Source organism: Kutzneria sp. NPDC051319 (assembly GCF_040682195.1).
GTDB lineage: Bacteria > Actinomycetota > Actinomycetes > Mycobacteriales > Pseudonocardiaceae > Kutzneria.
In genome coordinates, this window is record NZ_JBFBAM010000014.1 from 55,835 (window position 1) to 171,177 (window position 115,343).

The window sequence follows — 115,343 nt, forward strand, 5'->3', positions numbered from 1 at the left end:
CTTCCTGTCGCGGCGCTGCGGGGCGGTCGAATCCGCGCTGGCCGCGTTGGACTATCCGCTGCCGGCCGGGGTGATCCACGGCGACGCGCACCTGGGCAACATGATCACGACACCGGCCGGACCGGTGCTGTGCGACCTGGACACGGTGTGTGTCGGGCCCCGGGAATGGGACTTGGTGCCGCTCGCGGTCAGCCAGCTGCGCTTCGGACGCACGGTGGACGTCCATCGTCAGTTTGTCGACGCGTACGGCGTCGACATCACCACGTGGCCGGGGTTCCCGGTCCTACGCGAGCTTCGGGAACTCAAGCTAGCCGCGGTCGGGCTGCCCATCGCCTATCTGAATCCGGCAGTCGGCGTGGAGCTGCGGCTGCGGCTGCGATCCCTTCGCGCAGCCCACACCACCGCCCGGTGGACCCCTTATCAGTAGCCACATTCAAGATCTGCGGCGGTCGTGACGTGACCGGGGCGCGCGACGGGGCTGACATGTGGATGATCACAGCCACCGCCGCACCACCGCCGGCGGCACTCTAGCTCCGCCGGCCAACGCGACCCCCGTCGCCCTCCCAGCGGTCCTCGGCATCGTCGGCAGCCACACGAGGGTCAGGGATCGGTTTACCGGCCAGGACACGAGACGCGGCCAGGATCGTCGCCGGGCTATCGGCGTTGTCGCGTCGACCAGCGGCCATCACCGCGTCATGGCCGGCGGCCTCGGACGCCTCCGGCGGGATCACCAGCAGACTGACGCGCCGCCCGTCCAGCCCGCGCACGTGTACAATGTCTTTGTCCTGGAAGTGGAATCCGTCCAACCGGACGCGCCGACCATCGACCTCGACACAACGCGGCGTCGAGCCCCAGGAGGTCATGGCGAACGCCATCCGATGCACCGGTCCCAGCCGGACGTCCAGCGCCGCGGCCAGCGCGGGCAGTTCCGTGGCCAGATCTCGGGACCGGGGCCACCAGCCGCCATCGACGTGGCCGGTGGTCGGCGCTTGGGGTTTGAGACTCAACCGAAGCGGCTGCGGCCGTATCGGCGCGGGGCTGACGTGAATGTGTGGGCCCGACAACATGTCGGTGCTCCTGTACTCGATCGCTTGGCGACCGTTGTGTGATGTGCCGAGGACGGTGCCGGCGTGACTGCCGACGCGCGAGGTGCTCTCGGTACCACCTAGACTACGCCGCCTTCCACCTCGCGCACTTCCACGCGTGGGTGTCGATGGGCGTAGCATCACGGATGACGCCGTATCGACATCGAATAGTCCGGCCAGGAAGTCACCAGGTCAGGATCCGAGGGCGTGAGCAGTCCAGAGGAAGTCTCATGAGCCAGACGTACGATCAACGGCGCACGACCGTGGAACAGGCCCTGCTGGCCGAGAAGGTCGACCCCGGCAAGGGAAAGATGCTCTCAGACCTGGCAGCCAAGGTGCTCGACGCGCTCGACCGCATCAAGGAAGACGTGCGATAGCCGACGAGCCAAGGGTCACCTACCACGGTAGCGCAGCCAGATCGACATCTCCGCCCGGCTGATCTCGGCCTCGGTCGGGCACGGCGACGTGCGCTGGATCCGGCCGCAGCGGGAGCCCGCGCCACGTCCGCCGGCCGAGTGTCCCGTCCCGGTCGTCAAGGCGATTTCGCCAGCCGATCCGACGCCAAGGCCCACTCGCCAGGCTTGGATGTCAAGGATCCGGACACGATGACGTCCCCGTTTCGAGGTGCCAGTCCCCACCCGGCCACACCCGGAACCGAGGCGCCGTCATGCTCTTCCCCATCGTGCTCGCGCCGTTGCCGTAGCCGAGCAAGCGCCGGAATCTCACCTTGTACGTGCCGGAAAGTACGTCCGTGCAGGTCACAGCCATCGGTCGTGGCTGGTAGCCGTCCGGCATGATCCGGCTCGTGCTGATCCGCTTCGCCTATCTCGCCGTCGCCCACGCCTTCGCCGCGCTGCGGCTACTGCCCATGAGCGACCGCGAGAAGGACGTCGAGATCCTCGCTCTACGCCACCAACTGACCGTCTTGCAACGACAACTCGGCGACCAACGCCCACAACTCCGACCCGAGGACAGAGCGTTCCTCGCAGCACTCTTCACGCCGCTGGCCCGCGCAACTCTGCGCCGACTCCGACTGCTGGTCAGCCCGGACACGGTGCTGCGGTGGCATCGTGACGTGGTGAAGCGTCGCCACGCCCGCGCGAGCCGGCGTCGAAGGCCTGGACGTCCGCGCACCGTGGCCTCGGTCCGCCGCCTCGTCCTGCGCCTGGCGGCCGAGAACCCATCCCGGGGCTACCGACGCATCCACGGCGAACTCGCCCTCCTCGGCGTCGCCGTCGCCGCGTCAACCGTATGGGAGATCCTCAAGTCAGCCGGCATCGAGCCGTCCCCGCAGCGCGCGACCGTGACCTGGACTGCCTTCCTACGCTCCCAGGCCGAGGCGATCCTGGCGATCGACTTCATCGAAACCATCACCTTGATTGGGCAGCGCCAGTACATCCTCGCCGCCATCCACCACGCCGGCCGACGCGCGCGCATTCTCGGCGTCACCGCGCACCCGACGCATGCCTCGGTGACCCAGGCCGTCCGCAACTTGCTCATGGACCTTGAGGACGCCGGAAGCCTCACGCAGATCAGGTTCCTCATTCGCGACCGCGACGCCAAGTACCCCACGCTGATCGGCGAGATCCTCAGCGAGGTGGGGATCACCACGGTGCTGACCGCTGTCCGGACGCCCCGCATGAACTCGATCATGGAGCGCTGGGTAAAGACTCTGCGTACCGAACTGCTGGACCGCATGCTGATCTGGAACGAAGCCCACCTTCGGCATGCGCTTCACGAGTACCAACGCCACTACAACGTGCACCGGACTCATCGATCACTCGCGGCAGCAGCACCGTTGCAGGCCCCGCCCGAGGCCCTCGAGGCTGAACGGATCGATCGCCTCACCGTACGTCGACAAGATCGTCTTGGTGGAGTCATCCACGAGTATCGATCTGCCGCTTGACCTGCACGGATGGTGTTTTCGGCACGTACAGCCTGCTGGCCGCCGCCCCGCTGCTTCGGTGATCGGGTCGACGAGTTCCGGTTTCTCGTCCGCGACCGGGCTGGCCAGTTCGCGGCCTCGTTCGACGCCGTTCTGGCCGACGTGGGCATCACGACGGTCAAGATCCCGCCGCGCTGCCCACGGGCGAACTACTACGCCGAACGCTTCGTGCTCACCGCCAGAGCCGAGCTCACCGACCGCATGCTGATCCTGGGCCAGCAGCATCTCAACGCCGTGCTCGCCGAGTACATCCGGCACTACCACGGTCGACGGCCGCACCGGTCCTGCGAGCTCCGCCCACCCCGGGCGACCTACCCCGTGGCGAACCTGAATCCCAGCGGATCAAACGACAGCGACTCCTCGGAGGCCTGATCAACGAGTACGAACGAGCCGCGTGAAACTACCGGTCAACGCCGGTGACAGACTTTTGGAACCCCACAGGCGACGGCACGCCGGCCCGGTTCTCCCCGCCGCGGTGTAAAACGTCCACTCAGGCGCGCGAACAACATCTCTTCGAAAGCTCAGTCATGCGGCGACATTCCGGCCGAGGCATCGTAGACATCGAGCCGGCCGCACATGCCGAGTCGCTGTGCGGTCGGTGGGGCCAGGACATGGATGTCGGCCTCGGCGAGATGAGTGAGGTCCCCGGCGCCAAGGCTGGCCAGGTGCTCCCCCGTCGCGTGCGCCGCTGCCAACGCACCTGCGCGCCACCGCCGCTCCCAGTCGGCGAACGAGCCGCGCTTCAACCGGACAGCCGCCTGGTAGAACTCGCTGAGCGCGGCACTGTTGCCGTGGTCGATCTGTCCGCGCAGTTCGAGGAACCCCTCGATCGCCCGGTCCCGACGCCGGAGCGCGGCCTGTTCATCGTCGGCGGCCGCGGCGTCGGCGTACGCGCTCGGGTCGGCGAGCGTGTCGGGCGGGAACGTGAACACCGCGTCGCCGGCTTCCGGCAGGCCGCTGTTCTGCATGACGACCACGATCCGCAGACCGTTGTCGTTGACCAGCCGGTGGATCGTGCCTGGGGTGAACCAGGCGACGGTCCCGGCCCGCAGCGGCGTCTCGGCGAAGCCGCGAGGGGTCAGCGTCTGCACTCGGCCGACGCCGGCCACGACCACATAGCACTCGGCACAGGTCAGGTGGACGTGCGGCGATCCGCCGCACACCCCGTCCGCCGTCGGCCAGTCGTAGACGTCCAGTCCCGACACGCCGACCGCACCCGGCAACGGCGTCACCATGGATGACCCTCCACATAGGACTCGATCCGCGTGCGGTCCCAAGCTCCGGTCGCGACGACGACGCGGTAGCGCAGGCTCAGCTTCTCCCCCGGCGCCAGCTCAAGCGGGTCGAAGAAGGCGAACGACGGGTTCACCGCCGGAAACGGGGTCTCACGCACGAACCAGCGGGTGACCCCGTTGTCGGGGTGGTCGAGGAACAGCAGGGTGGACGAGCGATCCACCTCGTCGTGGTGCCCGACATAGGCGAGCCACGCCGCCTCCTTGCCCATCAGGTCCGGACCGGCCTGCCCGTCCGCCGCGATGATCTCACCGTCGGTGAACTCCCTCGGCCCGCGCCAGAACAGACCGGTGTACCCGGCCAGGTCCCGCCCGTTGGTCGTCGGGCTGCCGAAGACGAGCGGCTCGCCGCGCACGTTCGTCAGCTCGGTGGTGAACAGCAGCGCCCAGGACTCGCCGTCGATATCCTGGACGGCGAACTCTCGCACCTCGTCCACCCAGTGCTCGCCGGCCTGGGTGTGCCAGGTCAGCCTTTCCGTGAAGGCGACACAATCCGACGTGGTGTCGATCACGACGAGTTCCTCGGATCGCATGGCGCCGACGTTCGGCAGATCGACATAGCCTTTGTCGCGCACGTAGGTGACGCCGCCCCAGAAGTTCTGACCAGAGACATCGGTGGCGGTCATCTGGATTCCCTTGTGCCACCGGTGGTCGTGCGGCCGATAGGCCGTGACGACGTCACCCACCAGCGTGCGCACCGGATGCAGGTACGGCTTCGGGCCCTCGAACGGCGTCGTCACCGGCCGGCACACATAGCGGAACAGCTCCACGTCCCCCACACGCACGGCCAGGAAGCCCCCGGCCTGCACGATTCGCGGATTCATCGGACCGTCAGGCATGCACGTTCTCCTCGCGCCCGCTCATGGAGTGGTAGAAGGGGTTTTCCCGCGTGATCTGGTCCGGGGTGACGGGTTCTCCAGTGGCCGCCGACGCGTAGAGCGCCGCGATGAACGCGAGGACCCGGCGGCCGTCGTCGCCGCTGGCCGCGGGTCGGCGGCCGTGGCGTAGGTCAGCGAGCAGGGGTCGCAGTTGTGCCGCATGGCTGCTGGCGTCATTGTCCTCGGGTGCGCCGAGCGCGGCGGGGGTGTCGTCGGCGCGATGCGGGCTGGGCGTCCAGCGCCAGTTGCTGTTGTCGTAGCCGTAGAGGTGACTCAGCTCGACGGTGGCTTCGGGAAAGTCGATGCGCAGATAACTGGTCTCGCGCGGGGAAAGGACGCTGTTGACCATGGCGGTCATGGCGCCGGACGCGAAGCGCACGATGGCCATGGAGACGTCTTCGGTCTCGATGTCGCGGGCCAGCGTGCCAGTCGCGGCGCGCACCTCCGTCCACTCGCCCATGAGCGCGAGCATCAAGTCCATCTGGTGGATGCCGTGGCCCATGGTCGGGCCGCCGCCCTCGGTGCTCCACCGGCCGCGCCACGGCACCTGGTAGTAGGCATCGTCGCGGTACCACAGGGTGTGGCACACCCCGACCAGCGGAGTGCCGAGCCGGCCGGAGCGGATGTGCTCGCGCAGCGCCCGGGCACCGGAGCCGAAGCGGTGTTGGAAGACGTACGAGACGTACGGCCCGCCGACCGCCTCGTGCGCCGAGATCTCGTCGTATTCGGCGAGCGAGAGCACCGGCGGCTTTTCGCACCACACCCACGCGCCCGCGTCGAGGCAGGCGACGACGGCGTCGCGATGGGCGACCGGCGGGGTGCAGACGACCGCCAGATCAGGCGCGACCTCGCGCAGCATCTGGTCCAGATCGTCGTAGGCGGCGGGGATCTGCCACCGTTCGGCCACGGCGCGGGCCCGGTCGAGATCGACATCGACGACCGCGCGCACCCGGGTCTCGGTACCCTGGGCACGGATGGCGGGTAAGTGGCTGCCCTCGGCGATGCTGCCGGCGCCGATGATCGCCATACTGACGGGGTCGGTCATATTGGTCCAATCGGGTCAGATGGTGTGGCGGGCCGGCTGGGCGAGGGTCTGGGCGGGATTGGCGAACCACAGGCTGATCATCAGGCCCAGCAGCGCGATGGCCATGTAGAACACGGTCATCGCGGCCGTGAGACCGGCTGGCGGGCCACCAGGGTCGGACAGGGCGCCGAAGATGGTCACCACCAGGGTCTGGGTCTGTGCGCCGGAGACGAAGAAGGTCAGCTCGAACGAACCGAGCACCCGCACCAGACTGAGCACGCCGGCCGCGACGATGCCGGGCACCAGCAGCGGCACCAGGACCCGGGTGAACAGCCGCAGGTTGTCGGCGCCGAAGACCTTGGCGGCGTGTTCGACGTCGGGCGAGATCTGTTCGACGAACGGCACGGTGATCAGGATGACCAGCGGGAGGATCGGCACGAGGTTGACCAGGATCACCGACAGCAGGGTGCCGCCGATGCCGAGCCGGTACATCAGCGCCGCGATCTGCACCGCGTAGGTCAGCGGCGGCAGGATCACCGGCAGCAGGGCGAACAGCATGATCACGTTGCGGCCGGGGAACTTCTTGCGCGCCAGCACATATCCGGCGGGCACCCCGGCCAGTAGGGCGATGGCGACGTCCGCGACGGCGACCTCGAAGGTGACGCCGATCGAGTTGGCCAGGCCCGGGGTGTCCCACGCCTTCCGGAACCAGGACAGCGTGTAGCCACTGGGCAGCCAACTCCCGCCCCACGATGTGGACAGTGCCGTGACGATCACCGACGCGAGCACCGCGAGCAGGGTCGCCGCGAACAGCCCGGCCAGTGTCCACGTCAGGACAGCCGTGACGGTGACGCGGCGGCGCGCGAACCTCGACGCGGCCGGCGCCGCGAATGTCGTGCTGGCCATGATCATCCCTTCCCGCCGGTGGCCGAACCCGTGAACAGCCGGCCGCGCACGGCCACGGCGAGGCCCAGGATCACCAGCTCGATCACGGTGAGCACGACGGCGATGGCCGAGGCCTGGGTGTAGTCCGAGTTCTGCGACGCGGCCTGGTAGATCGGGATGGTCAGCACGTGGGTCTGGTTGTCCGGCTGGCCGACGAGAATGGCCGACGGGAAGATCGCGAACGCTTCCACACAGGCGAGCATGAACGTGGTCAGCAGGCCGGGGGCGGCCAACGGCAGGATGATCCGCCAGAAGCGGGCCGCCCGGCCGGCGCCGAGCGTGGCGGCGGCGTGTTCGAGGGAGCGGTCGATGCCGCCGAAGAATCCCATCAGCAGCAGGAAGGACAGCGGCAGGCTGGTGAGCACGGCCGCGATGAAGGTGCCCCAGTAGTTGTAGAGCAGGTCGGCCGCGCCCAGTCCGATGTCCTTGAGCAGCAGGTTCACCCAGCCGTAGGGCGAGAAGACCCTAGGCATGCCCTGGGCGATCAGGATGCTGCCGAAGGTGATCGGCAGCATCACCACCAGCGTGACCAGCCGGCGGCCGCGGAAATCACGCCGGCACCGGTAGGCCAGCGGCGCGGCGAGCCCGACGCTGACCAGGGCGACCGGCAGTGCCAGGCGCAAGGTCCGCAGCACGGAGCCGAATTGATACGAGTCGCTGAAAAAGCTCGTGTAGTTGGCCAGTGCGCCGCCGCCGGCCTGCGGCTCGAACGAGATGGAGATGCCGTAGAGGAAGGGATAGAGGAACAACCCAGCGATCACGGCCACGGCGGGGACGAGCAGCAGCAGCGAGTAGTCGATGCCCCGCTCGGCCAGCCGGTGGCGAAGCGGTTGGCGCGGTGGGCGGGCGGTGGTGAGCAGCTCGGTCATGGCGCACCGGCCTCGAGTCCGCCGCGGTAGACCAGGATCCGGTCCGGGCGGGCGGTGAGCGCGACGGTGGATCCGGCCATGACCGGCTCGGTGGTCTTCAGGTGCAGCATGCCGCCGGTGGCGGTGCGGGCCTGGACCGACAGTTCGCGTCCGTGGTACTCGACCACTTCGGCGACAGCCTTGATCGCGTTCAGATTCGTCTCCGTGCCGATGGTCAGGTCCTCCGGACGGATCGCGACGGTCACGTCCGCACCGGGATCCAGGCGCCCATCGGAGATCAGGGTTCCGGTCACGGCCGTGCCGAACGCGGTGACCCGTACCTCGCGGCCCGGACCGGGTTCCCGGTAGGCGGCCGGGAACAGGTTGCGGTAGCCCATGAAGCCGGCGACGTACGCGCTGCCCGGGTTGGTGTAGACCTCTTGCGGCGTTCCGGTCTGCTCCAGCCGGCCCTTGCGCAGCACCACCAGCCGGGTGGCGAGCGAGAGCGCTTCCTCCTGGTCGTGCGTGACATACAGGACCGTAAGACCGCGTTCCTGGTAGATCCGCTTGATCTCGGTGCGCAGCTCGACGCGCAGCGCCGCGTCCAAATTGGACAGCGGCTCGTCCATCAGCACCACTTCCGGCTCGATGGCGAGCGCGCGGGCGATCGCGACGCGCTGCTGCTGCCCGCCCGACAACTGCGTGGGCAGCTTGTCAGCGTGGTCCTCCAGCTGCACCGTCCGCAGTGCCGACAGCGCGCGCTCCTGCCGTATCCCGCGCGCCACTTTCCGCATGACCAGTCCGAACTCGACGTTGCGGCGCACGCTCAGGTGCGGGAAGAGCGCGTAGTTCTGGAAAACCATGCCGAAGCCACGCTTCTCGGCCGGCTTGGTGTCAATACGCTCACCGTCGCGCCAGATCGAGCCGCGGGTGAGCGGTTGGAGGCCGGCCAGGCAGGCCAGCGCGGTGGACTTGCCGCACCCCGACGGGCCGAGCAGCGCCACGAAGTCGCCCCGGCCGAGTTCCAGGTCGAAGTCGCTCAGCGCAGGCGGGTTCTTGCCGTAGACGCGAGTGACTCCGCGCAGCGACAGCGTTTCGAATCCCACCCGTGACGTCCCCTGCTTCCGATCAGCTGTGATGATGGCCATCGCTCACCCTCCAGCCTTCGCGCCGACATTGCGCTGCCACAGGCCGAACGCCTGTTGCAGGGCCGAAGGCGGCAGCGGAGTGCGCACGGCGCCGGTCTTGAGCGCGGCCGGGTAGAAGTCCGGGCGGCCCCACTTCTGCACGTACGCGGCCGCCGCGGGCCCGGCGTTGTCGACGGTGACCTGCTGGTTCGCGCTGGTGAGCACGCCCGTGCTCAGCCGCATCGCCTGCGCCTGCGCGGAAACCATGAAGGACTCCAGCTTCAGGTCGACGTAGAGCGTCTGCGGGCTGACCCCGGCCGGGATCATCGCGAAGTGCCCGTCGGTGATCCACTGCTGGTCGGCGAACAGCGTGATGCCGGTGGTCGCCGGATAGGTGCTGGACTGCCGGAAGGACATGTCGTGCGAGATGACCGTCGGAATCATCTGCAGCTGGCCGCTGCCGAACTGCTGGGCCAGCAACGTCGAACTGGTTGGGTAGCTGCTGATGTACTGGCCGAGCTGTTCGAGGTAGGCCCAGGTCTTGCTCCAGCCGTTGGCCGGGTCCGACGGGTTGGCATCGCCCAGCATGTGCGGCAGCGCCTCGATGAACGCCCGCCCGGAGCCGGAGTTGTTCGGGTTGGCGTAGGCGAACTTGCCCGGGTGGGCCTTGGCCCAGGCCAGGATCGCCTCGGGGGTGGTCGGCACCTGTGACGCGTCGAGCATCGCGGCGTTGTAGTCGAGGAACGGCCCGTTCTGGTCGTAGCCGATCAGCAGCCCGTAGCCACCCGACATGTTCTGGAAGCCGGTCCGACCCTGGTCCTGAATGCTCGCCAGGTCCGGCAGGCCGGCCTTCTGCTGGGGGATCTGTCGCAACAGCACGTGTTGTGCCTCGGCGGCGCCGAGCACGTCCGGCCCGCCGAGCACCAGCGAGGTGCTGACCGATCCGCCCAACTGCTGCGCCTTGATCTTCCCGGTCACGTCCGTCCCGGCCGCGGTCTGGTAGTCCACCGCCGAGACCAGATCCGGATTCGCCTTGACGAACGCGTCGATCGCGGCCTGACCACCACCCTTGAGGTCGCCGCCGCCGTCGAGAATGGTCAGCTTGAGCGGGCTGGACGGCTTCTCCGGAGTGATAGCGCCAGCCGAAGTGGAAGACGTCGAAGGGCCGGCCGGGGCGCCACAAGCCGACAACAGGGCAATGGCCACGAATGCGGCGACAACCCCCACGAGCGGTCTCGATCCTCGCAATGCCGTGAAAGAAACGCGGTGGGTCATGGGGGTCCTTCCCGAGCACTTCGATGTGCCGTGCAACGCCGGACGTGACCTGGGCCGATGGCGTACCGGCGAAGATAGTGATCGATCACCCTCAGCGTCAAGAGACGCCAGGTGATCGATCACCCGGGGTTCCCTACCGGGGCGGCGGACCGCTGGAGGCGCGGGGCACCAGGGTGAACAGGCCCTCGACGGCGATCGCCGGCTGCGGCTCGTCGCGGATCAGCGTGATCAGCCGGGCCATGGCCTGGCCGCCGACCGTCTCGCGATCCGAGGCGACGGTGGAGATGCTCGGCAGGAAGTACCTCGTGAACTCCTCGTTGTCCCAGCCGAACACGCTGACGTCCTGCGGCACCCGCACGCCGCGGTCCTGAAAGCCGCGGATCACACCCATGGCCACGTAGTCGTTGGCCGCCAGCACCGCGGTCACCCCGGAATTGACCGGCAGGTCACGGGCGGCCTCGTAACCGGAGGCGACCGACCAGTCGCCTTCGACCACCCCGTAGTTCTCCAGCCCGAGGTCGGCGACCGTCTGCTCGTAGACCTGACGCCGGTTGACCGCCGACGCCCAGTCGTCCGAGCCGGCCACGTGCAGGAACCGCCGGTGCCCGAGCTCGGCGAGGTGGCGCACGATCATCCCGGCGGGCCTCCCGTCGGCCAGCTCCCCCCGCGAGTGCATCTGGTCGTCGTACTCGCCGTAGACGACGATCGGCCGCCGGCCGGCGGCGGCGATCACCTCGTCGCTCAGCGGCGTGAAGGACAGCACCCCTTCGATCTGCTGGCTGTCGAGCAGCGAGAGCGTGCCCTCGGCCCGACGTCTCTCGTCGCCCTCCAGGCCGACGACGTCGGTGATGTACCCGGCGGCACGGGCCGCCGCGGTGGCGCCTTTGAGCACCGGAATCGGCACGAAGGTGGTCAACTCGGGCAGCACGATCGCGATCCGGTTGCTGCGGCGGGTCCGCATCGAGCGGGCGATGAGGTTGGGCTTGTAGTCCAGCTCGGCGACCGCCTTGTCGATCTTCTCCCGGGTCGCCGGCCGCAGGCCGCCCTCGTCGCGCAGGTACCGCGACACCGTCTGGTGCGACACCCCGGCGACTCGAGCGACCTCCCAGATCGTCGCCCTCTTCTTGCCGCTGCCGGGCTCGCCTGCCATGCGTCGACTCCAACCCTGGTGAAATTTTCATCGGGCGCGGGCCGGTGCGGGCGCGCCACGACCATGGTAGGTGATCGATCACGTGCGTTTTGTTGACGCTAAGGTGATCGATCACTATCTTCCGAATCGCAGTCGGCGCGAGTAGCCGCCCATCCGGCCTGCGGCCGACCACGTGCACCAACCTCCGTCCCATGAGGGCCGGCGGGCGATAGGCGACGTACGGCAACTCTCTCGGAAGGCAACACAATGACGTGGACCCTGCCCCGCCGATTGCGCGGGAGCCACCGTGTTCTGATCACCATGAGCGCTATTGCGTTGGCGACAACAGGCGCCTCCATCACCGCGGCCCCCGCGGCAATGGCCGACACCGGCACGACATATTACGTTTCGACGGCCGGGCGCGATTCGAATGCGGGCACCAGCTCGAGTTCACCGTGGGCATCGTTGTCGAAAGTGAACGCGACCACGTTCCATCCCGGCGATCACCTCCTGTTCCAGGCCGGCAGTTCCTGGACCGGCCAGTTGTGGCCGAAGGGCTCCGGCACCGCGGACGCGCGCATCACCATCGGCAGCTACGGATCCGGGGCCAAGCCGTCGTTCGCCGGGGCGGGCAAGGTGCCGGACGCGGTCAAGCTGTGGAACCAGCAGTACTGGACGATCACCGGCATCGACGCGTCCAACTACGCCGGCGGCTCGACCTCGGACCTCAAGGACTTCCGGGCCATCCACGTCGGTGGCGACAACAGCTAGACCCTGTCCGGGTTCACCATCGACGGCGTCAGCGCGCACGACGTGACCGGGGTGGACAACTGGATCGGCGGATCATCGTCGAGCAACCGACCCGGGATCAACTTCCAGATGGGCTGGGACCGGGCGAAGAACACCGGCGGCATCGTGTTCAACACGACCGTGCCGAACATCGCCGCCCCGCCGAGCCGGCCGACGATCCTCAACGACATCCTCATCGAGAACTCGTCGGTCAAGAACACCTCGTGGGGCGGGATCGTGCTCAAGCAGTACTCCGGTGACGCGCCGGGCGCGAAGGCCACCGGCTGGGGCCTGCGCACCACGGCCGCGGACCCGCGGTACATGCCGTTCACCAACGTGACGATCCAGGGCAACTACATCACGCAGGCCGGCACGGCCTACGGCACCAACGGCATGCTCATCGACGCCGTGCGCAACGGGTTGGTGCAGAACAACCTGGTCGACCGGGTCGGCACGTCCGGCATCGAGTTCGACTACTCCGACCAGGTCGTCGCACAGCACAACGAGGTCACCGGGACCACGCGGAAGGGTGGCGGCGGCGACCTCAACGGCCTGGACTTCGACATGGGTGTCACGAACGCGGTGGGCCAGTACAACTACCTGCACAACAACGGCATGGGTTACCTCGCCTGCGCGTGCAACCGCAGCCTCGCGTTCGGCACCGCGACGTTCCGCTACAACGTGGTGGCGAACAACTCGATCAACCAGATCCACCTCGACAGCACCACGGGCGCCACGAACTACATCTACAACAACACCCTGTACAACACCGCCTCGCTGCTGGTTGACGGGTACGGCACGACCACGATGACGAACAGCATCTTCTACACCACCCACGCCCACGCCACGATGACCAGCACCGGTGTGACCTACCGCAACAACCTCTACGGCGGCACCAGCCCGTCCATCCCGGCCGGCGAGAGCCACGCCATCACCGGCAATCCCCAGTTCGCCGACGCGACCGCGGGCGGCACCGGGACCCAGGCGACGGGACCCGATCTGAAGGCCGGGCTCAACTGGCTGATCGCGGCCGGCTCGCCGGCCGTTCGGGCCGGCATCGGCATCGCGAACAACGGCGGCATCGACTACAACGGCGCCCCGATCCCGACCGTCCCGGACATCGGCGCCCTCCAGCACCGCTCCGCCAGCACGCGCGGTCTTCGGTGACGAGCTTCGGCGACTGACGTGCGGCACGCGCTGCCCCGGGCGGTCAACCGCTCGGGGCAGGCCGCTCCACGGTGCTGTTGCGAACCACCAGACGTCCTTCGACGGTCACGTGGGTGACCGCACCGGGTTCGCCCAGCGCGAGCCGAATCGCCTCGGCCCCGGCGTACGCGATCGGCAACGCCATCGTGGTGAGCCGCGGCGTGACATTGACCGCCGGCCCGATGTCGTCGAACCCGGTCAACGACACGTCCTCCGGCACGGCCACGCGGGCCTGGCGCAGCGCCCGGAGCGCGCCGACGGCGATCAGGTCGTTGGCCGCCATGATCGCGTCGATCCCGCGCCGGCCTTCGGCGACGAGCCGTTGCGCCGCCTCAAACCCGCCTTCCCTGCTCATCATCGCGCAGTGCACGATCCGCACGTCGGCCTCGGCGACGCCGCCGGCCCGGAGGCCTTCGACGAACCCAACGGTCCTGGCCGTCGCGGCGGCCTGGCCGCGAACGCCGGCGATGATCGCGACCCGCCGGTGCCCCGACTCGGCCACGTAGCGGCCGAGCCGCCGGGCCGCTTGGTGGTTGTCGAATCCGACCGAGTGGAACGGCAGGTCCGTGTCACCGACGACCACCACCCGGCCCCCGTCCTGCTCATAGGCGCGCAGTTCCGCGAGCAGCCGGCCGGACAGGGCATCGCCATCGACCCGGCCAGAGGTGAGCACCAGCGCCCGCGGTCGCAGCGCCCGAACCCGGCGGATGGTCTCCAGTTGACGTGCGGGGTCGCCGCGGGTCGCCGAGATGGTGACGAACGCGCCGGTCGTGCGGGCCCGTCTTTCCATCTCGGCCACCATGATGGCCATCGACGGCGTCGTGAGGTCGTCCACGACGAGCGCCAGCGAGTCGCTCATCCCCCGCATCGCCCGGGCCGACGCGTCCGCCGTGTAGCGCAACCGCTCGGCCGCGGCCAGGACGCGCTTGCGCAGTCCCGGCGCGACGGTCCGTGAGCTGCCTCCCAGCACGCGCGACGCGGTCGCCAGCGACACCCCGGCCGCCGCCGCCACGTCGTGCAGCGTCACCGTTTGCCGGGCCGGATGTGGCATCCCTACCCCACTTCGAACGCGCCGATGTCCGGTTTCCCGTTGTACAGCGGTGTCCCCGCGTAGTCGCGGCCACCGTTGCCGCCGATCACGACTCCCCGGTTGATGGCGGGCGACCCGGAACGGACCCGCAGACCGTACGCCGCGATGAGCCGCGGCCCGGAATCCGGTGTGCCCACCGTCCAATCCGGCGAACCGGTGAACTGCGGATCCGCGCGGACGGCGTGCGTGTCGCCGGAGGGCACCGGCAGGGAGGCGCCGCCGTACAGGTTGTTGTCGTACCGGACCGTCGAACTGGTGGTGAGGGACGCCCCGGCCACCGTGGAATAGATGACGTTGTCGGTGATGTCGTACGACGACGTGAGGGACGTGCCGTAGCCGTAGATCGCGTACTTGCTGCGATCGGTGTAGATCGTGTTGTTGTGCACCTTGGCCTTGGCGGCCTTGTCGGAGTGCAGATAGACCTGGTACCTGGTGTTGCCCGCGATCACGTTGTAGCGCAGCACGACGTCACCGAACGAGAACTGGCACAGCAGGATGCCGTCGCCGTTGCCGTGCGACCAGTTGTACTGGATGACCACCCCGGTGGTGCCCTTGTCGGCGTCGATGCCGTTGGAGTCCGCGCCGCCCGCCTTCGGCTTGGTCTCGGCGACCTCGTTGGACTGGATGGTCACGTCGTCGGCGAAGTAGGTCTCGATACCGGAAGTGCCGGCCCGGTAGATGACGTTGTGATCGACCATCGCGTGCCTGACGTCGGTGATGTACACGCCGTTGCATCCGTAGGCGGTGCCCGCCTGGCTGATGTAGTTGCCGCGGATGACCACGTTGTTGTGCGGGGCGAACTTGGTGTCGGTCGCGCTCGTGCGGTTTCCCCAGCCGGTGGCCACAGCGCCGGCGGCGGAGCCGGTGTACTGCTTGATCACGATGCCCGCGAACGACGTGTTGGCGATGACGGAGTTCTGGATGGTGATGTCGTTCAACACCGTCGCGGTGGCCGTGGGCGCGTGGATGTTGGCCACCGTGGTGTCGAAGACGATGCCGCCGGTCCTTTTGGAGGCATCCCAGCCCATCTTGAAGTGGATCCCCGGCGCGTTGCCCGACGTGTCACCGCTGATCCAGTTCACTTCGCCGGTCACGTCGTGGACATTCACCGCGTCGACGACGAAGCCGTGCAGCTGCCGGCCGTTGTCGCCGGTGACGTGGATCCCCCGCAGGTCCTTGAGGTTCGCCCCCGGTGTGCCGGTCGAGGGCGCCTGGTTGGTCACCTCCAGGTGCCGCACCGTCCAGAACTCCTGGTCTGCGAGCCGTACGGTGTCGTCGACCAGGCCCCCGCCGTCGATCCGCGGGTTCGCGCCGCCGCCGTACCTGTCGATGGTGATGGGCGAACCCGACGCGCCAGAGCCCTTCGGCCACAGCTGCCCGCTCCACCGGCCTCCGGCCCGCAGCAGTATCTGGTCCCCGGGATGGAAGTTCGCCCGGTTGACCCGCGCGAGGCTGCGCCACGCGTGCGTGCTGTCCACACCGGAGGCATTGTCGTCACCCTGCGAGGCGTCGACGTAGTAACTCACACCGGCCGCGAAGCCGTGCGCGGGTGCGGCGAGGACTACCTGCGACGAGGCGGCGAGCGCTGCGGCCGCGACCAACCCGAGCCTGAAGACACGTAACACGTGCCACTCCTCACGCCATCGTGAAGCCACTGTCGGAAAACGCATTCCAGCACGTATCGTCAATACCCACAAGAACATGGCGGATCGATCGAAACGAGTGCGCCGACCCATGACCGAGCAACGCAGCGACTCCTCCCCCACGCTGCGGGACGTTGCCGTGGTGGCCGGCGTCTCCCCGGCCACCGCGTCGCGTGCGCTCAACGGCAGCACGCGCAACGTCGGCGAGGAGAAACTTTCACGCGTGCTGCAGGCCGCCGCGAAGCTCGGGTACGTGCCGAACCTGTCGGCCCAGGCCACCGCAAGGGGGTCGACGAAGATGGTCGCGCTGGTCGTGCACGACATCGCCGACCCGTACTTCTCCGCCATCGCCTCGGGGGCCATCGAAGGCGCCGAGGCCGCCGGCCTGACCGTGACCATGGCGGTCACCGACCGGTCGCCGGACCGGGAGCTGGAGATCGTCTCGACGTTGCGCGGCCACCGGCCGCACGCGATCATTCTCGCGGGCAGCCGGATCGGTGACGACCAGGACGCCCTGGTCGAGGAACTGCGCGCGTACAAGGCCGCTGGCGGGCGCGTGGCCGTGGTGAGCCAACCGGGCCTGCCGTACGGCACCGTCACGATCGACAATCACCGCGCCGCCGAGGACCTGGCGCGCGCACTGGTAGCGCACGGGTACCGCCGGTTCGCCGTGCTGCGAGGGCCGGATGACCTCCGTACCTCTCGCGACCGCTCGGACGGGTTCGTCGCCGGCCTCGCCCAGGCGGGCATCGACGTGGAAGCCATGGTCGAGACGGACTTCACCGAGGACGGTGGACACCTGGCCATGACCGAGCTGCTCAGCCGCGGCCTGGGCGGCGTCGACCTGGTGTTCGCGGTCAACGACGTGATGGCGATAGGCGCGATGCGAGCACTGCGCGACGCGGATCTGGTGCCGGGACGCGATCTCGCCGTCGCCGGCTTCGACGACATCAGCGCCGCCACCGACGTGCATCCGGCCCTGACCACCGTCCAGGTGCCCATGCGGGCCATGGGCCGGCACGTGATCGACCTCGCCCTGGCCGAAAGCGACCAGGGCGAGGTCGTGTGGCTGCCGACGAGCGTCGTCCTCCGGGACAGCACCCCTCGACGCACGAGTGCGCCGAGGGGCAACGTCACGCCCGGATCAGTGCGCCGGTGAGCTCCGGGACGTAGAAGTCGGTGATGCCGGCGATGTTGGGATGCGTGCCGGTGCCGCCCGTGCCGGGATAGCCGTTGACCAAGCCGCTGAAGGTGTAGGCCACCCGCTGGCCATCGACGCGGGTGTCCAAAGTGGTGTCGTTGAAGACGTCCGCGACCGTGACGCCCCACTTCTGGCAGATCTGCAGCGTCACCGAGCGCAGGGCCAGTTGCGTGTTCCAGTCGCGCGAGCCGAGCTTGTGCACGGCGACGTACACGATCCGCGTGGTCGGCCACTTGGTCCGCATGGCGGAGATGGTGGTCTCCAGAGAGCCCGCGTAGGTGGAGTTGTCGAACTTGGCCGGATCCGTCCCGGGAGCCATCGTGCCGACCTTGAACCGCTTGTTGTAGACCAGGTCGGCGTCATTGGTGCCGCCGTTGAACACCACGTAGTCGGGCGCCTTCGAGGCGGCCCGCTGCACCTGCGTGAGGATCTGGTTCGAGCTGGGGCCGATCGACGCGCCGTTCACGGCGTACTTGGTCAGATTCATCGACTCGCGTTCGGCTGTGAAGTTCACGAAACCGCGCGGGTAGACGTGGCCGTAGACGATGCTGTCGCCGAACGCGTACATCGACTTGCCCTTCAGCCGCCCGTTCGCCGCGTTCGCCGGCACGCTCAGGCGGACATTGTCGATGGATTGCACACCGGTTCCGTTGTAGTCGCAGGCGACGAGCTTCGCCAGGTTCTTTCCGGTCACGGCGGCCGTGCCGGAGGTCATGACCTTGGCGGCGGTCTCCTTGGTGGCGATCGTGTACTGCACCCGTTGCAGAGTGAAGTCGAGGTGCAGGTTCACCGTGTACCACTTGGCGCGGTCGAAGGCGGTTCTGGTCCAACTCGGGTCGAGCGAGTCGGGGGCGGACTTCGAATCGGACACCGGGCCGGTCAGGCCGTACCGCAGCTCGGCGGACGTGCCGGCCAGCGCGAACACGAGATTGCCCTGGCTGTCACGGAATTCGAGGCCTGTCGCGGACGTGCTGCTGGCGGCCGCCGTCTTCCAGTCGAAGCTCAGATCGAGGGTTCGTTGCTGGGTGACGGCCACGTCGAACGCCTTGACCGACGTGGTGTGGCTGCTCATCCCGGTGGTGACGTTCAGGACGCCGTTGGCCACCGCGGCGCCGGTGGGGAAACCGAAGTTGGCCGGGGTCGTCTGGGTGCTGAACGTCTCGTCGATGAGCACGCCGGTCGCGGCGGAGGCCGCCGCCGCGGGCGCGATCAGGGTCGCCGCCGCGGCGGCGATGGTCGCGACGGCCTTGGGCCAGAGCAATCGGCGAACTCGGCGGTCGGCGTGCATGCGGGCTCCCTTCGGGCAAGGTCGGGTGGTCACGAAGAACTTCCGGTGATGGAGAGATTGTCGAACTGGGCGGTCTCGCCCTGGCTCGTGCCGTATCCCACCTGCCCGGCGGCCAGGGTGCCGTCGGTGATCGTGCGGACGGCGGTGCCGTCGATGACGGCCTTGATGGTGCTGCCGGAGAACGACAGGCCGATGCTGTGCCACCGGTTGGTGCCCAGCGCGGACACCGTGCCGCTGGCGAGCGTGACCTTGTTGCCGTCGTTGGCATTGTTGCGCAGCAAGGACCAGGCCCCCGTGTCGGAGACGCGCAGGTAGTACGCGTCGATGTCGGCGGGGGTGAACCTCTTCTGCGTGTTGGCGCGTCCGATCAGCTCGGCCTGTCCGGCCTTTTCCAGCAGCACGTCGGTGCTGACCGTGTAGTTGCGCCACGTGGTGTCGCCGAGCAGCGCGTACGGAGTGGACTGGAATGCCCAGTTGATGGGCGCCTGCGCGGTCATCTGCCGCACGCACCGCCCGGGCCGGCCGGCATCACACGCCGCGATCTCGAAGGCGCCCTGCTGATCCATCAGGTCCTTGGCGAACTTGCCCACGGCATAGCCGTCGAAGTTGTCCGCGTACGGCAGGCCCATGGCGTGCTGGGCGGGGCTGGTCGCCGTGCCCTTGCCACCGCCGGTCGTGGTGGTCAGCGTGTAGACGTATCCCGGTTGCAGGATCAGCGAGAACGTCCCGTTGGCCGCAGGGGTGATGTCGGCGCCGCGCACCATGTACGAGGAGGGGTTGTCGGAGTTGAGGTTCGTGGCCCAGACGTGCACGGCGCCGGTGGACAGACCGCCGGTGACCGCCGCCGTGAACGTCTGGCTCGCCTTGGCGTCCATCGTCTCGATGACGGTGCTGTAGTCGGTGTTGTTCGTCGACTTGAGCGTCACGTAGCTGCCGTTGGCCCGGTTTCCGCCGAGGTACCCGCCGGCCGAGTCGATGTAGTGCCAGCCGGGTGCGGTGAACTGCGTGGTGTGCGCCATCGCCCAGGCGTTCTTGCCGATCGAGTAGGACCCGGACCACGGCTGCGGGGCGGCCGCCAGGCCCATCGTCGGGAACGGCAGGTTCGGGGTGACGGCGGCGACGAGCGGCCAGTTGAGATAGGCGGTCGCTTTGCCGTCGAGGTAACCGCGGTTGATGCCCCGGGCGAGCGCCTGCGCGCCCGCGTTGTAGTCATCCGAACCGTTCTCGCTGGCCCACAGTGTCTTGCCCGACTTGAGGGCGTTACTGGTGCTCGGACAGCTGGTCTGCGCCGAGCGGTACCCGCATATGTAGTGCACGCCGATGACGTCTACCGCCTTGGCGAACGCGGCGTCGGACACGACGTCGTTGGCCACGTTCCAGTTCTGGGACGCGTCGGCGGCGACCACCCGCACGCTGCCGTACCCGTTGGCGACCAACGCGTTCTTCAGGCTCACGTACCAGCTCTTGTTGTAGGGGCGCCGTTCCATCCGCCCAGCGAGTCGATGGTCAGCCCGTTGGCCTTGGCGCAGTTCAGCCAGGAGAGCAGATAGTTGATCATGTCGGTGGACCAGAAGTCGCCGTTGCCGATCCAGCCCGGCGCGCCCCAGGACAACGCGGACAGCTTGATGTTCGGGTTGCGCGCCTTGGCCTGCTGCATCAACCACCACTCGTAGCCGCGACCGCAGTCGATCACGCCCCTGGTGTGCTCGTGGCTCGGTTCGGCGCCGCTGGTGGAGTTGGTGTCCCCACCGATCTCGACCTTGAGCAGCTGCACCGCCGCGCCGTAACCCGGACGGAACAGGTAGTCGAGGATCTGGGTGCGCTCCGGCTCCGGGTAGTCGAACAGCAGACAGCTGTTCCCGCCGCCACCGCTGACCGCGCCGATGCCGTCGAGCACCCGGCCGGCGCCCTTGCCGTCGATCGTCACGGTGGTAGCGGCCTGCGCGGGTCCGGCAAGGGACACCGAGAGTCCCGTGACGATCATGGCGAGAACCATTGGCAGGACGAACCGGCGGTCCCACAGCCCACGGTGACCGAAATGCCGTTGCATGGCGTGCTCCTGACCCCCAGGTCGACTCACGCGAACTTGCCGGCGTAGGCGACGCGGACGCACTCACCCGCGGTCAGGTTGACGACGATCTTGCCGGCCGAGGTGCCGTAGGACTTCGACGCAGTTCGCGTCCAGGCGTTGTTGGCGTTGTAGTAGCCACTTTCCACCGCGGTGATCGTGCCGCCGGGCAGCGTGTAGGTGGCGGCCTTGGTGCTGAGCACGGCGATTTCCGAGGAACTGCGCCTGATGGCGATGCCCTGCCCACCGCTGGTGGTCGCGTAGGTCACGCTCTGGCCGCCGAGCGTCTTGGTCGTGTTGCTACTCGCGGCGGCGGTGCGGTTGAACGTCTGCAGTGTCGTCCCGCCGCGCTCGACGGGACGCCGGGACGCCAGGTCCCAGCCGGCCTTGTTGATCGTGTGGTTCACGGCGGCGACCTTCGGCGACACGGCCTTGCGGGTGACCGCCTTCGTCGTCGGGTTGAAGTTGTACAGGCCGTTGTCGGAGCTGCCGCTGCTGGCGTCCGGATCCACCGCCGCGTAGGCGTTGTACGCGGTGTTGCCCGCGACAGCGTTGAACTTGAGCACGTCGGCGGTCGAGCCCCCCGCGCCGTTCTCCATGATCATCGGGAAGTTCCCGCCCTGTGCCCACAACGGATCCTGGCTGTAGTCGAAGACGTAGTCCAGGCTCGTGGTGTACGGGTCGTAGCCGAAGAAGTCCAGATAGGCGACACCGTGGGCGCGGCGGGCCTCGTTGTCGGCGACACCCGCGTCACCCTTGGGATTCGACCGGGTGTAGACGACATGGCCGGACTGCTTGATGGTCTGGCCGAGGCCGCTGAGGTAGTTCAGGAGCACGTCGCTGCGGAACTTGTCCGCGTTGGTGTATCCGCCGCTGCGCCAGAGATCGTTGCTGTAGGAGCTGTAGCTGCGGTCGATCCGGACATCCCACAGTCCCGACACGTTCGGCTCGTTGAGCAGCTGGAAGCCCACGACGGTGTGGCTGGTGTCGTAGGCCGCGAGGTGGTTCATGAGCTGGCCCAGGGCGTACTTCTCCCGGGCGAGCAGGTTCGGGTCGGTCTTGTCCAGCAGCACGAAGCCACCGGCCGGCTCACCGGGTTCGCCGGTGCCGCTCTTGCGCAGCACGCTGCCGTCGGCGCGGACCACCTTCTGGTAGTCGTTCATCACGTAGGACGGGATGCGGATGGGCACGCTGAGGCCGGTGGAGTCGTGTCCGAACCAGAGGATCTCGAGCTTCAGCCCGTACTCCCGGCACCAGTCGACGTAGCGGTCGACGTCCGTCCAGCTGAAGTTGTTCCTGGAGGTCTCGATCTTCGACCACCAGATGGGGATGTTCACGACGTTGAAGCCGTCCTCGGCGACCATGCGCAGCACCGGCTTCAGCTGGGCGTCGGTCCAGCCGCGGCTGTAGCGCAGCTTGTCGTACCGGTACTGGATGCCGCTGTGGTAGAAGGGCTTGCCGTCGACCATCAGCACCAGCTTGTCGTAGCTGGATCGCGTTGTGTCCACATACGACACCGCGCTCGCCGTGGTCGCGCCGGCCCGGCGCGGCACGCCGAGCACACTCAGCCCCGCCGCGCCGACGGCTGCGGCGCCGACGGTGGTGAAGAACTTGCGGCGCGGCCACAGACCCGTTGTCGGCTCCATTGCGCTTCCCTTCCACGGACGAATCGTGTCGAGATCTCGGATCGGGCCAACCGGTCGGGACGCGGACACCGACGCTGGAAAACGTATTCCAGCACGATGACCTTGGGGCGTCAAGGAATACGATCGCAGCTCTGCAACTTTCAGCGGCACGCCCGGCGTCGCGCCGATTCGCGCCATCGAAGCCGGCCGAACTGGGGCTTGGGGCGGAGCGGCGTTGTGCGTGCGGCACCAGCGCCGTACCTTTCGGATCCGGCGTTGATGGGGTCCCGGTACGGCCGAAAGACCGTCGCCACCGCGCGGAATGCGTTTCCCCGCAGCGCGGCCAGGGACACCGTCGAGCACACCGATGTCACCAACACCGGCGACAGCGCGTCGCCGGTGGAAGTCGAGTGTCTGGAGGCAGAGCTCTATGCGACGGATCGAAGTGCACACCGGGCGGGCGGGGACCCGCTCGTGGGGTCAGATGTTGAGGTGGTTCGCGGTCGCGATCGGTCTCGTGGTCCTCGCGACCATGGCCGGGACCGGCCCGGCCACGGCGACCGAGAACCCGTACCAGCCAGGTTCGGTGTCGGCCGCCGGTAATCCGTACCAGCGGGGACCGAGCCCGACCCGCGCGAGTGTCACCACCGCGGGCACCTTCGCCACCGCCTCGATCACCGTGCCGGACTTCCGCAAGGGCGTGATCTACTACCCGACCGACACCAGTCAGGGCACCTTCGGCGCGATCGCGTTCATCCCCGGCTACAACGGCTCGTGGGCCGCACTGGCGTGGACGGGGCCCTGGCTGGCCTCGTTCGGCTTCGTGGTGATCGGCTTCGAGGCGGCCAACCCCACCGACGGGGACACCGCCCGCGGCACCCAACTGTTGGCCGCGTTGGACTATCTGACCCAGCGCAGTCCGGTGCGCACCCGGATCGACCCGAGCCGCACGGCGGTCATCGGCCACTCGATGGGTGGCGGCGGAGCCATCTCCGCGGCAGCGAAGCGGCCGACGCTGAAGACCGCGATCGGACTGGCGCCGGCCATCTTCTCGACGGACGTGAAGACCCTGAAGATGCCGGCCATGGTGATGGCCGGGCAGAAGGACACCACGGTCACGCCGTCGTACGCCAAGAACTTCTACAACCAGATTCCGACGAAGAAGGCGTACGTCGAGCTCACCGGCGCCGGTCACGGCTTCCCCAGTTGGACGCCGAACTCGGTGATGATGCGCAAGGTCGTCCCCTGGTTCAAGATCTTCCTCGACAACGACTCCCGTTACACCCAGTTCCTGTGTCCGCAACTGGATTCGACCGGCGTCAGCGCCTACCAGAGCACCTGCCCGCTGCTGTCCGGAAGCCCGACCTCCACGACCGTCCGCTAGGAGGCGCCGACCCGAGCGACCTCACCACGGCGTGAAGCACCGCAGACACCCTGCCACGGCGATATCTCAGGAGGTAGTGAGGCAATGCGACAACACAGAGGACGCTGGTCCCGGCCGATCGGGGCGGTGCTGGCCGCCGCCGTGCTGGCCTCGACCGCGGCGCTGGCCGCGGCCGGTCCGGCGGCGGCCCACCCGACCGCCCCGAGCCAGGCGACCACGGCCGTCAAGGGCACCCAACGCGGTCCCAACCCCACGCTCGCCATGATCGAGGCCTCCCGCGGCCCGTTCGCCACCGCGCAGCAGAGCGTGGCTCCCGGCAACGGCTTCCACGGCGGGGAGGTCTACTACCCGACCGACACCAGCCAGGGCACCTGGGGGGCGCTGGCCATCATTCCCGGGTACACCGCGAGGTGCGTCAACCAACCCGCGCCCGAGGAGGCGTGGATGGGACCGTGGCTCTCGTCCTTCGGGTTCGTGGTGATCTGCCTCGAGACCAACAGCCCCAACGACTTTGACGTCGCCCGCGGCAAGGAGGCGCTGGCGGCGCTGAAGTGGCTGACCACGAGCAGCCCCGTCAAGAACCGGGTCGACCCGAACCGGCTGTCGGTGATGGGTCACTCGATGGGCGGCGGCGGCATGGTCTACGCGGTCGAACACCAGCCCTCGCTCAAGGCCGGCATCGGACTCGCGCCGTTCTCCCCCTCACAGAACATGTCCAGCGACCGCGTGCCGACCCTGGTGCTCGGCGGGCAGAAGGACCCGACGGTGACACCGTCGATGCTGGCCGGCCTGTACGCCACCATGCCGGCTTCGACCAAGAGCGCGTTCGCCCAGATCGCCGGGGCCGACCACGAGTTCTACCGCACCGCGAACAACGTCATGATGAAGCTGGTCGTCCCCTGGTTGAAGATCTTCGTGGACGGCGACAACCGGTACGAGCAGTTCCTGTGCCCCAAGCTGCCCGACCCGTCCAAGATCTCCATCTACCAGCCGAAGTGCCCCTATATCTGACGATCAGCGCGGCACCCGCCTCGCACTCCGACACGGGTGCCGCGCTTCGCCAGCTCCGGATCGCCGGCCTCGGCGCCGTCCGCTCGAACGGTTCCTGGGCCTTGGGTGATTCCGGTCGACATGCCCCGGGGGCGGGTCAGCCCCGGATCGGGACGTCCGCTCCGTCGCGCAGGAACACCGGAATCCGGTCCAGCGGCGCGTCCACCGACAGGTTCTCGCCGCCGGCGTGCTCCTGGCCCGTCCAGGCGTCGGTCCACCGGGCGCCGGCCGGCAGACACACCGCACGCCGCCGGCCGCCCGGTTCCAGAATCGGGGCCACCAGCACGTCCGGACCCAGCATGAACTGGTCCTCCACGGTCCAGGATCGTTCGTCATCGGGAAAGTCGACGAACAGGGGCCGCATCGGCGGCACGCCCTGCTCGTGCGCGACGCGCATCTGCTCCCCCACATAGGGTCGCAGCCGCTCCCGCAGTCGCATCGTCCGTTCGATCAGGGCCAGCGCCCGCTCCCCGTACGACCACACCTCGTTGGGGCCGCCCGTTCCGCTCGGCCCCCACGGCGTCCGCGGCTCGCGGTAGCCGTGCAGCCGGAACAGCGGGCAGAACGCCCCGTACTGGAACCACCGGACGATCAGCTCCTGGTAGTCCGGCGACGTCGCGTCACCCCCGTCGAAACCACCGATATCCGTTGTCCACCAAGGAATGCCGGACAGCGCGATGTTTAGCCCGGCCCGCACCTGCGCCCGCAGTGACGCCCAGGTGGACGGGATGTCGCCGGACCACACGGCCGCGCCGTAACGCTGGCTGCCGGCCCAGGCCGAACGACACAGCAGCAGCACCTCGTCGTCGCCCTCGGCCTGCAGGCCGTCGAAGAACGTCCGCGCATGCGCCTGCGGGTAGAGGTTGAACACCTCGCTGCCCGTGCCGGCGTGGAAGCTCAGGTTGTCCGGGTGGCCGGGCTGGATCTCGGGCTCACAGGCGTCCAGCCACCACGCCTTCACGCCCTTGTCGTAGTAGTTGCGCTTGACCAGCGACCAGACGAACTCACGCGCCCCTGGGTTGGTGGCGTCGTAGAAGGACACCGGCAGCTCGGTCTCGAACCCCTTGTCGAACCAGGGCGCCTGCGCCGGCAGGCCACGCTCGGCCCCGACCAGCAGGCCACGGTCGCGCATCGCCGCGTGGTTCTCGCTGAGCGGGCTCACCGAGGGCCAGATCGACACCATCAGCTTCACGTCCAACTCGTCCAGCTCGCGGATCATCGCGTCCGGGTCGGGCCACTCCGCCGGGTCGAACCGCCAGTCGCCCAGATGTGTCCAGTGGTAGAAGTCCACGACGATGCCGGCCAGCGGCAACCCGCGGCGCCGGTACTCGCGGGCGACCGCCAGCAGCTCCTCCTGGCTGCGGTAGCGCAGCTTGCACTGCCAGAATCCGGTCGCCCAGTCCGGCAGCACCGGCGGATGCCCGGTGGCATCGGCGTAGCGCGCCAGTGCCTCGGCCGGACGGCCGGCCGTGATCCAGTAGTCGATCTGACGGGCCTGGTCCGCCACCCACCGCGTGCCATTGTCGGCGAACTCCACCCGGCCGACGGCGGGCATGTTCCACAGCAGGCCGTAGCCCCGGTTGGACAGCACGAACGGGATGCTCACCTCGGCGTTGCGCTGCACCAGGTCCAGCACGAGGCCCTTCTGGTCCAGCCGACCGTGGGTGTGCTGGCCCAGCCCGTACAACCGCTCACCCTCGTAGGCCTGGAACCGCTGCTCCAGTCGGCCGCCGGCGAGCAGCATCCGCGCGCCCGGCCACCAGAAGTGGGCGCGCTGCTCGGAGAGCAGCTCCTTGCCGGTGTCGGTGCGCACGAAGCGGATCAGCGGATCGAGGCCGGTGTGGGACTGTTCGACGGCCACGATCGCGGTCAGCGCGCCGTTCACGATGCGGCCGTCCGGGGTGGCCGAAGCCGCCGTCGGTTTGGGCGGCAGCAACGCACCGGGCAGGTCGTCCAGGACGCGGTGCCGGCCGACCCGCACACGCAGGCTGTCGTCGCCATGGGCCTCAATGCGGATGACCTGGTCGCGCGCCGAAACCTCCAGCGCGCGACCACCGTCGCGGACCACGATCATCGTTGGCTCCCTCGATGTCATTCCTTGACCGCGCCTCCGGTCATGCCGGCCACGACGTAGCGCTGGGCGACCACCAGCAGGATCGCCGCGGGGACCGAGGCCAGCACTGCGGTGGCCATGACCCCGTTCCAGTCCGCGGTCTGGTTGCCCACGAAGCGATAGATCCCCACCGTGACCGGCTCGATACCCTGCCCGGTAGTCAGAGTGACCGCGAACAGGAAGTCCGCCCAGGCGAACAGGAACGAGAACAATCCCGCGGTGATCACGGCGTTGCGGCTGACCGGGACGATGATCGCGGTGAAGGTGCGCCAGTAGCCCGCGCCGTCCACCCGGGCCGCCTCGGACAGCTCACGCGGGATGGCGACCATGAAAGCCCGCAGCACCAGGATGGCGAACGGCACCGTCGCGGTGGAGTCGGCCAGCACCAGCCCGAGATAGTTGTCGATCAGACCGAGGTTGCCGAACAGCGCGTACAGCGAGTTGGCCATCACGATGCCGGGGATCATCTGCACGATCAGCAGCACGAACACGAACACCGGGCCGCCACGCCACGGCAGCTGCGCCAGCGAGTACGCCGCCGGTGTCGCGATCAGCAGCGACACCACCACGGTCCCGCCGGCGACCAGCAGGCTCGACAGCAGGTGCCCGCCCTGCGTCGCCAGCGCCTCGCGGTAACCGTCCAGCGTCGCGGGAAACGGCAGGAACTCCGGCGCCGGCCGCAGCAGCGCGCCACTGGGTTGCAGCGACGCGTTGAGCATCCAGTACAGCGGAAACAGCAGCACCAGCACGATCAGCACGCCGACGGTGGTCTTGCCCCAGCCCCTCATGCCAGCGGCTCCCGGGCCGAAGAGCGCAGGTACACGAAGCCGAACACGGTCGCCGCCAGGATCAGCACGTTCCCGACCGCCGCTCCCTGCCCGAAGGCGAAGTCGTGGAAGGACAGGCTGTAGGAGAAGGTGGTCAGCGTCTGGGTGGCGTTGGCCGGACCGCCGCCGGTGATCACCATGATCACGTCGAACACCTTGATCGTGTACACCAGGCCCAGCATCAGCACGATCCCGGTCACCGGCCGCAGCAACGGCCACGTCACGTTGCGAAACCGCTGCCACGGCCCGGCGCCGTCCAGCGCCGCCGCCTCGTACAGCGATACCGGAATGGCGCGCAGACCACCGTGCAGCAGGACCAGGTTGAACGGGATGCCGATCCAGATGTTGGTGAGAATCACGGCCGGCAGCGCCCAGCCGGTGTCGGTCAGCCACGGGATCGCGGGCAGGCCCACCAGGCGCAGCGCCGTGTTGAGCACGCCGTGGTCCTGGTCGAAGATCCACCGCCAGACCGCGCCGCTGACCACCAGCGGCAGCAACCAGGGCAGGAGAAGCAGCGCGCGCAACGTGGCACTACCCAGGAAGCGGCCGTTGAAGAACACGGCCAGCGCCAGGCCGATCCCGAACTGGAAGGCGATCGAGCCGACCGTGAACCACACGGTGTTCAACGCCGCCTTGACGAAAACGGGATTGCCCAGCGCCGCCAGGTAGTTCGCGACCCCGGTGAACGGCGCCTCGCCGGTGTAGAAGGAACGGACGCTGTAGTCCCGCACGCTCATCAAGACGTTGTAGACCAGCGGATACCCGAAGAAGACCAGCACGTACAGCAGCGCGGGCAGCAGGAAGGCGATGGCGGCCGTGCGTCGGCTCACGATCCCCCCGCCTGCCGCTGGGCCTGGCTGAGCGCCTGCTGTGGGGACTGGCTGCCGGTGATCGCCGCCTGCACCGCGGTGGCCAGCGCCTGGGACACCTTGGGGTACTTCTCCCCCAGCTCGGCCGAGCGGGACCGCGCGGTGGCCACCTCGGTCACGAACGGTTGCATGTTCGGGTGCTGCTGGCCGAACTTCTCGGCGACGTCGGTTTTGGACGGCACGTAGGCGTGGCCGGCGTCCCAGCTCTGCATGACCTCCGGCGACAGCAGGCAGGACAGCACCTTCGCCGCCGACTGCTGGGTGGCCTGGCCGGTGGCCGGGATGACGCCGATCTCACCGCCCAACGCCACGGTCGGGCTACCGCCCGCGGCTGGCGTCGGGATCGGCATCACGCCGTAGTGCAGCGACTTCTCGCCGTCCAGCCGGGCCAGGTTCCATGAGCCGTTGATCATCATGGCCGCGTTGCCGGCGACGAACTGGTCGGCCACGTCGTTCTGGTTCCAGTTCAGCACCGACTTCGACGCCGAGCCGCTGGTGACCAGGCCCGATACGAACTCCAGCGCTCGCACGGCCTTGTCCGAGTCCACTGTGGACAGATCAGCGCCGTTGCTCCAGAAGAACGGCAGGAACTGCCAGGTGCCCTCCTCTGACGGGATGGCGGAGAAGGCCAGGCCGTACCGCTGCCCCTTGGTCAGCCTAGCCGCGGCCGCCTTGAGCTCGTCCCACGTGCGCGGCGGCTCCACCCCCGCCTCGGCCAGTAGATCCTTGTTGTACAGCAGGGCAAGGCCGTTCACGCCCGGCGCGAGCCCGTACACCTTGCCCTGGTAGGTGCCGGCCTTGACGATGCTGTCGAAGTAGCCGTCGGTGGAGATGCCGTAGTTCGACAACGGGGTCAGCGCACCGGTGCTGGCGATCTGCTGCACGGTGGGGTTGTCGGTGAACACCAGGTTCGGCAGTGACCGGGAGCTCGCGCCCTGCAGAATCTTGGGCAGCATCTGGTCGGTGGGCACGGTCTGCCGCTGGATCGTCACGCCGGTCTGCTTCGAGCAGGTGTCCAGCACCTGCTGCCAGGCCGCCGAGCCCTGCTGGTCGGTGTAGTAGTCCAGCTCGGTGATGGAGTTCGCGGCGGCGCCGCCGGACGACCCGCAGGCGGCCAGCGCCAGCACGAGCGCCACTGCCGCCGCCGGCCTACCGAAAGCCTTGTTCAGGCGTGCAATCGTGGACGACAACGCCGTCATCTCCTCAGGTGTCGGATCGAGTGGGACGCCCGCTGCTGGCGCGCTGCGTCAGCCGGGGCGAGAGCAGCCTGATCTCGGCCGGCGCCGGGCCGTCGAGCTGGCGCATCGTCATGTCCACGGCCAGCCGGCCCAGCTCGGCCGAGGGGATGGCGACCGAGGTCAACGCGACGGACTGCGCCATGGCCATGTCGTCGGGACAGACCGCCACTACGGAGATGTCGCCGGGCACGTCCAGGCCGCGGTGGCGCACCTCGGACAGCAACGGGCCGAGCACGGCCTCGTTGTGCGTCACGATCGCCGTGATCGACGGGTCCGCGCCCAGCGTCTGGTCAAGGTAGGCGCGCACGCCGTCGTAGGATGGCTCGCACGGGTGGGACACCGCGTGCAGACCATGCGCCGCCACCGCCTCGTTGAAGCCGCGCAGAAACCGGCCGGCGTAGCTGGTGCCGCGTTCGTACACCGCGGGCGACGGCCCGAGCAACGCGATGCGCCGATGCCCGAGGTCGGCCAGGTGATGCACGGTGACCGCGCCGGCTGCCGCGAAGTCGAGGTCCACGCAGGTCAGTCCGCGCGGTTGGTCGGGCACGCCGACCAGCACCACGGGCCGCTCCAGGGCCGCCAGCACCGGGATCCGCGGCTCGGCCGACTCGACGTCCATCACGATGAGCGCGTCGGCGATGGCCGAGCCGATGACGCGGCGCAGCCCGGCCGGGCCCTCGTCCTTGGTCAGCAGCAACAGGTCATGGTCGTACGCGCGGGCCGCGCCGATCATGGCCGCGACGAACTGCATCACCACGGACACGTTGAGGTCGACCCGGAAGGGCACGACCAGCGCGACGACGCTCGTGCGGCTGCTGGCCAACGCCCGGGCGCGGGCGTTGGGGTGATACCCCAGCCGGCGAATGCTCTGCTGCACCCTTCTCCTGGTCTCCAGCGAGATCGCGCGCTTCCCGCTGAGCACATAGGACACAGTGCTCGGCGAGACCCCAGCCGCCCTGGCGACGTCCATGATGGTCACCATGCCGACCTCCCCTTGTCCTGGCACACCTGATCCGGCTGACCAACACCCCAACGCCCTCACCTCATGAGGAACTGACGCCGAAGTCGGTCACGGCGAAGTTCTTGCCACCGCTGGCCGAGGTGATCTCGAACCCGAACTGGACGTCGCCCAGCGTGACGTCGCCGAACCAGCCCTTCGACTTGATCCAGTTCAGCACCGCCTTCACATCCACGGCGCCGGCGGTGGTGTTGCCCTGGCGCAGGAAGGAGAACACCGCGTTGCGGCCGTTGGATCCCTTGTAGACGTCCCAGGTGTGACCGCCGACGGTCACCGTGGCCTGCTTGCTGCCGATCGGACCGACCGCGCCGGCCTTGGACATCCAGAGCATGATCTCGTACCTGTTGCTGTCGGCCCAGATGTCGTAGGTCGCCTCGTAGCTGCCACCGCTGGGCAGGCTCACCGCGAAGTTGCTGGTGACGCTGCCGATCGCGCTCAGCTTCTTGTTGACGGCCTTCGCCACCTGCGGGTAGGACTTCACGCCGCCGGTGTTCGGCTGGTTCGAGTTGACGCCCCAGTCGCGGTACGAGTTGCCCCAGATCGTCTGCGGACCGGCGCCGTGGCCCCAGACGTCGTTGCGCAGGGTGTAACCGCCGTTGCTCCAGGTCGCCCACTGGGCCGACGAGGACCAGACCGCCGCCGCGTCAGAGGTCGATGCCGTGAGCGCCACGGCGGCGACTGTGGCCACCCCGACGGTCGCACATCGCAGGAATGCGCGCATTGTTCTCATCTCCTTGCTCTCTACCGAGTGATCCGGAACGAGTAAAGGTTGGCCGGGCCGTCGAAGGACAGATACACGTCGTGCCGGCCGGTGACCTTGGTCAGGCCGGCGGAAACGGTGACGTACCTGTACCTGTCCCCCGTGCTGGGCGCTGTCACCTTGCCCAGGACCTGACCGTTGTCCAGCTTCACAGTGATCTGCGCGGGCGCACTGTTCGGATTGGACACCGAGATGGTGACCGTGCTTCCCCCGGTGAGCTGGACGTTCTTGTAGGCCAACCATGCCCCCGCGGTGGCGGCGACCGAGGTGCCGGCGGCCTTGCTCTGGTCGGTCAGGGTCACGCCCTGGTAGTCGTCGAAGTTCTGGGCCAGGGTCGGCTGCGACAGGTCTCGTGGCGGGATCGTCTCGCCCGGTGCGGAGATCGAGGCAGTCTGCCGAATGTCCTGCGACGAGCTGCCCACCTGGAAGTCGTACGTGCCGGCCTCGACCACGGACTTGTTCCTGGTGACATCCCAGAACGCGAGGGCGCTGGTCGCCACCGTGAACGTCACCGTCCTGGTCTGTCCCGGCGTGAGGCTCACCCGTTGAAAGCCGCGCAGCTGCCGGATCGGCTGCTGCGCCCGGGAGTGCTGCTCGTGCGTGTACAGCTGCACGACCTCGTCGCCGGACCGGCTTCCCGTGTTCGTGACGTCCACCGCGACCTGGACGGCGTTGCCCCGGCGGGTCGCGTGCATATTGCCGTACTTGTACGTCGTGTAGCTCAGACCGTATCCGAACGGGAACAGCACCGGGCCCTGGTGGTACAGGTAGGTCATGCCGGTCTTCGAGATGTCGTAGTCGAAGATGCTCGGCAGCTGTGTGTCCGAGGCGTACCAGGTCTGGGGCAGCCGGCCGGCCGGGTTGACGTCGCCGAACAGCACGTCCGCCAGCGCGTGGCCGGTTTCCTGGCCGGCGTGGCTGGTCCACAACACACCCGGCGCCGTCTGCTTGTCCCAGCCGGTGGTCGGGTAGCTGTTCTCCACCACGACAACTGTGTGCGGATTGGCCTTCTGCACCGCCTGCACCAGTTCCAGTTGTGCGGGCGCGAGTTCGGTGCTGGTGCGGTCGTTGGCCTCGCGGCCGTTGATGAACGGCATGCTGCCGACCACCACGACCGCCGTGTCCGCGCCAGTCGCAGCGGTCACCGCACTGGACTGGCCGCTGGTGATCACCTGCCTGGTGAACCTGGTGGCGGCGGCCGGGCTCGCCGCGGTCATGGTCACGGCGCCGCCGGCGCCCACGATCCCGTACTTGTTCGCCCCGCCGGCATCGTTTCCGGCGTACTCAAGGACATAGCCGCCGTCGGGCTGCTGGTCCAGCTTCAACTGCTGCTGCACGTACCAGCCGTTGGGCTGGGCGGCGTTGTCGACCAGCGTGCGATTCGCGCCCAGCGACAGGTACTTGCCGTTGGCGACCGCGCGCAGGGTCAGTTTGCCGGCGCCCCAGTCGAACACGTCCATCGACTCGTCGGCCCCAGCCGTGGCCGGCCCCTCGGTCAGCACGCCCTCGGCGGCCGGCGCGGTCAGGTACCTGCCGGTTGCGTTGTCCTTCAACGCGATCCGGTCGACACCTTCGGTGGCGGACACGGTTGCGTTGGCCCCCAGGCGTTCCTCAATGCCCTGAACCGGCGTCACCTGGTACGGCAGGTTGCCGCTGTACCAGTCGGTGTAGAGCGTGTCGGCCAGCGGACCGATCACCGCGACCTTCTTGTTCTGGGCGGCGTTCAGCGGCAGTGCCCCGTTGTCGTTGCGCAGCAGGACCATCTGCTCGTCGGCGGCCTTGCGGGCCAGCGCCTGGTGGGCCGGCGAGTCGATCACGGCCGGCGTGATCTTGGCATACGGGTTGTTCGCACTCGGCGGGTCGAACTCGCCGAGCCGGAACCGCAGCGAGAGCAGGTGCCGGTCGGCCCGCTCGACATCGGCCACCGTGAGCAGTCCCTGGCTCACCGCGGTCTTGACGGCGCCGGTGATGACGCTGGGGTTGTTGTCGTTGTCGGTGAAGCTGTCCAGGCCGGCCTTGAGCGCCGCCGCCACCGCCTCCGCCTTGGTGGCGTAATAGTGCTCGGCCCCGACCAGGTTGCTCGGCGCGCCGGCGTCGCTGACGATCGCCAGGTCCTTGGTGCTCCAGCTGCGCACGGTCCTGTCGAGGTCCGGGCTCACGGTGTTCGGGTGGCCGTTGACCAGGTTGTAGGACGGCATCACGCCGGTGGCGGCGTTGGCGCTGAGCGCCGGCTCGAAGGCCTGCTCATCGTAGTCGTGCAGGATCTTCGGCGGCACCGACGCGTTGCTGGTGACGCGGTTGGACTCGTTGTTGTAGGCCAGGTAGTGCTTGAGCGTGGGCGCGGCCTGCAGGTAGCGCGGGTCGTCGCCCTCGATGCCCTTGCCGTACGCGGTGGAGATGCTGCCGGTCAGGTAGGGGTCCTCGGAGTAGCCCTCTTCATTGCGGCCCCAGCGCGGGTCACGCAGCAGATTCGTCACCGGCGCCCACAGGTTCAGGTCCCACAGGTTCGGGTCTTTGGCGTTGTAGCCCCGCGCCTCTTGGCCGACTGCGTCGCCGACCTGCTTGACCAGTGCCGGATCCCAGGTGCTGCCGAGCCCGACGGCCTGCGGGAACACTGTCCCCTGCGCGGTGACCACCGCGCCGCCGTGGTAGAAGTCGGTGGTCCAGGCGACGCCGTGCAGCGCCTCGGTGCCGGTCTTGAAGAAGCCGATGCCCAACCGTGGGATCGGCACCTCGTACTGGTGCAGCAGCGAGATCTTCTCGTCCAGGGTGAGCCGGGAGATCAGGTCGTCCAGCCGTGCCGACAGCGGCAGGCTCGGATCGCGGAACCGGTCGATCGCCGGCTCCGCGGTCGCGGCAGTCGTGGCGACGAGGGCCACGGCCACGCCGAGAGCGACACTGCCACACCACCGACGTAGGCGCGTCAAGGCACACCTCCAGACAGACTTGGATCCTCGAATCGCTTCGACGTCTCCATGGGCGATCTCGCGGCCTGGCCGAAGCGTGTCAGGACTATGTCAACGGTGTTGTGAGAGCGTCAACCGCGATGCGCTTCGACAGACGCCAATTCGACGGTTCGACAGTTTCCGCACCGGCGTGCATGCCCCGCGACCTGCGGATCGGCGGCCCAGCCGGGCAAAGCCGCCGTGTCGCGCCCGTATTACCGGACGCCTGGAACTGAAAGTTTCAGGTGGTCACCGGGGCCGCGCCCCCTGGCTGCCGAAGGAAGGTCACGTTCACCGCGCCGACCGGTGAACGTCCTTCCTTGCCACGAGCGAAAGTTGCGATAACACTGGGTCGCTCCGCTGGACAACGCCGTCTTGTGAGGTGGAGCGTGACAACAGCCGAGCCGTGCCCCGCGTCCCCGACGCTCGCCGAAGTCGCGCGAGTGGCCGGAGTGTCGCTGGCGACCGCATCCCGTGTGCTCAACCGGGTCCCCCTTGTGCACCCCGAGACCCGCCGGCAGGTCGAGTCCACAATGGCCGCACTGGGCTATCGGCGCCACCGCGCCGCGCGGACCGCGCCACCACCACGCACCCGGTCGGTCGCCTTGGTGGTGTGTGAGGAGAGCCTGCGGCTGTTCTCCGATCCGTACTTCGCCCGGCTCGCCACCGGTGTCGGCCGCGAGGTCACCGCCGCGGGAATGCAGCTGGTGCTGCTCACGGTCCCATCCACAAAGGACCATCAGGCGCCGGCCATGGACTACCTGGGCGGCGGCTCGGTCGACGGCGCGCTCTTCGTGAGTGTGCACGGCCGCAACCCGCTGAAGCCGGGACGGATCGGCATCCCGGTGGTCGTCGCCGGCCGGCCGGTTCCCGGCGGCGACAAAGACCCGGTGTCCTATGTGGATGTCGACAACCACGGCGGGGCCGTGCAGGCGGTCCGTCGGCTCGTCGACAGCGGCCGGTCCGTGATCGCCACGGTGGCCGGACCGCGGGACATGACCGCGGGCTTCGACCGGCTGGCCGGCTACCGCCAGGTCATGGCCCAGACCGAGCGGTCCGACCACGGCTTGGTGTACTTCGGCGATTTCAGCCAGGTGTCCGGCGAACACGCCACGGCCCGGCTGCTGGAACGCAAGCCACGAGTGGACGCGATCTTCACCGCGTCCGACCTCATGGCCGTCGGAGTGCTGCGGGCGTTACGCCGGGCCGGCCGGCGCGTGCCCGACGACGTCGCCGTGGTCGGCTTCGACGACCTGCCGATAGGCCGGCACACCGATCCCCCGCTGACCACCGTGCGCCAACCCACCGAGGAACTGGGGGCCCGGATGGCCCGCGAGCTGCTCCGCCTGATGGACGACAGTTGCGCACCGCGGTGCGGGATCATGCTCGACACCGAATTGGTGCCACGGGCCTCGGCCTGACGCCGGTGTGGGCCGGCCTCCGGCAGAGGTCCGACCCACCGCGGCTGTGACTCAGTGCTGGCCGTAGATGGTGGCTTCCTTGGCGGTGGCCTTGATTCCGTTGGGGCCGTTGATGATTCGCTGCCCCCAGGTGGTGAGCTGGTTGGGGTTGAAGTTGTTGGTCATGTCCAGCCGGCCGTCGGTGTTGCCGGCCCAGGACCAGCCCAGGTAGCCGATGCCCCTGGAGACCGCCTGCGCCATGAGCGTCTGGTCGTCCACCTGACCCGAGTCGAAGCGCCAGCCGAACTCGCCGACCACCAACGGCAGCCCTTTGTTCTTGAACGCGTCGAAGTAGGAGGTGATCGACGAGGCGGTGTTGTAGACGGCGTACATGTGCACCGAGAACACGGTGTTGTGCATGGAGTCGGCGTTCCACACCGTCTGCGCGGTGTCCCGCATGACGTGGTTCTGGTCCTGTCCCCAGTTCGGGGCGTCGACCATCAGCAGGTGCTGGAAGCCGTTGGACCGCATCCGGCGCACCGCGTTGGCGGTGGCGGTGGTCCACTGTCCGGGGTTGTTGTTGCCGATCGGCTCGTTGCCGATGTTGATCACGACGTAGTTCTCCTGGCCGACCAGGTTGTTCTTCTGGCTGATCCAGTAGCTGACGGCCTGGTCGAGCGTCGCCGCGGCGCCGTCCTGGCCGTAGCCGGTGGTGTCGTGCACCTCCAGCAGGCAGATCAGCCGGTTGCGCTTGCACTGGGCGACCACGTTGGCCACGTCGTTGGACGGACCCCACCGCTTGCCGCTGCCCAGCACCACGCGCACGGTGTTCGCGCCCTGGGCCTTGATGTTGGCGAACGAGCTGGTCTGACTCGGGAACCAGACGTGCTCGTGGCTGATCCCGCGCATGATGAAGTTCTGGCCATTGGCCTCGACGATGTCACGGCCGCTGATGTGCAGGCCGGTGGTGGCGGCGGACGCCGGGACGACGGCGACCACAACCGAGGCCACGGCGCTGAGCAGGGCCGCGCCGAGCACGGCGAGTCGTTTTCTCATGAGCACCTCTCGGTTGATGACCTCACGATTGCCTGATGTGGCAGGGAAACGACGACGATCGTCACCGAGCGGTCGCCAGTCGTCAAGCCGGAACGGCTGTCACGTGCCGTGATCCGGCCAAGCAACCGCGCTTCCCGGTCGGCCACCGAAAGTTTCATCGGCGCGACCACGCCCGCGCACAGGTCCAGGCCGGTCACGGTGCCACTTTCCCGACGATCACGCGGCAGCTCTTGCCATGACCTCCGGTTCGGGGTTCGATCTGACTAGCCCGGAAAACGCCTTCCAACGAGCCACAATGCAGTCGTCGCGCTCGCCGTTCGCTAGGGGCGGGCGCGCACCGCTGTCGGGGCAGGGGTCTCGCGGCGAGTCCCTGCCCCGACGCCCACTTCACCAGCCATTGTGCCTGCCCGACTCTGGAGGTCGGTATGAACTGGCGTCTGCTCAGAGCGGCTGTGGTCGGCCTGCTGGCCGCCTGCGCCGTTGTCGTCCCCGCCTCGGCCGAGGCGGCCGCCGCGCCCACACGGATCATGGCGCTGGGCGACTCGATCACCGGCTCCCCCGGCTGCTGGCGGGCGCTGCTGTGGCGGCACCTGGAGACAACCGGTCACACCAACATCGACTTCGTCGGCACGCTGCCGGCCCCGGGCTGCGGATTCGCCTATGACGGCCAGAACGAGGGCCATGGCGGCTTCCTGGCCACCGGCATCGTGCGGAACAACCAGCTGCCCGGGTGGCTGTCGGCGACCAGGCCGGACGTCGTGCTGATGCACCTAGGCACCAACGACGTGTGGAGCAACGTCTCGACCAGCACCATCCTCAACGCCTACACCACGTTGCTCGGCCAGATGCGGGCCGGCAAGCCCACCGTGAAGCTGATCGTCGCCCGTGTCATCCCGATGAACCCGCCCGGCTGCCCGGCCTGCGGCCAACGGGTGGTCACGCTGGACAACGCCATTCCCGCCTGGGCGAAGGCCCACAGCACCGCGGCCTCCCCGATCACCGTGGTCGACCAGTGGACCGGGTTCAACCCCGCCACCGACACTGTCGACGGCGTGCACCCCAACAGCTCCACCGGCATCCAGAAGATGGAGAGCCGCTGGTACCCCGCCGTGGTCGCCGCCCTGGGTTGACGGCGTCTTCGACCGGTTCAGAGGCGGAGCACCCGTTCGGCGTTGCCGTGGGCGATGAGGTCCAGATCGGCCGGCGCGTACGGCGCGGTGCGCAGGAATTCGACCGCCTCGGCCGACGACTCGTACGGGTAGTCGATGGCGAACAGCACCCGGTCCGTCCCCACCGAGTGTGTCGCGCCCAGCAACGCAGCGTGTGAGAACACACCGCTCGTGGTCACGTAGACGTTGTGCCGCAAGTAATGCGACGGCAGCAGGCGGGGACGGTGCTTGGGATCCGCCTGCTGGTAACGGCTGTCGAGCCGGGCCAGCTGGAATGGCAGCAGCTCGCCCATGTGCCCCAACGTGACCGAAGCGCCGGGGAACTCGTCGAATACGCCGCCGTAGATCAGCCGAAGCGCGTGCGCGCCGACCGCCGCTGTCCACCCCCAGGAAGGTCCGCCCAGCACCGGATATTCCTCCAGCACCCGCCAGCGGTCGGCCGGCACGATCGCCGGATGCAGATACAGCGTCACGCCGAGGCGTTCCAGCTCCGCCCACAGTGGACGGAACTGCGGCTCGTCCAGGTAGTGCCCGCCGATGTGGTCGTTGTGCAGCACGCCTTTGAGCCCCAACTCCTGCACCGCACGGCGCAACTCGGCCACCGCGGCGTCCGGATCCCGCAGCGGCAGGGCCGCGAAGCCGGCGAACCTGTTCGGGTGCGCGGCAACGGCTTCGGCGAGCTGGTCGTTGACCCGCCGCGCCGCAGCCACCGCCTCGGCCGGGTCCTCGACGACCTCCAGCCCCGGCGACGTCAGCGACAGCACCTGCACGTCCACGCCGTGCTCGTCCATGTCGGCCAGCCGAAGCTCAGTCAGATCCGGCAGCCGTCGGCCCCACTCCTCGGCCCACCGTGCCGGCATCCCCGCGCCGGCCGGACCCGGCCACGGGATCACCTCCGGAACCGAGAACGCCTCTTCCAGCGCGATCACCCGCATGACCGCCTCCCATGCTCGACCATTAGGCAGCCTAATGTTAGGTTACCTATCGATCGGGCGCAACAGCGGCCTACCAGGATCGACCGACGCCAGCCACGGAGATGATCGACATGAGACCGTCCACACCGGAGCCCGAGCCGCTGATCCGGCTGCTCTGGCGGGCGCACAACTGGTTCCGGACCGCCGTGATCGCCGCCCTCGAAGCCGGCGACGACCCAGCCACGATCACCGCCGCCCACGCGACGCTGCTCAGCCAGCTCCCGCTGGAGGGGACCACCATCGCCGAGCTGGCCCGACTGATCGGCGTCAGCTCGCCGACCGCGCACCAATGGGTGCACGAACTCGTCGCCATGGACGTCCTCATCGTGGAACCAGACCCCGCTTCGGCCCGCGCCAAACTGGTTCGCCTCACCCAGAGCGGACGACAACGCCGCGCGCAGACCCTGCGACTGCTGGCCGGAATCGAGGCGAACCTGGCCGAGCGAGTCGGCGCGGACACGGTCGACGCGCTGCGGGCTGCCCTGGAAACACCTTGGGGCAATCCGGACACGACCGGCACATGATCACTTCGCGCCTAGGGCCACCGCCCGCGCGTCGTGCGCCCCCTGCCGGGCGTCCGAGCGCCGGGGTTGCGGCAGCGCTTGCGCCGTGAGGTGGACAACCGCGTATTCGATCCTTTCGAACGAATACGGGACTGGCACTGGATCGGGCTCAACGGTGACGCGCACAACTGGAACCCGTGGACCACGGCACGGTCACCAGTTGGCCGGTGAACCGGTACGGTGGCAGCCAAGGCACACGGCGACGCACGACCGCTGTGACCGGTTGTCGAGGCAGGAGCTGGATCCGACTGCCGGGAGGCCACATCGTGAAGCCACGGCACGACGCCGAGGCACCGATACGCTCTGACTACGACATCCCGGTACTGCGGGTGGAGTCCTTGCCCGACCGGACGGGGGTACGCGTGGCCGGTGAGGTTGACGCGACCGTCCGCGACAGCTGGCGTGCCGCGCTGGACAAGTCCTGGAAGGCGAGTTCAGTGTGAGCGAAGGCGTGCGTGGTGGTCGTGCTGCCCACGCGTTCGGTGATCGCGGCCGGTTGGGTCTGGTCGGCAGTGTCGTAACCGGCCTGGAACACCCGCGTGCCGGACTGGCTGCTGCTGGTCAGCTGGTTGGTGGGGTTGTACGAGAAGCTGGTGGCCGGGCTGCTCGAACCACTGAGGTTGCCGGCGCCGTCGAACGTGAGGCTGCTGCTGTCCGCGCTGGCGAACTGGTCGGTGCTGTTCACGGCGAAAGTGTGACCCTCGCCGGAGAGCAGGTTGCCGCCGTTGTCCAGCGAGTACGTGTTCGAGCCGGCGGCCTTGAGGCGCTCGAGTGGATCGTAGGTGTAGCTGGTGGTGCCGGTGGCATCGGTCTTGGAGCTGACGGATAATGCGCACAGCACAAGGCCACGCAACGGTTTCCGTTGCATGAAAAGGACAACTCCCTCACTTCGTCGTCGAGCTCAGCTGGAAGAGCTCCAACAACTTCGAAGTCCAACCAGCGTCGGCAGGAACCGAGGGTTGCCGACCGAAAGCAGGGTCGGCAGCCCTCGGTTCGTAGGCCCTGGTTCAGTGACCGCCCGACTGGCTGGCCGACCACAGGGGCGCCAGGGTGATCTGGTCGATGTTCGGCGCCGTGTCCGACCGGAGCGCGTCGCCGACATCGCTGCCGGAGCGGATCACGCCGACGGTCGTGCCGTCCCAGTTGTACTGCTGGTCGGCGACGAACCTGATGGTGTTGCTGCCCTTGCCGAGCCGGACCGTCACCGTCCGGGTCCAGAACTGGTTCCAGTCGAGCGTGTTGGCGAAGTTGGTGTGGACGGTCGGACCGCCGTTGACGCTGATGTCGGCGGGCGCCGTCATCAGGTCAGGGTTGTAGTGGTTGGCGAGGATGCCCTGATTGTTGGCGTAGCGCACGGTCATCGCGTACGTGCCGGCCGCGGGCGCTCGCACGGTCATCGTCAGGGCGTTGGCGCTGCCGCCGCCGATGCCGGTCACCACGCCGTTGTGCGCCTGGCTGAATGTGTTGTCCACGTGGGCGGTGCCGGTCAATGTGCCGCCCTCGGCCTGGTACGTGGCGATGTCGGCTGCGCCGCCCACCGGGGTGACGATGAGATTGTCCAGCGTGGCGCAACCACTTCGACCGGTGACCACGACCTTGTTGATCCCGGCGGTGAGGTACACCCGGTTCGTGTCGGTCGCCCATCGGCTCGGGCCGCCGTCGAGATTCCCGGGCAGTGCCTGGTCGTTCACCGCAACCGTGGCCGTCCCGCCACCCCGCGAGCGGAACGCAAGGTCGGCGTAGCCGTCTGCGGCGGAGTAGACCCAGAACGTCGCGGTCTGGCCGCGGCCGAGTTCGACCGCGCCGGCTCCGGACTGGCCCTGCGCCTGGTAGACCGGCCGGGCGCCGCGCAGATCGGCTTGTTCGGCCTCGTAGGTGGTCGATTTGCGGGCGGGGGTGGCCAACCGCAGGTCGATCTTGTTGATGATCGCGTCGCCGTGGGTGACCGCGCCGTTGGCCCCGGTGGTGGACAGGCTGATGCGGTGCGCGCCGGCGGTCAGGCGGACCGTGGTGTCGGCGTGGTTCCAGATCACCCACCCGTACCCGTCGGGTAGCCACACCTGTTGCGGTGTGCCGCTGTCCACGCCCAGGAAGACGTTGGTCGGCCCGGACACACCCGGCGCCTGCGCGTTGCTGCCGTCGAAGACGCGCAGCGCGTAGTCGCCGCTGGTCGGCACGGTCACCGGGAACGTGATGACGGTGTCCGACCCGGTGCGCAGGCCGCCGACGTCGGTGTCGCCGTAGCTGGCGAACCCGCCGAGGTTGCTCGGCGTGCCTTCGGTGTTGACGTTCCAGCCACTGCCGGTCATGGTCGCCTGGGCCGCCGGGTAACTCGCGTGCCAACTGTCGTCGATCGGGGAGGCCGCTCCGCCGCCGGGCGACAGAGTGATCTGGTAGGCGTTCATCGAGGTCGGGACTCCGGGGCTGGACACGACCGTGGCGTTGCGGCCGTGGCCGGACGAATCGGTCGCGGTGGCGCCGCCGGTCTCGTCGAACCGGTAGTCGGCCACGTCGCCGGCGGCGGCCTGGCCGGCGGCAAGCCCGGCGACGTCGGCGGCGGGCAGCGCCCGGTCGTAGATGGCGAAGTCGTCGACCTCGCCGTTGAGACCGGGGTCCGTCGAGTACTGCGAGCGGCCGATCCAGTTCTGTGTGGTGGCGCCCAGGTCGGCCGGGTGCAGAGTCATGTTCGAGTTGGTGCCGACGGCCTTGCCGTCGACGTACAGGGTGCCGGTGTTGCCGGCGACCGTCACGGTCACCAGTGACCATGCGTTGGTCGGCAGCGTGGCGGTGCCGTCGATCCGCTGCTCGGCCGACCCGCCGCCGGTGGTGATCGCGAACCGGATCGCGCTGCCGTCGTTGAGGGTAAGGAACATGTTGTCGTTCGTGCCGCTGCCGAAGTCGAACAGGCGGGACCAGTTGCTGTTCTGTGCCGGATTGACCCATGCCGAGACCGTGAAGTCGTGCAGCCCGTTGACGATGCCGGCCGGCAGGTTCGCGTATTCGTTGTTGCCGCACAGTTTCAGCGCGGAGCCCAGCCGCCCGGCGGCGCGGGGTCCGGTCGCGGCGCAGTCAGCGCCCGCGGATGGTCCCGCGACGTTCACCGGGACGGTGAGCGATCCGTCGGCGGCGACCTGCACGTCGCTGTCGAACATCCGGGCCGGGGTGGCCGCGGCGCCGGTCATGCCGCTCCAGTCGTCCTCCTGGACGGTGGCGTGCACGGTGTGGCCGAACACCGTCGGGTCGATGTGCTTGACCATGATGTTCGCCGGCCCGGCCGGGCCGCCGCCGACGATGATCCGCGCCTGTCGCTTGGCCTTGTCGAGTGTGGCCACCCCTTGCAGGGTGTTGTCGGTGTCGCCGCTGGGCGGGGCCACGGCGACGGTCTGACCGGTCATCGAGGAGTACCAGTGGTACAGCCACCACTGCGCGTTCGGGATGTTGTTCTGCGACACCGAGTCGCCGAGGCTGCCGTTCTGGTTCCAGTACGGCAGGTCGCCGTCGACCTTGGTGTCCTCGATCGCGGACAGCCACGACACCATGCGGCCCGGGCTGGTGAGTTGGTACCGGGCCGCGTACTCGTTCAGGTTCACCGGGCGGTGGGCGATGCCCAGCGACGTCTCCAACTGCCGATAGGCCGCCACATCCGGACGTACCGTGGACGTGTTCCACAGCTCGTGCCAGGTCGTCACGTCCGGCACGCAGTTGTTCTGCTTGCAGAACGTGAGGAACGTTTTGAGCTGGTCGGGGTGGTAGGAGTAGAAGTTGGGCCCGGCGATCCGGGCCTGCGGCCACAGTCCCTTGAGGAACCGGTAGGTCTGGAGCCATTCGTTGTCGAACGCGGCGAGCACGGCCGGATCGGTGGTCAGGCCGCTGAACCAGTTGCCGTCCGGCTCGTTGTACGGGATCAGGACAATGTGATCCCGGTTGGGGTCCTTCAGGATCTGCTGGACCTCGGTCCGCAGGTATTCCTGGTATTCGGCGTAACTGGTTCGTTCGTAGGGAAAGTTGCGGTAGACGTCGGTCATGTACACGAACAGGTCGCGGCCGCCGCCGGCGAAGAACGGTTCGGCCACGTCCAGCGCGTCGGACCCGGGGTGCTGCTGGCCGTCCTGGGCCTTGGTGTCGACGGAGGCCAGGCCCATGCCGGCGATCAGGTTGTCGCTGGGCACGCCCTGGTCGTAGATGCCGTACAGCGCCCCGGACGCGCCGCCGTGGAACGCACCGGTCGGCGCACCCAGGTCCACCCCCAGCGTCTCGGCGTTCGGCGCGGCGGCCGCAGCCACGGGCGGACCCGCTGCGGCACCTACCACCGCTGCCGCGACGAGGGCGGCCGCCAGCGGCAAGGCAGCCCATTTCCCCTTTGGTCTCAAGACGTTCTCCTCGGTCGGCAGGGTCAGGAGTTCGGCGTGTGGTCGGCCACGTGGTGCCTGGCCAGCAGGAGGTACACGCTCGCAGTCCAGGTGTAGGCCCGGTCGCGCAGGGCCGCGCCGGTCAGCGCGTCGAAGTTCTCGGCGAAGCCGGACGCCTCGCACAGCGCCCGGAACCGGTCGGAGATCCGCCGGGCGAGTTCGCCGTGTCCGGCGCGCCGCAGGCCGTCCACGACCAACATGGTGGCCGGCGCCCAGATCGGGCCGCGCCAGTAGCCGTCGGACTGGTAGTGCGACGAGTCGGTCCGTTCACTGGCCAGGCCGTGCGGGGTGAGGTGCGTCGCGATCCGGTCGGCCAGCACGGCGGCGATCGGCTCGGGCAGGTGCTGGCCGAGCGCGATCGGCATCAGGTCGAGCAGGCTGTCGGTCGCCCACTTCTGTCCGGTGTGGACACCGCGGGCGTAGAACCGGTCGCCGCTCCACAGTTCGTCGACCAGCGCCTCGCACGTGCTCGTGGCCAGGCCGGCCCAGCGGGCGGCCTCCTCGGGCCGGCCCAGGTCGGCGGCGAGGTCGGCGAGCTCGCGCAGTTGCAGCACCAGGAACCCGGCCAGGTCGGCGGTGACGATCACCCGCTCGGGGTCGAACGTGGTGGCGTTGTCCCAGCCGCTGTCGTTGCCGTGCTGGTAGTGCGGCAGCCGGTCGCCGGGCCCGCGCCGGCGGGTGAGCCAGAAGTCGGTCCAGCGGGCCAGCCGGTGGTAGGCCTCGGTCAGCTCGTCACGGCCGAGCCGGTCGGCCAACAGCCGGCGCAGTTGGCCCAGGGCCCAGCCGTGGATGGGCGGTTTGACGAAGTTGAACAGGACCTCGGAATGGGTGACGGAGTCGGGCAGCACGCCGGTCGGGTCCTGGTGGTCGAAGATGACGGAGAACTGGTCCCACGCCAGCTCCGGCGCGCCGGGTGCGAGGGCCAGCGCGTTGAAGCAGTGGTCCCAGCTCCACACCTTGTCCATCCAGTGCTTGGACATCAGCACGCCGGGGCGTTTGAGGAAGCCTTCCGGCGCCACAGTGGCCGACCACAGCGTGTAGCAGGCCAGTTCGGCGGCGGGGGTGTCCGCGGACCGCCATGGTGCGACCGCGTCCACGAAGCCGGCGAAGGCGTCCGCGCTGGCCGTCACCACCTGCTCGAAGTCGTACGCCGGACGATACGGCACACCGCCACCGGTCAGTTCCTCGATCGCGATCTCCCACGGGCCCGAGCCGTCGCCGGTGATGGTGAGCCCGCGCTCGGCCTCGCCAAGCGCCTGCGCTCCGAACACCTCCGGCTCGCGGCCGTCGAGCACGGTGATCCGGTAGCGGCACCCGGTCTCGTAGGCCGTGAAGGTGTGTCCACCGTCGGCCGCGTCCGGGTAGAAGTAGGCGCCGGAGAACGGGGTCAGCGCCGCGGCGGCCGCTTCGACCCGCATACCGAGGCCGACTCCGCGCAGGCGCACCGCATCCACCGTGTCGTAGGCGATGTCGATGCGCCCGCCCGCATGCTCCCAACTCAGCACGGCGGGCGTGGCCCGTACCGTCGTGTCGACGCGTTTCCCGGTCGCCGGATCGACCGGCACCAGCCGCAGCACGCCGTGCATCCCGTTGCGGTGCGACACCAGATGCAGGTCGTCGGCCCGGGACCGCTGGCCGAGCACCGGCGAGATGCCGAACCAGGAACCGTGGCCGGAGAACGGGATGTCGTCGACGGAGAACTCGAGGACGGTGGTCATCGAACGGCACTCGATTCGTTCACGGGGCACGGTCAGTCCTTGACCGCGCCGGCGGTGACGCCGGCGGCGACATAGCGTTGGGCCAGCACGAGAATCACCGCGGCCGGGATCGACGCGAACACGGCGGTCGCCATGATCGCGTTCCACTGCTGGTTGTTGTTGCCGATGTAGTGGTAGATGCCGAGCGTGATCGGCTCGTGCGCGCCGCCGTTGTCCAGCGTGCTGGCGAAGACGAAGTCCGACCACGCCCACAGGAAGGCGAACACCGACACCGTGACGACCCCGTTGCGGCTCATCGGCAGCACGATCGACCAGAAGGTGCGCAGCCGACTCGCCCCGTCGGTCCTCGCCGCCTGCAGCAACTCGTCGGGAATCGTCGACATCAGCGCCGCGAAGATGAGCACGCCGAAGGGCACCGCGATGGTCGAGTCGGCGACGATGAGGCCGGGAATCGACTGGAGCAGGCCGAGGTCGAGGTAGATGGCGTAGAAGCCCATCGCCATGATGATGCCCGGCACCATCTGCGCCGCCAGCAGCAGGAAGTTGAGCACGCCGGCCCCGCGCGGACGCAGCTTCGCCAGCGCGTAGCCGGCGGGCGCCGAGAGCGCCAGGGTGAGCACCACCGTGCCGAGCGCGATCGCCACGCTGGTGCCCAGGTACGGCACCTGCTCGGTCAACGCGGCCCGGTAGCCGTCGAGGGTGCCGTGCACCGGGAACAGGTTCGGCGGCGACTTGCGCATGTCCTGCTCCTGGGTGAAGGACACGTTGAGCATCCAGTACACCGGGAACAACATGATCGCCGTCAGCAGCAGCGCGATGCCGGTCTTCCACTTCACGACGTCACCAGCCTGCGTTGGAACCGGATGTAGGCCAGGCCGAACACCAGCGCGGTGACGACGAGCAGGTTCCCCACCGCGGCCGCGGGGCCGAACGACGGCAGCAGGGTGCCGAAGCCGAGCCGGTAGGACCAGGTGGCGAAGGTGGTGGACGAGTCCGTCGGGCCACCCCGCGTCATGATCCAGATGACGTCGAACACCTTGAGCGTGTAGATCAGCCCGAGTAGCAGTGTGATCGCGGAAACCGGGCGCAGCAGGGGAAAGGTGATCCGCCAGAACCGCTGCCACACGCTCGCCCCGTCCAGCGCCGCCGCCTCGTACAGGCTGTCCGGGATCGTCTGGAGTCCACTGTAGAGGATCACGAGGTTGAACGGGATGCCGATCCAGATGTTGGCGATGAGCACCGACACCAGCGACCACTGCGGCGAGGTCAGCCAGTTGACGGGGCCCAGTCCGACCAGCCCCGCCGCGGTGTTGACGATGCCGGAGTCGCTGTTGAGCATCCACGACCACGTGGACGCGGATACGATCAACGGCAGCAGCCAGGGCACCAGGAACATGGCGCGCAGCGTGGCCGAGAGCCGGAAGTGCTGTCGGAAGAACACCGCCAGCGCCAGGCCGATCGTGTACTGGAAGGCGATCGACGCGCCGGTGAACACCGCCGTGTGCGCCAGCGCGGGCAGGAACGTCGGATCGCTGAGCACAGCTCGGTAGTTGGCCAGGCCGGTGAACGGGGCGTCACCGCGCACGAACGAGCGGACCGTATAGTTGCGCAGGCTCAGGTCGACGTTGCGGAACAACGGGTAGGCGTAGAACACCGCCAGGTACGCGGTGACCGGGAGGAGGAACCCCCAGGCGGCCCACCGGTCCAGGTTGCGGCGACGGCGGCCCGCCGGCGACGGGCCGGTCGGGACGGCGGCCGCCGTCGCACGCGACGCGATGGTGGTCATCCCTTGCCCACTGCTGCCTGCGCGGCTTGCAGCGCGTCGGCCGGCGACTTCGAGCCTGACAGCGTGGCCTGGACGGCGGTCCACAGCTGCTCGGAGATCTTCGGGTACTTCGTGCCCAGGTTGTCGCTCGTGCGGCCCTTGGCGGCGTGCACGGCGTCCACCCACACCTGCATCGCCGGGTCGGCGGCGGCCTGCTTCTGCTGCACGGCGGCGGCCGGCGCGACGTAGGACAGCGTGCCGTCGGTGGTGTAGATGTTGTCCGAGTTCGTCAGGCAGGACACGATCTTCTGGTCGACCGCGTACCGGGAACTGTCCTTCTGCGTCGGCACGGTGACGAACTCGCCGCCGGTCGGCGCCGGTGCGGGGCCGCCGTGCTGGGCCGGCACGGTGATCGTCCCGTACTCGAAGCCGAGCTTCTTGGCGTTGGCCAGCTGCCAGGTGCCGTTCTCGGCGAACGCGACGTTGCCGGCGGCGAAGTCCTGCCAGCTCGTGGTCTGGGTGTTGTTGATCACCGAGTTCGGCGCGTAGCCGGCCTTGAGCCAGTCGTTCCACAGCGTCAGCGCGGCGACCCCCTGTGCGGAGTCGAGCTTGTCCAGCCGTGCGCCGGATCCCCAGAACCACGGCAGGAACTGGAAACTGCCCTCCTCGGTGCCGATCGCGGAGAACGTGATGCCCTTCTTGCCGGTGGCCGCGACCTTGGCCAGCGCCGCCGTCAGCGCGGACCAGTCCTTGATCGACGCCGGGTCCACGCCCGCGGCCTGCAGGATCGTCTTGTTGTAGAACAGGGCCAGCGTGTTGGCGCCGATCGGGGTGCCGTAGGTCTTGCCGCCGAGCTGGCCGGCGCCGAGCAGATTCGGGTCGACGCCGGACGTTTCGATCTTGGTGTCGTCGGTGGTGGCGAGCACGCCCGCGTCGGCCAGCGTGGACACCACGGGGTTGTCCACGACCAGCACGTCGGGGGCATTGCCCTGCTGGGCGGCGAGCAGGACCTTGTTGGTCAGGTCCGTCGTGTCGAACGCGGTCCGCTTGACCTTGACGCCCGCCTTGTCCCCGCACGACTGGAGCAGCTTCACCCACGCGGCGCTGTCGTCGAACTGCGGATACGGATCCCAGATCGCGTACTGGTCGCCCGAGCCGCCGGAACCGCTGCCGCCGGAGGCGCCGCAGCCGGCCAGTCCCGCGGCGGCGGTCACGGCGACGGCGGCCGCGGCGAGGCGTCTGGGCATGGAGGTCTTCATCACGGAAGTCCCTTCGTCGGGGGAAGTTCGTCGCCGAGGCGGGTCGGCGGTTGTCAGGAGGTCGGCGCGAGCGGCGCGGGTCCGGTGCTGCCCCGCAGCGAGACCGGCGGGGCGAGCAGGTGGTGCCTGGGCGCGCCGGCCGGATCGTCCAGACGAGCCACGAGCAGGTCGACCGCCAGCCGACCCAGTTGCGCCGCGGGCACATCCGCGGCCGTCAGTTGCGGGGACACCATCTGGGCCCAGTGCGGCAGCGCCACGCCGGCGATCGAGAAGTCGCCCGGCACGCTGCGCCCGGCACGCGCCAGTCCTTGGTACAGACCACCAAGCGCCGCCTCGTTCAAGGTGACGATCGCGGTGGTGTCCGGGTCGTCGTGCAGGATCTGCTCGACCCGGGCGTGGCCGGACGCGGCGTCGTCGTCGCACGGATAGTGCCGGCCGGTCAGGCCGCGCGCGGCGATGGCCCGCTCGAAGCCCTCCAGCCCGCGGTGGGCCGACTCGTAACCGATGCGCAGCAACCGTTCCGGCCGGTTGACCAGCGCGATCCGCCGATGGCCCAGGTCGGCCAGATGATCGACGCAGGCCGCGACCAGCGCCCCGTGATCAACGCCGACCCAGCAGGTGCGGTCCGGCGCGGCGGTGCGGCCGATGGTGACGAACGGGAAGTCGGCCTCGAGCAGGTAGTCGACGCGCTCGTCGGCCAGCCTGACCTCCATCAGGATCGCCCCGTCGACCCGACGTTCGGCCAGCAGCCGCCGCAACGACGAGGTGCTGTCCGTCCCGGCGGTGGACAGCAGCACGTCGTATTCGTGCACCGCGGCCGCGTCGGCCAGGCTGCCGATGAAGTCCAGCTGCATCGCCGTGTAGTGGTGGCCGACGGCGGGCGGGAACACCAGGCCGATCGTGCTGGTGCGGCCGGCAGCCAGCGCGCGGGCGCTGGCATTGGGTTGATAGCCCAGCTCGTCGACCACCTGCTGGATCTTCCGGCGAGTGGTCTCGGACACGGGTCGCTTGCCGCTCAGCGCATAGGACACCGTGCTCCGCGAGACGTTGGCCCGTTGGGCGATCTCTCCGATGTTCACGGCACTCCCTGTGCGAACCGGTTCGACATTATGCAAAATGGCGCCGCCTTGACTACACCAAAGTCCCAGCGACCACCGCGTCCCGGCGGTCGAACCGGTTCGCGTTGGAGCGAGATTAAGCAGGCGTGTCGAATGTGTCAACCGTCACTTGCGGCCGCCGAAAGCCGAACCACGCTCATCGACAGATTCGATATCGAATATGTCGATGACACAGCGGATCACAACGACAAAATTCCACAGAGGACGGCCAATTGGTCGAAACCGGGTCGAGGTCGAACACCAACCGGACGAGCGGCCGCCGACTGCCGGCGCGATTGACAGTCACTGTGGAACATGTAGCTCCAGAGCGGCCAGGTCGCCGCCCACACCAGCGCCGGCAGCCCGTCGATCAACGTCGATGCTCCCTTCCCGTACGCGGGAGCTGTTGTGCGGCACCGACGCGGGATGGATCCAGTCCGGGGCGCCGGCGGGGACATCCTTCTGGAAGAAGCTTTGGCCGACTACGCCGTCGGGATAGCGAAGGAAGGTCACGGGACGGCCGGCCAGACGTGGCAGCAGAACCGGGGCGATGCGTGTAGTAGTGGATGACCTGGGCTTTGGTGTAGCCGTCGGGGCACATCTGTTTGTCCAGGTTGGACAATGTGAATTGCCGGTCCTCGACCTGCACGGACACCGTCGTGTTCTTACGGGCGGCGGTCCGAACGGCCTTGGGCGACGTCGGTGTCTGGACCGATCCTCGGCCCGGACGCGGCGCCATTACTTCGGCCGGGGTTCGGTCATCGCGCAGCCCTCGCCAACTGGTGTGCCGCAACCGGCCGGCTCCTTGCGTCATCTGCCGGAGCTCGACCTCGCCGACCAGCTCGGGTTTCACCCACTGCGCCCGCACCACGTCTTCCCGGGGCGGCGTCTCGGCGAAAGGACGGGCACGGCGGGCAAGTGGTTTCAGCATGACCAGCAGAGCTCGGCGATCGGCTTCGCAGAAGCCCGTGCCTATGCCGGACCAGCCAGACTGTCCTCGACGGACAACCTGCCGGCCAGAAGCTTTGTCCTACAGGCCGATCAGGAAGAGCACGCCCGCAGCGAGCAGACCGAACTCGACGAACAGAACGAACACGCGGTCGCTGATCCGGCCGACGATCTTCTTGCCGACCCAGGAGCCGAGCAGGGTCGCCGGGGTCAGCGCGGCGCCGTAGAGCCAAACTTGGCCGGTGAGCAGATCTCCCGCTCCGTAGGCAGCGATCTTGGTCAGGTGCATGGTCAGGGCGCTGGCGGCCTCGGTGCCGATGTAGGCGGAACGGGCCAGGCCGACGGCGAGGAAGAACGGCGCGGTCAGCGGCCCGACCGAGCCGAGTAGTGCCGATCCGAGCCCGGAGGCAGCACCGACGGCGGCGAAGGAGGGTTCGGTGGGCGCGCGTGGCGTGCGTTGCAGGCGGCGCCAGAGGACCACGCCGATCAGGAACACCCCGAGCACGCGCGTGAGCGGGGCGAGGGGTGCGTGCGCGAGCAGGAGCCCGCCGGCGACGGCGCAGGGCACCGCGCCGAGGGCGAACCAGCCGATCAGTTGCCAGCGCAGCTCGCGGCGGTTGAGCCAGACCCGTGAACCGTTGCTGGACAACTGGGTCAGCGTCAGCATCGGCACCGCCACTTTCAGGCCGAACAGGACAGTGAACACCGGCAGCAGCAGCACACCGCCGCCGAAACCCGCGACCGCCGACAGCAGGGCGAGCGCGAACGCGGCGGCCGAGGCGGCCAGCACGGTGAGCATCAGCTCGGTCATCGCGCCTGACGATTCAAGCCGGTGAGGCGGGCGACGGCGGCGAACCCGTCGTCGGTGCCGGGCCAATGCGCGCGGACGGCGTCCATTCCGGCGCGGCAGACGACGCTGCGGAGCACGGCGGCGACGATGATGGCGTCGTCGGCGTAGCCCAGCACCGGGATGAAGTCGGGGATCACGTCGATCGGCATAGCGAGGTAGGCCAGCAGCAGACCGAGCCGGACGCGCACCCCGCGCGGCAAGGTCTTGTCCGCGGCGAGCCGGCGCACCAGGCGCAGCACGTCGGGCAGTAGCCGCAGCGCCTCCCGCAGCAGCGCGCCACGCGGCCGGGCGAGGAGCAGCACGACCACCAGCGCGAGCCAGGCCAGCAGCAGGGCGGCGGCGATGCCGATGAGCAGATCCCACCAGAACGAGCCGGTCATGGCTGGTCCACCACCCGCAGCCGCAGTACCTCGCCCGTCGGGCCCTGGCCGCGTTCGGGGGCTTCGGCGTGCAGCGCGGCCTCCTCGAACGCCGCCAACTCGGCGGCGGCGTCCTCGATCGCGTCGCGGGCGGTGTGGCCGCCGGGAGCGTCGAAGTAGTCGCGGGCGGCGATCTTGGTCACCCAGGCGCGGAAGCGTTCCAGGTCGGCCTCGGACTCCTCGACTTCGGCGTAGGTGGCGTTGCCGCGGGCTTGTTCGTCGGCCAGCTCCCGCCGCAGTTCCGGTAGGCGTTCGAGGACTTCGGCGTACTCGGTGTCGCGGGCGGAGTTGAACTCGGCGATGATCGCCTGCTCCGCGGCCGGATCGGTGAACGCCATCGACAGCATGCGGGCAGTGCCGCCCTGATGGCGGATGCGGTCGGTCAGCCGCCGGATCTCCTTGACGACCTCGGGCCGGGCGGGCAGCAGACAGACCGACTGCTGCAAGTAGACCGCGCCCAGGGAGCGCAGCTTGCGCCACACGTGCACGCGCAGCGTGCCCGCGCCCCCGGCGGTCGAGGCGCTGATCAGCAACCAGGCGGGCCGATCGTGTGGTTCGTTCGTCACGCCGCTATGTTACGGGCAGTACAAATCCCTGGTTCAGGCGCGCATCGACGGCGGCCAGAACGTCACCGCCGTGCAGACCCGCCACCGACCGACTAGCGGTTGGGAGGGTTGTGCCACTGTGCGCGATCAACTCGACGACTGGCTTTCGACGTGCTGTGGCGATGATGGTCTTATGACCGGCACGAGCCGGAACCTGGACGGCCCTGCTGCGATGCCTTCGTACGAAGGCCTGCCGGTTCGAGCGGGCTCCCCGACAGCAGTCCCCAGAACTTGACACCGTGAGATGCCGGTCGACCCTGGCAGCATGCGGAGATCAGGCCGGGGTGAGGTGACCGTAGCGATGCAGGACTACGCGGCAGGCCCGGCGGAAGACGGGATCGCACCGGGTTGACGCAGGTGTCGCCCAACCGGGCGGAGTTCGGAGCCGAGAGACCACAGTGACATACGAGGCCGGTGGATCGAATTATTGTTCGGCAGCCGGACTTTCGCTCCCGCTCAGGCGCCAGCTCATCCTCACCCAGGTACCCTTGGTCGAGGGCACGATGTCGGCCTGGTCGGCCATCGCGAAAATCAGCGGTATCCCACGTCCATGGTAGATGTCCGGTGCGGTGGGCCGCTTCGCGCGGCCGTGGTCGCGAATGGTGACCTCGATGCGGCCGGACCTGCCTTCGTATCCCGCCCGCAGCTCGAAGTCGCCCGTCAGGTCCGGATAGGCGTGGCCGACCACATTGCTCAGCGCCTCGTTGGTGGCCAGCACGATTGCCTCGACCGTCTCCTCGTCCGCGCCCACACCTCTGGCCCACTGGGCGATTGACCGTCTCACCTGTCCGAGCTGGTCACCGGTGGCCGGACCGACCTGGCCATACAGGTCGACACCGGACGCGCGGATCGCGTCGTCCTCTGCGCCAGGTGCGTCCGTCCGGTCCATCGAGTCCATGGTCGATACCTTTCCTCACTGCGTTGCCGCGCAATGCACTCACCAGCAGGTACCCACCGCACGCGAATCCCATCCATCCAGGTGGCTCAATCACCCTGACGAGCGTCGGCTGGATCCACGTGGCGGCTCACCGAGCACAAGGTGTTGCCTGGGCGGGCCGCGCGGCGGCGGTCGCCAAATCCGGCCGCTGTCACTGTTCGGTGAAGTGCAGGTCCCCGAACCCACCGCATAGTTGCCGGCACCGTCGCTGATCGACAGCAGCGTCGCGCCGCCGTCGGCGCGGCGCGTGGTGGCCGAGCAGCGGCACCGAGATCGTGGCTGTCGCGTTGGCCGGGTTCCTCACGTCGAGGGTGAACGAATGTGCCGTGCTCGTCCCGTTCGAGGTCACCGCGCCCCGTACCGTGTCGATCGACGCGGCGACGTGCAGGTTCGGTGGGGACCTGGGAAGCGACGCGGAGCGTCGAACAGCCCGCGCCGGTCATGGTGATGTCGGCCAGATCGGTGTAGAACGAGGCGTTGATGCTGCTGAACATCGCGTGGTCGTGCGATTCCATGTTCGAGGCGTACGTCCATCGCAGGCGACTGCACCGTCTACCGCACCTCCGGCATCAACCAGAGACTGGCCGGCCGCCTGGTGATGGTCGACGGCCGCTACCAGGGCAATCCAGAGGTGATCATGCCCTGCCGTAATCCCGCCGACGAGGCACTGACCGACTGGCAGGAAGATCTCAACGCCATCCATCGCAAGGTCCGCGGCCGCGTGGAACACGCGCTGGCACGGATGAAGTGCTGAAAATCGTGCGGGACTACCGACGCGCGGCCAGCATCCTGGCCGACACCGCCTCGGGCATTGCCCATCTGCACGACCTCGCCCTCAGGGGCTGACCGCGAGTCGGTCAGTGGTCACTACCAAGAGCAGTCACGAGATATGCCTTGGCTCGGCCCGGCTTAGCTTCCGGCCATGACGACGACCAGTTTGCCGCCCTGCGGGCGCTGCTCGCGTTCCAGCTCCGTCAGGGCGGGAATCGCCTCGGCCAACGGGACCGTACGGGCTATGGGCAGGCGCAGGGTCCGGGCCACCTCCTCCAGGTCGGCGGTCACCGGCCGGCCCATCATCGCCCGGAACGGTCCGGGCAGTGCGCTTCTGATCATTTTGGCCGGGGTTGGGACGATGTCGACGATGGTTCCGCCGGGCTTCAGCAGCGTTCGGGCCGCGGCGAAGGGAAGCATGCCGGGCGTGTCGAGGACGAGATCGAACCGTTCCGCGAGGGCGGCCGGATCGAAGCCGAAACCCACGACCGGTTCGACGCCGAGCTCGCAGGCCTCGTCGGCCGCAGGGTTGCGGCAGCTGCCGGCGACCGAGGCTCCCCGCGCCCGGGCGAACTGGGCGGCGGCCCGGCCCACCCCGCCCAGGCACCCGTTGACGAAGACCGCCTGCCCGGGCCGGATTTCCGCCGTGGCCTGGTAGGCGGTCACGCCCACGGTCGGCAGGGCGGCGGCCTGCTCGTAGGAAAGGTCCACCGGTTTGAGCACGACCGTCTTCTCCGGGGCCGTCACCATCTCGGCGAACGCCCCCGCCTGCCGGAAGCGAGCCCGGCCGAGTACCGCGTCGCCGGCCTTCAGACGGGTGACGCCGGCGCCGACCGCCTCGACGACTCCGGCGAAGTCGTGCCCCATCGCCCGGGGAAAGCAGCGGCCGGTCATCAGCTGCATCTCGCCGTTGCGCATCTTCCAGTCCAGCGCGTTGGCAGCCGCCGCTCGGACTCGGACGACAACCTCAGCCGGACCCGGGCGTGGTGGCTCGAACTCAGCGAGCCGCATCACCTCCGGGCCGCCGTAGCGGTCGTATTGAAGGCGCTTCACGAGGCGTATTCGTTCGAGACCTCGGTGGCGTAGTTCTTCCAGAGCGGTGTCATGGTCTCGGCGTTGACCGGCTGCCCGGAATCGATCATGGCCTTGAAGTCACGGAAGTACTGCACGTACAGGTCCGGCGTGAAGGTGTTCAGCATGACCGCGTTCTCGTCGCCGACGTTGGCGAACGTGTGCGGCGCCCCGGTCGGCACGATGACCCAGGTGCCCGGCCCGGCGTCGTAGTGGTCCTCGCCGACGGTGAACCGGAAAGTTCCCGCCAGCACGTAGAAGCCCTCGTCATGCTGGGCGTGGCGATGCTGCAATGGGCTCGGGCTGCCTGGCGGAATGGTGACCTCGGCGAACCCCAGCCGGTGGTCGGTGTGCTCGCCGTTCTCCAGGATGCGGATCTGCTGCGCCCCGCTGCCGAGGATCTCGCCCTCACCGGGGCGGACGATGTTTACCTTCGCCACGACTTCTCCTAGTGCTCTTGCCTGCCTTGGTCACCACCATCCTTTCCCGGGCCGGCGGTGCGCGTCTTGGTCGTCTGTGCACGGTTGCTGGTTACCAGTGCGCGGGCGTTGTAGCCGTACGTCGCCTTGAAGAGCTTGCTGAAATGCGTGGGATCGGAGAATCCCCACCGGGCGGCCACGGCGGTGACCGTGCGTCCGCTTCCGGTCAGCTCGGCCCGGCAGCGCTCCAGGCGGCGACGGCGGATCAGGGCCGCGACGGTGAGCGGCTGGTCCTCGAACAGCTTGTGCAGCCGGCGTACGGAGATGTAGTGGGCGGCGGCGATGCCGGGCGGGGACAGATCGGGATCGGCCAGCCGGGCCTCGATGTAGCCGGCGATCCGGTCCCGCAGCCACTCGTCCGGGGCCGGTTGTTCGTCGCCGAGCCGGGCCTCCAGTGCGACCGCGATCAGCTCGACGACGGCCGCCGCCGACCGCAGCGCCTCCGCCTCGCGGAACTCGGTAGCCGACCGCGCCGACTCCCGGGCCAGCACGGAGACGAGAGCGCCCGGGCCGTGGCTGCCGTCGATGCGTACGCCGATGAGCCGGTCGATCTGCGCCGGCCGGATCCGAAGCTCCCGGCGCGGGACCAGGATGGTGACGTGCGCCGCGGCGGTGCTCTCGAACCGGAGCGTACGCGTGGGATCGAGCAGCACCAGGTCGGTCGGCCCGAGTTCGGCGTCGCCGCGCCCTTGCTCGATCCGCGTTCGGCCCCGGGTCATCACCTTGAGCGCCAGGTTCTCGCCGTCGGAGGCGTCGCGCTCCCGCCCGATGCAGGCGCTCTCCGGCGTGTCGAGGGAGACCAGCCGCAGCGGCCCGAGGTCGCGGGTGGCGATCCGGCCCCGGAAGCTGGCCCCGGCCAGTTTGTTGACCAGCGGCGGAAACCCGCTGGCGGCCAGCTCGTCCTGGAACGTCTCAAGGTTGCCGATCACCGGTCAACGATACGGCGGCACTTCTGCTCGGGCACGGTGTCCGGCGGGGTTACAGCGGCGCCGGCCCGCATCTGCTCTACCAGGCTCTGGTGCACGGCTCGGTCGCGCCGGCGACCGAACGGTGAGCGCAGCACCGATATCGGCATCGGTGGCAACCGCCGCGATGGACTTCGAGATGTGTTCACGCTCGTGGGCGATCAACCGGGGTCCGCTGGTGGACGCGGCTGTGACGGCCGGCCGCCACCGAGAACCACCACTGGAATACAAGAGGATTCAAGGCGAGCTACTCAAGCTCGGGCATCGTCGGCTCAGCGACGAAGCGCAACGATCGCCGGGCCGGCGCCGAACGGGGAATTCCCTCCGGCGCCGGACCGGCCGCATCGTGGCCTTCGGTCAGCCGCTGCGCGAGACGCGCACGTAGTCGACCAGGAGCGACTTGCCGTTCACGGTCGCCGTGGTCGGCTTGCCGGGCCAGTCGCCACCGATCGCGAGGTTGAGCAGGATGAAGTAGCCGTGGCCGAACGTCGACTTCCAGGTGGCGCTGCTCACCGTCGATTCGGTGACCGTCCAGTACGGCACGCCGTCGACGAACCACCGTATCTGCGTGGTGCCCCATTCGATCATGTAGGTGTGGAACCCACCGGTCGCGAGCGTGGTCTGGCCGGTGAGCCCGGTGTCCTCACGGCACGGCCCGCCGGACTCCGTCCTGCCGCAGTGCAGGGTGCCGTGAACGGTCTTCTGGCTGTTGATGTTCTCCATGACGTCGATCTCGCCGGCTTGCGGCCAGTTCGTGTAGTTGCCGCGGAACGGCGCCCCCAGGGTCCAGAACGCCGGCCAGTAGCCCGGGCCGCCACCGTCGGGCAGCTGCAGGCGAGCCTCGATGCGCAGACTCCCGCCGGGTGGGGGTTCGAAGTCCGTACGCCGGGTCTCGATCCGGCCCGACGCCCACTTTCCGGACTTGTCCTTGGTCGCGGTGATCTTCAGAGCGCCGGCGCCGTCCAGGCTGACGTTCGCCGGGTTCTTGGTATATGCCTCCAGTTCGCCGTTTCCCCAGTCGCTCGCACCGCCGGGATAGGAGTGTCCGGTGTCGAGGATCCAGTTCGCCGTCGCGGGCAGGGCGCCCGCCGGGCCGTCGAATTCGTCGCTCCAGAGGACGGTCCAGCCCGCGGGTGCCGCGGCGGCCGGGACAGCTCCGGCCAGCAGGACACAGCCGAGCACCACCGGGAGCAACCGTGAGCGAGTCGACAACGTGGCCACGATTTCGTTCCTTCCGGTCAGTTCAGCTCGGCGAGCATGGCCGCGTATGCCTTCTTGGGCTTGAGGTTCTGGTCCCAGGGCAGCGCGTCCCCGACGGCGAGCGGGTAGTGCCCGATGTCCGCCGTGGATCCGTAGCGGTCGGTGAACCCCCACATGCCGAACGTCGTGCAGTTCGGCTCGTCCCGGCAGACGGCGAGCTTGCCGGCGAATTCGTTGGCCTGCATGGTCGTGTCCCCGCCGGACACGACATCCATTTCGGACACCCGGACCTTCAGACCGAGCGCGGCGAGTGCCTGGACGTGCTTGCGGAACGTCGCCGGTGGGGTCCGGTCGCCTTTGTCGTACTCGTGGTTCTGCAGACCGACGCCGTCGATCGGGACACCGTCCGCCTTGAGCTGCTTCACCAGCTTGTACAGCGCATCCCAGCGGGGGCCGTCCTGTTCGATGCCGTATTCGTTGAGGTACAACGCCGCTGTGGGGTCGGCCGCCCGCGCCGCCCGGAAGGCCTGCGGGATGTAGTCCTTGCCCATCGCCTGGTACCACAGGTTGTGTTCCAGACCGTCGGAGTTGTCCTCGTTCATCGGCTCGTTGACGACGTCCCATTCGGCGACCCGGCCGGCGAAGTGGCCGGCCACCGCCTTGATGTGGTCGAGCATCACCGTCTTCGTGTCCGGCGCGGAACGCATCCAGGTCGGCAGGGCCTCGAACCACACCAGGGTGTGCGCGTGCACGGCCATCCCGTTCGCCCGCGCGAACTCGACCAGCCTGTCGGCCTCGGCGAACGCGAACACGCCGCGGGAAGGCTGCACGAATTCCGGTTTCATGTCGTTCTCGGGGGTGAGCGCGTCGAACTCGCGCCCGGCGATTGCCCGGTAGTCGGCGTCGTCAGCAAGTGGTGTGCTGGCGATGGCGGTGCCTACGCGGATCGGGCGGGACCGTGCGGAAGCCTTGGCGCGCAACGATGAGCTCGACGGCGTCTGGGCCAAGGCGGGCGCGTCGACGATCTTCGCGTTGCCGGAGGCGGTCAGCGCGCGCAGCGTCCAGCCGCCGCCGACCTGCGCGTCGGCGCCGAACCACACGGTGCCGGCGGAGAACGCGTTGTGTTCGCCCACACTGCCGAGTTGTTTGCCGCCGGCGGAAACCGTCACCTTGCCGCCGCCGCGGCGGACCGACACGGCCACGTCGCCAGCCAGGCCGGAGCCGAAGGTCCTGGTCTCCACGGCCTTGTCGGATCCGCCGTCCCAGACCGCGACCTCGAGCTTCCCGCCGACGACCCCGACGCGCACGCTCGGCCGTTCCTGCCGCCATTCGTCGTAGATCACCGGCAGCCTGCCGTAGAGCTGCAGGTAGGCCGCCTTGCCATTGGTCACGGACAGCACCGCGTCGACACCGAAGTCGCCGCTGATGTCCAGGTGCGGGCCCGCCAGGTTGGCGGGCGGATTGGGCTGGAGGCGCTTGCCCTCCGGCGTGGTCACCCAGCGATCCAGCGGGATGATCTTCACGCCGGCCGCGGTCGGTTCGGCGCCGGAGAAGTGCGCCCAATCGTGCCCGGCGAGCAGATCGGCGGCTGCCGCGTACGCCGTGCCGGGTGGCACCAGGCCCGCGACGACCAGCAAGGCCCCCGCCCACACCGCCGTGCGAATTCCCAGTCTCATCGATTCCTCCACGAGATCACCAGGGCGCGGGGCGGCGGCCGCACGCTGACCGGTTGGATCCTGCTCACCCAGCGGCGGCCACTCGGCTGGGCACCAGGTCTTCGAGCACCGCGCGCAGGGCGACGACCACCGCGCCGGTGAGGGTGGCCGCCCTGAGCCGCGAGACCTCGACCCGGGGCGGGTACGGGGCCAGCTCGGCCAGGGCGGCCCGGACGGGCTCCAGCAGCAGGTCGCCGTTCAGGCCGAGGCCACCGCCGAGCACGATCAGTTCGACGTCGACGACGTGGGTCAACCGGGCGGCGGCCCTGGCGATCCGGGCGGCCTCCAGCCGGACCAGCGAGGCGGCGAGGGTGTCACCGGTGCGGGCCGCGGCCATCACCGCTTCCGCGGTGAGGGGGCTGCGCAGGCTGCTGCCGGACGAGCGGGCCAACCGTTGCTCGGCGTGCGCGAGAAAGGCGTCGGCGGCCGGGCTCCCGGGTTCGAACTCCCGGTCCGGACGGACGTAGTCGATCTCGCCCGCGGCCCCGTGCTGCCCCCGGTGCAGCTCCCCCGCGAGCACGAGACCGGCGCCGACGCCACTGCCGACGGCGAGAAACGCGAAATTCCGCACGCCGACACCGGCACCCTGCGCCCCCTCCCCCACGGCGGCCAGATTGACGTCGTTCTCCACGATGACCGGCACGCCGAGCGCGGCGCGGAACTCGGCCGTGGCCGCGAATCCGTTCAGCTCGTGTTGGTTGGCCACCCGTACCTCGCCGGTGCGTGGGTCGATGACGCCACCGATCCCGACGGCCGCGGCGCTGACATCGGTCACCCCGGCCTGCTTCAGCAGCCGGTCCCGCAGCTCGACGGCACGCGCCACCACCGCCGGCCCGCCGGCCGCGGTCAGCGGCAGATCGGCCCTGGCGAGCTGGACGCCATCCAGGTCGGTGAGCTGGCCGCGCACGTATCTGCTGCCGACGTCCAGGCCGAGCACCACGGCGGCGTCCGGGCACGGCTCGAAGAACACCGCGCCGTAGCCGGCCGCGCCCGTCGGCGCAACGGCCTCCCGGATCAGCCCGGCGGCAAGCAACGCGTCGACGGACCGGCCGGTTGTCGGCTTGGACGTGCCCAGCCGGCGCGCCAGCTGCGCCCGCGACACGGGGTGGAACTCCCGGACTGCCCGGTAGACGACCTGGAGGTTCACCTCCCTGACGAGCGAACCGGTCACCACGCCACTCAGCATCCGGCAATTCTAGTAATGGCGCGTTACGCCGTCTAGTAATACTTCGTTACCAGATCGCGCCGCTGATGTGGTGTCCGCGGGACTCTGCCGGCCTTCGGACGGACGGGGGCGCCACACCGACTACACCTGCAACAGTCGGAAACAGACTGTTCGGGTGTCTCCGCTACCGCGAGGAGACACCCGAACAAGAGGCCTTGTGCGGTCTGGCGACTACCCGGATTGAGACGACTGCTCGCGCACCGTGCCCGCGGCCTGCTTCGCGTGGTCGGTGACGTCACCGGCGGCCGACTCGGCGTCGTCCTGACCGCCGCCACTGCTTCCTGAGCGGTGGACGCCACCGAGCGGGCAGCCTCCTGGGCCGGTTCGGCCAGGTTGTCCTTGACCTGCTGGGCGACGTCGCCCAGCTTGGAGGCGTGCTCCCCAGCGAAGTCCTTGACCTGCTCGGCCAACTGCTGCTCGGCCCGGCTCGCCGGCAGAAGTGACGCGGTCAGCCACCCGACGCCGAACGCGATCAGGCCCATTGCCAACGGGTTGCCCTCGGTCTGCCGACGAAGGGCGTGTGGTGCCTCGCTAACCGCGTCGGACACGGCGGAAGTCGCCTGGTTCGACGTCTGGCCGACGGTGGATCCGACGGTCGATGCGGTCTCGGAGGCCGTGCCCATCACCCGGTCACGCATGCCGGTCAGGCCACGCCGCACCCGGTTCACCCGACGCTCGACAATCCTGCTGGGCGTCACTTTCTCGCTCAGCGCGTCGACATGGGTGCTCAGCGCGCGCTGTGTCCGTTCGATCTCCTGACGGAGAACAAGGGGGTCGTCCGTAGTCATGATTGCTCCTCAGTGACCCTTCATCGCATCGGGCACTTGCTTCAGAGTGGCCGCGGTCTGGTCCGGCTTCGGGTTGATCGACTTCAGCTGGCGGCGGCCACCGGTGTAGAGCACGGCGGCCACGACGCCCCAGATCACCGCGACGATCAACGCCGCCAGCCAGGAGTCCATGAAGGCGGACAGACCGACCCACAGCGCGACCGACAGGAACAGCAGCACCATCCAGCCGGCCAGGCCGGCGCCGGCGAGCATTCCGCCGCCCCGGCCCGCCTTCCCGGCCTCGACCTTCAGCTCCGTCTTCGCCAGCGCGAGTTCCTGCCGCAGCAGCGTGGAGAGGTCCCTCGAGACGTTGCCCATCAGGTCGCCGATGGACGCATTCTCCACATCAGGGCGGCCTGGTTCCGGCCGAACCGTCATGGCTGCCCCGTCCCTGCGTCGTGCCACGCCGGTGGTGCACCAGCTGGCGTCTGACTCGGTTGCTGCGGGTAGTCCGGAGCGGGCGGTTGCTGATGGCCCGGAGTCACGGGCTGCCCTATGGATTCCGGCATACCGCTGCCCGTCATCGTCGACGGTGGTGCTGCGACATAGTCCTGCGGCTGCGCAGCGGGGACGTCCTCGGTTTCCGGGGTGCGGTCTTCGCCCCGCGAGCTGGTGTCGTCCTGCTGTGCCGCAACCACTCCTCGGGTGAGCCGGCCGACGAGCAGGCCGGCCACGGCCGCACCGGCCAGAAACATCCCCGGCTTGCGCCGGGCGAAGTCGCGGACCTCGTCGAGCAGGTCGCCGGGCTCACGTTCGTCGAGCCACGACGCGACCGTGCGGGCATGCCCCGCAGCCTGGTTGATGACCTCGGGGCCGATGCCCGGGCCCTCGGACCTGGCGGACATGTCTTCCAACTGATCGGCCAGGGTGTGCAGGCCACGAGCCGCCTTCTGCTGGCCTTCCCGCGCCTGGTCGGTCAGCTGCTGCCGGCCTTCGTGCAACAGATTCCGGGCCTGCCTGCCGGTCTCGTCGGTGACCCGTTTGGTCTGCTCGCTCACCGACTGCGCGACCTGCTGGCCACCGCGAGCGGCGGTCTGGCCTACTTCTGAGGCCTGGTCCTTGGCCATCTGGGTAGTGGACCCGCCTGGAGGCTGAGTCATGGTGGTCCTCCACGATGTGTGGTGGATCCGGCCGGTGCCTCACACCCGGTCCGGAGTTGGACCCGCGCCGAATACCCACCGCGAAACGACATAACCCGGCTGTCGATCCCCACGTTCACCGAGGCTTTCAAGGCAGCGGCGCCGCGCCCATCGACGCCCGGGCGGTGTTCATCCAGCGACCAATGGGCCGCGCCGATGGGTCATCGACCGCACGATGGCGTGGCTACCTGAGACGCAGGCCTGGCCAACCCCCGCCGCACCTCAACCAGGTCCACAGTGGACGCATGGACCTCCCGCCGTCCAGCGGCACCTTGCCTTGCCGGGCGACCGCGGTGTCATTGAGCAGGCCTGAAGGTGAGGCTCTCCGCGATCTCAGCCTAAGTCACGCTGTCTGCCACACCGGACCGCACGCCGCTTGTCGGGTCGACCACACAGGGTCGCCCGCCGGGCGGCGAGCATCCACGGTCGGCCACTGGAGACGGTGCGGTTGGGCACGGGGATGGCGGGTAGCCGTCGGATGTGACTGAGTCTGCCATCGCCGTCGTGGACATCGACGGGACGCTCATCGATTCCAACTACCAGCACGCGCTCGCCTGGTACCGGGCCCTGCGTTCGGTGGGTGAGACCTATCCGGTGTGGCAGTTGCACCGGCTGATCGGCATGGGCGGGGACCAAGTGCCCACGGCGGTGGGTGGCGAGGACCTGGAGCGGCGGGTGGGCGAGCGGGCTCGGGAGCAGCAGGGCAAGGAAGTCGACGCGCTGCTCGACGAGATGGCGCCGTTGCCCGGCGCCCGCGACCTGCTCGTGGCGATCAAGGAGCGCGGTCACCGGCTGTTGCTGGCCAGCTCGGGCCGGCAGCGCCACGTGGATGTCTTCCTGGAAAAACTCGACGCCCGCGACATCGTCGACGACTGGACCACCAGCGCCGACGTCGAGGCATCCAAACCGGCGCCGGACCTGCTACAGGTGGCGCTGAAGAAGCTGGGCGCGCCGTCCGACGCGACGAGCGTGATGGTCGGCGACTCGGTGTGGGACGTCGAGGCGGCGAAAAGAGCCGGGATGCCGGCGATCGCCGTCCGCTCCGGCGGCTTTGGCAACGACGAGCTCCAGGCGGCCGGCGCCATCGCCATCTACGACACCCCCGGTGACCTCGCGAAGGCACTGGACGCCACCCCACTCGCCTGACGACACCGCCATCGCCGGCGGCGCGGCCTGAGCGTCCACCGCCTCACTCCGAGGGAGCACCGCAACCAATGACCGCCAACGAGACAGACCCCGCTACGGGGACGAGGAGCACCCGCCCCGAGGCGCCCGCCGAGGCCTCGAGCGACGCGCCCACCGGCAACCCCGCCCAGCCGCATCCCACCCTGCCCGAGGGGATGAGCGATCTCGATCGACACGCGATCGACACCGTGCGCGTGCTGGCGATGGACGCCGTGCAGAAGGTCGGCAACGGCCACCCGGGCACGGCGATGAGCATGGCGCCCACGGCCTATCTGCTGTTCCAGAAGTGGCTGCGTCACGACCCGAGCGATCCGAACTGGGTCGGGCGTGACCGCTTCGTGCTGTCGATGGGGCACTCCAGCCTCACTCTGTACATCCAGCTCTTCCTCTCCGGATACGGCCTGGAGCTGTCCGATCTGAAGGCGCTGCGCACCTGGGGCTCCCTCACCCCGGGCCACCCGGAGGTCAACCACACGCCAGGTGTGGAGACGACGACCGGCCCGCTGGGCCAGGGCGTCGGCAACGCCGTCGGCATGGCGATGGCCGCCCGCCGCGAGCGGGGCTTGCTCGACTCCGACACCCCCAAGGGCGAAAGCCTGTTCGACCACACGGTCTGGGCCTTCGCCTCCGACGGCGACCTCGAGGAAGGCGTCAGCGGCGAGGCTTCGTCGCTGGCCGGCACCCAGGAGCTCGGGAACCTGGTCCTGGTCTACGACGCCAACCGGATCTCGATCGAGGACAACACCGACATCGCGTTCACCGAGGACGTCGGCAAGCGCTACGAGGCCTACGGCTGGCACGTGCAGCACGTCGAGGACGGCGAGGACCTGGCCGCCGTCGACCGCGCGCTGGCCGACGCCAAGGCCGAGACCAGCCGCCCGTCGCTGATCGTGCTGCGGACGATCATCGGATGGCCCTCGCCGAACAAGCAGAACACCGGCGCGGCGCACGGGTCGGCACTGGGCGAGGACGAGGTCCGGACGACCAAGGACATCCTCGGCTTCGACCCCGACGCGACCTTCGAGGTCGCCCCGGAGGTGCTCGCGCACGCCCGCCGGGTCGCCGAGCGGGGCAAGCAGACGCATGCCGAATGGAAACAGCGTTTCGACGCCTGGCGGGCCGACAACCCCGACGGCGCCGCGCTGCTGGAGCGGCTGTCCACACGAACGCTGCCGAAGGGCTGGGCGGACAACCTGCCGACCTGGGACGCCGACCCGAAGGGGGTGGCCACCCGGAAGGCCTCGGGCGAGGTCCTCGCCGCCCTGTACCCGGTCCTGCCGGAGCTGTGGGGCGGTTCGGCCGACCTGGCGGAGAGCAACAACACCGCGGTCAAGGGGGCGGCATCGTTTCTCCCCACGGACCGGCAGACCAAGATGTGGTCGGGCGGTCCGTACGGGCGCACGCTGCATTTCGGCGTCCGCGAGCACGCCATGGGTGCGATCATGAACGGCATCGCGCTGCACGGCGGGACCCGCGTGTACGGCGGCACGTTCCTCACCTTCTCCGACTACATGCGCGGCGCGGTCCGGTTGGCCGCCCTCATGCAGCTCCCGGTCACCTACGTGTGGACGCACGACTCCATCGGACTGGGTGAGGACGGCCCAACCCACCAGCCGATCGAGCACTACGCGGCGCTGCGGGCCATCCCCGGCCTCGACTTCGTCCGCCCGGCCGACGCCAACGAGACCGTGGTGGCGTGGCGCACGATCCTCGAGCACAACGACCGGCCGGCCGGGCTCGCGCTGTCCCGACAGAACCTGCCGGTCTTCGACCGCGCGCGGTTCGCGTCGGCCGAGGGTGTCGCCAGGGGCGGTTACGTGCTGGCCGAGGCCTCCGGCGGCACCCCCGAGGTGATCCTGATGGGCACCGGCTCCGAGGTGCAGATCGCCGTGGTCGCCCGAGAGGCGCTGGAGGCTGACGGCATTGCGACGCGGGTCGTGTCGCTGCCGTGTTGGGAGTGGTTCGCGGCCCAGGACCGGTCCTATCGCGAGCAGGTGCTGCCGCCCACGGTGCGGGCTCGGGTGAGCGTCGAGGCCGGCGTGCGCATGGGCTGGCGGGAGTTCGTCGGCGATGCCGGCCGGATCGTCGGCCTGGACCACTACGGCGCCAGCGCGGCCTACACCGTGCTGTACGAGCAGTTCGGCCTCACCGCCGACGCGGTCGTGGCCGCGGCGCGGGAGAGCCTTGCCGCCGCCGAGGCGCCGCCGGTCGCCCCCACCGGGCCCGACAGTGCCGGCGTCCTGCTGACCCCCACCGGCGACCGCTGACTTGTCGAGTTCCCTCGCCGGTCCTCCGAGCTTGGAAGGCATTGCCATGACACAGAACGAGAAGCTGGCCGAGCTGTCGGCAGCCGGGGTCGCCGTCTGGCTCGACGACCTCTCCCGCGACCGCATTCGCAGCGGCGATCTGCAGACGCTGGTCGACGGCTACTCCGTGGTGGGCGTCACCACGAACCCGACGATTTTCGCCGCCGCGATCAGTGGCTCGGACTCCTACGACGACCAGGTGCACGCGATGGCCGTACGCGGGGTCAGCGTCGAGGAGGCGCTGCGGACCATCACCGCCGCTGACGTCCGCGATGCTTGTGACCTGCTCGCCCCGGTCGCGCAGCGCACCGGCCGCGACGGACGGGTGTCGCTGGAGGTCTCGCCCGGCGTCGCGCATGACACCGACGCCACCGCGGCGGAGGCAGCGCACCTGTGGTGGCTGGTCGACCGGCCCAACCTGTTCATCAAGATCCCGGCGACGCAGGAGGGCCTGGCCGCGATCACCACCTCCATCGCCGCGGGCATCAGCGTCAACGTCACCCTCATCTTCAGTCCCGAGCGGTACCGGATGGTCATGGACGCGTACCTGTCCGGGCTGGAGCAGCGCGTGCGGGACGGCGGATCGCTGAGCGGGATCGAGTCGGTGGCATCGTTCTTCGTCTCCCGCGTGGACACCGAGGTCGACAAACGGCTGGACAAGGCCGGCGCGGACCCCGCCCTCAAGGGCAAGGCCGCGCTGGCGAACGCGCAGTTGGCCTACCAGGCCTACGAGGAGGTCTTCTCCTCCCCCCGGTGGCGCACGCTGCAAGAGCGGGGCGCCAGGCCGCAGCGTCCACTGTGGGCCTCGACCGGTGTGAAGAGCCAGGACTACCCCGACACCCTCTACGTCAGCGACCTCATCGCGCCGGACACGGTGAACACCATGCCGGAGAAGACCCTGAAGGCCTACGCCGACCACGGCAGCCCCGGCAAGCCCATCCAGCTGAGCTATGACGAGGCGGCGCAGGTCATGAAGGCTGTGGCCCATGCCGGTGTCGACCTCGACGACGTCTTCGAAGTCCTTGAGGACGAGGGCATCCAGAAGTTCGTCGACTCCTGGGAGGAGCTCACCGGGTCAGTCCGCTCGGAGCTCCAGGACAAGGGACAAGGGACCTCTGAGCACAGCAGGTGATTGGCCTTCCACATCCTGGTGGACACGATGTCCCAGTCGCCGAACCGGCGAATGGAGCGGTGATGTACGGGGCGCGTTCGCCGCGGCGGCGACTGACCCTGGGCGTCGGCGTGGATCGGGTCGGGCTGGCTGTTGCAATCGTTGCGCAGCACCCCTTCGATGTAGACGGCCGGCGATGTCATACTGTGCGGTTCACGCAGGTGCCGGGTTTCAGTCGCCGATTGGCCTTCGTGTACTTCTGGTCGCCGTTGTCCGCACAGGTGAGGATCACTCAGATGTCCGACCGACGCCGAGGCAGCGGCCGCGCGCGACGCTCGACCGTACTGTCGTGCACCGCCGGATCGGCGGTCTCGCACTGCTGGTCGCCGGATTCGCCCTCCCCTGCACAGTCGTCCCGCGATGATTGGGGTTCCGCCTGTTCGGTGATGACCGGCGCTTCACCAACATCGGGGACCTCCACGAGCAGGGTGTGACCCAGCGCAGCCCGCGGCCCTCACGTGAGGCTGGGATAGCCCTCGTACCGGGCGCTTGCCGTGCATGTTCGCGCTGTGCGTGTTCAGCCCGACGATCTCCACGGTCTTGCCCCGCCCCGCATACTTGGTGGTGATGGCGTCGAGGGCAGCGAGTCGAACCTGGTAGGGCGCAGCCGGCTGCCGAGCGCGGCGACGAGGCCAATGCCACCTTGATGCGCCGCGACGGCTGGACCGGCGGCGTGTAAAGCAGGTCGAGGGACGTCGTAATGGCGAGCCCGTGTCAGGCGGGCGAAGCGGTGTCCATGTCAGCGCCGTTGTCGGCCTGGCGTTCGGTGCGAGCGATCCCGTGCCAGTCCAGGCACAGCACTGTGGCGTCGTCCTGGAGTTGATCGCGGCAAGCATGTCTGACTGCCCTGGTCACCGCCCGCACCAGTTCTCTGGCGTGCAGCCCCTCCGTCCTGCTGATCAGAGCGGGCAGGTCGACATGGGCGGCGTTGCGTTCGATCATGCCGTCGGTCAGCAGCACCAGCCGGTCACCGGGCAGCAGGTCCAGCCGTTGCACCCGGTACCGGTACGGCTTGACGCCGAAGAGCAGGTCGACCTCCAGCGCGATCCGCTCCACCACACCGTCGCGCAGCAGCAGCGGCGCCGGATGTCCGGCGTTCACCAGCTCGACCAGTCCCCCGTGCAGGTCCACGTTCAGCAGCAGTCCGGTCGCCAGCGATCTCTGGCCGTGGTCCAGCAGTGCCTGGTTTGCCTCCCAGGCCTGCTCGGCCAGGTCGCGACCGGCTCGGCGAGCCCCGCGCAGCGCACCGACCAGCAGGGTCGCGGTCAGTGCCGAGGCCACGTCGTGACCAGCGGCATCGGTGATCGACAGGTGCAGGGCGTCGCGGTCCAGGCTGTAGTCGTAGGTGTCGCCACCGATGTCGTCGGCGGGCACCAGGGCGCCGGCGACGGTGAACTGGGCCGCCTCGCAGCAGGATGCCGTGGGCAGCAGTTGGTGCTGGATCTCCGCGGCCAGGCTCATCGGGGTCGTGCGCCGGCCGGAGTGGTAGCGGTCGGTGAAGCGGCGGTCGGTGACGATGACGTAGGCCAGTGCGTGCCCCGCCTCCCCCAGCTGTGCCAGTACCTGCTCGTCACAGGCGGGCACGGTCACCTCCAGGACACCGACGCAGTCGCCGCGGTTGGTCACCGGCAGCACAACCCGCGCACCGTCGCCGTGCTGCTCCCTCCGCGGCCGTTGCGTGCGCAGCACCGTCTCGTAGGCGCTGTCCCGCAGATCGACTGGCTGCGGGTCGCGCCCGTCCGGGTCCTGGGCGGTCGAGGTGAGCCGCACCAGGTGTTCCTCGACAAGGTCGACCAACAGAAAGGACACGTCGAACGCACCTACCCGCTTCGCCAGGTCGCGCGCGACGACCTCGACCGACTCCACGGGCGGCGCGTTCTCGGCGGCCGCCAGCACATCACCCGGCCACAGCACCCCACCATCCACGACAACCTCCGACCACCCGGAGCCCGGCCAACCACATCACCCGTACCACCCGAACGCACCAAGACTGCCGTTGACTCGCCGACCGCGCACCTCCGACCCCGGCGACGCCCGCGGTCGGATCACCTGTCGAAGCACAGAGCCGGACCGCTGGCATGAGCTGAGCGTGAACGCAGATTGGTGATCGCTTCTCTTGGCGCCCAGATACCCATCTGGTTCCCTGAACTGCCGCGCACCGGGTCCGAGAGCAGGTCAGAAAGTCCGCGCCAGCGTGAACCGGGCTACGATGGTGGTGCCCTGCGCCGAGGTGTGAATACGCACCAGGTCGGCGAGTTGGTTGACCATCAACAGCCCGCGTCCCCGAAGCTGGCCCGCGACCTCCGGCCGCCGGCCGACCAGCGGGTCGCTGAGCCGGCCGGTGTCGCGCACCTGGCACACCAGGTGGTGGCCGTCGATCCCGAGCAGGACCGTCGCGATGCTGCGGGCATGCTCGATGCTGTTGGTGGCCAGTTCCGTCAGCACCAGCAGCAGATCGTCGCGACGCTGCGCGGACAGACCCACCCGGGCGGCGAACTCAGCCGCCATCTGTCGAAGCCCTGCCAGGCCCCGGCTGTCCACCGCGACCGTGGTCGCGTCGACGGGGGCGGCAAGGTCGCGGTTGTAGGCCGCGATCGCCTCGTCAGGCGCATAGGCTTCGCTGTGGTGCTGCCCGGCGGCGTCGACCAGGAGCGGATGGGTCCGTGCGGCGTCGGCCAGCACCACGGGGTCCAGCCGCTCGGCGTCGTACGGGCACAGGATCGTCACGTCCCGGCCGGTGAACGCGTGGTTGATCAGCGCCTCGTGCTGAACGCAGGCCGGATACTCGTGGTCGGACCGCTGCGGCCAGATGGGCTCACCGATGATCCGGACGTGGCGATCGGGGTGGGCGTCGGCGAACGCGCGCAGCACGCCGGGAATGATGCGGCCTGGGTTGCGGCCGACCTCGGTCATGTCCAGCATCCGCACCTGTCCGGCGGCGCTGCCCAGCGCGTCACGCAGCAGGGCGAGTTTCGCGGCCGGCGCGGCGACCGCAACCGGTTCACCGGCGGCAAGGCCCTCGGTGATGAACGGGACGCCGCCCACCAGGTACTCGTCGTCGCCGCGGTAGAACAAGGCCGGATGCACGAAAGGATCGGCGTGCTGGGTCCCCGTGCTGCTCATGGTGCCTCGATCGTGATGGTGGGCAGCCCGCTCGGCCACATGGTGTTGAAGATACGAACCAGGATCTCGGGTGGATGCCGCAGCGACAGCTGCCGGCCGGGGCCGAGTGTTCGTGCCGTCTCGACCAGGGCGACGGCACCGCGCACGTCGATGAACGTCAACCCCCTGAGATCGAGGGGCAGGTCGTGGGCATCCTCGTCGGCAAGGCCGGCGAGCGCCGACTCCCACTGGGTGCGGACGGTCATGTCGACCTGGCCCGCCACCCGTATGCCGATTCTGTCGGTCAACGCGACGATCTGAAGCAGTTCAGGAGCGGCGTCTTCACCCCGTGCTGCCGCCTCCGTGGCGGTGGTATCACCCGCGTGGTCTCGCGGTCTCATTACGCGCCTCTCCCGTGCCGACTGCTTCCGAGGATACCCGCGGTCCGGTGGATCGGCGGCGCTGCGACGGGCCAGTACTCTGACAGGAGCAGCGTTGTCGAGCGCGGCGGGAGGTGGCGTCGTGCCGGACTCCGCCGTCCGGTGGGTGTGCCTGTCCACGACCGCGCCGGCACTGTCGGTGCTGCGCGACTGGCTGGCGCTGCACGTCCACGAGAGTCTCGACGACGGTGACGGCCTGTTGGGGATGGCCCAGTTGGTCCTCACCGAGCTGGTGACGAACGCCTACCAACACGCCTCGGGCCCGTACGAGGTGATCCTGCGCTGTCTGCCGGATCGGGTGCGTATCGAGGTCGCCGACAGGTCCACGGCCCTCCCCCATGGTCACCACTACGGACTGCGGCTCGTCGAAGCCCTCGCGCTCCGATGGGGGGTCGCCGCGCGGCCGGCCGGGAAGATCGTGTGGGCTGAACTTCTCGTCACCGTTCCCTCGGTCTGAGGACACCGCTGCCGTGTCAATGGGACGTCCGCAGTTTTCGGCGTCTCCCAGCCGGCGCCGGCAGACAGCGGGTTTGAGACTGTCGCCGCAGGCAATCCGGTGCGCCAGGAGCGGTGCTCGGTTGTACCGCGTGCAGAGAAGCCGGGACCGCGCGATGCCCGCATCATCTTCGGATCCCGCCGCTGACGGTCATCACCACCTGGCCGGCCAGCCGCACGACGACGAGTCCGAGGGCCCGGTGGCCCAGGCGGAAGCCGAAGCCGCCCAGATCAGCGAGTCCGACCAACCGCTGGGCACGATCGGCGAGCGATTCGACCGCAGGTCGCCGTTCCTGATCGGGATGGCCGCGGCCGGGGGTGTCGCCGTCACCTACGGCCTGGTGCTGGTCGTGGTGGGTCTGCGGGAGGTGCTGATCCTCATCGGTCTGGCGTTGTTCATCGCGATCGGGCTGGAACCACTGGTGTCCTGGCTGGTGGACCGTCGGCTGCCCCGCTGGCTCGCGGTCACCGCCGTGTTCGTGGCGGCGGTCGGCGCGATCGGCGGATTCCTCACCGCCGCCATCCCCGTGGTCGTCGCCCAAGCCACCCAACTGGTCGCGAAGGTTCCCGACTACCTACGCCAGGCCCAGGACCACAACTCCTGGCTGGGCCAGCTCAACGAACGCCTGCACCTGCAACAAGCGATCGAGAACTCGCTCAGCGGCGGCGCCGGCCTGCTCAACGCCGGCGTCGCCGTGTTCGGCGCGCTGACCAATCTCGGCATCCTGGTGGTACTGACCGTGTACTTCGTCGCCGATCTGCCCCGCATCCGGGTGGCGCTCTATCGGCTGGTGCCGAACTCGCGACGGCCGCGCGCGATCCTGATCGGCGACGAGATCTGCGCGAAGGTCGGTGGCTACGTCCTGGGCAACCTGGTGATCTCGGTCATCGCCGGGGTGCTCACCCTGGTCTGGCTGCTGATCTTCGACGTGCCCTACGCCGTGCTGCTGGCTATCGGCGTCGCTGTGTTGGATCTGATCCCGGTGGTCGGGTCGGTCATCGGCGGCGCCGTGGTCAGTCTGGTCGCGCTGACCGTATCCCTGCCTGCCTTCCTCGCGACCATCGGCTTCGTGCTGGCCTACCGCTTCGCCGAGGACTACCTGCTGGTGCCCAGAATCATCGGCAGCGCGGTGAAGGTCCCCGCGCTGGTCACCGTGGTGGCGGTGCTGCTGGGCGGCGCGCTGCTCGGCGTGGTCGGCGCCCTCATCGCCATACCCGTCGCCGCGGCGGCGTTGTTGCTGGCCGACGAGGTTCTCTACCCACGCCTCGACCGCGCATGACCGGAGGCGACACGCCGACCGTGCAGCCCATCGATACCGGTTGCGGCGAATACCGACTCAGCCCCTATGACACGGTTCCCGGCACACACAGGTTTACGCCAACGGGTTCACACGACTGGCGCCGTGACAATTCCGGCGCGGCTCCGCCGTGTGCTCGGTTCGCCCGATCGATCACACCTCATCGAGCTGGATCAGCTTGTCGATGCCCCGCGCCTCCAGATAGGCCTTGTCGGTGGCGCGGCTCGCCTTCACCACGGCGGGCCTTACGCCCTTGTCGATCAGGCGCATGAAGGGCTCGAAGAACGGAATCGACGGGACCATGCCGGTCGGCAGCACCAGCGCCGCCGACCGGTGGATGGGCGTGGGCGGGTTGTGGTCGTACTCCCGGACCAGGTCGGCGATGGTCGCACCGATCGGCTTGAGCCGGCGGTCGTTGGTGTAGACGCCGAGGTCGTACTCGAGCACGTTGAACCCGGCCAGCCCGCGGTTGACCTCGTGCGAGCACCACCAGGTCACGCCCCACAGGTCCTCACAGCTGACCATGTTCCGGATCGACTGCTGCGTCCACTGTGGAATGAGCTTGGGGTCCATCCACACCGAGGAGATGCCGGTCTCCTCGATCCACACCTGCCGGTGCGGGTCGGTGTGGAACGCCTTGATCAGCTCGATGAAGTACTCCGAGTAGTGCAGCGACGGCGTGGACATCGGCCCGTACGTGGCGAAGATGTCGACCCAGCCGGCCCAGGTGTGGTTGGCGCTGACCGAACCCGTGCTGCCTAGCGCGTCCCGGCTGAAGTAGTCGTCGTTGAGCCACGGGAAGTGGTCGATGCCGGCGACGTGCAGCCGCCCGGGGGCGGCCGCCTCGGCGTCGGCGAACATGGTGCGCAGCCAGCCGTCGCCGACGGCCGGTGCGACGTCGATGCCGAGCGGCTGCGCGAACCAGTAGATCTCGTTGGACAGGTCGAAGCCGAGGAACCGCGGGTGCCGGCCGATTCCCTTGCCCAGCGCGGCGAACAGCCGTTGGGTGGCGGCGAGGGTGTCCGGGTCGGTGAAGAAGTTGGCCACCTTGCCGGTGCCGTTGTTGATCATCCACGGCGGCACGAACAGGAAGCCGCTGACTGCGCCGTTGAGCACCGTCACCTCGACGTCCAGGTGCCGTTCACCGGCCAGATCGAGCAGCTCACGCACCCGGTCCACCATCTCCGGGCGGACGAAGGTGGCATTCGGCTGGAGTTCGGGCCACAGACCCATGATCCGGATGTGGTCCATGCCCAGCGCCCTGATGTCGGCCAGGTCGGCGCGGATCGACTGCGCGTCCCAGTCCGACCAGCAGTACCACCAGTTCTTGCTGGGCGTGTAGTTCAGCCCGAACCGCACTCTCCGGGATCGACTCTCCGGCGCGGCGTCGGCCACCGCGGGCACGGCGGCGCTGGCGCCCAACAGGGTTACGGCGCCGAGGAATTGACGGCGGGCGAACTCGGACATGCTGGCTGTCCCTTCTCACGGGGTGAGCGCGATACCGTCCGGCACGGTGCCGACCGTCACGGCGGGGCCGACGGCGCCGGTGGCGACCGTGATCGGCCGGACGTCGTTGGAACCCGAGTCGACGATCCACGCCGTCGCTCCGTCGGAGGTGAACGCGGCGGCATACGGGCCGGCGCCGGTGGCGATGAGCGGGCTGACCGCGTTGGTGGCGGTATTGACCGGCAGCACACCGCCGCTGGCCGCCGTCACATAGAGCCGGCTGCCGTCCGGTGAGAGCGAGATTCCGGCCGGCGAGCTGACCAGCGCGATGGTGGCGGTGACGCCGGTCGCGTCGATGACCGACACCGAGTTGCCGCCGGCGTTCCCGATGTACGCCGTGCCGCCTGCGCCGACCGCGACGCCGAACGGCTGCGCGTCGACGGCGACCTGGCGTACCACGGCGCGGCTGGCGGTGTCGATCTCACTGGCGGTGCCGGAGCCCTGGTCGGCGACCCAGAGGTCCTTGCCGTCCGGGGAGATCGCCAGCCGTTCGGGGTTGGCGCCGACCTTGATCGGCGCGCCCGCGGTGTGCGTCGCCACGTCGATGGGCTGCACCGTGCCGTCGCCGTAGTTGCTGACCCACACGGTCGTCCCGTCCGGAGAGACCGCGGGGTCGGCGGCCACCGAGCCGACGGGGATCGTGGCGATCACCGTGTTGTCCGCGGTGGAGATCACCGACACGTTGTTGCTGTTGTTGTTGGCGACGTAGACCTCCGCGCCGTTCGGCGTGACCACGACGCCGTCCGGGCCGCTGCCGACCGGGATCACCGGGCCAGCCGTGCCGTTGGCGCGGTCTACCGGCGTGACCGTGTTGTCGGAGTAGTTCGACACGTAGGCGGTGGGGATGGTCTGGCCGGGGCTGGCCAACGTGACCAGGATCTGGCTCTTGGCGATCACGGCGCCGTTGCTGGCCTTCGCCGCGATGGTGACGGCGTAGAAGCCGGCGGTGGCCTGCGGACTCGCGCTCACGGTCAGCGGCGTTGAGGTGCTCGCGCCGGCCGCCACCGTCGAGGTGCCGGTCGGCGGCCCGAAGGTGATGCCGCTGTTCGGCGACGACGCCGTCCACGTCACGGTGGCCGGCTGGCTGCCGAGGGAGTTGTCCACCAAGACGTTCACCGTGGCGTTGGCGCCGGGCGCGAGGCGGATCTGCGCCGGATCGATGCGTACCTGCGCTCGGGTGGTCGGTGGGAAGGTCACCGGCCCGGCCCCGAACGACGGCGGCGCGTCGGAGGCGCCGGTTCCCCAGCCGCGGTTCGGTTGCGCGCCAACGGTGAAGTCGAGCCGAGTGGTGCCGGGGTGGTCGGCGAGCATCAGCCACGTGTGCGTGCTCGGCCGGTCGTCGACCCGCACGCTCTGCACGTACGGGTTGGCGTCGCCCGCCCCCGGCGCGGTGATCTCGATGCGGCGTCCGTTGCCGGCCGTCACGGTGACGTGGTCGAACAGCGGCGTGCCCAGCACAAGCATCGGCACGCCCGGCGTCTGCGGGTAGATCCCCATCGCCGCCCACACGTACCAGGACGACAGCGCGCCGAGGTCGTCGTTGCCGGGCTCGCCGCCGGGCGTCGGCCCGTACAGTCGCGCCATGATCGCCCGGACGGTCGACTGCGTCTGCCAGGGCGCGCCCACGCTGTCATACACCCACGGGGTACCCAGGTCGGGCTCGTTGCCGGCCCACTCGTTCGGCTCGTTCGGGCCGGCGTTGAGCTGCGCGAAGAACTGGTCCAGCCGCGCGCGGGCGGCGTCCTTGCCACCCATGCCGCCGATCAGCGCGGCCAGGTTCTGCGGCACCATCCAGGTGTACTGCGCGGCGTTGCCCTCCTGGAACCCGGTCTGGCCGAACCCGCCGCCCATCGCCAGCGGATCGCCGGGCGGGAACGCCCCGTCGCCGTCGCGGGGCCGAATGTAGCCGGTGGCGGTGTCGAACAGGTTAGCCCAGTTCTGCGAGCTCTTGGTGAACGCGCTGGCGATGTCGTTGCGGCCGACGGCGCCGGCGAGCCGGGACACGGCGAAGTCGCCGAGCGCGTACTCCAGCGTCTCCGACGCGCCGTTGGGCACCGGCGAGATCGAATCCGCCTGCGTGTTCGGCACGTACCCGTTGGCCAGGTACCCCGCGTTGGACGGGCGTTCGACGTACCAACCCTGACCGGGAGCACCGCTGCCTTTGGCGCCGTGCACCATCTCGTCGACGGCGTGCCGCCCGTCGAAGCCGTGCGCGCCGAACGCCCACGCCCCGGCCAGGATCGCATCGGCCGGGTCCCCGTTCATCACACCGGATTCCCCATTGGCCACCGGCCATTTCGGCAGCCAGCCCATCTGGTCGCCGGCGTTGAGCAACGAGGTCGCCATGTCGCTGGCCTGCACGGGATCCAGCAGCGCGATCAGCGGGATCTGCGAGCGGTAGATGTCCCAGCCGGAGAAGTCCGTGTACTGGGCATGGCCGCGTGGAACGGTGTGCAGCTTGCCGTCGAAGCCGGGGTACCGGCCGTCGGCGTCGCTGAACAGGCTGGGGTGCAACAAGGAGTGGTAGAGCGCCGTGTAGAAGGTGCGCTGCTCGGCCGGTGTTCCGCCGTGCGCCTGGATCTTGCCGAGCTGGTCGTTCCACGCGCCGCGGGCGGCCTTCGCCGTGCGGTCGAAGGCGAATCCGGCATCCTCGGCCCTGAGGTTGGCCCGCGCCCCATCCTCGCTCACGTACGAGATCGCCACCTGCATGCCGACCACCGGGTCGGCCGTGGTGTCGAAGGTGAGATAGCCGCCGGCCACCACGCCGTTGCCCTGGGTCGTGTGCGACTGCTTGGGCACCGAGATCTGACGGGCGTGCGCCGACACCGCGTCGGCCGTGCCGCCGCCCCAGGTTCCGGACGACGTGAACGCGCGGTCGAACTTGGCGGCGAAGTACACCGTGTACGAATTCGGCTGGCCGCAGAAGTGGCCGCTGCTGACCGAGCCGGCGATCTGCCGGTCGCCGATGGTGTGGAAGGTCGCGTTGGCCGAACCGTTCTGACTGTTGGCGACCTTCACCAGCAGCTGAGCCTGCGCCGTCGGCGGGTAGGTGAGCCGCGCCAGCCCCGTGCGGTCCGTCGCCGTCAGCTCGGTGCGGACCTGCCCCAGCGTCACGGCGTAGCTGCCCGGGCTCGCCTGCTCGGTGGCGTGGCTGAACGGCGCGCTGGCACTGTCCGGCGAGCTCGGTGCCGCCCCCACCAGCGGCAGGAACGGGATGTCGCCCGCCACCGCGCAGCCCGCGCCGGACAGGTGGGTCAGGCTCAGCCCGGTGATCTGGCTGTCCGCCGACGAGTACCCGCCGCCAGCCGGCCGGCTCGTCGTGTCCGGGCTGAACTGCGTCATCCCGAACGGCATTGACGCGCCTGGGAAGGTGTCGACGTCACCCACCACCGCGCCACCGCTGCCGGTCCCGACGAAGGGATCCACCAACGCCGCGGGATCGGCCACCAGTGGCGCCGCCAGCGCCGGGGTTCCGGCGAGCAGCATGGCCAGCACCGTGCCGGCAGCAAGTCCGAGCCGACGTCTTGACATCGTTGTCGCTCCCGTCACAGGTGCAAGGCGTGCGGGATTCTGCCCGTACGCCGCGACAACGGGCAAGGTCCGATAGTCGGGTCCGCGGGTCCCTGATTTCCGGGACTCACGGTCCGTCGCGATGACCTGTCCCGGTGACATCCCGGCGAACGCCTGTTCGATCCGCCCGCGGTTCGCTGTCAAGGTCTTACCGGCGCACAAGGGGAGGGCACGTGGCGGGACGACGCACGGGTAAGGGCGATCCTTCTGCCGGCACGGAGTCGGTGCTGCGCCAGCTGGTGACTGAAGGGCCCACGCCGCAACGGTTTCTCGCCGCGCTGCCGGCGATCCTCGTTGTGGTGGCGGCGCTCGCGGTGTTCCGCGTCTCGGTGACGGTGCCGTTGTCGGCGTACGACAACCCCGACTGGTACAACGCCCGCGAACTGGCCTCCCAGTCGACGAGCATGCACGTCGACGGCGCGTGGTCCCGGATGGTCACCGCCGTCGGCTCGCTGAGCCAGCGGCACCTAACCTCACACGTCGCCACTCGCATCACACGACCGTGGCCACACCCACCGACAATCGCCGGGACGACGGGAGGTGGCCGTTTCCCACCCGTGTGGGAAACGGCCGTTCAGCCGATCAGCTGACGTTCGGGCACTCGTCGTCGGCCGACAGGGTGCCGTACTTGCCACCGACCAGGTACGCGGCGCTGACCCACAGGGGCATGCTGTCATCCGGGCTGATCCGCACCCAAATGTAGTTGATGACGCCGTGCACCGTGACGCTGTCGCCGACCGTCCAGCAGTAGCCGTTGACGAGAACGCCTGGCTTCAGCACGCCGGCGAGCCGGCAGACGGTGGACGGGCACTTCTCGCGTTCTTCGTCGTCGTGCCAGGCCAGCACCTTCGTGATTTCCACGGTGCCATGCGGTGCTGCCTTGCCGGCCGCGGCTCTGGCCGGGGTGGCCGCGGTGGCGGCCGGGGTGGCCGCGGTGGCGGCCGGGGTGGCCGCGGTCGCGGTGGCCACCCCTCCCAGCAGCATCGCGAACACCAGGCCGAGGGCGGCGGTGATCCGGACGATCGTCATGGGAGTCCTTCCTCGTGGTTGTCGATCACCAGGAATGACGGCCAACAAGGCAAGACAGTTGCCGAAGGGTCACGCTGGTTGATCCCAGCAACCTGTTGGCGCGCGACACGTCCCAGGGGCCACGGGCAGCGTGACCACAGCAGTGCTCGTCTTCGCGGCGGTGGCGATGTGACCTGCGACGGGAAATCGCCGCCACCTCAGGGGAATCACGCCGCTGCGCTCATCCCCGGCTCATCTCGCCGCTGGCGATCTGGCCGGGCCGATCAGGACCCTTGACGAGCTCGCCGTCCTGAACGCGCAGGTAACCCCGCCAGCGCGGACGACGACGGTTCGAGCATGGCATCGGTCGCACCGCCATTCAACAAGTAGCCGCTGACCGGCAACTCGTCGGGCATAGCCCGCTCCCACCAGAAGTGCGGCTACGCCGGGTTCTCCGCGACGGCGAGGTAGTCCGTGTAGATCTGCGGCGAGCCCGAGAACGAGGCCAGCTGCTTCCACTCCTCGTACATCTGCTTGGTGTCGCGGTGGGCGGCCGCGAACTCCGCGGCCTCGCCGGTGGCGATGTCGGGCTCGGGGTAGAAGACGTCCAGCGCGTCCAGGCTCGCGATCTCCATCATCATCACGTACTGGTCGAGGCGGTTGCCCCGCTCGCCCTTGAGCACGTGGAACCGCCAGTCCGGGTAGTCGTCGACCCGGTGGTGGTTCTCGGCGATGAAGCGGTCGAACATCTCCTCGGTCACACCGGCGCGCAACGCCAGGTTGTGGATCCCGACGACCCGGGCGACGGGCTCCTCCCCCGGGCGGTCGCGGTAGCGGGGGCCGGGCGTGACCGTGCTCCGCGGATTGTCGGCCAGCAGCCGGTAGTCGGTGAACAACGTAGGCAGCTCACCGAACGTGCCCAGCTGCCGCCATCGTGCGAGCACAGCCTCCGCCTCGGGGTGCCGCGCCCAGAACAGCCGGGCCAGCTCGGTCTGCTCACCCCGGGCTGTGACGTAGCGGTCGCGTTGCTCGGCGCTCTCGATCTCGTACAACATCAGGTACTGCCCGGTCCGCTCTCCGCGCAACCCGCGCAGCAGAGTCCACCGCCACCCTGGGTACAAGGGCAGGTGAACGCCTTCACCACGTACGAAGGTCTCGAACTCCTCCGGCGTGACACCCGCCTCCGTGTCGATGGCGATGTACTGGAAGGTGAACACCGACGAGCGTCCCATTGCGTCCAATCCTCGGGTCGGGAAAGGGAACGCGCGTCCGACAAGCACGACTCCCCTGCATCACATCCTGCCAGCTCTATGCAACGGCGCCTGCGAGCCTTCCTCCGCACCCTGGAGGTCGCCGCCGACGTGACCGACGAGTTCGTCGCGCGCTTGGTCGAGGTTGGTGCTGGTCTGGGGTCAGTTCGTGCCATCCGGACCGGTGTGACCACAACGGCGTTGGGGCCGGCTTGTCGCCGGCAGTCCCGACGTAACGCTCGCTCATGCCGACGAGCGGGCAACTGACAGCTGACCTTGGACCGGCGGGGACAGTCGCGGCTTGTGGGTTGGATCGAACCGCGGTACTTTCGATACGAGCCGGTAGCGTAGCGGAAGTGGGAGGCGCCATCAGTGCTTCGGAACCCAGCGGCATGACACGGCCCTCGGCGATGGGACGGCCGCGGGATTCCGGCCGTGACCTGGCCATCCTCGACGCGACGCTGGCACTGTTGACCGAGGTGGGATACGAGCAACTCTCGATGGAGGCGGTGGCCGGTCGTTCCGGTGCAGCAAAAACGACGATCTACCGCCGATATCGGGACAAGGCGGAACTGGTCGCCGCGGCGGTCGAGCACCGCGCACCCGCAAAGCCCCCACAGCCGGGAGGCGAGACCCTGCGGGAGAATGTGCACTCTCTGGCGGCATGGCTCGCGCAGAGCATCTCCGAACAGGACGTTGGCCTGCTGGGGGCGCTGTTCGCCGGCATGCGCAACGACGCGCGGCTCGCCCAGGCGATGCGGCGGATCCTGCGGCGGGACGAGACCGCGATGACGGATGGACTTGTCCGCCGAGCGGCCGAGCGAGTGGCGCCCGGGGCAGCACCGTTGTTCGCCGAGGTCGCTTCCGCAGTGATCGTGCATCGCGTCGTTGTCGTGGGCGAGCCGTGCGACGCAGCCTTCGTCGCGCATCTCGTCGACGACATCCTCCTGCCACTCCTGCGTCGTGCCTGAGCGTCCTCGCACGCGATCCGGCCGAGTCGAATCACTCACAACCTGGGGGCCACGATGAAAGCGGTGCGCTACGACCGGTTTTCGGGCATCGACGGGATCTACCTCGCGGACGTCCCCGAGCCCGTGGCCGGCCCGGGCGAAGTGGTCGTTCGGGTCTAGGCCGGTGTGCTCAACCCTGGGGCGCTTCCGGCGCTGCGCGGCAGTTCGTACACGCCGGGCCGCGATCTCGCCGGTGAAGTCGTCGCGGTCGGCGCCGACGTGCTCGGCTTCGCTGTCGGTGACGCGGTAGTGGGCTGGCTCCGGAGCTGGGATGCCCACGCCCAGTTCGTCGCCATCCCCGCGGTCCAGTTGGTGAGCAAGCCGCAATGCCTGTCCTGGGACGTGGCGGGCTCGCTCTACACCACACCGATGGCGGGTCTTGGTGCGATCCGGGCGGTCCAACCCCGGCCGGGCGAGACGATCGTGATCTCGGGCGCATCGGGCGGCGTCGGGTTCACCGCCGCCCAGCTCGCAGTCCGTGCCGGAGCGACGGTGATCGGTCTGACCAGCGCCGCGCATTTCGACCTGCTCCGGCACCATGGCATCGAGCCTGTTCGGTACGGCGACGGCGAACGGGAACGGATCCTCGCCACGACCGACCGAGCTCATGCCTTCATCGACACCGTCGGAGGAGACTACATCGACCTCGCCATCAATCTCGACGTTCCGAGAGACCGCATCGACACCGTCGTCGACTACCGTGGAGCGAAAGAGAAGGGCGTCAAATCCCTCGGAACGACCGACGCCGGCGGCCCCCCGGCACTGGCCGAACTGGCCGCCCTCGCCGCCGCCGGCGACCTGCACATTCCGATCGCCGCAACGTACCCACTCACCGCTGTACGCGACGCCTATCGGGCCTTGGCCGACCGCAAGACCCACGGGCGCATCGTGTTGCACCCCCAAGATCTCGCCTGAGCCACCCTTGATCCTCACCCAGTTGGGCGGAGCCGGGTTACTGGAGTTCAGGCTACTGGAGCGATCCTGACGTGTCGGAGTTCGTACTCGATCGGGGTGAGCATCCCGAGCGTGGTGTGGCGTCGGCGGCGGTTGTGGAACATCTCAAGGTATTCGAACAGAGCGTTGGCCAACTCCAGGCGCGTCCGCCATCGTCGGCGGTCGAGGAGTTCAGTCTGCACGCGTCCCCAGAACGATTCGATCATGGCATTGCCATAGCAGTCGCCGATCGACCCCATCGACGGAAGCAGTCCAGATTCCTTGGCACGTCTGGTAAAAGTCCATGACGTGAACCGCACTCCATGGTCGGAGTGGATCACCGTCTCCGACCACGGCGACCGGTTCGCGATGGCCATCCCGAGCGCGTTGGTCGCCAGCGCGGCGGTCTGGCTGGAGTCGATCGACCAACCGACGACGCGTCGGGAGTGCACGTCGAGCACGACCGCGCAGTACACCCTTCCTTCAAGGGTGGGGTGTTCGGTGATGCGGATAGGCCGCCTGGAGGGCAACGGGTTCCGCATCGTGGTGCGCAATCTCGACGAGCGGGTGGCCCAGTGGCTGACCGACCGGCCGAAGATCAAGCACTCCTTCGAACGCGTCATTCGAGTGGAGCGCGCTGCTGCGGCGACACGTCGAACGCTCCTGCGGCGACGACTGGTGCACGGTGCGTCTGGAGGACCTCGAATACGCCTATCCCGGCACCCACGCGGCCGCGGCGCGGGTACTGGCCGCCAATCCCGAGCTGGTGCAGAACAGGTACTCGATCGAACCGGGCCCTGTTCGAGATCGTGGACTCCGCCCTGCACATCACGCGACTGTTCGGCGGACGGGTGCACACCCCGGAATGCGTCCGGTCGGGCAAGCCCGTTCTGCGAGCAGGTGGATCGTGAGTTCCGCCGCACTGGGCCCGACAAGCACCTCAACGCCGTGGCGCGTGGTCGACCGGAATGACGGTCTGGCCCGGAAAGCGAGGGGTCAGGGCTTCGTCGAGCATTGCGGCGGCGACGGTGGATCGGCTGACGGTTGCCGGAAACAGCCGTTTCGGCGCCTTGTCCAGGGGCAGGGTGCAGCGGGTGGGGCTGAGCGGGCCGGCGCCGAGGGGGCCGGCGTGGAACACGGTGCCGCCGGCGGCCAGGACGGTGACGTCGGCGGCGACCTTGTCGGCCAGCTCGGCCCGCATGAAGACGGCGAGCAAGGTACGAGTCAGGGCACCGGCGGCCCGGGCCGACTGCCCGCTGCCGTAGGCGCCCAGCCAGATCACGCGGGGCACGCCGGAGGCGACCGCGGCCTTGGCACCGGCGGTGAGGGTGCCGACGTCTCCCTTGGCGTTGCCGAGGCCGGACAGGAGGACGTCGCTGCCGACGACGGCACGGGCGAGAGAATCCGGATCATGGACGTCCGCCGCGGCCTTGGTCAGGCCGGGGCGGTCGGAAAGCGGGATGCGCCCGGGATCTCGCGCAATGGCGGTAACCTCGAGCCCGCGGTCGAGCGCCTCCTGCACGAGCAGGCGTCCGGTGGCGCCGGAGGCGCCGAGCACGGCGATCCGCATGTCACACCGTCCGCAGGATCGACAGGAATTCGCCGTGCAGGCCCGGCGCCGCGGCGAGGATGTCGGTGTCCCCGGGCTGCCACGGCTCGCCGCGCAGGTTGGTGACGACCCCGCCAGCCTCGGTGACCAGCAGCACGCCCGCCGCGACGCCGATCAGGTCGCACTCGTACTGCCAGTAGACGTCGACGTGGCCGGCGGCCACATCCAGCTGGGGAAAAGTGCTCGGCACCGTCGAGCGGACGAGCAGCGCGCGGTCGAGCAGGGCCGCCATCGCATCGCCGAACTGTCGGTTCTTCGTCCGGGGCTGGGTGGTCGTGACGAACGCGGCGTCGACGTCCTTCTTCGTCGAGACCGTTAACGGCTGCCGGTCGACGAACGCACCGCCGCCCCGAACCGCCGTCCAGGTCCGCCCACGTACCGGCTCATAGACCACAGCCAGCACCGGCAGGTTGTCGCGGATCAGCGCGACGGTCACCGACCACTGGTCCATGCCGTGCACGTAGTTGACCCCGCCCTCGATCGGATCTCCAGCCCACCATTCGCCCGGTGCCAGGACGCTCATCTCCTGGTCGCTGTCGACCCAGCGGGCCTCGGGCCGGATCGCGGACAGCGCCGGTTCGAGGATCGCGGTCACGGTCGCGTCGAGACGACGGCCGGCCAGGGCCATGTCGTTCTTGTCGGTCGGGCGCGCGTTCTCGCCGTACTCGGCGAGCAACGCGTCGCCCGCACGGCGAACCGCGGCGGTGACGTCAGTGAGCAGCTGTTCCATGGCCGATTTCCTCTCCGTTGACCTGCGAACAGCGTCTCGAAGCCGGTCAGTTAAGTCCAGTGCACTGTGTTGACCTTATGATTTACCCTCATGCAACTGGATCTGAATTTGCTGACCGCCCTCGACGCCCTGCTCGAGGAAGGCAGCGTCATGGGCGCGGCGCAGCGGCTGCACCTCTCCTCGCCCGCGATCAGCCGCACACTCGGCCGTATCCGCAAACTCACCGGCGACGAGATCCTGGTCCGGACCGGCCGAACGATGACCCCCACGCCGTACGCGCAATCGGTCCGTGAGCAGGTCAGTGAGCTTGTCCGGCAGGCCAACGCGGTGCTCGCCCCGAGCCGAGAGCTCGACCTCGACGGGCTCGACCGCACGTTCACACTCCAGGCGCACGACGCGCTCACCCTGTCGCTCGCACCGCCACTGCTCAACGCGGTCGCCGCACTCGCACCGCAAGTGCGGCTGCGTCTCCTGGCCGAGGGCGCCGCCGACACCGACGACCTCCGGCACGGCCGGGTCGATCTCGAGATCGGCGCCGACCTGCCCGCACGGCCCGAGTTCGGCGCCGAGACCATCGGCCACGACCGACTCGTGGTTGTCATGCGGCCCGGCCATCCGTGCGCCGGCCAACTGGACCTGACTTCTTTCACCGCACACCAACACATCCTCGTCTCGCGACGCGGCCGCCTCGCCGACCCCATCGACGATTCCCTTGCCGCGCAAGGCCTGCGCCGACGGGTGCTGGCCGCGGTCGGAACCACCGCCAGCGCCCTGCACATCGTCAGCCGCAGCGACTGCCTCCTGACCGCGCCCGAGTCCACCTGCCGACCGCTGATCGACGCCTTCGGTCTGGTCACAGCGCCCCATCCGGTGCCGGTCCCGCCGGCGCCGATCATCTGCACCTGGCACCAGCGATATGACGCCCACCCGCCCCACAACTGGCTGCGCTCACAGGTTCGAGCCGCGCTGGCCACCGTTCTTCCGAGCCCACTGCCAGTCGACCAACGCTGACAGGACAACAGGTGTGAGCACGAGGACCTGACGGCGGCCGATCAAGGCCACAGCCGAGGTTCTCCTCCAGGCGTGCTCTCAGCAGGCAACCATCCGGACGTCGTCGTTCCCGGTCAGTCGCCATTGGGCTCCTTCACATCCTCGACCTTGCGCTGTGTGCCGTCACACGGTGCTGCCGTGGAAGGCTGAAAATTTCACCGCGATTCGCATGGCCGAGCCGACCGGCTCCCGGCGAGCAGGGTGACGGCGGGGGTCGGTGTGTCGCAACCGAATCCGCAGGCCCACCGACCCGGCGACGTCGTGCGACACCACGGGAGGTCGGCGTTCGCGGTCGCGGCGCTGGAGCGTCGACCCTTGAAACGATCTCCTAGGAGCGATTACATCACGTGGTTGGTAAGCGCTTTCCACACCCTGTCTGGTCGCTTATCGAAGGAGCTCGCCAGTGAACGACAAGCCAGAAAACGGGTCCGCGCAACTGGGACGGCGCAGCGTGCTGCTCGGCGCGGCGGCCGGCGCGGTCCTGCTCGGCACGAGCGCCCTGCCCCGAGGCATGGCCGCCGCCGCACCGGCCGCAACGACGTTCATGAAGGCCGTCGACGTGAGCTGGGCGCCCCAGATGGAAGCCCACGGCTACAGCTGGAAGAACGCCAACGGGCAGACCCAGGACCTGCTGACCATCCTCAAGGGATACGGCATCGGCGCCGTTCGGCTGCGCACGTTCGTCAATCCCTCCAACGACCCGGCCAACGGCCACTGCGGCATCAACGAGGTCGCCGCCTTCGCCAAGCGCGTCAAGGCAGCCGGCATGTCGATCATGTTGGACTACATGTTCGGCGACACCTGGAACTCCGTCGGCGTGCAGAACCCGCCCGGCGCGTGGAAGAACATGAGCTACAGCCAGATGCTCACAGCGATGAACAACTACGTGAGCCAGACCATGAACGTCATGAAGGCCAACGGGGTGCTGCCCACCTGGGCGCAGATCGGCAACGAGATCAACAGCGGCATCTGCCACCCGGTCGGCAGCGTCGGCAACGGCGCCCAGCTCGCTGGCCTGCTCAACGCCGCCTACAACCAGGTCAAGCAGGTTTCGCCGAGCACGACGGTGTGCATTCACTTGGCCCAGCCGCAGAAGTATCCTTCGATGCAGACGTTCTTCAACGCCTACAGCGGCCACGGCGGCAAGTGGGACATGTCGGTGTTCTCCTCCTACGGCAGCGCCAGCCTGGCCGACGGCATCGTGGCCAACATGAAGAAGATCTCCGACGCCTACCACAAGCCGTTCATGCAGTCCGAGTTCGGCGGCCCGGTCAGCAAGGCATCGTCAACCGAGGCTTCGCTGGTCGCGTACATCAAGGCGCTCAAGAACAACGGCGGTCAGGGCATCTTCTACTGGGAGCCCGAGTGCATGTCGCCGTTCACCGGTTACGGCAACGGGGCGTGGAACTCAGCCACCCGGCAGCCGACGGTGATCATGAACGGCTTCCAGCAGGCGTGAGCGGGAGACCGCCGGCCATACCCGTGCCACCACGGCGAGCACCAGCGGTGGCACGTCCGGTGCCGGGGCAGGGTTCAAGCGGCGGGTCCCTGCCCCGGCCCGACCCAAAAACGCCGCCATCGCAACCAACGAAGGACCCCGGCCATGCCGACTCCCCTGACCCGAACCGCCCTTCTGCTGGCTGCCGGCACGGCGGCCGCCGCACTCGGCGCGGTGGCCCCGGCGACCGCGGCGGTGAACCCGTGCACCGGCACGGTGTGCTCGTTCGCCGTGCCGCCGGGGACGTACGAGATCACCGTCACGGTGGGCAGCAAGACGGCCGCCGCCGACACCGGCCTGGACGTCGAGGCCCACCGCATCGTCCTGGCGCCGGTCGCCACCTCCGCCGGACAACTCACGCAGCGCTCAGTCACCGTGAACGTGCGCACCCCCGAGAGCATGCCCGACGGTCAGGAGGGCAAGGGCACCGCTGGGCTCCAGGTGTACCTGACCGGCAAGGCGCCGGCGCTGGCGAGCATCCAGGTGACGGCTCGCCCGCACACGCCGCAGCAGTTCGTCATCAGCGACTCCACCGCTGCTGACTGGCTCCACGGCCCGAAGCACGGCTGGGCTCAGGAGCTTCCGCAGTACTTCCGCGAAGGCATCAGTGTCGCCAACTACGCCGACTCCGGGTCGAGCACCGTCAGCTGGCTGGCCAACTCGAGGCTGTTCGCCACCGTCCGACAGTTCATCCAGCCCGGCGATGAAGTGCTGATCCAGCTGGCACACAACGACAAGACCACACCAGAGACGACATACCGAGCCAACCTCGGGAAACTGGTGGCCGGCGTTCGCGCCCGTGGCGGGATGCCGGTGCTCGTCACTCCGCCGGTGCGACACTTCTTCAACTCCGACGGCACGCTCACCCCCACCGGCCTGATCGTGAACAACCTCGGCGTCAACCTGCCGGCGGTGATGCGTCAGGTCGCCGCGAGCGAACGGGTCCCGCTACTCGACCTCACCGCCGACAGCGCGGCACTGCTGGAGAAGCTCGGGCCGACCGGCTCGTGGCCGCTCTACCTCGGCACTCAGGTCACACCAACCGATTCCTCCCACTTCACCCCGTACGGTGCGACTGTGATGTCCGGGCTGGTGGTCAAGGAACTGACCGCCGCCCACCTGCCGGCCGCGGCCTTCATCCGCGGCTGAAGTCTCCACTGCTAAGGAGCAAAGAATGACTGTGCAACGGCGCGAGTTCCTCGCGATGAGCGCGGCCGCAGCGGCGGGCGTTGGCGCGTGCCTGCTCGGCGCCCCGTCGGCGAGCGCGGCCAGCACCACGCTGGGCGCGCCCACCCAGCAGTTCCCCGTCGGCGTCCGCCAGTATGCGTGGAACCGCGGCAGCCGCAAGGTGACAACCTATGTCTACTACCCGGCCGCCACCGGCACGCCGGGCGGCGCCCCGGTCACCAACGCGCCCGTCGCCAAGGGCGCGTTCCCCGCCTGCGAATTCATGCACGGTTTCAGCAGCAGTCCGCAGAAGTCCCTCGCGGTGATCCAGCCCCTCGCCGCGGCCGGGTTCATCGTCCCCGCACCGTACTTCCCCAATCTCAACATCAACGACGTGTACAACGGGACACAGGCCAAGGACATCTCCGAGCTGATCACGCGGACCATCGCCCTGAACACGGCGGCCAACGACCCGCTGGCCGGCCACATCGACACCAGGGCCGGCTTCGGTGTCTCCGGGCACTCGATGGGCGGGATGACCACCCTGAGCCTGCTGACCACCGCGGCGGACAGCCGCATCACCGCCGCCATCCCGATGTCCACTGTGGACATGGGCGCTCCGAGCAGTGCGGTGCACGCCAAGGTGCTGTTCATGCACGGCGACAAGGACACCACCTGCCCCATCTCCTCCGCCCGCACCGCGTACAAGAAGCTGGCCGCGCCCAGGGCTTTCCTCACCTTCCGCGGCGCCAGCCACACCAGCTACTTCGGCGACTCCCACACCCGGACCACGTTCGTGGACTGGATGCGGTGGAGCCTGTACGCCGACACCCCCGCCCGCGACCGGCTGTCGGCCGACGCCACCTCCAGCAAGACGTCGTGGGAAGCCGTCCTGGCCTGAGCAGGAGACCGGAAGGAACGAACACCTTGCGATCGAAGCGAACCAACTTCCTCGCGGCCGTGCTGGTCATACCGGCCATCGCCCTGTGCACCACCGCCGCCACGGCCGCGACGGTGGCCCAGGTCTCGTCGTCGCCGGCCCAGACCATCCAGAACATCGGGGCGTCCGGCGCCTGGTGGGTCAACGACCTCGTGCGCTTCTCCGCGGCCAACCAGCAGCGGGTGGCGTCGCTGTTGTTCGGCCCAGAGGGCATCAGGCTGTCGTCGTACCGGTACAACATCGGTGGCGGCGGAGTCGGGGTGCAAGCCGGTGATCGGGCGCCGCAGACGCTGCTCACCTCGCCGGGACACTACGACTGGAGCCGCGATCCCGGGGGCACCGCCTTCCTCCGCTACGCCGCCCAGAACGGCGTGCCGGACATCATCGGGTTCGTGAACAGCGCGCCGGCGACGTGGACGTCCAACGGCAAGTCCTGCGGCGGCAACCTGAAATCGGGCTCCACCCAGGCCTACGGCTCCTACCTGGCCGACATCGTCGCGCACTTCGCCGGTGAAGGCGTGAAGATCAACTATGTCAGTCCGATGAACGAGCCGGTGGCGTCCTTCTCCGCCTGCAACCAGGAAGGCATGGCGGTCCCGGTCAGCCAGCGCGACGACATCGTGCGGGCGGTGGGCCAGTCCCTGGCCGCCCGAGCGCCGTCAACGCGGATCATCGCCGACGAGTCCGACCATGTCGACCGGTTCCTTTCCCAAGTGCCCCAGTGGATCGGCCAGCCCGGCACCGCGCAGTACGTGGCGGCCCTGGCCCACCACACCTACGACTTCCCGGGCGACACCACCCTCGCGCAGATACCGGCGATGGCCGGAAAGGTCGGCAAACCCACGTGGGCCACCGAGATCTGCTGCTGGAACAGCAGCACCAAACCGGCGTACGGCGCACAGTACGACCCGACCATCACCGGTGCCCTGACCATGTCCAGCATCATGTTCCGCGACTTCACGGTGGCCGGAGATTCGGCGTTCCAGTGGTGGACCGCGTTGTCCAAGGTCATGGGTTGCAACCCCGCCGGCAGCTCGTCCTGTGCGACCACCGTCAACAGCAACGGCTACAACGACGGCCTGATCTACTACGACCCGAACTACGCCGCCAACGGCAACCAGAACCTCTACCTGACCAAACGGTTCTACGCGCTCGGCCAGTACTCCAAGTTCGTGCGCCCCGGATCCGTACGGCACGCCGTGGCCGGCGCGCCCAACGGCGTGCAGATCATGGCGACGTCGCAGGGCGGTGACTGGACGCTGGTCGTCAACAACCTGAACACGAGCGCCCAGGCCGTGAGCGTGCGACTGCCGTCGACCGGCGCCTCGGCGAGCGCGGCGTACCGCACCAGCGCCGGCGAGAACATGGCCGCGATCGGCCTGCCGACGGTGTCCGCGGACACCGCCTCCCTGCAACTGCCGGCCCAGAGCATCACCACGTACGTCTTCCACGCCGGCTGACTCCACCAGAGGACACACCATGGCCACGAAGACAGCCGGGCGAACGATCGCCCCCCTGCTGCTCGTCATCACCGCCGCCCTGACCTTGCTGGGCGGCCTCACCGGCCTGAGCGCCGCCGCCCCGTCCGCCGCCGCGACAGTCCAGAACGACGTGTTCTGGAAGGACACCGCCGGAAACCCGATCTACTCCCAGGGCGGCGGGGTGATCAAGGTCGGCGCCACCTACTACTGGTACGGCGCGAAGTACAACGGAGCGGTCACCTACTACAACAACCCCGCCAAGGGCAAGACCGGCGACACCTCGTTCAGTGCAATCACCGTCTACTCCTCCACCGACCTGGCCCACTGGAAGTTCGAGGGCAACGCGCTGACCGCCTCGGACGTGGGCGGCGGCGGCTGGGTCGGCCGCGTCGGAGTCGCCCACAACCCCACCACCGGCAAGTACGTGCTGATCTCCCAACTCAACAGCGGGCTCGTGTTCGCGACCAGCAGCACACCGGCCGGGCACTTCGCCGTCGCCGGCACCCAGTCGAGCATCGGCAACGTCACCACCGGCATGTCCGGCGACCAGTCCGTCTTCACCGACGACAACGGGCAGGCCTATCTGGCCTTCAGCAACAAGAGCGGCCGGTCGCACCTGTACGTCGCGCCGCTGCGGACCTCGGACTTCCTGCACGTCGAAACGGCCACCAACATCTACAACAGCTCGGCCGGCGGCCGCGAGGGCAACATCATGTTCAAGCACGCCGGCACGTACTACTTCTGCTCCTCCGACCTGCACGGCTGGAACGCCTCCCACACCTACTGCATCGCCTCGTCGAAGATCGCCGGCGGTTACGGCGCGGAGTTCGTGCTCCAGGGCACCGACGCCGACTTCTCGCACGTGACCCAGACCGGCCTCGCGTTCACCGTGACCGGCTCAGCGGGATCGTTCGTGGTGTTCGGCGGCGACCGCTGGAGCGACTTCGCGGGCAACGGCATCGGCTACAACCAGTGGCTGCCCATCACCTTCAACGGCACGACGCCGGTCTTCCACTCGCTCAGCCAGTGGAACGTAGACGCCGCCGCCGGAACCTGGTCGGCCGGCAGCGGCAACAACTACGTGCTCAACCCGAGCTTCGAGGCCGACCGCGTGACCCAGGCCGCGCTGGCCGGCTGGACCAACTCGGGCGGGGTCGGCGGCAACAAGTCCGGCGGACACACCGGCCGCTGGGCGTTCACCCAACGCTCGTCCTCGGCCTACACCGCCAGCACCTACCAGAACATCTCGCTGCCCAACGGCACCTACACGCTGTCAGCCTGGGTGCAGAGCGGCGGTGGGCAGACGGCGGCGGCCGTCTTCGCCAAGAACTTCGGCGCGGGCGAGCTGAGCACGTCGATCAACCAGTCGATGAGCGGCTGGACCAAGGTGAGCGTCAACGGCATCACCGTGACGACCGGGTCGATCCAGATCGGTGTTTCCGCCAACGCCAACGCCGGGAACTGGGTCAACGTCGACGACTTCGGTCTCGTCCGCGGCTAGAGCATCGAAAATGTCGAAATACTCGCATCCACCTCGATGGCGACCTCCTGCCGCAACACAACCTGGTCACATCGGCCTAGCGGCTTACGCGCATTGACGTATGCTCCTGCGCGCTATGGACCCCTTGACGGAATGGTCGCGGCGCGAACTCCGGCGGCGTGGCAGGACGGTGGCGGTGTACGCGTCGACCGCGGGCGCGCTCGTCTGCTCGGTGCTCATCTTCCTGGCGACCAACTCACCGACAACGGTTCGCGTCGCAGACGCGCAGCCACCGACGGACTGGCAGTGGTCGGTCACTCCGACGACCACACGAACCACGTCGTCGGGGGCCGCCCGGCCGGTCGAGACACCGTCATCGAGCAGCGGCGCCCCATCATCGACGACGTCGGCCGTGACCACCAGGCCGACGTCGTCGACGGTCTCGACGTCGGCCGGGACCACGACCTCGCCGGCCGCGGCCAGCACGAGACTGCGCGCCCTTGGCGCGGGCAAGTGCCTTGACGTGCCGAACTCCATCACGACCGAGGGCGAGCAACTGCAGATCTACACCTGCGACGGCCGACCCAACCAAGCCTGGACGTACACATCGTCCGGTCAGCTCATCGTCACGCTCGGCGACACGATCCGCTGCCTTGACAGCAACAACCAGGGCACGACGCCGGGCGCCAAGGCGGTCACCTGGGAGTGCACCGGCCAGCCCAACCAGCAGTGGTCGCTGCGTCCCGACAGAACGGTCGTCAGCCTCCGGTCCGGACTGTGCCTTGACGTGGCCAACTCGTCCACCGCGAACAGCGCACGGAATGTGATGTCACCCTGCGACGGCCGCAGCAGCCAGCAGTGGGCCCTGACCTCCTAGCGGCCGCCGCGGCCAACGGGATCGCTTGCCGGTGACCACTCCCGTGCCGGTGTCGACGCTCAGCTGCTGGTTCCTGGCCATGGACATGGTGGTGCGGCTGGGAAAGGTCACCAGCCATGCCGGGGAACGCGTGTGGCTCCAGGGAATATCCCTCAAGTCGTTCTTCGAGTGGGGCAAGGTCAACGCCGCTCTGTGCCGTGCCCTGGACAACGGGGTCGATGTGCGCATCCTCCTCGATCCCGACTCCGAGCGGGCGAAGTTCCGTTCCTACCGCGAGCACGACCTCTCCGACCACTACTAGCGGCGCAACGCGAACTATGCGGACCACCTGAAGAACGAGCGACACCAACGTGACCATCAGCAAGGTCTGCGGCTCGCTCGGCCCCAATGGGCAACAATGATCCGGGGATCTTCCTCCGGGCGCGCCATGTGCACACGTCCACGGGCTTGGAACTAGTCGGGCTGGACGGAGTCCCCGTTGAAACGCGTAAGGCCGAGCAGTCCCAACCCGTACAGGAAGTCCAGGTCATCCGGCGCCGCGTCCTGGCCGAGCACCAGGGCGCGCGGGCCATCGGTCCGGTGGTTGTCGTCCGTGTGCGCCGCCAGATAGATGACGGGATCAGCCTTGCGCGCGACCAGGTAGCGGTATGTCGTCACACCGCTGGCATCGGTCGAACAGGCGCGGACGACGATGTGGTCTCCGGTGCGCCGAGCCGTGACCAGGACCCACCTGACTTGCCGACCTCGAACACGGCGCCCGCACCGGTGTCGACCAGGTAATGGCGGGCGTGATCGGCGAGGCCGAAGACCGAGGGGGCCGCGTCGGTGGCGGCCACCGGCACAGCGGTGAGCGCCGACAGGCCTGCGCCCACACGAGCAAGCATTGCTCGACGGGGCAAGCGCTCTGCCATCATGTGTGCTCCTCGGGTGGTGGTGCTGGACGCTAGACGCACCTGAGCACTCCACACAAGGCGGCAAGGCTTGTCTCGAATGGAATCGGGGCCATCGAACCAATCGAAGCCCCAGGTCGGATCATCCTATTCGGACCGGAGCCACGGCTGGACGATCAGCGCGGCCTGTCAAGCGTCGTCGACGCAATGCACCACGACCGAGGGATTTCCGGCGCTACCGCACCGGATTCCAGCCGTCGCTGCCGGCCAGATACTTCTGCGCGGTGAAATTCGCGGCATTCGCGTCACTTGTCTGCGGACGGTCGCTGGTGCCGACGCCGGCTCCGGCACCGGTATTGCGGAATTCGCTGAACCGGCAGGTCTTCCAGGAGAAACCGCCCATGTCCTGCCAGGCCCCGGCCTGGCGGATGTGCGCGGCCATCGACGACTCGCGGATCAGCACCTGACCGATCGCGTCGGTGGCGCCGCCGGCGTGCCAGCAGCGGCCCAGCGCGACGGTCCGGGCCGCGGCCGAGCTCACGAACGTCGACCTGGTGATCAGGATGCCGTACCGGTTGCTGGCATTGGTGGCCGCGGCGGTGATGTAGCCGTTGTTGGCAGTGCCACGGTCCAGGGAGTGGATGGTCGTGGAGTCGACGACCAGGGCTCCGTTGCCGTAGATGAAGTCGACGGCGCCTTCGATGTAGCTCTGGTAGACGTACTGGCGGACCTGCGAACTTCCGGTGCCGCCCCAGGACAGGAACGTGTCCTGGTAGCCCAACAGCCGTACGTTGCGGTAGATCTGCCGGTCCCCGCCGGCGTACAGGGCCAGTGCCTGGCTGTCGTGCGCCGCGTAGACGTTGGCGATGGTCAGTCCCGTGATCGTGCTGTTCCTGGCCAGGTTGAGCACGGTCGCGCTACCCGCGGTACCGGCGGTGGACGCGGGAGTGTTGCCCGTGATCACCACGTCGGTGGCGGTCCCGGTCGCGCCCTGCAGCGTGATGCCCGATTTGCTCGACGGTATGGACACCTGGCCGTGGTAGGTGCCCCGCTTCACGGTGATGACGGTGCCCGAGGTCGCGGCCGCGAGCGCCGCCTGGATGGTGGTGTAGTTGCCTGACCCGTCCGCTGCCACGGTGATCGTGGCGGCGGCGCGCGCCGGGGTGATGAGCGCGATGGCGACCAGCGGCAAGGCGACGAGGGCCGCAGCGGTCCGGCGTGTGCCATGCGGGGACATGCGTGCACCTTTCCTCGATGCTCGTTGGCTTTTCGCAGTATCGAAGGGCGTTGTGTCAGCCGCAAGTCCGGGTGACGGACACTCACCTCGACCGCAGCTCGCCGGTGAAAGTTTCAAACCCGACACCGCCCATACCGCAGCCAACGCACGCCTTTCTCGACCAACACTGAAATGATCTTCTATTCCGGGCTCGATGCGGTAAACGCTTTCCCGTGCGCTGTGGACACCCCATGAGAAAGCCGCTGTGGTGGGTTGGTCGGGCAGCGGCGGGTCCAGCAAAGCCCACTGCGCATCGGTGACATCCGACGCGTACCGGCGGACACGCCGCGCGGACTGATGAGTCGCGAACAACCGACAGCGCGGGGCACCCGCGGTGGCATCGCCCGCGGGTATCGGGCACGGTAGCTACGGAACTCCTGGTGGAACGGCGCTTCGACAACGTCCGATCTACCAGGAGTTCCTCTGTCTCGTCACCCAGGCCCGTACCCACGTCAAGATCAGAAACAGGCACTCAGGTTCGCCAACGACGGCCGCGGGTACCTTTCGTCCTCACGTCCGGGTACGCAGCACGCTGGACCCACGACTGACCGACGCCGAACTGCGCACCCTGGCCGTGGCCCAAGCCCTGCTCGGCATCCGCTGCGAAGCCCACTGGCCCCGAATCCTCCCCCGCCACCTGTCCGGCGCTTTTCTCCTACCTGCCGAAGCGATCCGGCTATGCCTGTGTCTTCCGCTGCGCGGTCTGGCCGGCTCGGTTGGTGAGCGCGCGGCGGCGGGGCGTCTCTGGCGACGTCAGGCATCGCCACTGTCTGATACCTCTGCACAGGGAGTCGAATGTGTCGAAGCCACACCGACCGCCCATGACGGCCCGGCTAACATGAAACAAATTCATCTGTTTGCCGGTCGTATTCGACGGACGTTCGATGCTGAACTGCCGCACATGACCACGGCCCGCCGGATCCGCCTCCTCGCGTCGGTGCTGCTGACCACCGCCTTCGTCGTGCCCGTGGCCCACGCGGACACGCCGGTCGCCGATCCCGCGGCGCTGGTCAACACCCTCGTCGGCACCACCGGCGACGGCCACGACTTCCCCGGCGCGGACACGCCGTTCGGCATGATGCAGTGGAGCCCGGACACCTCGTCACGCCCCAAGGGCGGCGGCTACGAGTACAACGACTCGACCACCCGCGGCTTCAGCCTCACCCACATCTCCGGTCCCGGCTGCGACGCCGCCGACGACGTGCCGTTCCTGCCGACAACAGGGGCCATCAGCAGCCCCGGCTCGGCCACCGCCTCCTTCAGCCACGCCAAGGAGAGCTCCGCCCCCGGCTACTACTCCGTCGGCCTCGGCTCCGGCATCCGTGCGGAGCTGACCACCGCCACCCGGTCCGGCATCGGCCGCTTCACCTACCCGGCCGGCACCCCGGCAAACATGATCATCAAGGTCGCCGACAACCCGAGCCCGGTCGCCGCCAGCACCGTCACCGTGGTCGGAGACAACACGATCACCGGCTCGGTGACCGGCGTCGGCTTCTGCGAGGCGTCCAACCCGTTCACCCTGTACTTCAGCGCCACCTTCGACCATCCGTTCACCGCGACCGGCAACTACGGCGGCGGCGAGTACGTCACCTTCGACACCACCGGCAGTCAGGTCGTCCAGGCCCGCGTCGGCATCTCCTACGTCTCCGTCGCCAACGCGAAGTCCAATGTAGACACTGAGATCCCGGCCTGGAACTTCGACGGCACGCGAACCGCGGCGTACCAGGCGTGGAACGCACGACTGGGCCGGATCAAGATCAGCGGCGGCACCGCCGACCAGCAGCACGTCTTCTACACCGCGCTGTACCACTCACTGTTGCACCCCAACGTGTTCAGCGACACCAACGGCCAGTACCTCGGCTTCGACAACGCCGTGCACACCACCCCGGCCGGCCACGCCCACTACGCCAACTACTCCGGCTGGGACATCTACCGCACCCAGGCCCAACTGTCGGCGCTGGTCGCACCGGACGCCGCCAGCGACATGGCGCAGTCGATGGTCGACGACTACCGCGAGGGCGGCACATTGCCCAAGTGGGCCATGAACAACGCCGAGACCTACATCATGGTCGGTGACCCGGCCGACGCCGTCCTCGCCGACTACTACGCCTTCGGCGCCCGTGACTTCGACACGTCCGCGGCGCTGGACGCCATGGTGCACCAGGCGACGACCACCAACAACGCCCGGCCCGGCGGCGCATACCTGGACAGTTTCGGCTACCTGCCCACCGACAGCCCTTACGGCTGCTGCCACTACTACGCCGGCGTCTCCACCCAACTGGAGTACGACACCGCCGACTTCTCGCTCTCGGCCTTCGCCTCAGCGCTCGGCGACACCGCCGACAGCGCCAAGTTCCGCGACCGGGCCCAGGACTGGCGCAACATCTTCAATCCGAGCAGCGGCTACATCCAGCCGCAGCACTCCAACGGCCGCTGGATGACCGGCTTCCTGGCCGCGCCGATCAGCGGGGGCACCAACAGCAACGACTTCGCCGAAGGCGACTCGCTGATCTACACCGGCATGGTGCCGTTCAACATCGCCGGGCTGGCCGCCGCCAAGGGCGGCAACGCGGCGATGGCCAAGTACCTCGACGGCGTGCTCACCGGCTACACCGGCCTGCTCAGCCTCGCCGGCCTGCAGTCCAACATGGGCAACGAACCGAGCTTCGGACTGCCGTGGGAGTACGACTACATCGGGGAGCCCTACCGAACCCAACAGGTCGTCCGGCAGATCCAGGACCAGATCTGGACCAACTCCCCCGGCGGCCTCGCCGGCAACGACGACCTCGGCGCGATGAGCGCCTGGTACGTGTGGTCGGCGCTGGGGCTGTACCCCGAGACTCCCGGCACCGCCGACCTCGTACTCGGCAGCCCACTGTTCACCACGGCCACGATCAGCCTGCCCAGCGGCAACACGTTGACGATCAACGCGCCGCAGGCCGCCGACAACGCCCCGTACGTGCAGTCGCTGGCGCTGAACGGTTCCGCCTGGTCCAACGCGTATCTGCCGGCGTCGGCGATCACCACCGGCGGCACGCTCGGCTACACCCTCGGCACCTCGGCCAACACCTCGTGGGCATCGGCCCCGTCCTCGGCGCCGCCCTCCTACGACGGCGCGGCCACGCCCCTGCCGACCGAACCCGACGGTCCCATCACCTCGGCGCTCGCCGGCAACTGCGCCGACGTCGCCAACGCCAGCAACGCCAATGGAACCGCCGTCCAGCTCTACCCGTGCAACGGCACGAACGCCCAGACCTGGAACGTCGTGCCCGACGGCACCTTGCAGGCCCTCACCAAGTGCCTCGACGTCACGCAGGGCGGCACCGCCAACGGCACCAAGGTGCAGCTCTACGTGTGCAACGGCAGCGGATCACAGCAGTGGAAGTCCACATCGGACGGTCAGCTGGTCAATTCGCAGTCCGGCCGTTGCCTCACCGACCCGGGTGGCAGCACGACCGCGAAGACCCGGTTGGAGATCGACGACTGCCAGCGGGCCACCGGGCAGCTGTGGAGTCTGCCCCACTGACCGCCGTCCGCCGAATCGGCAACGGGCGGTGACCGATCACCTTGTCCGATCGGCGAAGCCGGATCGACGTCATTGCAGGAACCGTCCGTCAGCTGACCACATGAACGGCCACGGCCGGCGTGTAAGCCACCCGGCCGTGGCAGGCGACGCGCACCAATGCCCACCAGTGCGAGCCAATCCTGGCCGTGCCGGCCGCATGTGCGCTGAAGGAGATCGATGCCGTGCCGCCGGCGGCGACGGTGAACGGCTGGATCCGCGGGCCGACGCGCACGTCGTCGGCCCAGGTCCCATACGGGCTGATCAGCGTCGCCTCACCCCGGATCTCGCTCTGGGCGTGGTTTTCCAGCAACACCGGCAGTTCGACGACCCGGCCCGCGGCCAGTTCCAGGACGTCCGCGCCCAGCCGCACGCCGAGGAGAGTGTCGTCCGCGGGCGGCTTGCCGACGACTACTTCGCTGGTGTCCTCAAGGAGTTGGCCCAGGCTGTCGCGGATACGGGCGGCGAGCAGCCGACGACCCGGTAGCGTGCCGCGCACGGTGAGCGCGAACTCGGCGAACCCGTCGCGGGAGAGGTAGTAGGCCCATCTGCCCGGCTGCTCGGCGACGAGTCCCGGGGGGATGGCGAGTTCGACGGCACCGGACGCCGGCCGCCCGCTACAGCTGACGGTGACCCGCACCTCGGCCGTCCCGCCGAGATCCAGGTGTAGCCGCGTCGGGCCGACGTGCACGCTCAACGGGAGGTTGCCGAGCGGCGCCGGTCCCGCGTTGTGCCGCCAGTAGCGGGTGAACACCGGTTGCACCGGCTCCTGAGCACGAGCCAGTCGGACACTGGAGTCGATCAGCACGGGCGATGGCGTGAGGCGCACGGTGGCGACATCCGCAGCGGCCAGCCCGACGGTGGCGCGGCCACTGTGGACGGTGAGCTGCTCGGCTCTCTTCTCTTCCAACACGTCTGTGCGGCATGCCGAGGTGAGCCCGCCGTGCAGGCCGACCGTGGCGGTCACCGGTGTGCCGGTGGTCTCGTAGAGCCGCACGGTGATCCCGTCGGCCGGAGCCATCGTGTCCGCGGCACCGGAGGCGAGCGGGTTGCCCGCCGGCTTGGCCGTGGTGAGCAGCACCTCGGGCGGAGACACCGTGATCAGGCCGAGCTCCGACGGCAGGTCACCGGGCGTGCTGGGCACCTGTCGCGCGCGCACCGGGTGGTTGACGTCCTGGCCGGCCCGGGCGAAACCGGCCTGCCGCCAGTCGCCCGCGCCGGAAACCAGGCTCAGCTCGAAGGTGTGCGACCAGTGCTGCCAAGCGAAGCTGGAACCGTCCGGGGCCGTGCGGCGTTCGCCGTCGATCCACACCCCGCACGGCCAACCGCTGCACGACCGCATCAGCGAGATGTGCAGCGTGCCGTCCGGGGCGACGACGAATCCCGGCGTGCCGCGGTTCACCACGGCCACCGAGTGGTCCACGGCCGGCTCGGACGTTCCCGCGAGTCCGTCGGGCACATCGACTTCCACGCACGCGTCGGCGAGGTCCGCGATCAACGCGCCCAGGTCGGCGACGATCAGCACGGCCAGGTCCCGGGGTCCGCGAAGGTCGGCGTCCGGTGTCCACAGCTCTCGTCGCGTCCGGGTCGCCGGCACGAAAACCCGGCCATGTCGGTCCAACGCCCGCCGGTAGGAGTCGCCCGCGCTGCCCAGCACCTCCTCCGCAAAGGCGTTGTCGGCTATGACGATGCGCACGTCGGGCAGGTTCGAGTCGACGTCAAGGGCGCCGTACCGCGGTCCCTCCGGACGCGTGGTCGTCGCGGTCACGCCCTTGGCCACCAGGGCGACGAGCAGTTCACGCACCAGACGCTCGTCGGCGGCGGCCACCAGTTCGGCAACTCCGACGCAGTGGTCCTGGCTGCGGCCGTCCTGGCGCCGCAGCCGCAGCCGAACCGGGCTGGACAGCCCGGCCCAGGTGTGCGCGGGGCTGTCCAGCGTCCACAGGTGCTCGGCGGCATCCACATCGGGGAAGCCGAACGACCGGCCCACGGCCGCGAAGCCGACCTCCGCCACCGGCAGCGCGCCCGGCAAGTCGAAGGCGAACCTCGCGCGCAGCAGGTGATCCTGCCCGATGGAACCGTCCACGAAGCACCGGATGTCCACTCTGGACAGGCCCTGCCAGAGCACGGTGTGCTGGGTGATCCGCAGCCCGCCGAGCTCCGTGCTGCTGACGATCCGCTCGCCGAGCGGGCTCGTCTCCACGCGCACCTCGGCCGGTGTCTCGCCGCTGCCCCGGCCGGGCCCAGCTGGAAGCAGGTGCCACGGCCCTTCCTCCCACACCGGGTGCTGGGCGTGCTCGGCCTGCAACACCAGCTCCGACGCCACACCGCCGTCGCGCACCAGCTCGCGTCCGGCACGTCGATCGCGGACCCGCGACAGCGCGCCGCCCCGGGCCGGATCGGCCTCGACCACGAAGGCGTCGTTCTCGATCGCCCGATGGGCGGATTCAGCCGTCCACGACGGCGGCACGGTCTCGGCGCCGACCGCTCGGTAGACCCGGTATCCGCAGGCGGGCAGTTGGCGGGCAAGGAAAGTCAGGGTGACTTCGACGAGGGCGCCGTCCGGACTCCGCAGCACCGCGTCCGTCACGGCGGGCACAGGTTCGCCATGCGGATCGACCAGTGCGACGCCCCGGGCATCGGGCGGAAGATCTCGTACGGTCACGGAGACCACAGCGTCTCTGACGAAGGACACCGTGTTGACCGCGATCACCGCCTGCCCCGGCTCCGAGGTGTCCACCCGCGAGGCCAGGTGATCGACGGCGCCGGCGAGCACCTCGCGGCCGAGCTCGTCGGCCTCCCGCCAGCCGGCGACCAGATCCAGGTAGACCTGGTCGGACTCGGTGCCGGTGATCGCGTCGTGGTGCGCGCCGTACACGAGCTGCCGCCACGCCTTGTCCAGCGCCTCAGCGGGAAAGCGGGCGCCGAGCAGCGCCGCGAGCGTGGCCACCCGTTCACCGTCCAGAACGGACACTTCGGCCGAGCGCTGCGCCTGCTTGGTGTCGATGTAGGAGACGTCCTTGCCGGTGTAGACCGGGTTCATGTCCCGGGTCTGCGGCGAGAACGTCACCGAGCGCTCGGCGGCGTCGGCGCGCACCGCGGCGAAGAACTCGCGGGGCAGGCCGACCACGAACCTGGGCCACACGTATCTGGCGTTCCACTCGCGGTGGATCCGGGTGCAGAACCGGGACGGGACATTGTGGTCGTGGCCGACCGGCAGGAGCACGTTGCGGGTCGCCGCCACCCGACGCAGCGTGCTGAACTGCCGGTACGCCTCGGCCATCGCCTCGTCCAGCGTGGCCTTGCGCTCGATGTCCCAGCCGGCGACATAGTGGTCGGCGAGGTAGGCGGTGAGCAGGCCGCGACCGCTCGGCGCGATCCACTCGAACTCCGAGGGGAACTGCATCCGGGTGATGTCGCCGGTGTGCCGCTTGGCCCCGACGTGGTGCCATGGCCCGCGCGCCCAGACGCTGGAGTCCAGTCCGGCGTCGGCCATCAGGCCCGGATAGGCCGGGTCGTGCCCGAACACGTCCAGCATCCACGCCGAACGCGGGTCGGCGCCGAGCACGTCGCGCTGGTAGCCGATGCCGTGCACGGCGTTGCGGATGGTCGACTCGGGGTGGGTGAGGTTGGTGTTGGCCTCGTTGTAGTTGCCCCCGACCAACTCGATACGCCCGTCCCGGACGAACCCGCGCAGGTCGCGGCGGTCCTCGGGGAAGGCGTCCCAGTGCGGCTTGAGGTAGTCGACCTCGGCCAGCACGAACCGGTAGTCCTCGTCCTGGCGGGCGGCGTCCAGGTGGGCGCGCACCAGATCGAACGCCGAGAGCTGGAACGGCATCCGCTTCTCCTGCGCGCCGGGCAGGTCCAGCCAGGTGTCGGTGAAGCCGGCCTGGGTGTTCCACCACACCGGGTCGTAGTGGAAGTGCGAGACCATCCACATGGTCCAGCCGGTCTCCGCGGCCGTCACCATCGTGTCCAGAGTAGACAGTGCGCGGCCGTCGTCGGCGCGTTCGACGAGCACGGTCGCCGGGTACGCCACACCGGGAGAGGTCGGCGCCGCGAAGACGATGCCGACCTCCACCACGACCTCGTCGACGCCCATCGGCACGGCCGCCGCCTCCGGCGTCCGCACCAGCGGACCGGCCAGCCGAACCAGCAGCGGAGCCGACCGCTTGCCGGCCAGGGTCACCCGCACGATCTGACGTGGCGCCGCGGTCGTCCCGACGAAGAGGTCAGTGTCCTGGACACTGGTGATGGGCATGTCGATCCCGGCTACTTGGCGTTGGCCAGCGCGGTCTTGGCGTCGCTGAAGAACTGGCTGACGCCGTCGGCGATGGTCGCCTTGCCGAAGGCGATCTGCTTGGCCGCGTTGTCCAGGGCCGTCTTGACGTCGTTGTAGCCGGGCGGAGCCGTCGGGGCGTTGGGCAGTCCGTCCTTGGCCGCCTGCTGGGCCACGTACTGGCCGTAGGTCACGTCCCGCTTGCCCGCGGCGTCGAACGTGGGCAGCAGCAGGTTCAGCGCCTTGTCCGAGGGCGGGAGGCCGCGCTGGATGCCCATGGCCTTGATGGCGTCGTCGTCGCGGACGAAGAAGTCGATCAGCTTGGCCGCGCCGTCGGGATTGTGGCTCTTGGCCGGCACGCACAGCAGCACGCCGCCGTTGAGCGCCTCGCCGGTCTTGCCTTCCTTGCTCCGCGGCACCACCACGATGTCCAGGGTGTGCGGAGTGAGCGGCTGCATCTGCGCCAGTCCCCATCCCGTCGTCATCGCGATCTGGCCGGCGATCAGTGGATGGGTGCCGCTGGCCTCGCCGGCATTGGCCAGCAGGTCCGGCGGAGTGATCGCACCGCTGCGGCGCAGTCCGGCCCAGTAGTCGAACCACTCGGTGAGCTCGTCGGCCCCGAAGCCGAGTTGACCGCTCGGGGTGCAGAGATCCTTGCCGCGCTGGCGCAGCCACGGCTGCAGCGCGCCGGAGTCGTCGAAGGAGGAGTCCAATGCACCGTACTTGCCCGACCCGAGCGCCTTGGAGGCCTCGCCGGCGATGGTGGAGAAGTCGTCCCAGGTCCAGCTGTCCGCGGGCAGCGTGACCTTCAGCTGCTCCAGCACGGTCTTGTCGTACAGGACAGGGGCGTAGCCGGAACCCGACGGCACGCCGTAGGGTTTGCCGTTGACCGTCCCCGCGCCGCGCACCGCGGAGTACAGCGTGTCCAGGTGGATGGTGCCGGGGATGTAGCCGGACAGGTCGGTGAGCACGCCCTTGGCCGCGTACGTGCTCACCAACGCGGTGTCCATCTGGAAGATGTCGGGCGGGTTGCCGCCGGCGAACTCGGTGTTCAGTTTGTCGAAGTAGCCGTCGTAGCCGGAGTACTGGGTGGTCACCGCGATGCCGGTCTTCTTCGTGAACAGCTGCAACGCCGTCTGGTAGGCCTTGTTCCGGGCGTCACCGCCCCACCACCGGAACGTCAGCGAGTTGTTCGACGGCGAACTGGTGCTGGGCGGCGCGAAGCCACAGCCGGCCAGTGCGGTCACCGCTGCGCCGCCGGCCGCGAGGCCGAGGAACCCTCTCCTGGACACGTCGTGGGGCATGGCTGCTCTCTCTTTCTGTTCGGACGGCGCTGATGCGGCGATGGATCACTTGATCCCGGTGTTCGCGACGCCGTCGACGAGACGTCGCTGCGAGATCAGGAAAACCGCGACGGTGGGCACGAGGGTCACGACGGACATCGCGAGCATGCCGCCGTAGCTGGACCCGCTGGCCTTGTCGATGAACGAGTTCAGCCCGAGCGGCACGGTGTAGCGGCTGTTGTCCGACAGATAGACCAACTGGCGCAGGAAGTCGTTGAAGGTCCAGATGAAGGTCAGCACGCCGGTGGTGATCAGCGCCGGCCGCAGCAGCGGCACGGTGATGGTGAGAAACACCCGTAGCTGGCCGGCGCCGTCCAGCGCGGCCGCCTCGTCCAGCTCGCGCGGGATGCCGCGGATGAACTGCACCATCAGGAAGATGAAGAACGCGTCGTAGGCGAGGAGGTACGGCACCACCAGCGGCAGGAACGTGTTGATCCAGTTGAGCTGGTAGAAGATCGTGTACTGCGGGATCAGGGTGGCCTGGAACGGCAGCATGAGCGTGCCGAGCATCAGCGCGAACCACACCCTGCGCAGCGCGAAGTCCAACCGTGCGAACGCGTAGGCGGCCATCGAGCAGGAGACCAGGTTGCCGACCACCACGCAGATCGAGACCGTCGCCGAGTTGGCCAGGTACACGCTGAACGAGGTGCCGGTGGCGGTCCACCCGCTGACGTAGTTGGCGATGGTGAACTGGAACGGCAGCGGGTCGACCGTGGTGAAGATCAGGTTCTCCGGCTTGAACGACGCGCCGACGAGCCACACCAGCGGGTAGATCATCACGATCAGCGTCAGCAGCAGCACGGCGTGCGCGCGCCAGTGGAACCGGGCTCGGCGCCGGGGCAGGGCGGGGGTTGTCATCGCGGTGTCTGCTCTCACTCGGCGTAGTTGACCCAGCGGCGCGCCGACCAGAAGTACACGGCGGTGAACGCGCCGATGACCAGGAACAGCACCCAGGCCATCGCCGAGGCGTATCCCATCTGCAGGCTGCCGAATCCCTTGAGGTACAGATAGAGCGTGTAGAGCAGGGTCGAGTCGATCGGGCCGCCGGTGCCGCTGGACACCACGAAGGCCGGCGTGAAGGTCTGGAACGCGTTGATCGTCTCCAGCACCAGGTTGAAGAACACCATCGGGGACAGCAGCGGGAGGGTGATCGTGAAGAAGACCCGGAACCGGCCGGCGCCGTCCAACGCCGCGGCCTCGTAGAGGTCCTGCGGCAGTTGCTTGAGGCCGGCCAGGAAGATCAGCATCGGCGTGCCGAACTGCCAGCCGGACAGCAGCACCAGCGTCCACAGCGCGTACCGGGGGTCGCCGATCCAGTCCGCGCCCCTGATCCCGAACCAGCTCAGAAACTCGTTGAGCAGCCCCTGCTGGGAGAAGATCTGCCGCCACATCACGGACACCGCGACGCTCGCGCCCAGCAGTGACGGCAGGTAGAACACGGACCGGTAGAAGCCCAGCGCCGCCAGCCCGCGGTTGAGCGCCACCGCGACCAGCAGCGCCAGCGCCAACTTCAACGGCACCGACGTCAGGACGTAGATCAGCGTGACTCCGACCGCCTGCAGATAACGCTGGTCGTGCAGGAGGTTCACGTAGTTGTCGAAGCCCGTCCACTGTGGAGCGGCGAGCAGGCTGAACTTGGTCAGCGACAAGTAGAGCGAGTACACCATCGGGATCAACGTGAAGCCGAAGACGCCGATCAGCCAGGGCGCGATGAAACCGTAGCCGGCCAGATTGTGCTTGTGCCGCTTACGCTTGTGGACCCGCACCGGCGCCTCGGGCGGCGGCGACACGGGGACGGCGGCCGGGGCGGCGACCGTGTTCTCCGGCATGGGTGACACTCCTGGGACGTCGGTGGTGGCTTGCCGGTCCAGCGCCATCGATCGCGTCGCGACCGGTCGCACGGAGTGGACAGTGTGCTCTGTTCCCACGCACGGCGCCGTTCCCAGTCCGTCCCAGGGAGCTGGAATGCGCTTTCCAAGACCGTAGATGTCGACCGGTTCGAGTGTCAACGGTAATTGACCTAGACGATTAGAGCGCGGCAACGACCCGCCGCACCGCGTGCTCCCGCGCCAGCTGCGCCGCGCCGAGCACCGTGGCGCGATCCCCGAGCCGGCTGACGACCACCTCGGTGGGCCAGCTCAGCTCGGCCAACGTGTCCACCACTCCCCTGGTGAGCAACGGATTGGCGCCCACGCCACCGCCGAGCACCACCAGCCCGGGGTCGAGCACGGCACTCAGCGACGCCGCCAGCTTGCCCACCTCCCTGGAATGCTCCCGGACCAGACGGCCGGCCACCGAATGGCCCCGCTCGGCCAGCGCGAACAGGGCAACCGCGTCGCGCGGCGGCGGACCGTCCGCAGTGGACCAGCGCGCCCGCGCCCGACGCAGCAGGCCGGAGGAACCGAGCCGGGCTTCCAACGCCTCATGGTCCGCCGACCGGTCGTCCGTCCACGGATACGCGAGCCGCGCGAGCTCGCCCGCCGCGCCGTTCTCACCACGCAGCAGCCTCCCGTTGACCACGATCCCGGCACCAATACCCACACCGACCTGGAGGTAGACGAACGTCTCCCGGTTCCCGGCCACTCCCTCGCGCATCTCCGCCACGGCGGCACAGTTGACATTGTTCTCGGTCAGCACGGCCGCGCCCGCAGGCAACCCGAGCGCCTCGACCGCGTCCCGGACGCGCCCGTCGACCACCGGATCGCCGCCGCGCCCGGCCGGCGTCACCACATCGGACACCGCGACCACGACCGCGCGCAACGGGCCGCTGCGAACACGTCTGCGCAGCGAGGCGCGAACCATCGCGCGCGCTTCGGACAGGACGTCGGTGTTGCCCTCGCCGAGCAGTCGCCCGTCCAGGGCGACCGCTCGGAACGAGACCTGCGTGGAGCCGTGGTCCACGGCGAGCGCGTACCCGACGGCCGGGCCGAGTCGGTATATCGCCGCCGAGCGGCCAATTGTTCCGCGGGCGGCGCCATAACGTTCGATTAATTCGATGGCTTCCAGTTCGGACACCGCCGCGGAAACCGTTGGCTTGGAAAGCCCACAGTCGACGGCCAATTGCGGACGGGTGGCCGAGACCCTCGCCGTGAGCGCGACGAACACATCCTGAGCACTTGCGGACAGGCCCACCTCGCCGACACCTGCCTTCGTCCTCGTGCCGACCGCTAACGGTTCGCACCGTACCTCTTGACAGATGGCCGCGTTAGTAAGTTCACTACTTAACGAACAGAGCGGGTCCCAGCCGCTTCCCACGTTCACCACGAACGTGAGCATCAATCAGTTGAGAGTGCGGTACCCACGCGCCGCGCGATTTCTGACACTTCCGGGAAGGAATCCGCGTGCCGGACCTGTTCTCCGGCGTTCGGGTCGGGATCGATGTCGGCGGCACCAAGACACACCTGCGTGCCGCCCGCGGCGGCCGGGTGACGGCCGACCGCATCGTGACGAGCGAGAGGTGGCGGCCGGCCAACGCCGCGTCGGCTGCCGCATTCCTCACCGACCTGATCGCCACCAGCCTGCCCGACGTCGCCGTGGACGCTGTCGCCGTGGGGGCCCACGGTTGTGACAGCGCACGAGCATGTGAGGCCCTGGCAACCGAGCTGGCTCGCCGGTTGCCCGCCGCCCGGTGTCTGGTGCGCAACGACGCCGAGTTGCTGGTTCCGGCGTGCGGCCTGGCCGCCGGCGTCGGCGTGGTGGCCGGCACCGGCTCGGTGGCCGTCGGCCGGGACAGCCGGGACGAGCCGGTGTTCATGGGCGGCTGGGGATGGTTGATCGGGGATGAGGGCAGCGCGCCGGGCCTGCTCCGAGACGCGGTGCGGGCCAGCATGGCCGCCCGGGACCGGGGCGAGCCGCCCGACCTGCTCGCGACCGCGCTGATGCGCTCCTACGGCGTGGCCGAGGTGGCCGATCTGCCGGAGGCGATGGCGACCGAGGCCGGCGCGGCCAACTGGGGCCGGCGGGCCGAGCTGGTTTTCGACGCGCTGCACGGAGGTTCCGCGCTGGCCCGCGCCGTTGTCGACGACGCGGCCGACGCCCTTGTCCGTCTGGTGACGGGCATGGCCGGTCGGGACGTCGACGTGGACGACGTAGTGGTCGCGGGCGGGGTGATCCTCAACCAGTCCAGTCTGTTCGACACATTCGTCCGCAAACTCAGGATGATCGCGCCGGTCAGCACCGTGCACCGGTTGACCGTCGATCCGGTCGTCGGCGCGGTGCGGCTCGCCGAGCGGCTGGCGGTGGGCTGACGTGGCGGCCCCCGCCGTGCCCAGGGTGGCTGCCGGCGAACGCGGTGTGCTGTTCTCCGATCTGGACTTGCCCTGGGCCGCCAAGGAGTGCTCATGACCCCGGTGTACCTGCCGAGCCAGCATGCGAGCCTGCACGACCTGCCCGACGATCCCGACACCCTGCGCGCGGTGCTGGCCGTCGCCGTCGCGAAAGCCGTCGCCGGCCAGCAGCCGGACGGCAATCTGGAGGATCCGGCGGCCGACGACGACATCGGTGACATGACGCTCGGAGTCGTCTCGCTGCTCTGCCTTGCCTGGCACCGCGCTGACCGTCGGGACGCCGAACTGGTCGCCGCCGCTCGTCGCGGTACGGACTTCTTCCTGGCGCACCGGGTGTTCCGCACGGACAACCCGGGAGAGATGTTCCTTCGGGTCCGTGACAGCGGCCTGCCCCACATCCGCTACCTGCCCGCCGCCGGCGAACATCCTTTCGGCGACTGGCCGAGCACCGTGTGGGGTCTGCTGCACGCCGTCAACGTGCTGGACATCGGGCGCGGGCTGCTGACCGACCAGCAGCACGCCGACCTGACCGAGGTCGCTGTCGGGCTGTGGCGTTGGCTCACCGAGGCGAGTCTGTTCAACCCGCAGCAGACCGCCAACCAGGCGATCGGCGCGGTGGTGGCCGGACTGACGCTCGGTCGACATCTGCGTGCTCGCTCAGGTGTCCACGAGGGCGATCGGATCGCGGCTGAGGCGATGTCCCTGTACGACAAGGAGATCCGGTCGGCACGACTCCTCGACCGGGGCTTGCGGCTGCCGGCGGAACACGGCGCCGGCCATGACCAGAACTACCTTCCGATTTCGCTGACGTTCCTGGCCAGGGCGTTCCAGGTCAGCGGCGAGCAGTGCTTCCTCGACGACGGCGACGAGATCGCCCGGTACCTGGAGGGCCGCTTGTCCAGCCGGGGCTTCGACTTCGGGGGACCCCGTTACAGCGAACAGCATTGCGGCTGCGAGGGGATGCTCGGGCTGCGGCTGTTCAGCACCAGGATCGGCGCCGACATCGGCCGCTATCTCGGCGATCGGCGGGTCGCGTACTACTGTGCCGGCCCGTCCGGCGTCCCGAGTGGACACTTCGCGTTCGCCACGGTCTGGTTCTGGCTGGATGACCGGCGGTGGCATCGCGGTCCGAGCGACGCCGTCGTCCACACGCCTTTTTCGCTGCGTCAAGGCCGAACTTCGGTGTCGTTCACCGGCCAGTTGACGCCGTACCTGATCGACGTGGGCGACACGGTCGCGATCGAGTCCGTCGTGGACCATCAGCACGGGATCGGGCCGCTCGTGCGGTATCAGGACGGCAAGCGCATGCTGCTCACCCGTGCGCTGGGTCCGATGCGCACCCGCGAGGGCACCGGCGCCCGACTGGGCGCCAGGCTGGTGACGAAGGCGGTCGTGACCCGCGACCAGGTCATGCTTGCTGTGCAACAGTTGTTCGTATCCGACGGCGCCCGGTTGCACGTTGTCACCGTTCTCGACCGCACGGCGTTGCCGGCTGACGCCGAGGTGATGTTCCTGGCCGGACTGCCGTATGCGACCGCCGAGGGCGACCGGCAGCGCAAGATCGTCGAGGTGGCCGCACCCGGCGGCGGGCCGTTCGACCTCGGCCGGCCCGGCAAGGTCCTGGCCACCAGCGGCACGCTGGTGGCCGGCGGCCTGGCCATCACTGCCGGCGCCCGGCTGCGGGTGATCAATCCGCCGGCCGGCCGAGCCCACGTCAACAGTCCGCACACCGTCGGGCTCACCCAGGAGCAGGTCGCGTTCGAGCTGACCGACGACCCGCGCGGCTACGGCAATCCGGACGCCGGCTGGCAGCGTGTCGCCCAGACCAACCTGGTGCTGGCCGACCGGATCGCCGACGCGCCCTCCGACCTAGCGGTGTTCGCGGTGCGGTACGGGCCGGCCGACGAGGTGACCGCGGCCGGTCCGATTCCGGTGTCCGCCAGCCGGACTGCCGACGGCGTGCGGGTGCTGGCCCCGGATTTCACCGCGCTGATCGGACATCCGTCGGGCGACGCCCATGGCGAACCCGTGCTGCGGGTGACCGCTCGATGACCCCCGCCGTCCTGCGGGTCGGACTGGCTATGCCCGATGTGGCCGGGGCCAATCTCGTAGGACATGGGTCTGACGTTTCTCGCTCCCTACCGGTTCAGGCGGCCCAGTTGCGGGTGATGAATGCGGCGGCCGCGTGCAGGGCGTGGTCGGCGTCGTCGAGCAGGGCCGCGAAGCCCTGGAAGACGTGCGGCACCCGCGGCCAGACCTGGAGTTCCACGAAGACGTCGTGGTCGGCGGCGCGCGCGGCAAGCCTGACGGCGTCGTCGAGCAGGATCTCGTGTGAGCCGACCTGGATGAGCAGCGGCGGCAGGCCGGTGAGATCGGCGAAGATCGGGCTGGCCAACGGCGTGGCGGCGTCGCGTTCGCCGAGGTAGTCGTGGGCGCGGGTGCGCAGGCCTTCGGCGGTGAGCGCGGGATCGACGTCGGCCTTGCTGGTCGCGCTGGCACCCGACACCGTCAGATCGGTCCACGGTGAGAAGACCACGGCCGAGGAGGGCTGCGGGAGGCCGGCGTCCTTGAGCGCGAGCAGGGTCGCGGTGACCAGGCCGCCGCCGGCGGACTCGCCGACGAACGCGATCCTGTCGCTGGGCAGGCCGTCGTCGAGCAGGGCTCGGTAGGCGGCCACGGCATCGTCGATGGCCGCGGGGAACGGGTGCTCGGGCGCGAGGCGGTAGTCGACCGAGACGGCCCGGGCCCCGACGCGCCGGGACACGTCCGCGGCCAGGCCGACGGAGTCGGCAGCCGAGCCGAGGGCGTAGGCGCCGCCGTGGAGGTAGAGCACGGCGACCGACGGGTCGATCCCCGGGGTCTCGACAATCATGACGGGCACGCCGCCGAGTTCGCCCCGCTTGGCCAAGACGTCCTCGGGCAGCGGCGCCGCGGAGATCATCTCGTGGAAGATCACGCGCTGCTCGGCGACGTCGCCGCCGAGGTCGAGCGGGGCGTGGCGCAGGAGTTCGTCGAGAGCTTGGCGCTGCTGCTGGGTCATGGTGGCCCTCTTCGAGCTGGTGGGGAACGGCTCAGGTCAGCGCGGCGGGCCCAGCACGATGTTGCCGTACTTGTCGGCGATCGCCGGGTCGGGCTTCACCTCGAAGCCGGGCGGGCGCGGGGTGGACTTGTCCCGCCCGGTCTCGCGGAACATGCCCTCGATGCCGGCCGGCGTGTTGATCATCAGCAGGTCGGCCTTCTTCGAGGTGATGCGGTAGCCGTGCGGGACCCGCTTGGGCAGGAACACCACACCGCCCTCGGCCAGCTCGTACTCCTGGTCGTCGCACCACACCAGGGCGGTGCCCTTGATCAGCAGGAAGATCTCGTCCTCGTGCAGGTGCTGGTGGTACGGCGGCGCCTCGCCCTCGCTGACGTCGAAGCGGCCCATCATGAGCTGGCCGCCGGTGGCCGCCGCGTCCAGCAGGATCGCCAACGTGCCGCCGTCGAGCCAGTCGAGTTGTTGCTGCTGCTCGGGTTGCGCGAGGTAGGCCATGCTCATTAACCGGACGATATCGTCCGATTGATCGGACTGTCAACGGACCGGCATCATCGACGCCGTGATCGAGCGACGCGACAACGACGGCGTCCGGCAACGGGAGCTGCGGCGGGACGCGGCGGACAACCGGGACCGGGTGCTGGCCGCCGCCGGCGCCGCGGTCCGCCGGGAGGGCACGGCGGTGCCGATGGCCACCATCGCGGCGGACGCCGGAGTCGGCATTGGCACCGTCTACCGCCACTTTCCGTCCCGCGAGGCGCTGCTCGGCGCGCTGACGCATCGATCGTTCCAACTCGTGCTGGACGCGGTCACCAGTGCCGCCGAGGCCGATCGGCCGGGAATCGAGGCCGTGCGCGGCTTTCTCGACCGGACCATCGAGCACGGGCCCGATCTCGTGCTGCCCCTGCACGGCGGGCCGCCGGTGCTGGACCCGGACACCGTCGCCCTCCAGGCCGAGGTGCACCGCCGGCTCGGCTCCCTGCTGCGCCGGGGCCAGTGTGACGGCACGATCCGGAGCGACGCGCGCACTGCCGATGTCGTGATCTTCGGCGCGCTGCTGGCCCAACAACTCCCCCACGTCCCCGACTGGCACCGCACCGCGCGCCGGCTCGTTGACATCTACCTGGCCGGTCTGGCACCGACAAACCCGGGCCGCTCCGACATGAGCCGCCCCGAGTTTGATGGAGACTGATGTGCCCTGAGTTTCGTGGAGCCGGCTCGCTGGACTTCACGAAACTCAGGGCACATCGCTCTGGTCGGCATCAGATGGTCGATCTTGTTGTCGCCCGGGTCGGATTTCGGTTCAGTTGTCACTTCTCGGCGTACTCGGTCACCGCGGCGGCTGGCGTCGTGTCAGGCGCACGGCTCCCAGGTCAGGGTCCCCGCGCGCCGGAGTGGCCGGCAGCCGGTCAGTGGCCGGCGAACTGCACGTTCGTGGCCTGGAGGACATCGGGCTTGACCGGCAGGGCGGCCACAACCAGGCGCTGGCCGTATATGTCGGTGAGGGCGATCGGCTTGCCACAACCGGCGCCGCTCTCGGACAGGAAGTAGTTGTAGTCGGCCCGGTGCAGCGGCTGCCACTGCCCGCCGACCTGGACCTCCATGCGGGCCACGGGATTGCGGTGGTCGATGACCTGGATCCCGCACCACCACTGGGTGGAACCGGTCTTGTAGCGAATCGAGATGTTCTTCGACAGGGCCGGGCTCACCAGCGTCCAGGTGATCGGAATCTCGCCCGCGACCGGCGGAGCCAGCCGGGCGAACGCCGCCGCGCTCAGGTCCAGCTGCCCGACCCGGCACGGCGCCGGGCAGAGGTTGGTGATCCGCACCGTCAGGCTGGCCCCGCCGGCCGCCTGAACCAGCACATAGGCGCCGCAGGCCTGGGAGCCCTCGAAGTCCGTCGAGTTCATCGCGGCGGTCAGCGGGTCGGGGCCGGGGTCGTACGAGCACGCGCCGCCGCCGTCGGAGTCGTAGAACGTCGCCACGCCGGTGTGGGGCACGCCGGGCTCGATCCTCCCGGCCGGTGACGCCCCGGCCGCGGCGGACGACGTCGTGCTCGAAGTCGTCGTCTTCGAGGCGGTGCTGGTGGTGGTGCTGGCCGGCGGCGTGGTCGAGGTGGACGTGGCCGAGGGCGGGGCTTTCGCCTCCACCACAGCGATCGGTTGACCCGCGATGGCCGTCCGGCCGCTCAGGGCGACCGCGCCCGCGGTTCCCGCGACCACAATCAGCAACGCGGCCACTCCGGCCACGGACCATCTTCTCGGCAACACGAACTCCTATGCGAAAAGAGAAAGGCGACGTCGACCGCGTGACCGCGCCAAACCGTCGGCGACCGGGCAAGCCTCGTATCCCCGAAGTGGGGAGGCGTCACCGGCGAGTGCAGGCCGGCCCCCGTTCATCGGCTTCTCATCCGGCCGGCCAGCGGGTTGTCGAAATTGTCGAAGATCGGTGCGGTTGAGACCTGCCAGCCTGGTTCACAACGTGACCACCACCCGCCGAACGTCCTTCTCCGGAAAAGATTCCTGCCGTGCGCGGAAGTGACCGAACAACGACCATGCCTCTGGTCCCCGCTGGAGCGTCGGCGCTCATGGAGCCACAGCGAGTTCGAAGGCCGTGGTCTGGCGGTAGACCTCGCCGGGGCGGAGCACGGTGCTCGGGAAATCCGGCCGGTTCGGGGAGTCTGGGAAGTGTTGCGGCTCAAGGGCGAAGCCGGCGCCGCGATGATAGGGCCGGCCGCTGGTGCCGATCAGCTCCGGCGTGAGGAAGTTGCCCGAATAGAACTGGAGGCCAGGCTCGGTCGTCCACATGGTCAGCTGTCGTCCGGTAACCGGGTCATGGGCCCGTGCGGCGAAGGACAGCGGGTCGGTGCGGTCGAGCACCCAGTTGTGGTCGTACCCCTGTCCGATCGCCAGTTGTGGATCCAGGGTGTCGATCCTGGCGCCGATCTCGGTCGCGCGGCGGAAGTCGAACGGCGTGCCGTCCACCGGCGCCGGCTCGCCGATGGGGATCAGGTTTTCATCGGTTGGACAGAATCGGCTCGCGTTGAGCACCAGCGACTGTCCGTAAACGTCGCCCGTGCCCTCGCCTGCGAGGTTCCAATACGTGTGATTGGTCAGGTTGAGCACCGTCGGCGCGGCCGCGGTGGCACGGTAGGTGATGCTCAGCCGGTCGCGCGCCTCCAGGCGATAGGTGACGTCGGTGGTCACCGTCGCGGGAAAGCCCTGGTCCCCGTCCGGGCTGACCAGCGTGAGCCGTACCCCGACGCTCACGGTGTCGCGGATCTCGGTCGCCGGCCACACTCGGGTGTCAAATCCCGCCGGACCGCCATGCAGGCTGTTCTTCCC

At 68.9% G+C, this 115,343-nt stretch carries 102 protein-coding genes and 3 pseudogenes (2 of these 105 running past the window's edge); 34 read left to right on the plus strand and 71 right to left on the minus strand.

Translation table 11 applies throughout. The features are described from left to right. Positions 1-427: the final stretch of an aminoglycoside phosphotransferase family protein gene (locus AB0M73_RS16730; protein WP_363891492.1), read on the plus strand. 464 nt of this gene lie to the left of the window's left edge; 427 of the gene's 891 nt are visible here — the last part of the coding sequence; its start codon lies off the left edge, out of view; the stop codon is at positions 425-427. Positions 428-527: 100 nt separating this feature from the next. On the opposite strand, the gene AB0M73_RS16735 is transcribed toward AB0M73_RS16730, so the two are convergent. Further along, the gene (locus AB0M73_RS16735) at positions 528-1,067 is read right to left on the minus strand and encodes a DUF5994 family protein (protein ID WP_363891493.1); all 540 of its coding nucleotides are present in this window, start codon (positions 1,065-1,067) and stop codon (positions 528-530) included. Positions 1,068-1,315: 248 nt separating this feature from the next. Between AB0M73_RS16735 and AB0M73_RS16740 the strand changes: the two genes are divergently transcribed. The 3 genes from AB0M73_RS16740 (at position 1,316) to AB0M73_RS16750 (ending at position 3,402) form a co-directional block, all read left to right on the plus strand. Continuing rightward, positions 1,316-1,462 carry a DUF6307 family protein gene (locus AB0M73_RS16740; RefSeq protein WP_363891494.1) on the plus strand — a complete coding sequence of 49 codons (147 nt, stop codon included), beginning with the start codon at positions 1,316-1,318 and terminating at the stop codon, positions 1,460-1,462. 416 nt (positions 1,463-1,878) lie between these two features. Beyond that, positions 1,879-2,991 carry an integrase core domain-containing protein gene (locus tag AB0M73_RS16745; protein ID WP_363891495.1) on the plus strand — a complete coding sequence of 371 codons (1,113 nt, stop codon included), beginning with the start codon at positions 1,879-1,881 and terminating at the stop codon, positions 2,989-2,991. A 9-nt stretch (positions 2,992-3,000) separates the two neighbouring features. After that, positions 3,001-3,402: an integrase core domain-containing protein gene (locus tag AB0M73_RS16750; protein ID WP_363891496.1), complete on the plus strand. Its 402-nt coding sequence runs from the start codon at positions 3,001-3,003 to the stop codon at positions 3,400-3,402. A 149-nt stretch (positions 3,403-3,551) separates the two neighbouring features. On the opposite strand, the gene AB0M73_RS16755 is transcribed toward AB0M73_RS16750, so the two are convergent. From AB0M73_RS16755 to AB0M73_RS16790, 8 genes are all read right to left on the minus strand, one after another. Beyond that, positions 3,552-4,265, minus strand: coding sequence for a cupin domain-containing protein (locus tag AB0M73_RS16755; protein ID WP_363891497.1), 714 nt, complete (start codon positions 4,263-4,265; stop codon positions 3,552-3,554). Continuing rightward, positions 4,259-5,161 (minus strand): PmoA family protein, encoded by a 903-nt coding sequence (locus AB0M73_RS16760; RefSeq protein ID WP_363891498.1) that lies wholly within the window; start codon positions 5,159-5,161, stop codon positions 4,259-4,261. The genes AB0M73_RS16755 and AB0M73_RS16760 overlap by 7 nt, the downstream gene beginning before the upstream one ends. Next, the gene (locus AB0M73_RS16765; RefSeq protein WP_363891499.1) at positions 5,154-6,245 is read right to left on the minus strand and encodes a Gfo/Idh/MocA family oxidoreductase; all 1,092 of its coding nucleotides are present in this window, start codon (positions 6,243-6,245) and stop codon (positions 5,154-5,156) included. Before AB0M73_RS16765 ends, AB0M73_RS16760 begins: the two co-directional genes overlap by 8 nt. Before the next feature lie 15 nt (positions 6,246-6,260). Continuing rightward, positions 6,261-7,130, minus strand: coding sequence for an ABC transporter permease subunit (locus AB0M73_RS16770; RefSeq protein WP_363891500.1), 870 nt, complete (start codon positions 7,128-7,130; stop codon positions 6,261-6,263). 2 nt (positions 7,131-7,132) lie between these two features. After that, on the minus strand, positions 7,133-8,038 hold the full coding sequence (locus tag AB0M73_RS16775) for an ABC transporter permease subunit (protein ID WP_363891501.1): 906 nt from the start codon (positions 8,036-8,038) through the stop codon (positions 7,133-7,135). Further along, a complete protein-coding gene (locus AB0M73_RS16780; protein ID WP_363891502.1) occupies positions 8,035-9,123 on the minus strand; it encodes an ABC transporter ATP-binding protein in 1,089 nt (362 codons plus the stop codon). Before AB0M73_RS16780 ends, AB0M73_RS16775 begins: the two co-directional genes overlap by 4 nt. 45 nt (positions 9,124-9,168) lie before the next feature. Beyond that, the gene (locus AB0M73_RS16785; RefSeq protein WP_363891503.1) at positions 9,169-10,371 is read right to left on the minus strand and encodes an extracellular solute-binding protein; all 1,203 of its coding nucleotides are present in this window, start codon (positions 10,369-10,371) and stop codon (positions 9,169-9,171) included. A 181-nt stretch (positions 10,372-10,552) separates the two neighbouring features. Further along, positions 10,553-11,569, minus strand: coding sequence for a LacI family DNA-binding transcriptional regulator (locus AB0M73_RS16790; RefSeq protein ID WP_363891504.1), 1,017 nt, complete (start codon positions 11,567-11,569; stop codon positions 10,553-10,555). Between the two features lie 453 nt (positions 11,570-12,022). Here AB0M73_RS16790 and AB0M73_RS16795 point away from each other — a divergent pair, with 453 nt between their 5' ends. Next, positions 12,023-12,319 (plus strand): hypothetical protein, encoded by a 297-nt coding sequence (locus AB0M73_RS16795; RefSeq protein ID WP_363891505.1) that lies wholly within the window; start codon positions 12,023-12,025, stop codon positions 12,317-12,319. Positions 12,320-12,361: 42 nt separating this feature from the next. After that, a complete protein-coding gene (locus AB0M73_RS16800) occupies positions 12,362-13,504 on the plus strand; it encodes a right-handed parallel beta-helix repeat-containing protein (RefSeq protein ID WP_363891506.1) in 1,143 nt (380 codons plus the stop codon). A 43-nt stretch (positions 13,505-13,547) separates the two neighbouring features. Here the strand turns inward: AB0M73_RS16800 and AB0M73_RS16805 are convergent, their stop codons facing one another. Then, positions 13,548-14,594: a LacI family DNA-binding transcriptional regulator gene (locus tag AB0M73_RS16805; RefSeq protein WP_363891507.1), complete on the minus strand. Its 1,047-nt coding sequence runs from the start codon at positions 14,592-14,594 to the stop codon at positions 13,548-13,550. A 2-nt stretch (positions 14,595-14,596) separates the two neighbouring features. Then, positions 14,597-16,258, minus strand: coding sequence for a right-handed parallel beta-helix repeat-containing protein (locus AB0M73_RS16810; protein WP_363891508.1), 1,662 nt, complete (start codon positions 16,256-16,258; stop codon positions 14,597-14,599). Between the two features lie 109 nt (positions 16,259-16,367). Between AB0M73_RS16810 and AB0M73_RS16815 the strand changes: the two genes are divergently transcribed. Continuing rightward, a complete protein-coding gene (locus tag AB0M73_RS16815; protein WP_363891509.1) occupies positions 16,368-17,435 on the plus strand; it encodes a LacI family DNA-binding transcriptional regulator in 1,068 nt (355 codons plus the stop codon). On the opposite strand, the gene AB0M73_RS16820 is transcribed toward AB0M73_RS16815, so the two are convergent. The 4 genes and pseudogenes from AB0M73_RS16820 to AB0M73_RS16835 all read right to left on the minus strand — a co-directional run bounded on the left by AB0M73_RS16820 (position 17,410) and on the right by AB0M73_RS16835 (position 22,479). Then, positions 17,410-18,765: an SGNH/GDSL hydrolase family protein gene (locus AB0M73_RS16820; RefSeq protein WP_363891510.1), complete on the minus strand. Its 1,356-nt coding sequence runs from the start codon at positions 18,763-18,765 to the stop codon at positions 17,410-17,412. The two genes, AB0M73_RS16815 and AB0M73_RS16820, sit on opposite strands and share 26 nt — an antisense overlap. 29 nt (positions 18,766-18,794) lie before the next feature. Continuing rightward, positions 18,795-19,850: a hypothetical protein gene (locus AB0M73_RS16825; RefSeq protein WP_363891629.1), complete on the minus strand. Its 1,056-nt coding sequence runs from the start codon at positions 19,848-19,850 to the stop codon at positions 18,795-18,797. Continuing rightward, positions 19,827-20,815: pseudogene (locus AB0M73_RS16830) on the minus strand (galactosylceramidase); the annotation flags it as partial. The pseudogene AB0M73_RS16830 and the gene AB0M73_RS16825, both read right to left, overlap by 24 nt. 26 nt (positions 20,816-20,841) lie before the next feature. After that, positions 20,842-22,479: a DUF4978 domain-containing protein gene (locus AB0M73_RS16835; RefSeq protein WP_363891511.1), complete on the minus strand. Its 1,638-nt coding sequence runs from the start codon at positions 22,477-22,479 to the stop codon at positions 20,842-20,844. Positions 22,480-22,888: 409 nt separating this feature from the next. On the opposite strand from AB0M73_RS16835, the gene AB0M73_RS16840 reads away from it, so the two are divergent. Both AB0M73_RS16840 and AB0M73_RS16845 read left to right on the plus strand, forming a co-directional pair. Beyond that, entirely contained in the window at positions 22,889-23,842 is a 954-nt protein-coding gene (locus AB0M73_RS16840) for a dienelactone hydrolase family protein (protein ID WP_363891512.1), read from the plus strand. Positions 23,843-23,926: 84 nt separating this feature from the next. Then, on the plus strand, positions 23,927-24,853 hold the full coding sequence (locus AB0M73_RS16845) for an alpha/beta hydrolase (protein WP_363891513.1): 927 nt from the start codon (positions 23,927-23,929) through the stop codon (positions 24,851-24,853). 136 nt (positions 24,854-24,989) lie between these two features. Here AB0M73_RS16845 and AB0M73_RS16850 read toward each other — a convergent pair whose 3' ends face one another. The 7 genes from AB0M73_RS16850 to AB0M73_RS16880 all read right to left on the minus strand — a co-directional run bounded on the left by AB0M73_RS16850 (position 24,990) and on the right by AB0M73_RS16880 (position 34,602). Further along, the gene (locus AB0M73_RS16850; RefSeq protein WP_363891514.1) at positions 24,990-26,966 is read right to left on the minus strand and encodes a glycoside hydrolase family 31 protein; all 1,977 of its coding nucleotides are present in this window, start codon (positions 26,964-26,966) and stop codon (positions 24,990-24,992) included. Positions 26,967-26,983: 17 nt separating this feature from the next. After that, positions 26,984-27,793: a carbohydrate ABC transporter permease gene (locus AB0M73_RS16855; RefSeq protein WP_363891515.1), complete on the minus strand. Its 810-nt coding sequence runs from the start codon at positions 27,791-27,793 to the stop codon at positions 26,984-26,986. Then, the gene (locus AB0M73_RS16860; RefSeq protein WP_363891516.1) at positions 27,790-28,662 is read right to left on the minus strand and encodes a sugar ABC transporter permease; all 873 of its coding nucleotides are present in this window, start codon (positions 28,660-28,662) and stop codon (positions 27,790-27,792) included. Before AB0M73_RS16860 ends, AB0M73_RS16855 begins: the two co-directional genes overlap by 4 nt. Next, complete coding sequence (locus AB0M73_RS16865; protein WP_363891517.1) at positions 28,659-29,900, minus strand: ABC transporter substrate-binding protein; 1,242 nt, start codon at positions 29,898-29,900, stop codon at positions 28,659-28,661. Before AB0M73_RS16865 ends, AB0M73_RS16860 begins: the two co-directional genes overlap by 4 nt. A 4-nt stretch (positions 29,901-29,904) precedes the next feature. Further along, positions 29,905-30,921 (minus strand): LacI family DNA-binding transcriptional regulator, encoded by a 1,017-nt coding sequence (locus AB0M73_RS16870; protein WP_363891518.1) that lies wholly within the window; start codon positions 30,919-30,921, stop codon positions 29,905-29,907. A gap of 61 nt (positions 30,922-30,982) precedes the next feature. Next, entirely contained in the window at positions 30,983-31,678 is a 696-nt protein-coding gene (locus AB0M73_RS16875) for a hypothetical protein (protein ID WP_363891519.1), read from the minus strand. A 20-nt stretch (positions 31,679-31,698) separates the two neighbouring features. Further along, entirely contained in the window at positions 31,699-34,602 is a 2,904-nt protein-coding gene (locus AB0M73_RS16880; RefSeq protein ID WP_363891520.1) for a glycoside hydrolase family 3 C-terminal domain-containing protein, read from the minus strand. Positions 34,603-35,051: 449 nt separating this feature from the next. On the opposite strand from AB0M73_RS16880, the gene AB0M73_RS16885 reads away from it, so the two are divergent. Beyond that, positions 35,052-36,083 (plus strand): LacI family DNA-binding transcriptional regulator, encoded by a 1,032-nt coding sequence (locus AB0M73_RS16885; RefSeq protein ID WP_363891521.1) that lies wholly within the window; start codon positions 35,052-35,054, stop codon positions 36,081-36,083. 51 nt (positions 36,084-36,134) lie between these two features. On the opposite strand, the gene AB0M73_RS16890 is transcribed toward AB0M73_RS16885, so the two are convergent. Then, positions 36,135-37,118: a glycoside hydrolase family 5 protein gene (locus AB0M73_RS16890; RefSeq protein WP_363891522.1), complete on the minus strand. Its 984-nt coding sequence runs from the start codon at positions 37,116-37,118 to the stop codon at positions 36,135-36,137. After that, positions 37,115-37,315 (minus strand): hypothetical protein, encoded by a 201-nt coding sequence (locus tag AB0M73_RS16895; RefSeq protein WP_363891523.1) that lies wholly within the window; start codon positions 37,313-37,315, stop codon positions 37,115-37,117. Before AB0M73_RS16895 ends, AB0M73_RS16890 begins: the two co-directional genes overlap by 4 nt. A 228-nt stretch (positions 37,316-37,543) precedes the next feature. Between AB0M73_RS16895 and AB0M73_RS16900 the strand changes: the two genes are divergently transcribed. Further along, positions 37,544-38,248: an SGNH/GDSL hydrolase family protein gene (locus AB0M73_RS16900; protein ID WP_363891524.1), complete on the plus strand. Its 705-nt coding sequence runs from the start codon at positions 37,544-37,546 to the stop codon at positions 38,246-38,248. A gap of 17 nt (positions 38,249-38,265) precedes the next feature. Here the strand turns inward: AB0M73_RS16900 and AB0M73_RS16905 are convergent, their stop codons facing one another. Continuing rightward, complete coding sequence (locus AB0M73_RS16905; RefSeq protein ID WP_363891525.1) at positions 38,266-39,222, minus strand: amidohydrolase family protein; 957 nt, start codon at positions 39,220-39,222, stop codon at positions 38,266-38,268. 110 nt (positions 39,223-39,332) lie between these two features. On the opposite strand from AB0M73_RS16905, the gene AB0M73_RS16910 reads away from it, so the two are divergent. Further along, positions 39,333-39,785, plus strand: a complete 453-nt coding sequence (locus AB0M73_RS16910) for a MarR family winged helix-turn-helix transcriptional regulator (RefSeq protein WP_363891526.1) — start codon at positions 39,333-39,335, stop codon at positions 39,783-39,785. Between the two features lie 346 nt (positions 39,786-40,131). Here the strand turns inward: AB0M73_RS16910 and AB0M73_RS16915 are convergent, their stop codons facing one another. The 14 genes and pseudogenes from AB0M73_RS16915 to AB0M73_RS16980 form a co-directional block, all read right to left on the minus strand. After that, entirely contained in the window at positions 40,132-40,692 is a 561-nt protein-coding gene (locus AB0M73_RS16915; protein WP_363891527.1) for a hypothetical protein, read from the minus strand. 139 nt (positions 40,693-40,831) lie between these two features. Continuing rightward, complete coding sequence (locus AB0M73_RS16920; RefSeq protein ID WP_363891528.1) at positions 40,832-44,107, minus strand: LamG-like jellyroll fold domain-containing protein; 3,276 nt, start codon at positions 44,105-44,107, stop codon at positions 40,832-40,834. Positions 44,108-44,217: 110 nt separating this feature from the next. After that, entirely contained in the window at positions 44,218-45,951 is a 1,734-nt protein-coding gene (locus AB0M73_RS16925; RefSeq protein WP_363891529.1) for a trehalase family glycosidase, read from the minus strand. 32 nt (positions 45,952-45,983) lie between these two features. After that, positions 45,984-46,745 (minus strand): carbohydrate ABC transporter permease, encoded by a 762-nt coding sequence (locus tag AB0M73_RS16930; protein WP_363891630.1) that lies wholly within the window; start codon positions 46,743-46,745, stop codon positions 45,984-45,986. A gap of 38 nt (positions 46,746-46,783) precedes the next feature. Continuing rightward, entirely contained in the window at positions 46,784-47,737 is a 954-nt protein-coding gene (locus AB0M73_RS16935) for a sugar ABC transporter permease (protein WP_363891530.1), read from the minus strand. Continuing rightward, positions 47,734-48,963 carry an extracellular solute-binding protein gene (locus AB0M73_RS16940; protein ID WP_363891531.1) on the minus strand — a complete coding sequence of 410 codons (1,230 nt, stop codon included), beginning with the start codon at positions 48,961-48,963 and terminating at the stop codon, positions 47,734-47,736. The genes AB0M73_RS16935 and AB0M73_RS16940 overlap by 4 nt, the downstream gene beginning before the upstream one ends. Positions 48,964-49,028: 65 nt before the next feature. Further along, positions 49,029-50,054: a LacI family DNA-binding transcriptional regulator gene (locus tag AB0M73_RS16945; RefSeq protein WP_363891532.1), complete on the minus strand. Its 1,026-nt coding sequence runs from the start codon at positions 50,052-50,054 to the stop codon at positions 49,029-49,031. Between the two features lie 321 nt (positions 50,055-50,375). Next, positions 50,376-50,624, minus strand: coding sequence for a hypothetical protein (locus AB0M73_RS16950; protein ID WP_363891631.1), 249 nt, complete (start codon positions 50,622-50,624; stop codon positions 50,376-50,378). Positions 50,625-50,838: 214 nt separating this feature from the next. After that, positions 50,839-51,048 (minus strand): annotated as a pseudogene (locus AB0M73_RS16955) (DNA ligase D); the annotation flags it as partial. A 54-nt stretch (positions 51,049-51,102) separates the two neighbouring features. Continuing rightward, a complete protein-coding gene (locus AB0M73_RS16960) occupies positions 51,103-51,819 on the minus strand; it encodes a sulfite exporter TauE/SafE family protein (protein WP_363891533.1) in 717 nt (238 codons plus the stop codon). An 8-nt stretch (positions 51,820-51,827) separates the two neighbouring features. After that, a complete protein-coding gene (locus tag AB0M73_RS16965; protein WP_363891534.1) occupies positions 51,828-52,250 on the minus strand; it encodes a YkvA family protein in 423 nt (140 codons plus the stop codon). After that, positions 52,247-52,855, minus strand: coding sequence for a Chromate resistance protein ChrB (locus AB0M73_RS16970; RefSeq protein WP_363891535.1), 609 nt, complete (start codon positions 52,853-52,855; stop codon positions 52,247-52,249). Before AB0M73_RS16970 ends, AB0M73_RS16965 begins: the two co-directional genes overlap by 4 nt. A 463-nt stretch (positions 52,856-53,318) precedes the next feature. Next, positions 53,319-53,792, minus strand: coding sequence for an ATP-binding protein (locus AB0M73_RS16975; RefSeq protein ID WP_363891536.1), 474 nt, complete (start codon positions 53,790-53,792; stop codon positions 53,319-53,321). A gap of 190 nt (positions 53,793-53,982) precedes the next feature. Continuing rightward, the gene (locus tag AB0M73_RS16980; RefSeq protein ID WP_363891632.1) at positions 53,983-54,219 is read right to left on the minus strand and encodes an alpha-L-rhamnosidase C-terminal domain-containing protein; all 237 of its coding nucleotides are present in this window, start codon (positions 54,217-54,219) and stop codon (positions 53,983-53,985) included. A 153-nt stretch (positions 54,220-54,372) separates the two neighbouring features. Between AB0M73_RS16980 and AB0M73_RS16985 the strand changes: the two are divergent. Next, positions 54,373-54,677 (plus strand): annotated as a pseudogene (locus AB0M73_RS16985) (transposase family protein); the annotation flags it as partial. Positions 54,678-54,740: 63 nt separating this feature from the next. On the opposite strand, the gene AB0M73_RS16990 reads toward AB0M73_RS16985, so the two are convergent. The 9 genes from AB0M73_RS16990 to AB0M73_RS17030 all read right to left on the minus strand — a co-directional run bounded on the left by AB0M73_RS16990 (position 54,741) and on the right by AB0M73_RS17030 (position 63,151). After that, entirely contained in the window at positions 54,741-55,655 is a 915-nt protein-coding gene (locus AB0M73_RS16990; protein WP_363891537.1) for an NADP-dependent oxidoreductase, read from the minus strand. After that, positions 55,652-56,113, minus strand: a complete 462-nt coding sequence (locus AB0M73_RS16995) for a cupin domain-containing protein (protein WP_363891538.1) — start codon at positions 56,111-56,113, stop codon at positions 55,652-55,654. Before AB0M73_RS16995 ends, AB0M73_RS16990 begins: the two co-directional genes overlap by 4 nt. Before the next feature lie 8 nt (positions 56,114-56,121). Beyond that, positions 56,122-57,081: a helix-turn-helix domain-containing protein gene (locus tag AB0M73_RS17000; RefSeq protein ID WP_363891539.1), complete on the minus strand. Its 960-nt coding sequence runs from the start codon at positions 57,079-57,081 to the stop codon at positions 56,122-56,124. 393 nt (positions 57,082-57,474) lie between these two features. Next, positions 57,475-58,338, minus strand: a complete 864-nt coding sequence (locus AB0M73_RS17005; protein WP_363891540.1) for a glycoside hydrolase family 16 protein — start codon at positions 58,336-58,338, stop codon at positions 57,475-57,477. Between the two features lie 17 nt (positions 58,339-58,355). Then, positions 58,356-59,993: an endo-1,4-beta-xylanase gene (locus AB0M73_RS17010; protein WP_363891541.1), complete on the minus strand. Its 1,638-nt coding sequence runs from the start codon at positions 59,991-59,993 to the stop codon at positions 58,356-58,358. Between the two features lie 64 nt (positions 59,994-60,057). Next, positions 60,058-61,218, minus strand: a complete 1,161-nt coding sequence (locus AB0M73_RS17015) for an ROK family transcriptional regulator (protein ID WP_363891542.1) — start codon at positions 61,216-61,218, stop codon at positions 60,058-60,060. Between the two features lie 32 nt (positions 61,219-61,250). Continuing rightward, positions 61,251-62,045 carry a DUF3618 domain-containing protein gene (locus AB0M73_RS17020; RefSeq protein WP_363891543.1) on the minus strand — a complete coding sequence of 265 codons (795 nt, stop codon included), beginning with the start codon at positions 62,043-62,045 and terminating at the stop codon, positions 61,251-61,253. Between the two features lie 9 nt (positions 62,046-62,054). Continuing rightward, a complete protein-coding gene (locus tag AB0M73_RS17025) occupies positions 62,055-62,462 on the minus strand; it encodes a phage holin family protein (protein WP_363891544.1) in 408 nt (135 codons plus the stop codon). Next, positions 62,459-63,151: a hypothetical protein gene (locus AB0M73_RS17030; RefSeq protein WP_363891545.1), complete on the minus strand. Its 693-nt coding sequence runs from the start codon at positions 63,149-63,151 to the stop codon at positions 62,459-62,461. The genes AB0M73_RS17025 and AB0M73_RS17030 overlap by 4 nt, the downstream gene beginning before the upstream one ends. Positions 63,152-63,703: 552 nt before the next feature. Between AB0M73_RS17030 and AB0M73_RS17035 the strand changes: the two genes are divergently transcribed. The 3 genes from AB0M73_RS17035 (at position 63,704) to tal (ending at position 67,846) form a co-directional block, all read left to right on the plus strand. Further along, entirely contained in the window at positions 63,704-64,369 is a 666-nt protein-coding gene (locus AB0M73_RS17035) for an HAD family hydrolase (RefSeq protein WP_363891546.1), read from the plus strand. 194 nt (positions 64,370-64,563) lie between these two features. After that, positions 64,564-66,675 (plus strand): transketolase, encoded by a 2,112-nt coding sequence (gene tkt / locus AB0M73_RS17040; protein WP_363891633.1) that lies wholly within the window; start codon positions 64,564-64,566, stop codon positions 66,673-66,675. Between the two features lie 46 nt (positions 66,676-66,721). Beyond that, positions 66,722-67,846 carry a transaldolase gene (gene tal, locus AB0M73_RS17045; RefSeq protein WP_363891547.1) on the plus strand — a complete coding sequence of 375 codons (1,125 nt, stop codon included), beginning with the start codon at positions 66,722-66,724 and terminating at the stop codon, positions 67,844-67,846. A 753-nt stretch (positions 67,847-68,599) separates the two neighbouring features. Here the strand turns inward: tal and AB0M73_RS17050 are convergent. From AB0M73_RS17050 to AB0M73_RS17060, 3 genes are all read right to left on the minus strand, one after another. Continuing rightward, positions 68,600-69,811 carry a PP2C family protein-serine/threonine phosphatase gene (locus AB0M73_RS17050; RefSeq protein WP_363891548.1) on the minus strand — a complete coding sequence of 404 codons (1,212 nt, stop codon included), beginning with the start codon at positions 69,809-69,811 and terminating at the stop codon, positions 68,600-68,602. A gap of 249 nt (positions 69,812-70,060) precedes the next feature. Then, on the minus strand, positions 70,061-71,008 hold the full coding sequence (locus AB0M73_RS17055; RefSeq protein ID WP_363891549.1) for a sensor histidine kinase: 948 nt from the start codon (positions 71,006-71,008) through the stop codon (positions 70,061-70,063). Next, positions 71,005-71,388 carry an STAS domain-containing protein gene (locus AB0M73_RS17060; protein ID WP_363891550.1) on the minus strand — a complete coding sequence of 128 codons (384 nt, stop codon included), beginning with the start codon at positions 71,386-71,388 and terminating at the stop codon, positions 71,005-71,007. The genes AB0M73_RS17055 and AB0M73_RS17060 overlap by 4 nt, the downstream gene beginning before the upstream one ends. A gap of 121 nt (positions 71,389-71,509) precedes the next feature. Between AB0M73_RS17060 and AB0M73_RS17065 the strand changes: the two genes are divergently transcribed. Beyond that, positions 71,510-71,884, plus strand: a complete 375-nt coding sequence (locus AB0M73_RS17065) for an ATP-binding protein (RefSeq protein ID WP_363891551.1) — start codon at positions 71,510-71,512, stop codon at positions 71,882-71,884. Positions 71,885-72,038: 154 nt separating this feature from the next. Then, complete coding sequence (locus AB0M73_RS17070; RefSeq protein ID WP_363891552.1) at positions 72,039-73,202, plus strand: AI-2E family transporter; 1,164 nt, start codon at positions 72,039-72,041, stop codon at positions 73,200-73,202. A gap of 171 nt (positions 73,203-73,373) precedes the next feature. Here AB0M73_RS17070 and AB0M73_RS17075 read toward each other — a convergent pair whose 3' ends face one another. Both AB0M73_RS17075 and AB0M73_RS17080 read right to left on the minus strand, forming a co-directional pair. Then, positions 73,374-74,687: a hypothetical protein gene (locus AB0M73_RS17075; protein ID WP_363891553.1), complete on the minus strand. Its 1,314-nt coding sequence runs from the start codon at positions 74,685-74,687 to the stop codon at positions 73,374-73,376. Between the two features lie 15 nt (positions 74,688-74,702). Further along, on the minus strand, positions 74,703-78,257 hold the full coding sequence (locus tag AB0M73_RS17080) for a GH92 family glycosyl hydrolase (RefSeq protein ID WP_363891554.1): 3,555 nt from the start codon (positions 78,255-78,257) through the stop codon (positions 74,703-74,705). A gap of 212 nt (positions 78,258-78,469) precedes the next feature. Here AB0M73_RS17080 and AB0M73_RS17085 point away from each other — a divergent pair, with 212 nt between their 5' ends. Further along, the gene (locus AB0M73_RS17085) at positions 78,470-78,886 is read left to right on the plus strand and encodes a hypothetical protein (protein ID WP_363891555.1); all 417 of its coding nucleotides are present in this window, start codon (positions 78,470-78,472) and stop codon (positions 78,884-78,886) included. Here the strand turns inward: AB0M73_RS17085 and AB0M73_RS17090 are convergent. Then, positions 78,879-79,325 (minus strand): hypothetical protein, encoded by a 447-nt coding sequence (locus tag AB0M73_RS17090; protein ID WP_363891556.1) that lies wholly within the window; start codon positions 79,323-79,325, stop codon positions 78,879-78,881. The two genes, AB0M73_RS17085 and AB0M73_RS17090, sit on opposite strands and share 8 nt — an antisense overlap. A gap of 419 nt (positions 79,326-79,744) precedes the next feature. Beyond that, positions 79,745-80,536 carry a hypothetical protein gene (locus AB0M73_RS17095; RefSeq protein ID WP_363891557.1) on the minus strand — a complete coding sequence of 264 codons (792 nt, stop codon included), beginning with the start codon at positions 80,534-80,536 and terminating at the stop codon, positions 79,745-79,747. Positions 80,537-80,910: 374 nt separating this feature from the next. Here AB0M73_RS17095 and AB0M73_RS17100 point away from each other — a divergent pair, with 374 nt between their 5' ends. Further along, the gene (locus AB0M73_RS17100; RefSeq protein ID WP_363891558.1) at positions 80,911-81,525 is read left to right on the plus strand and encodes a TetR/AcrR family transcriptional regulator; all 615 of its coding nucleotides are present in this window, start codon (positions 80,911-80,913) and stop codon (positions 81,523-81,525) included. 165 nt (positions 81,526-81,690) lie between these two features. Then, a complete protein-coding gene (locus tag AB0M73_RS17105) occupies positions 81,691-82,479 on the plus strand; it encodes a zinc-binding dehydrogenase (protein WP_363891559.1) in 789 nt (262 codons plus the stop codon). A 47-nt stretch (positions 82,480-82,526) separates the two neighbouring features. On the opposite strand, the gene AB0M73_RS17110 is transcribed toward AB0M73_RS17105, so the two are convergent. The 3 genes from AB0M73_RS17110 to AB0M73_RS17120 all read right to left on the minus strand — a co-directional run bounded on the left by AB0M73_RS17110 (position 82,527) and on the right by AB0M73_RS17120 (position 84,836). Next, entirely contained in the window at positions 82,527-83,120 is a 594-nt protein-coding gene (locus AB0M73_RS17110; protein WP_363891560.1) for an IS3 family transposase, read from the minus strand. 317 nt (positions 83,121-83,437) lie between these two features. Next, positions 83,438-84,067 carry an NAD(P)H-binding protein gene (locus AB0M73_RS17115; protein ID WP_363891561.1) on the minus strand — a complete coding sequence of 210 codons (630 nt, stop codon included), beginning with the start codon at positions 84,065-84,067 and terminating at the stop codon, positions 83,438-83,440. A gap of 1 nt (position 84,068) precedes the next feature. Further along, a complete protein-coding gene (locus tag AB0M73_RS17120; RefSeq protein ID WP_363891562.1) occupies positions 84,069-84,836 on the minus strand; it encodes an inositol monophosphatase in 768 nt (255 codons plus the stop codon). Positions 84,837-84,926: 90 nt separating this feature from the next. Here AB0M73_RS17120 and AB0M73_RS17125 point away from each other — a divergent pair, with 90 nt between their 5' ends. The 6 genes from AB0M73_RS17125 (at position 84,927) to AB0M73_RS17150 (ending at position 92,473) form a co-directional block, all read left to right on the plus strand. After that, entirely contained in the window at positions 84,927-85,847 is a 921-nt protein-coding gene (locus AB0M73_RS17125; protein ID WP_363891563.1) for a LysR family transcriptional regulator, read from the plus strand. A 442-nt stretch (positions 85,848-86,289) separates the two neighbouring features. Then, positions 86,290-87,345 (plus strand): glycosyl hydrolase 53 family protein, encoded by a 1,056-nt coding sequence (locus AB0M73_RS17130; RefSeq protein ID WP_363891564.1) that lies wholly within the window; start codon positions 86,290-86,292, stop codon positions 87,343-87,345. A gap of 144 nt (positions 87,346-87,489) precedes the next feature. Next, complete coding sequence (locus AB0M73_RS17135; RefSeq protein ID WP_363891565.1) at positions 87,490-88,533, plus strand: rhamnogalacturonan acetylesterase; 1,044 nt, start codon at positions 87,490-87,492, stop codon at positions 88,531-88,533. 25 nt (positions 88,534-88,558) lie between these two features. After that, positions 88,559-89,452, plus strand: a complete 894-nt coding sequence (locus AB0M73_RS17140; RefSeq protein WP_363891566.1) for an alpha/beta hydrolase — start codon at positions 88,559-88,561, stop codon at positions 89,450-89,452. Positions 89,453-89,478: 26 nt separating this feature from the next. Next, positions 89,479-90,951: a glycoside hydrolase gene (locus AB0M73_RS17145; protein ID WP_363891567.1), complete on the plus strand. Its 1,473-nt coding sequence runs from the start codon at positions 89,479-89,481 to the stop codon at positions 90,949-90,951. Positions 90,952-90,970: 19 nt separating this feature from the next. Further along, positions 90,971-92,473 carry a family 43 glycosylhydrolase gene (locus AB0M73_RS17150; RefSeq protein WP_363891568.1) on the plus strand — a complete coding sequence of 501 codons (1,503 nt, stop codon included), beginning with the start codon at positions 90,971-90,973 and terminating at the stop codon, positions 92,471-92,473. Between the two features lie 84 nt (positions 92,474-92,557). Here the strand turns inward: AB0M73_RS17150 and AB0M73_RS17155 are convergent, their stop codons facing one another. Then, positions 92,558-92,938 (minus strand): hypothetical protein, encoded by a 381-nt coding sequence (locus tag AB0M73_RS17155; protein WP_363891637.1) that lies wholly within the window; start codon positions 92,936-92,938, stop codon positions 92,558-92,560. On the opposite strand from AB0M73_RS17155, the gene AB0M73_RS17160 reads away from it, so the two are divergent. Both AB0M73_RS17160 and AB0M73_RS17165 read left to right on the plus strand, forming a co-directional pair. After that, a complete protein-coding gene (locus tag AB0M73_RS17160) occupies positions 92,865-93,329 on the plus strand; it encodes an RICIN domain-containing protein (RefSeq protein ID WP_363891634.1) in 465 nt (154 codons plus the stop codon). The two genes, AB0M73_RS17155 and AB0M73_RS17160, sit on opposite strands and share 74 nt — an antisense overlap. Before the next feature lie 31 nt (positions 93,330-93,360). Then, the gene (locus tag AB0M73_RS17165; protein ID WP_363891569.1) at positions 93,361-93,630 is read left to right on the plus strand and encodes a hypothetical protein; all 270 of its coding nucleotides are present in this window, start codon (positions 93,361-93,363) and stop codon (positions 93,628-93,630) included. A gap of 152 nt (positions 93,631-93,782) precedes the next feature. Here the strand turns inward: AB0M73_RS17165 and AB0M73_RS17170 are convergent, their stop codons facing one another. The 3 genes from AB0M73_RS17170 to AB0M73_RS17180 all read right to left on the minus strand — a co-directional run bounded on the left by AB0M73_RS17170 (position 93,783) and on the right by AB0M73_RS17180 (position 95,456). Beyond that, positions 93,783-93,986, minus strand: coding sequence for a hypothetical protein (locus tag AB0M73_RS17170; RefSeq protein ID WP_363891570.1), 204 nt, complete (start codon positions 93,984-93,986; stop codon positions 93,783-93,785). Next, positions 93,983-94,243 carry a hypothetical protein gene (locus AB0M73_RS17175; protein ID WP_363891571.1) on the minus strand — a complete coding sequence of 87 codons (261 nt, stop codon included), beginning with the start codon at positions 94,241-94,243 and terminating at the stop codon, positions 93,983-93,985. The genes AB0M73_RS17170 and AB0M73_RS17175 overlap by 4 nt, the downstream gene beginning before the upstream one ends. Positions 94,244-94,454: 211 nt before the next feature. After that, entirely contained in the window at positions 94,455-95,456 is a 1,002-nt protein-coding gene (locus AB0M73_RS17180) for a pectinesterase family protein (protein WP_363891572.1), read from the minus strand. A 940-nt stretch (positions 95,457-96,396) separates the two neighbouring features. On the opposite strand from AB0M73_RS17180, the gene AB0M73_RS17185 reads away from it, so the two are divergent. After that, a complete protein-coding gene (locus tag AB0M73_RS17185) occupies positions 96,397-99,021 on the plus strand; it encodes a lectin (RefSeq protein ID WP_363891573.1) in 2,625 nt (874 codons plus the stop codon). An 88-nt stretch (positions 99,022-99,109) separates the two neighbouring features. Here AB0M73_RS17185 and AB0M73_RS17190 read toward each other — a convergent pair whose 3' ends face one another. From AB0M73_RS17190 to AB0M73_RS17210, 5 genes are all read right to left on the minus strand, one after another. Then, positions 99,110-103,318, minus strand: a complete 4,209-nt coding sequence (locus tag AB0M73_RS17190; protein ID WP_363891574.1) for a glycoside hydrolase family 38 C-terminal domain-containing protein — start codon at positions 103,316-103,318, stop codon at positions 99,110-99,112. A gap of 11 nt (positions 103,319-103,329) precedes the next feature. Beyond that, complete coding sequence (locus AB0M73_RS17195; RefSeq protein WP_363891575.1) at positions 103,330-104,640, minus strand: extracellular solute-binding protein; 1,311 nt, start codon at positions 104,638-104,640, stop codon at positions 103,330-103,332. Positions 104,641-104,685: 45 nt separating this feature from the next. After that, on the minus strand, positions 104,686-105,537 hold the full coding sequence (locus tag AB0M73_RS17200; RefSeq protein WP_363891576.1) for a carbohydrate ABC transporter permease: 852 nt from the start codon (positions 105,535-105,537) through the stop codon (positions 104,686-104,688). A gap of 14 nt (positions 105,538-105,551) precedes the next feature. Continuing rightward, positions 105,552-106,508, minus strand: coding sequence for a sugar ABC transporter permease (locus AB0M73_RS17205; RefSeq protein WP_363891577.1), 957 nt, complete (start codon positions 106,506-106,508; stop codon positions 105,552-105,554). A 199-nt stretch (positions 106,509-106,707) separates the two neighbouring features. Continuing rightward, positions 106,708-107,955 carry an ROK family protein gene (locus tag AB0M73_RS17210; RefSeq protein ID WP_363891578.1) on the minus strand — a complete coding sequence of 416 codons (1,248 nt, stop codon included), beginning with the start codon at positions 107,953-107,955 and terminating at the stop codon, positions 106,708-106,710. A 65-nt stretch (positions 107,956-108,020) separates the two neighbouring features. On the opposite strand from AB0M73_RS17210, the gene AB0M73_RS17215 reads away from it, so the two are divergent. Together AB0M73_RS17215 and AB0M73_RS17220 are read left to right on the plus strand one after the other, a co-directional pair. Then, entirely contained in the window at positions 108,021-108,926 is a 906-nt protein-coding gene (locus AB0M73_RS17215; RefSeq protein WP_363891579.1) for a BadF/BadG/BcrA/BcrD ATPase family protein, read from the plus strand. Positions 108,927-109,019: 93 nt separating this feature from the next. After that, positions 109,020-111,017, plus strand: a complete 1,998-nt coding sequence (locus AB0M73_RS17220; RefSeq protein ID WP_363891580.1) for a hypothetical protein — start codon at positions 109,020-109,022, stop codon at positions 111,015-111,017. A gap of 94 nt (positions 111,018-111,111) precedes the next feature. Here AB0M73_RS17220 and AB0M73_RS17225 read toward each other — a convergent pair whose 3' ends face one another. Together AB0M73_RS17225 and AB0M73_RS17230 are read right to left on the minus strand one after the other, a co-directional pair. Beyond that, entirely contained in the window at positions 111,112-112,005 is an 894-nt protein-coding gene (locus tag AB0M73_RS17225; protein ID WP_363891581.1) for an alpha/beta hydrolase, read from the minus strand. A gap of 36 nt (positions 112,006-112,041) precedes the next feature. Next, entirely contained in the window at positions 112,042-112,503 is a 462-nt protein-coding gene (locus AB0M73_RS17230) for a cupin domain-containing protein (RefSeq protein ID WP_363891582.1), read from the minus strand. A gap of 58 nt (positions 112,504-112,561) precedes the next feature. Here AB0M73_RS17230 and AB0M73_RS17235 point away from each other — a divergent pair, with 58 nt between their 5' ends. Continuing rightward, a complete protein-coding gene (locus AB0M73_RS17235; protein ID WP_363891583.1) occupies positions 112,562-113,191 on the plus strand; it encodes a TetR/AcrR family transcriptional regulator in 630 nt (209 codons plus the stop codon). A 217-nt stretch (positions 113,192-113,408) separates the two neighbouring features. Here AB0M73_RS17235 and AB0M73_RS17240 read toward each other — a convergent pair whose 3' ends face one another. Then, positions 113,409-113,999 (minus strand): expansin EXLX1 family cellulose-binding protein, encoded by a 591-nt coding sequence (locus AB0M73_RS17240; protein ID WP_363891584.1) that lies wholly within the window; start codon positions 113,997-113,999, stop codon positions 113,409-113,411. On the opposite strand from AB0M73_RS17240, the gene AB0M73_RS17245 reads away from it, so the two are divergent. Continuing rightward, positions 113,989-114,165, plus strand: a complete 177-nt coding sequence (locus AB0M73_RS17245) for a hypothetical protein (protein ID WP_363891585.1) — start codon at positions 113,989-113,991, stop codon at positions 114,163-114,165. The two genes, AB0M73_RS17240 and AB0M73_RS17245, sit on opposite strands and share 11 nt — an antisense overlap. 419 nt (positions 114,166-114,584) lie before the next feature. Here the strand turns inward: AB0M73_RS17245 and AB0M73_RS17250 are convergent, their stop codons facing one another. Next, positions 114,585-115,343 carry the 3' portion of an aldose epimerase family protein gene (locus tag AB0M73_RS17250; RefSeq protein WP_363891586.1) on the minus strand. 498 nt of this gene lie beyond the right edge of the window, so only the last 759 of its 1,257 coding nucleotides appear in the window; the start codon falls outside the window, past its right edge — the gene reads right to left on this strand; its stop codon occupies positions 114,585-114,587.

Coding starts and splice junctions, on each gene's coding strand:
- AB0M73_RS16855 (WP_363891515.1), bottom strand. CDS start 27,793: ATGAGGGGCTGGGGCAAGACCACCGTCGGCGTGCTGATCGTGCTGGTG.
- AB0M73_RS17220 (WP_363891580.1), top strand. CDS start 109,020: ATGACCCCGGTGTACCTGCCGAGCCAGCATGCGAGCCTGCACGACCTG.
- AB0M73_RS17230 (WP_363891582.1), bottom strand. CDS start 112,503: ATGAGCATGGCCTACCTCGCGCAACCCGAGCAGCAGCAACAACTCGAC.
- AB0M73_RS17030 (WP_363891545.1), bottom strand. CDS start 63,151: ATGGCCAAGGACCAGGCCTCAGAAGTAGGCCAGACCGCCGCTCGCGGT.
- tkt (WP_363891633.1), top strand. CDS start 64,564: ATGAGCGATCTCGATCGACACGCGATCGACACCGTGCGCGTGCTGGCG.
- AB0M73_RS16915 (WP_363891527.1), bottom strand. CDS start 40,692: ATGCAACGGAAACCGTTGCGTGGCCTTGTGCTGTGCGCATTATCCGTC.
- AB0M73_RS17095 (WP_363891557.1), bottom strand. CDS start 80,536: ATGGGACGCTCGTCGGTGTTCACCTTCCAGTACATCGCCATCGACACG.
- AB0M73_RS16960 (WP_363891533.1), bottom strand. CDS start 51,819: ATGCTCACCGTGCTGGCCGCCTCGGCCGCCGCGTTCGCGCTCGCCCTG.
- AB0M73_RS16910 (WP_363891526.1), top strand. CDS start 39,333: ATGAGACCGTCCACACCGGAGCCCGAGCCGCTGATCCGGCTGCTCTGG.
- AB0M73_RS17205 (WP_363891577.1), bottom strand. CDS start 106,508: ATGCCGGAGAACACGGTCGCCGCCCCGGCCGCCGTCCCCGTGTCGCCG.
- AB0M73_RS17135 (WP_363891565.1), top strand. CDS start 87,490: ATGCCGACTCCCCTGACCCGAACCGCCCTTCTGCTGGCTGCCGGCACG.
- AB0M73_RS16890 (WP_363891522.1), bottom strand. CDS start 37,118: ATGAGAAAACGACTCGCCGTGCTCGGCGCGGCCCTGCTCAGCGCCGTG.
- AB0M73_RS17060 (WP_363891550.1), bottom strand. CDS start 71,388: ATGAGACCGCGAGACCACGCGGGTGATACCACCGCCACGGAGGCGGCA.
- AB0M73_RS17080 (WP_363891554.1), bottom strand. CDS start 78,257: ATGTCAAGACGTCGGCTCGGACTTGCTGCCGGCACGGTGCTGGCCATG.
- AB0M73_RS16840 (WP_363891512.1), top strand. CDS start 22,889: ATGCGACGGATCGAAGTGCACACCGGGCGGGCGGGGACCCGCTCGTGG.
- AB0M73_RS16835 (WP_363891511.1), bottom strand. CDS start 22,479: ATGGAGCCGACAACGGGTCTGTGGCCGCGCCGCAAGTTCTTCACCACC.
- AB0M73_RS17175 (WP_363891571.1), bottom strand. CDS start 94,243: ATGATGGCAGAGCGCTTGCCCCGTCGAGCAATGCTTGCTCGTGTGGGC.
- AB0M73_RS16935 (WP_363891530.1), bottom strand. CDS start 47,737: ATGACCACCATCGCGTCGCGTGCGACGGCGGCCGCCGTCCCGACCGGC.
- AB0M73_RS17120 (WP_363891562.1), bottom strand. CDS start 84,836: ATGGAACAGCTGCTCACTGACGTCACCGCCGCGGTTCGCCGTGCGGGC.
- AB0M73_RS16815 (WP_363891509.1), top strand. CDS start 16,368: ATGACCGAGCAACGCAGCGACTCCTCCCCCACGCTGCGGGACGTTGCC.
- AB0M73_RS17200 (WP_363891576.1), bottom strand. CDS start 105,537: ATGACAACCCCCGCCCTGCCCCGGCGCCGAGCCCGGTTCCACTGGCGC.
- AB0M73_RS16745 (WP_363891495.1), top strand. CDS start 1,879: ATGATCCGGCTCGTGCTGATCCGCTTCGCCTATCTCGCCGTCGCCCAC.
- AB0M73_RS16940 (WP_363891531.1), bottom strand. CDS start 48,963: ATGCCCAGACGCCTCGCCGCGGCCGCCGTCGCCGTGACCGCCGCCGCG.
- AB0M73_RS16765 (WP_363891499.1), bottom strand. CDS start 6,245: ATGACCGACCCCGTCAGTATGGCGATCATCGGCGCCGGCAGCATCGCC.
- AB0M73_RS16775 (WP_363891501.1), bottom strand. CDS start 8,038: ATGACCGAGCTGCTCACCACCGCCCGCCCACCGCGCCAACCGCTTCGC.
- AB0M73_RS17190 (WP_363891574.1), bottom strand. CDS start 103,318: ATGCCCATCACCAGTGTCCAGGACACTGACCTCTTCGTCGGGACGACC.
- AB0M73_RS17125 (WP_363891563.1), top strand. CDS start 84,927: ATGCAACTGGATCTGAATTTGCTGACCGCCCTCGACGCCCTGCTCGAG.
- AB0M73_RS16905 (WP_363891525.1), bottom strand. CDS start 39,222: ATGCGGGTGATCGCGCTGGAAGAGGCGTTCTCGGTTCCGGAGGTGATC.
- AB0M73_RS16790 (WP_363891504.1), bottom strand. CDS start 11,569: ATGGCAGGCGAGCCCGGCAGCGGCAAGAAGAGGGCGACGATCTGGGAG.
- AB0M73_RS16900 (WP_363891524.1), top strand. CDS start 37,544: ATGAACTGGCGTCTGCTCAGAGCGGCTGTGGTCGGCCTGCTGGCCGCC.
- AB0M73_RS16875 (WP_363891519.1), bottom strand. CDS start 31,678: ATGCGCGCATTCCTGCGATGTGCGACCGTCGGGGTGGCCACAGTCGCC.
- AB0M73_RS16930 (WP_363891630.1), bottom strand. CDS start 46,745: ATGTTGTTCCCGGTGTACTGGATGCTCAACGTGTCCTTCACCCAGGAG.
- AB0M73_RS17055 (WP_363891549.1), bottom strand. CDS start 71,008: ATGAGCAGCACGGGGACCCAGCACGCCGATCCTTTCGTGCATCCGGCC.
- AB0M73_RS17110 (WP_363891560.1), bottom strand. CDS start 83,120: ATGACGCGTTCGAAGGAGTGCTTGATCTTCGGCCGGTCGGTCAGCCAC.
- AB0M73_RS16850 (WP_363891514.1), bottom strand. CDS start 26,966: ATGATCGTGGTCCGCGACGGTGGTCGCGCGCTGGAGGTTTCGGCGCGC.
- AB0M73_RS16735 (WP_363891493.1), bottom strand. CDS start 1,067: ATGTTGTCGGGCCCACACATTCACGTCAGCCCCGCGCCGATACGGCCG.
- AB0M73_RS16740 (WP_363891494.1), top strand. CDS start 1,316: ATGAGCCAGACGTACGATCAACGGCGCACGACCGTGGAACAGGCCCTG.
- AB0M73_RS17020 (WP_363891543.1), bottom strand. CDS start 62,045: ATGACTACGGACGACCCCCTTGTTCTCCGTCAGGAGATCGAACGGACA.
- AB0M73_RS17150 (WP_363891568.1), top strand. CDS start 90,971: ATGGCCACGAAGACAGCCGGGCGAACGATCGCCCCCCTGCTGCTCGTC.
- AB0M73_RS17140 (WP_363891566.1), top strand. CDS start 88,559: ATGACTGTGCAACGGCGCGAGTTCCTCGCGATGAGCGCGGCCGCAGCG.
- AB0M73_RS17225 (WP_363891581.1), bottom strand. CDS start 112,005: ATGACCCAGCAGCAGCGCCAAGCTCTCGACGAACTCCTGCGCCACGCC.
- AB0M73_RS16865 (WP_363891517.1), bottom strand. CDS start 29,900: ATGACGGCGTTGTCGTCCACGATTGCACGCCTGAACAAGGCTTTCGGT.
- AB0M73_RS16965 (WP_363891534.1), bottom strand. CDS start 52,250: ATGACCGGCTCGTTCTGGTGGGATCTGCTCATCGGCATCGCCGCCGCC.
- AB0M73_RS16760 (WP_363891498.1), bottom strand. CDS start 5,161: ATGCCTGACGGTCCGATGAATCCGCGAATCGTGCAGGCCGGGGGCTTC.
- AB0M73_RS16925 (WP_363891529.1), bottom strand. CDS start 45,951: ATGACCACCGTCCTCGAGTTCTCCGTCGACGACATCCCGTTCTCCGGC.
- AB0M73_RS17180 (WP_363891572.1), bottom strand. CDS start 95,456: ATGTCCCCGCATGGCACACGCCGGACCGCTGCGGCCCTCGTCGCCTTG.
- AB0M73_RS16825 (WP_363891629.1), bottom strand. CDS start 19,850: ATGGGCCTGGCGGCCGCCCCGCAGCCGTGGTCCGGGTCCTACTCGATC.
- AB0M73_RS16805 (WP_363891507.1), bottom strand. CDS start 14,594: ATGCCACATCCGGCCCGGCAAACGGTGACGCTGCACGACGTGGCGGCG.
- AB0M73_RS17185 (WP_363891573.1), top strand. CDS start 96,397: ATGACCACGGCCCGCCGGATCCGCCTCCTCGCGTCGGTGCTGCTGACC.
- tal (WP_363891547.1), top strand. CDS start 66,722: ATGACACAGAACGAGAAGCTGGCCGAGCTGTCGGCAGCCGGGGTCGCC.
- AB0M73_RS16870 (WP_363891518.1), bottom strand. CDS start 30,921: ATGGTGACCATCATGGACGTCGCCAGGGCGGCTGGGGTCTCGCCGAGC.
- AB0M73_RS16975 (WP_363891536.1), bottom strand. CDS start 53,792: ATGGACTCGATGGACCGGACGGACGCACCTGGCGCAGAGGACGACGCG.
- AB0M73_RS16770 (WP_363891500.1), bottom strand. CDS start 7,130: ATGGCCAGCACGACATTCGCGGCGCCGGCCGCGTCGAGGTTCGCGCGC.
- AB0M73_RS17010 (WP_363891541.1), bottom strand. CDS start 59,993: ATGAGACTGGGAATTCGCACGGCGGTGTGGGCGGGGGCCTTGCTGGTC.
- AB0M73_RS17015 (WP_363891542.1), bottom strand. CDS start 61,218: ATGCTGAGTGGCGTGGTGACCGGTTCGCTCGTCAGGGAGGTGAACCTC.
- AB0M73_RS16750 (WP_363891496.1), top strand. CDS start 3,001: ATGGTGTTTTCGGCACGTACAGCCTGCTGGCCGCCGCCCCGCTGCTTC.
- AB0M73_RS17090 (WP_363891556.1), bottom strand. CDS start 79,325: ATGACGATCGTCCGGATCACCGCCGCCCTCGGCCTGGTGTTCGCGATG.
- AB0M73_RS17195 (WP_363891575.1), bottom strand. CDS start 104,640: ATGCCCCACGACGTGTCCAGGAGAGGGTTCCTCGGCCTCGCGGCCGGC.
- AB0M73_RS17115 (WP_363891561.1), bottom strand. CDS start 84,067: ATGCGGATCGCCGTGCTCGGCGCCTCCGGCGCCACCGGACGCCTGCTC.
- AB0M73_RS16820 (WP_363891510.1), bottom strand. CDS start 18,765: ATGCACGCCGACCGCCGAGTTCGCCGATTGCTCTGGCCCAAGGCCGTC.
- AB0M73_RS17025 (WP_363891544.1), bottom strand. CDS start 62,462: ATGACGGTTCGGCCGGAACCAGGCCGCCCTGATGTGGAGAATGCGTCC.
- AB0M73_RS17075 (WP_363891553.1), bottom strand. CDS start 74,687: ATGTCCGAGTTCGCCCGCCGTCAATTCCTCGGCGCCGTAACCCTGTTG.
- AB0M73_RS17070 (WP_363891552.1), top strand. CDS start 72,039: ATGCCCGCATCATCTTCGGATCCCGCCGCTGACGGTCATCACCACCTG.
- AB0M73_RS16755 (WP_363891497.1), bottom strand. CDS start 4,265: ATGGTGACGCCGTTGCCGGGTGCGGTCGGCGTGTCGGGACTGGACGTC.
- AB0M73_RS17210 (WP_363891578.1), bottom strand. CDS start 107,955: ATGCTCACGTTCGTGGTGAACGTGGGAAGCGGCTGGGACCCGCTCTGT.
- AB0M73_RS16845 (WP_363891513.1), top strand. CDS start 23,927: ATGCGACAACACAGAGGACGCTGGTCCCGGCCGATCGGGGCGGTGCTG.